The sequence below is a fragment of the Streptomyces musisoli genome (assembly GCF_016741855.1).
Lineage (GTDB): Bacteria > Actinomycetota > Actinomycetes > Streptomycetales > Streptomycetaceae > Streptomyces > Streptomyces musisoli.
The window spans coordinates 113,135-228,477 of sequence record NZ_JAERRH010000002.1; the positions used below are offsets into that span (position 1 = coordinate 113,135).

Consider the following 115,343-nt stretch of genomic DNA (forward strand, 5'->3'; position numbering starts at 1 on the left):
CAGGCGTGCGGGCCGACATGGTGCCGAACCGGCCGAGACGGCAGCTCACTCGGACACAGGCGTGAGGGGCGTGCCCGGTGTCCCGGGCCGCCCCTCACACGCGGGTGCTCCATGAGCCGGTCAGTGCCGGCCGTTGTCCTTGAGCGACTCCTTGGCCTCGCGTGCGTTGCCCGCGGCCTCGGCCGCGCGGCCCTTGGCGATCAGCTTCTCGTTGCCCGTGGCGTGTCCGGCTGCCTGGGCGGCCTTGCCGACGGCCTGCTCGGCCTTGGCCCGGGCCTTCTCGCTGGCGCTCATGCTGCTCACCTTCCTCGGTCTCCGGTATGAGGTGTCGGCTGTGCGCATGACCCTTCACGGCACCGGTAAACCCAGGGGTAGAGCAATGCGTTGAGTGATCGACGCTGCATGACCGCGGTGCATCAGATGCCGGAGAGCGGGAATCGTGCGTGACACGCATGCCCTGCACCTCGTGGAAGTAACCCGTATTTTGTGTGCTTGTAGGGGCGGGATAAGGGCATCCGGTGGCCAGGAGGTTGATAACGATGGTTCCCCTGCTTCTGGTTCTTCTTCTGGCTCTGGTCCTGTTCGGTGCGGGCTTCGCGCTGAAGGCGCTGTGGTGGATCGCGGTGATCGTGCTGGCCGTGTGGCTGCTGGGCTTCGTCGTCCGGTCCGCGGACGGCGCGGGCCGCCGAGGGCGCTGGTACCGCTGGTAGACGCGGTCCCCGCGCGCGAGGTGCGCTGCTGGTGACGGAGGTTGACGTGGGGCCCGGCCTGGGACGGCCGGGCCCCACGTCGTGCGAGAGGACGGCTCCCGGGGAGGGTGTCGTCTCCAGCGGCCTGGAAGCGGGCGCGGTCATCGCCGCCGACCGGCCGGTCGACCCCACCATCACGGTCAGTGGCACCTACATCCTCTACGGGTCGATCTCGCGCCTCATGCTGGCGTTCTTCCTGGCCGCCGTCGGCCACATCGTCTCCCGCACCCGGCTGCTGCCGCGCTGGACCGGCCGGTCGGCCTACGTCCTGGCCGCGGTCAACCTGGCGTTCGTGCCGTCCCTGTTCTTCGGCAACACCCCCGCGCACTTCTACGCGGCCAACGGCTGGGGCACCACGGCACTGATGGGCGCGATCCTCAGCTACTGGCTGCTGGCCCTCGGTATCTCCACCTACCGCAGCGCCGCGCGTACCGTCCTGTCCGGTCCGTCATCGCCGCGGCACTGACCGCGGTCCCTGCCGTGCGTGCCGGGCCCGCGCACGGCACGGCGAACTCCCGTACCGCTTCCCGATGGGGGCGATGTGACGCACGTGTGGCCCGTGGCACGGACAGGAACGACGGCGGGCGACCGGGAGTCGGCGGGGCGCGAGGCGGCTCAGGTCAGCTGTGGTGGAACCCAGACGTGGTGCCGGAGGATCATGCGGGTCGCGGCGCGGGAGGGTGTCAGCCGCATCGCCGTGTTCCGCAGGGCGACGGCCAGCGGGTGGGAGAGCTGCTGACCCATCCGTCCGGCCTGCCGGGCCGCCCGCGCGACGGCCTGGCTGCGCGGCCGGCGCTCGGCGTCGTAGCGGGCGAGCGCCGCCTCGACGGTGGGCTCGGTCCCGAGCGCGGCGGCCAGGGTGACCGCGTCCTCCAGCGCCTGGCAGGCGCCCTGTCCGAGGTTGGGGGTCATCGCGTGTGCCGCGTCACCGAGCAGCGCGATCCGGCCCACCGCGTAGGAGGGCAGCGGCGTGCGGAGTTCGTTGACGTCGTGGTGCAGCACGGCCTCCGGCCGTGTCGCGTCGAGCAGGGCCGGGACCGGGTCGTGCCAGGCATGGAACCGCCGGCGCAGTTCGGCCAGCGGGTCGGCGAACCGCGTGCGGGCGGGGAGGGTGAGGACGGCGTGCCACTCGGCCCGGCCGTCGAGGAACGCGATGTGCCCGAACTCGGCCCCGTGGCCCCAGGTCAGTTCGAAGTCGGTGCCCGGGTCGACGGCCCGCTCGGTGACGGCGCGCAGCACCGTCGAGCCGCTGTAGACCGGGCCGGGGTGGGCCGGAAACAGACGGCCGCGGACCTTGCTGCCGACACCGTCGGCCGCCACCACCAGATCGGCCTCCAGGACCGTGCCACCGCAGCCGACTTGAACCGTCCCGGGGGCGATCTGCTCGACCGGGCCCGCCTCGGTGCCGATCAGCAGTGCCTCGGCGGGCAGGGCGTCGCGAAGCAGTCGGTGCAGGGTGGAGCGGGGAATGCCCATGATCGGCGTGCCCACCGCCGCCTCCAGCGCGGTCCCGTCCATCCGGGCCAGCCAGCCGCCCCGCGGCGTGCGGGTGCCACCGCTGTACTGGCCTCGCGAGGCACCCCGTACCACCTGGCCGACGCCGAGTTCGTCCAGTGCCCGCAGGCCGTTGGCGGCCAATGAGATACCCGCCCCCGCGTCCTCGGGCAGACAGGCGCGCTCGACGACCGTCACGTCCCATCCGATGCGGCGCAGGCCGATCGCGGCGGCCAGCCCGCCGATGCCCCCGCCGACCACCACTGCCGTGTCGCCCATGCCGAAGCTCCCATCCTTCTACATCTGTAGAAGATGAGCCTATCCTCGTCTCTACAGGTGTAGAAAGGAGTCATGGCTTCGGATCGGCGCACCCTCCTCGCGGACGCGGCTCTCGACGTACTCGCCGACGACGGGATCCGCGGCCTGACCCACCGCGCGGTGGACCGCAGAGCGGCCATGCCGCCCGGCACCACATCGGCCTACTTCCGCACCCGAGCCGCGCTGCTCACCGCACTCGTCACGCGGCTGGTCCAACTCGACCAGGCGGAACTGCACACGATGACCGAAGAGCTGCCACCCCTGCGTACCGTCGCGGAACTGGTGGACGGCATGTCACTGCTCACCCGACGGCGACTCACCGGCGAGGGCCGCCGCCGCTCGCTCGCCCGCTACGCCTGTGCCGTCGAGAGCGTGCGCGACCCCGAGTTGCGCGAGATCCTCGTGCCCCGTGAGAACGCCGGCCGCGAGGCCGTCCGGGAGTTTCTCGCCGCGCACGGCGTGACGGACGTCGAGAACCGCACCCACATCCTGCTGACCTGTATCGACGGTCTGGTCTTCGACCGGTTGGTGAGCGGCGGCGAAGTACCCCGCGAGGCACTCGAAGGCCTGGTCGCCGCCGCACTGCGTCAGGGCGGGCGGCCACGGCACTGACCGCACGGGGCCCCGGCCTCATCCGTCTCCACCGCAGCGCGGGCTCAACCGGCCGACGCCTCCGGGCCCCGGGGCCGAGCAGCGACCACCCTCCGCACGAAGTAGCGTCGACGCGTGTCTGTGTTCACGTACTTCGGCCCGCCCGCGATCACACTCCTCCTCTTCGTCGTCGGGACGTTCCCGTACGGGTTGTGGGTGGCCAGGAGGAGGCCCTCGCGGCCGGCCCGCTGGGCCGTGATCGGGAGCGGAGCGGTGATCGCCGCCTATGGGGCCGGGACCCTCTACGGGCTCGCCTTCACGAAACCGCTCGACGTGTGCGGGGAGGCGACCGGCGACGGCGTGTACATGGATGCCGGGCGGGACTTCAGCCTGGCATCGGTAAGCGTGGACGGCTTCCCTCCGTCCGTCACCTGCCACTGGACCAGCGGCCGCAGCACCGAGGCGGTGTGGTTCTGGGCCCCGCCCCTGCTGTACGCGGGCCTGGCCTGCGTCGTCGTCTGCTCCGCCCTGCTTCTCAACCACCGCTACAGACACCGTAAGGCCTCCTGCGACGAGGAGCCCGACGCGTAGCCGGGCTCTCGGCCTCGGCTTGCCCTCGGCCGGCCGGCGCGCCCCCTGACCCGGGAAAGGGCCAGGGGGCGTCCGGTGATCGCAGGACGGTTGGTCGACTACACCGCCGCGGTGCGCCCGGTGATCGGGCAGGCCCCGGCCGCCGCCGGGCCGAAGGCGGCGGTCTTGGCGGCGGGCGCCGTACCGCCGATCTGCTTCAGGATCTCGTCCGACAGCAGGTCTTCCTTGCCCTTGAGGGCATCGGCGACCACGAGGTCGGCGTTGAAGACCATTTCGGCGGCGACGTTGTCCTGGACGATGCGCGCCAGGTTGTCCAGGGCCACGGCGATCGGGTCCGAGGGGGTCTCCACGGTGGGCAGGTCGATCAGGTGGGTGGCCACCTTCGCCTGGTTCATGGTGCGGCGGATGATGATGGACGCCTGGTTCAGTTCGGACGTCGTCCAGATCGACAGCACCGTGACGTACAGGTTGCTCCACGCCTGCTCACCGATGAGCGTGCGCCACCGCTTCATCAGAGCCTCGATACCGGTGATCTGCGCGGTGGCCGCGAAGGTCATGTTGACGCGGATGGACGGGTAGACGCCCGCGGCGAACCGGTTGTACGCCACCATGTCGAACGACTGCGCCTTGACGATGGTGTCGATGAACTTGACGGCCTCGGTGAGGATCTTGTTGCAGGAGGTGTACAGGTCGTCCGGGAGGTTCGCGGTGGGCAGCTTGGTGAGCGCCGAACTCAGCGTGGTCCGGTAGGTGTTCAGCGGAGTGATCCAGCCCTTGTCGCCCGGGGTCTTGAACGCGACCATGTCCAGGTCGTGCGGGTCGATGCGCTCCGCGTTGGGGATGTTGGGCACCTGGTCGCCGAGGTAGGCGGCGATCACCGAGTAGATGCCCAGGGGAATGTGGGCGATGGACTTGGCCAGTTCGAAGTACTCCGGAACCGGGTCGACCGTCTCGACCCGGACCCCCTTGTCGATCAGTGTGAAGCGTCCGCCGACGGCGTTGTTCTGGACGACGATGACCGGGCTGAGCTGGGTGACCAGCTCGGACTTCAAGGACGCGTAGTTGGTGCGCATGCCGGCATTGACGTTGCGTATCGCGTCCCGTGCCGCCTTCTCGTCGGTCGCCGCCGGTGCGGCTGGTGCGGTCGGTGCGGCCGACGCGCTGGTGGCCGCTTGTGTCTGTGTGAGGAAGGTGGCTGCCCCTGCTGCCGAAACGGTACCCAGAAATCCTCTACGAGTTGCCATGCCCCGTCTTTCCATGGTGAGTGATCGGTCTCTGCGGGGTGGGGGGAAAGAAGTGGGGGGAGTTCGGGGTGGGGGGACAGACGTGGGGGAGTTCAGGTGGGGGGACAGGGGTGGGGGAGTTCGGGTGGGGGCGGTGTGGGGGAAGCCCAGGGGGGAGCAGCGTGGGGAAGAGCTGACCGCGGGGTGCTGTCCCACATGTTCGCCGGCCGCCGGCCGGCCGGGCCGCGCCAGCCGCGCCAGCCGCCTCGGCCGCGCCAGGCGCCCCGGCCGCGCCAGGCGCCCCGGCCGCGCCAGGCGCCCCGGCCGCGCCAGGCGCCCCGGCCGCGCCAGGCGCCCCGGCCGCGCCAGCCGCCCCGGCCGCGCCAGCCGCCCCGGCCGCGCCAGGCGCCCCGGCCGCGCTGCGTGTCGTACGCCGGTTCTCAGGTCAGGGACTTCTGCGACGGCACCACGACCCCGTAGAGGTCCTGGACCGTGGCGAGTGCGGCTTCGTGGACCTGCTTCGCGGGGATGCCGCTCGGATCGCCCTTCAGCGGCAGCGGCCGGGTGGCCGAGGCGTCGGCGACCACGGTCGGCTGGTAACCGTTGAGGAAGGCGCCCTGTGTGGTGAACAGGACACACATGTTGGTCATGAACCCGGCGACGATCACCTTCTTGTTCCCGGTCTTCTCGACCCTCGCGGCGAGATCGGTGTCGTGGAAGGCGTCGGGAACGCTCTTGACCACGACCGGCTCCCCCTTGGCGGGCTTGAGTGCCGGGATGATCCGACCGGCCTTCGACTTCAGGTCGTAGCCCTTGTCGACGATGTGGATGACCGGGGTGCCCGCCTTGCGGGCGCGCTTCAGCAGAGCCTCGGCGTTGTCGACCGCGGGCCGCCACCCGTCCAGTTCCATCACGCCGTCGGTGTAGGTGTTCTGGTAGTCGACGAGGATGAGCGTCGCGTCGGACAGCTCGGCCGGAGTCTCGTCGAGGCCGTTCAGTTGCCTCAGCGTCTTCGTGTCCTCGGCGACGTTCGCCCGAGCGGCGGGAGCCGTTGCCACGCCCTCGGCGGAGGCGGCCTCGGAACTTCCGCCGCACCCGGCGACGGTGGCCGCGAGCAGGGCGGCGGCGCACAGCGCGACGGCTGAACGCAGCGGCTTCATCGGCCGGGACCCTCCTGCGACGGCATCGTCGATCAGGGTCGGGTCGGCGAGCTTCGCCGGCGTGTCGTCTAACGCGTCGAGCTGACGCGGCATCGACCTGGGCATGGAGTACCACCTGTGAGGGGGGAGTTGGGGAAGGAGCGCAGCGGTCCGGTGACCTGCGCCTATGACGCTATGGCCAGGGACGCGCGTCGGCAATGTCATCCAACATGCAGAAAACGACATCGGACATCGCCGAAGCACTGCGGGCGCCCGGGGTCTCAGCGCCGCACGGTCGCGCTCACATCCGGTCTCACTCGCCCCGGGTCTCCAGCTCCCGCTTCAGGTTGCGCAGCGTGGTGCGGATGTTGCGGGCCTGGAAGGCGGAGAAGGTGCTGCCTGCGGTGGCGATCCGGTCGAAGGCGCCGGCTATGAACGCGGGCCAGGCGCGGCGGTCGTCGGTCCAGGTCTCGGTGACACGTGTGCCTTCGCCCGCGGGCTCGAAGCGGTACTCCCAACTGGCGATCGGGCCGTGCAGTCGCGGGCGTCCGATACCGATGGCGTGGACCCGGAACGCGAAGCGGCGGCCGGGGTCGGCTGCCGTGACCGTGCACAGGGTGACCCAGCGGAACCTTCCGCGCTGGTTGCGCCCGATGAACGTCGTGCCCAACGCGGCGGGCGCGTCCCCCGTGTCACCCGTCGTGCCGAGGTTCTCGGGGCTCCAGCGGCCCATGTCGGCGGGGCGGCTCACGGCCAGGTAGGCGGCATCGGGCGGGACGTCGATGACGATGCTGTCGCTCACCGTGAATGTGCGGGCCATAGGGGTACCTCTCCTCGACGCAAGCAAGGTTACTCGCCGGTAGTGGCTCATGGTAGGTGCCGGCACCCGCGCTGCCGGCCGGGGTCCGCACCACATTCGTCGCAGCGGGCGCCCCCGTGTCGGCGGCGCCATGGCCAAGCGGAGGGTGCAGGGAAACCTGCTCGTGAAGATCGACGGCGTCAAGTTCAACATGCACATCGACATTTCGGACAAGTGGGTCCGCCTCGGCCCCGCCGGTTCCTGTTCGAAGTTGGCCGGGTGCCCCTGTCCGGCCACGGGCCGCGTCGAGGTCGAGAGCCGAACGCGTGGATGGCGCGCCGACCGTGCGAGGGGCCGCAGTCACCTCGGCGGCGGCTGCCGGAAGTCGGCCGCCGCTGGGGCTGTTTGACCTGGGAAGCCTGGGCAAATGGGGCAAACTGGGGAATTCCCGGCAAGGGTTGGGGTAGCGGGAGGTGAAAGCCACTCCAGCGAAGGAGGCGCATCACATGACACCGACCGAGGATGTCGTCGAGATGATCCTGAGGGATCACCGGAAGATGGAAGACCTGCTCCGCCTGATGCGCAACACCGAGGCCGACCGCCGGACGGCGCTGCACGACTTCGCGCACCTGTTGATCGCGCACGGTGAGGCCGAGAGGGCCTCGGTGCACTCCGTCCTCATCTCCTTCGAGGACGCCGACACCGTCGAGCGCATCGAGACCGCCCACCAGGAAGCCGTCAAGGTCCTCTTCGCGCTCCTCCAGGTACGGGAGATCGGCTCGGCCGAATGGGACTGGCGGCTTCAGCAGTTGGCCCAGGTCACCGCCCGCCACACGGACGAGGAGGAGCGCACCCTCGTCAACCGGCTGCGCGGCAGCCTCAGTCGGCGCTGCCGGGAGGAACTCGGCGCCGGCTTCACCAGGACCGAGACCGACCTGCTGACGGCACGATGCGGCAGCGTCGCCAATGTGCACCGCATGGTGCACGCCGCCACCCCCGCATGACGCCCGCATCCGCACCGCGAAGAGCCGGCGGCGGGGTGCTTCGGACCGCCGCGGAGCGAAGATCCACGACAGGAGCCACCATGGACTGGAGTCTGGACCGCTTTCTCACGCAGGTCACCGAACGTGCGGGCTACGACAGGACGCAACAGGGAGCCAGAGCCGTACAGAACGTGCTGGAGGTCCTCGGCGCCCACCTGGTGGGTGACGACCGCACGGACCTGGCCGCCCTGCTGCCCGGCGGGTGCGGATCACTGCTGACCGCGAGCGTGCCGGCCAGCGAACCACTGACCCCCGCGTCGTTCGTCGAGGCCGTGGCCGACCGCAGCAACGAAGACCTCGCCGAGGCCAGGCGCGAGGTCGACGCCGTGCTGCCCACCCTCGCCGAGATCGCGGACGGCGCGCTGCTGCGTCGTCTGCTCACCCAGCTGCCGCCCGGGCACGCCGGCCTGTTCGGTTGCCCGGACCCCGGATGACCGGCCACGCCCGGTGGGGCCGTCGTCCCATTCCACGGGCCCGTCGTCCCGTTCCGCGGGGCGGGCGTCCCGTTCCGCGGGGCAGGCGTCCGGTTCGGTGAGGCCGGCGTCCCGTTCGGCGAGGGGGGCGGGTCAGTCGCCGGCGGCCTGGACGATGTCCTGCGGATCCAGGCCGGTGAGCTGCGCGATGCGCGGCGCGGGAATGCCGGCGGTCAGGGCGCGGTGGACCAGCGACTGCCAGTCCTGGGTGGTGTCCCGGAAGCTGAGCAGCTCGGACTCCATGTCCGTCACGGAGCGCGGCGCGCACGCGTGCTCGACCCGCAGGGTCTCCTCCTCGCCGAGGGGAACCGGCAGCCGCTCCGCGTCCTCGGGGATGAGGACCTCCGCCGTCGCCGGGAGGATCCGGACGCGCTCGGAAGAACCGGGGATTCCGTGAGCGGAGAGCCAGCCCAGCACCGCGGGGCTCTGGGAGCACTCCAACTCGCCCACCGCGGACAGAGCCGCGCCCAGACGTGGATGACGCTCGGGGAGAACGAACAGCAGGGCCTCGTCGGCCATGGCCAGGACACCTCTCTCGCAGAAGCTGGGCAGGGACGTCATCCCTGTGCCCTCATAACGCGCTGTGCCCGCATCGGCATCGCCCACTCACCCGGCAGGATGGCGCGGCCGAGGGCCGGTACGCCTGCGCGAGGGCGACGACGAAGGGCCGCGGCCGGACGGGGCACGGCCGCTCACGCCGACCGGGGAGCCGTGGGCGGCTGGAAGCAGGCGGTGACGTCCTTGCCGCGGGGACAGCGGTAGACCTGCCAGTCGTCGGCGAGCGCGCCGACCAGGAGCAGTCCGCGTCCCCCGAGGGCGCCGTCGTTCGCCGGGCGCTGCTCGGGCAGCCGGGCCGACGCGTCGTGCACGGTCACGTGCAGGCACTCCTCGTCCCAGGCGAGAATGAGGCTCGCCGTGCTGTGGGTGTGGACGTGGGCGTTGGTGACCAGCTCGGAGACGGCCAGCACGACCGAGTCCACCAGATCCGGTGCCGTCCGGTCCCAGCCGAGCGTGGCCAGATGCGCACGCGTCCAGTCCCTGGCCGCCTTCACTCCGCTGCTGACGGGCAGCGAACGCGCCCATCCCACAGCCCTCATCGATGAGTTCCGTACCACTGTCTCTTCTCCTTCGGCCGCAGCGTTCCTGTTCCGTCTGCCCGGCATACGGCAGACCCCACCTGAGCCGAGGTGATGCTCCTCAGTACGAATTTGTGCCACGCGGAAAGCTGCGCCACCGCGGAACGTCCGTCCGGGTCAGGCGGCCAGGGTCTGGGTCGCCCGGGTGACCGCACGGCGTTCCGCTCGCAGCTTCCGCAGCAGGTCGTCGGCGGCGGCCAGGGCCTCGTCCACCGACCGGGTGCCGGTCATGAGGCACAACGTGCGTGAAGTCTCCTCAAGTTCGCGGCTCGAGCGGCCGGTGGGCTGGAGGTCATGACGGAAGCGGGCGTCGGCGAAGCGGGCCAGTACCGAGCGCAGTTCTTTCTCCGCGGGCAGCAACACAGCGACAACCTCTCTCGCAAAGCGGGCCGTCACCCCGGACCCGCGACCTCCGTGCGCCCCCACCTGCCAGGGGGCACCACGGCCGAAACGGAGCAGACATCTCCTCCGGCGACTCGTCTGCCCGTGCCGGATCACCGTATGCACTTCTCCCGTCACACTCGCTCACGACACCGCGGATTCCCCGCGGTTCCCGGGAACGAGGCCGCGTACCGATCCGGGCGGTGCCGGGAGTGAGGCCGCGTACCGATCCGGGCGGTGCCGGGAGTGGGGCCGCGTAGCGATCCGGGCGGTGCCGGGAGTGAGGTGGTGGCACCCGGGCATCCGCTTGCTGGGCTCGCCAGGCGGCCCGCACTGCCTCGTCCTCTTGGTCCAACGGGAGACTCGCGTGATCCTCGACGGCATACCGGCACCCGCTGCCCGCGGTACCGCCCCTGACGCGGAAGCCCGCAAGCAGCGCCTGCGCCGCCGCCTGGAGCGGCTGATCGGCGTGGCCGCCACCGAAGGCAACGAGCTGCTGCCGCTGCGCAACGGCGACGAGATCTTCCCCGCGATGCTCGGCGCGATCCGTTCTGCCCAGCACACGATCGACATGATGACGTTCGTGTACTGGCGCGGTCAGATCGCCCGCGACTTCGCCGCCGCCCTCGCCGACCGCGCCCGTGCCGGTGTGCGGGTACGGCTGCTGCTCGACGGGTTCGGCGCCAAGAAGATCGAGCGGCACCTGCTGGACCTCATGGACGCCGCCGGCGTGCAGGTGGCCTGGTTCCGCAAGCCCGTCTGGCTGTCGCCGTTCAAACAGAACCACCGATGCCACCGCAAGGCGCTCGTCGTCGACGAGCACACCGCGTTCACCGGCGGCGTCGGCATCGCGGAGGAGTGGTGCGGCAATGCCCGCCATCCCGGCGAGTGGCGGGACACCCACGTCCAGGTGCGCGGCCCGGCCGTGGACGGCATCGCCGCCGCGTTCGCGCAGAACTGGGCCGAGTGCCACGACGAACTCTTCGGCGACCGCGACCGCTTCACCGAGCACGACCAGTCCGGCTCGTCCGTCGTCCAGGTGGTGCGCGGCTCCGCCAGCATCGGCTGGCAGGACATGCAGACCCTCATCCGGGTCATGCTCACCTCCGCCGAGGAGCGCTTCCGCCTCGCCACCGCCTACTTCGCCCCCGACGCCTACTTCGTCGACCTCCTGTGCCGGACCGCCCGCCGTGGTGTGCGCGTGGAGATACTCCTCCCCGGCCCCCACACCGACCAGCGCGCCTGCCGGCTCGCCGGACAGCACCACTACAGACGCCTGCTGGAGGCAGGGGTGCGCATCCGGCAGTACCGGCCGACGATGATGCACGCCAAGATCATGACCGTGGACTCGGTCGCCACCCTCATCGGGTCCACCAACTTCAACCGCCGGTCCCTGGACCACGACGAAGAGGTCATGCTCGCCGTCCTGGACGAGGCGTTCACCGCGGCGCTCGACCGCGACTACGAAGCGGACCTGGAGCGGAGCGTCGACATCGACCTCGCCCGGTGGAAACGACGGGCGTTGCTCCAGCGCGCCAAGGAAGCCGCCGTCACCCCCGTCCGCCGCTTCCTGTGACGCGCGGACCGCCCCGGGACGTTCTGCGTGGGGGGCGGTGATCGGCTGCTCGGACAGCCACCGGCCTTCGCGTGCCGTGGCGTGCGTGCCGCGCCGTGCGTGCCGCGGCGTGGCGGACGGGTCGTGGGGGGACGGGGCGTGGGGTGACGGGACGTGCCGCGGCGCCTGCTCGGGCGCCGCGGCACGGGTGATCAGGTGGCGATGATGGTGTGGAAGAACAGCACCGCCCCACCGAAGGCGGCGCCGCCGGCCAGGATCGCCGCGGCGGCGTTGCGCTCGGCGAGGTAGGTGAGGACTCCGGCGCCGGTGCCGACCAGGACGCCGAGCATGAGGATGATGGCGCTGCGCAGACCGAGCAGCGCGGTGGGGCTGCCGCCGGCGGAGGTCTGCGGTTGCGGCGGCCAGGGGTGTTGCGGGGGCTGGTGCGGTATGGCCTGCGGGGCGTAGCCGGCGTGGTGTGCCTGCGGCACGCCCGTGCCGGTGCCGGTGCCCGTGTCCGCGCCGGTGGTCGTGGCCGCGCCGGTGGTCGTGCCGGTGCCCGTGGCGGGGGAGGCGGTGGTGGCCGGGGTGAGGTTCTGGCTGTGCTGGTGGCCCTGGCCGGGGGTGGGGTGGGTGTACATGGACGTCCCTTCCTCTGACGGGTGGTCACCGCTGGCGCGGCGACCGGTTGCTGAAGGTGTAGCGGGCGCCCACCCCTCTCCCCCCGTGTGGCGCACGTCACATTTGTTTGTGGGGGCGGGGAGGGGGGAGAGCCCCGAGCCGCACCTAGGACCTCCATGACGCAAGGTCGGGACGGGGCCCGCTGGGGCTGGCGAGGGCTAGGGAGCGGATGTGCCGGATGGAACCTGCAAGGGGCGCGGACCCCAGACCATGACGCAGAGCCCGCACACGGCGGCCGCGGATACGAGCCAGGAACTGCGCGCCCTGGAGGACGCGCTCGCGGCCCAGGCGGGCGAGGACGCCGCGTCACGGGCCCAGCTCCTCGCTCACGACGCCGCTCTCGTCGCGTTCCTGCACCGCTCCGGCTTCGAGGGCCCCCACTACCAGCAGTTCATCACCGAGCTGATGGCCTATGGCTGGCGCACGCTGAGCAGCTGGAGCGCGAGCGGTGACATCTTCAAGCGCACGGCCCGCGTGGGCCGCCCCGTGCCGCCGGCCATGCTGCCGGAGACGTGGGCGTACGAGGACCGCACCCAGGTCGTCACCGACACCGTCCTCAAGGGCAGCGCCCTCTTCCGGGAGCACGGCCTGGTCCGCGGCAAGTGGAGCCCCGACGGCCGCGCCAGCCTGGCCACCTACTTCGTCGGTGCCGCCGTCCTCGCCTTCCGCCCCGTCTACATCCGCTGGTACAAGGCCCACCACCTCGGGCAGGCCGAACTCGACCACCGCACCGCCGACACCGACGACGTCCTCGATGCCCAGCACGACATCCCCGACCAGCGTGCCACCGACCCCGCACACACCGCGGCCACGCTGGACCACATCAACCGCATGCGCCCGCTGCTGCCCGACGAGCAGCTGCGCGAGGCGCTGGGATGGGTGACCCTCGGCTACACCCACGCCGAGGCCGCCGCCAAGGTCGGTTTAACGCCCAAGGCACTCGAGCGGCGCCTGGCCCGCGCCCGTACCAAGGTTCTGGCCAGTGGCCTGCACCAGACCCAGCCCGGGGAGGGGGAAGCACGATGAGTGTTCACAAGGACGACACGATGCCTGTGACCACCGCTGACGAAGAGTTCGCCGCCCTGATGGCCGCCTCCAGCCTGCGCGCTCCCCGCGTGCGGGCCCTGGGAGGGGCCATCCCGGACAGCGCCCGGCGGCAACTGCACGCCGCCGCCGTAGCGGACCCGGCCACCGGCACCCATGGCGAGCACACCGCCGACGGGCCGGACGAGGAGCCGGACGTGTGCGGGGACGGCGACGACGGCGAACACACCTGCTCCGACGACGATGCCGGGCACGCGGCCGCGGCGGACGGACCGGCTGCGCTGCACGGGCTCCCCGCAATCGACAGCCTGTTCCCAGCTCATGCCTCCGCCGACGTCACGAGCCGTGTCAGGTACGAGGACGTCATCCGCGTCCTGGATGTTTCGGGAGCGTTTCTGCGCGCCGGGATCCCATGGCACTCCATGCGTGACCCGCTCGCCGAGCCACGGATGCGCGACCTGCGATCCTTCGACTGGCACATCATGTCGACTCCACCACGCAGCGCCACGGGCACGAGCGGCCCGGAAGCCTGCGTACTGGTTCCGGCCGGCACGTCACCAGGGTGGAGTGGACCTTCGAGGCTCATCGCCCACGTCGCTCTCGTGATCACCGGAGGAGCAGCCACGGCACCTTGGGTCGGGCCGCCATGGGCAGCCGGACTCCTCGTCGCGGGACCGGCCGAGAGCGGCGCCGCGCGTCCACCAGAGGGCGCCTGGGACCTACTGGCACGCCACCGTCACCACCCACTCGCCGCTCACGCGACGCAATGCCGATCGAGCGGACTGCCACACCTGTTGTCCACCGAAAGGCCGGCCGACGCGCTGTTCCCGTCCATGGGATGGCTGACGGACCGGCTGCCCCTGTCGTCCACCGGATGGCTGATCGATCCGCTGCCGTCGCCGGACACCGCACCCTGGTACGGCGTCGTGGTGGATCAAAGCTCCCTGCTGGTAGCGGGCGATCCGGTGGTGGATCTGGATCCGGCGCACCGGCACGCCATCCCGGTCCCGCTGCCACCTCTGCCCGACCTGGACGCTTATGCGCCACGTCCGGGCGGCAGCCTGCTCCTGCCGAAGAGATCCACCGACGGTCCGGCCGGCAGCGGGCCGGAGGAACGGCACCACACCGCCGGTGAACCCACGGGGCGAACCAGACTCTGGCGCAGGAAGGACAGCGACGGGCTCGAGCAGCATGCTCAGTTCTGGATGCGCCTGCACCGCGAGGAAGGAGACAAGGGACAGCGCTTCCAGATCCGGCTGATCTATCGCACCGCGGATCCCTATGCGGTCACAGCCGTCTTCAACCAAGGCACCGACGAGGAAACGGAATGGGTCTTCGCCCGCGAACTGCTCGTCGACGGCCTGCACGAGAGCGCCGGAATCGGTGACGTCGTCGTATCGCCCTCGGTCGACGAAACGAGCGGCCGGCAACGCATCTTCGTCCGTCTGCGCTCACCCGAGGGCACCGCGCTGCTGTCCGCTTCGCGCCACGACATCGAGGCATTCCTCGACGCCAGTCACCCGCTGACCCAGAACCCGGTGGCGATCTCCGCAAGCCGCGCTCTCGACGCATGGGAACGCGAACTCACGGAGATCATCTGTCCTGGACAAGGGGAATGAGGGCAGGAGTTCCCGATCGCCGGTTGCCGTGCCGCCGGAACCCGCCGCCGGTCGCGAGCCCGGTGCGGGGAACCGCCGTCACACGGGTCAGGACTCGCCGGCCGGCCGGTGCCAGGGGCTCGGTCCCGCCCCTCGGTGCCAGGCCGCCAGATCGTCGCCGTTCACGCAGACGATGCCGCACTGGCGGGCGTACTCGAGAGCGGGTGCCGTGAAGTCGCTCGTGGTGACGACCGCCGCGACATCGGCCTCGTGGATGGTGAAGCAGGTGCCCCCGAAGCGCTGCATGTCCTGGGAGCCGACCTTGTTGGGATCGCCGTAGTGCTTGCACTGGATGACCACGCGCCGCCCGTCCGGGGCGACCGCGACGACGTCCGCCCCCAAGTCACCGGCCCCTCCGACCACTTCGACCTCCCGGCAGTCGTCGCGGACGCACAGCTCCGCCACCGCCTGCTCGAACCCGTCCGGGTCCAGCTCGGCGTAACCGGCTTCGGGGTTGGGGTCCAGCTCGGCGTAACCGGCTCCGGCATCCGTGTCGAGTTCGGCGTAACCGGCTTCGGCGTCGGGGTCGAGTCCGGTGTGACCGGCTCCGGTGCCGGGGCCGACGGGATTCCCGGCGCCGCCCGGGTGCAGTGGCACGGTGGCGGACGGCACCGGTTCCGGCGGAACGCGGTACTCGTCGCGGCCGGGATCCGCCGGAGCGGCATCACCCACCGGCTCGCTCGCCGCGCCGGTCCGCACGGTGGGGACGACCGCCTCGCCGGCCGCCGTACCGCCGAGGCTGGCGCACGCCTTCTCGGCCGCTTCCTCCAGCGCCCGCCCGGCCCGGCGCGCACATCTGCCGGCGGACAGGCGGCGCCACCGCGAGCGGAACCTGAGCGTGGCGGCCACGCCGAGTACCGCCAGCACACCGGCCCAGAGCGGGCGGCGTTCGACGATTCCCGCCGCCGTGCGCGCCAGGAACGCGACGACGCACAGGATGATCGCGAGCAGGAGGAAGAACATCGCGGTGGTGCGCAGATCGAAGCGCCGGCCGCGCTCCACGCCTCGATCCCGGCGCACGGGTATGGTCACGCTGGCCCCCTCCTGGACGGCGACGACGAAGATCCTCCGTCTACGGATGCCCAAGATCGCCGGTCGCTCTCATGACTCCCGCCCGGGGGTTCGCCCGCACGGACGGGGCACCATGACGCGCACCGGAAAGAGGACACCGCGACCGGTCCCCGAGCCCGGCCGCGGCCGGGTCACCACCGGGCCATGAGCGGCGTCCCCGGTTCGTGCTGCCGCCAGGCTTCGGTGAGGCGGACGAGGCAGGCGGGGGCGGCGATGCCGCGAACGGTGGCGATCCTGCCGTTGGCGATGTCGAACGTCACGGCGCCGATGACATGGTGGTCGCCGAGTACGAAGAGCAGGGCGGGGGCGCCGTTGACGAGCGCGAAGTGAACGGCGGGCGTGCCGCCGGCCAGGCGCCGTTTCGCGGGCGTGGGTTTGAAACCGGCCCGTGCGACGGCGGCGATGCGCTGCGGGGTGTCGAACCGCAGCAGCCTCTTGGCCAGGCCGGCGCCGTCGGAGACCGCGGTCGCGTCGTCGGTGAGCAGCGCCACCAGCCGTTCGGTGCGGCCCGAGGAGGCGGCGGCGAGGAATTCCTCGACGATCCTGCGGGCGGCCGCCCGGTCGACCTCGTCCCCGCCGCGGCGGCGCGCGGTGGTGATCCGGCGCCGGGCGCGGTGGAGGTGCTGCTGGCTCGCGGATTCGGTGATGTCCAGGATCCCGGCGACCTCGGCGTGGCTGTAGGAGAACGCTTCGCGCAGGACGTAGACGGCCCGCTCGAGGGGGGACAGGCGCTCCATGAGAGTCAGCACGGCCAGGGAGACCGATTCGCGCTGCTCGAAGGTGTCGGCCGGCCCGAGCATCGGGTCGCCTTCGAGGAGCGGTTCGGGCAGCCAGGCGCCGACCGTGCGTTCGCGGCGGGCGTGTGCCGAGCGGAGCCGGTCGAGGCACAGGTTGGTGACGACCTTGGTCAGCCACGCTTCCGGCACCTCGATCCGCTGCCGGTCGGCGGCCTGCCAGTGCAGGAACGCGTCCTGCACGGCGTCCTCGGCGTCGGCGGCGGAGCCCAGCAGCCGGTAGGCCAGCGAGGCCAGCCGGTTCCGGCCGGCCTCGAACCGGCCGGTGTCGAAGCGATCAGTGACGGTGTGGTCCACGGGGAGCACCCTAGGCGGCTACGCGACCGCCTCCTCGGCGGACACCGGTGGGACCGCGGCCAGGCGGTGCCGGCGCCTGGGCAGACCGAAGGTCGGGTGCGAGCTCGTCCACAGCGACATCCTGAGGATGCCCGCCTTGATCCGCGCCGCCTTCCGGCCGCCCACGTACTTCGGCTTCGCCTGTCCTTCGTCGTCCACCATCTGCAGGATCCCGTCCCGCCTCCCGAGGCTGATGTGGTTGCCGAGGTACTCCAGCTTGGTGGTCGGGACCTTGCGGCCGGTCAGGTGTCCCACGATCGCGGCCGTGGCCTGCATGGCCGTGTAGCCGGCCGAAGCGCAGGACATCGGCAGCGGACGGCCGTTGTCACCGATGGCGTAGGCGCTGTCGCCGACGGCGTAGACGTCCGGGTGCGAGACCGACCGCATGGTGCGGTCGACGACGATCCGGCCGTTCTCGGTGACCTCCAGCCCGCCGGCGGCGGCGATGGGGCCGACCGCGAACCCGGCCGTCCACACGGTCGCGTCGGACGCCAGGGCGGTGCCGTCGGCGCACAACACCCGCGTCGCCTCGACGGCTTCGACGCGGGTGCGCTCCACAACGGTGATGCCCAGCCGCCGGCAGGCCCGGCGCAGGTGGCCGCGGGCTCCGGCGGAGAGCGGTGCGCCCAGCTCGCCGCGGGCGACCAGCGTCACCGACAGGCCGGGCCGGGCTTCGGCGATCTCGGTGGCGGTCTCGATGCCGGTCAGCCCGTCGCCGACGACCAGCACACTCCCGCCCTCGTCCCGCCCGCACAGGCCGTCCAGGCGCTCGCGCAGGCGCAGCGCCGCGGGCCGGGCGCTGACGTCGAAGGCGTGCTCGGCCGCGCCCGGGACGCCGTGGCCGGCGCCGTGACTGCCGAGCGCGTAGAAGAGCGTGTCGTAGCCGATCTCACCGCCGCCGCCGGCGTCGGCCACGGTGACGGCCCGGCGCTCGGGGTCTACGGCGGTGACACGGGCCAGGCGCAGCCGTATCCCCGTGCCCGCGAACACCTCGGCGAGCTGCGGGGCCTCGATCTCCCGGCCGGCCGCGAGCTGGTGCAGCCGCAGCCGCTGGACGAAGTCCGGCTCGGCGTTGACCACGGTGATCTCGGTGTCCGCCGGGGACAGCCGGCGGGCCAGGTTCCCGGCCACGTAGGCCCCGGCGTAGCCGGCGCCGAGGACGACGATGCGGTGCTTCATGTTGTCGCTCCTGTCGGTTCGTTCGCTCCCGGTGTTGAGCGGAGCGGCGCACCGATTCCTGACAGGAACCGCATGTGGCATGGGTCACAGAGCGGCAGGGGGACGGTCCGTCAGGTTCCGCCCGCCCGGTTGCGGTGCCGGTAGTGCCAGTGAGCGGAGACCCGGTGGTCGTCCTCGAAACCGGGGCCGAGGGGGCCCACGCGTTCGTAGGCCTCGTCGGTGCGCGGGTCGTCGCGGACGGCGAGGCCGTAGGCCGCCTCCAGCCGCAGGATCCGGTCCTCCTCGTCCAGCAGGGCGGCGAGCGCCTCGGTGACGGCGGCCGTGCGGTCGTGGGAACCGGAGAGTGACTCGGCCGCACGGCGCCGGACGTCGGCGTCCGGGTCCCGGAGCAGGGTGAGCAGGTTCCTCCGGGTCGCCGGAGTCAGCTCGCGCGGGTACGCGAGGACCTCGGCGACGACGTACCGGACCCTGGAGTCGGGGTCCCGTGCCAGGGCGAGCAGGGTGGTGACGGCGGGCTCGCTCATCGGGGTCCGCATCAGGCAGTACGGCACCTGGCGGCGCACGCGCGGGTCCGGGTGACCGGCGTAGCGGAAGGCGACGGCCTCCTGACCGGGGTGGTCGTGGTCCGTGTAGACGTCCAGGACGTCGGCGAGCACCTCGCCGTCCGGCTCGTCGAGCGCCCATGCCGCCAGGAACTCGACGTCCCCGGCGGTGTCCGGACGGTTGTGGAAGTTCGCCAGGAAGTTCCGGGACCACAGGACCTTGGCGAGCAGCCGGCGGTGGACGGGATCGGGATGGTGGCGCAGGGCCGCCAGCTCCGACCAGGCCTGCGGGCTCTTGCGGAAGGCGAGGGCGTAGCTGACGCTGGACCAGTTGGCGTGCAGCTCGCCGGGATCCGGGACGGCGCGTGCCACCAGTTCCGACACGGGCGACAGGATGCCGAACGCCCGCTCCAGGTCGGTGAGGACGCCGCGATGGCCCGCCCGTACGGTGAGGCCGCCGAGGGAGACCTCCTCGATGTCCGTGTACTCGTCGTCCTGGACCGGCCGCCGGGCGGCCGGGCCCGGGGCCCCCGTGCGGCGGCGCAGCTCCTCGGCCTCCCCGGTCTCGCACCAGTGCCGGGCGAGAGCGAGCAGCCGCTGCTTCTCGGCCGCGGTGATCCGCAGCCCCGGGTCCCTGCCGAGCGTGGCGCCGACCAGCGCCGGGGAGCCGAGGTCGACGGCCCGCATGAGGGGGGTCGTGCCGTCCGGCAGCACGACGCACGAGTCGGCGCCGCCGTCCGTCAGGGCATCGGCGGTCTCGTGGTCGAACGCGCCCACGGCGGTGCAGAGCAATGGCAGGCCGTCGGGACCCGGAGTGTCCGGATCGGCGCCGTCGTTGAGGCACGCCCGGACCGCGTCGGCGTCCTTGGCCATCACGGCTGCCACGAGCTGGTCATTCACGCCGCTCGGGTCGTCCACGCCGTCCATGCCGTCCATGCCGTCCATGCCGTTCACGCCTTCCACGCCGGTCATGCCTTCCACGCCGTGCAGGTTGTGCACGTTGTGCTGCGGTGCGGACAATCTCTCTCCCCCGGTGATCAGTCGGACATCACGCTATCCGGAGCCGGGCCCGGGGCGAACCGAAAAATCCGCAGCGGTCCTGCGGAGGTCGAACCAAGGTCCCGCACCGCACGAGGGGGTCGGCGGCCGCGACTTCACGGATGTGGCGCGCCCGATGATGAGGGATTCAGTGAGGGATTGAATGTGGAGTCCCGCCAGGGATTCATTGTGCGATCGGAGTAGGGTGTCCGGCGGAGGTGTGCTCTGTGCCCACTGAGAACGAGTTGTTCGGTGCCGTCGATGCGCTGCTGGAGCAAGTGGCTCAGGACGATCTGCCGTCACCCGCTGAGCGGCGGCGGCTGCGTGAGGCGGCCTGCCTGACCCAGGCGCAGGTGGCGACTGCACTCCACACGCGCCGCGAGACGGTGGCGAGTTGGGAGTCGGGCAGGAACGAGCCCCGGCCGCCGCAGCGTGCGGCATACGCCCGGCTCCTGGAGAAGCTGGCCGAGCGCTTCCCCAGCCCGGCCGCAGAAGCCGAGCGCTTCCCCGGCCCGGCCGCAGAAGCCGAACGCCTCCCCGCCCCGGCCGCAGAAGCCGAACGCCTCCCCGTCCGGGCAGCGGAACCGGGCCCGTCCGAGACGGCCAACGCCCCCGTCGAGCCGACGCGTCCGGAGGGGGAGACGGTCCCGGCGCCGGAGGCTCCGCCGGCCGTGGCGGCGCCGTCCCGGCCGGCGGCCACGACCAGGGTCTCCTCGCCCACGCGTCCGGGTGCTCCGGGTGCCTCGGGTGCTTCGAGCACTCCGGGCACTCCGCGCACTTCGGGTGCTCCGGGTGCGAAGAAGGCGGCGAAGAAGCAGTCCCACGCCGCTGTGGCCGATCCGCGCTTCGAGAACGGTCCGCTGGCCGTGGTCGATGTCGACGAGGCCGGCCGGGTGCTGGCGTACTGCGTCGGCGGTCTGATCCTGGACGTGCCCGCCAAGTCCCTCCCGTCGCTGATCGAGTGGACGCTGACCGAGGCCGGGCTCGGGCAGGCCCGCCTGCACCGCAACGGCCGCGACGCCGACCCGCTCCTGGTCCTCACCCCGGCCGCGCTGGAGCGCTACGGCCTGCCCGCGGCCCTGTCGCAGGAGGAGCGGCGCGCCGGGCGGCTGCCGGACGGCCACAAGGTGGTCAGGCAGCTCGCCCGTGCCGACTGGAAGCTCACCCGGCGCGGCCTGGGGCCGTGGGCGCGGATCTACCGCCCCGCCGACGGGGCGAGGCGCAACTGCGTCCAGCTGTGCGTCCCGTCCTGGAACGCCCTGGACGCACGGGAGTGGGACAAGAAGGACGACCCGGTCCTGCCGACGATGCACCCGGCCGACCTCGCCCGCTACCTGGGCACGTACGCGCAGCGGGTGATGACGCCGCGCGGCACCACGGCCGTCACCGGTCTGGAGCTGATGGTGGCGCTGCGCCCGCCGACCCGGGCCGAGAAGGACGAGGCCACCGGCGAGTTCAGGCAGGCCTTCAACGCGGACGCGCTGACCTCGGTGTACGACGTGGTGGAGTGCGAGGTCCCGGACGAACACCCGCTGCTGAAGGGAAAGTTCGCCCGGCACCACCTGCGTACACCGGCCGAGATGCTGATGGAGGAGCCGTACGACTGGTGCCGGCCGCTGACCGACGAGGAGTGCATGAACCCCTTCCTGGTCGCGATCGACGTCAACATGTCGTTCGCCGCGGCCACGAACGGGCTCACGGTCGGGCTGAACGGGCCGACCCACTTGACCGGCAACCCGGCCTTCGACCCGTCGCTGCCCGGCTCCTGGCTGGTCGACCTGAGCCACGTCGACCTGTCCCGCGTCCGGTTCGGCGGCCGCACGGTCGACGGCGACCGGCTCCCCAGCCCGTTCACGCCGAAGGGCGACCGCCCGACCGGCCCGGCGTGGTACGCCACCCCCACGGTCGCGTACGCGGTGGAACTCGGTTTCCAGGTCGCTCCGATCGAGGCGTACGTGCGCACGCGGACCGGCCGCTACCTGGACGGCTGGTACAAGCGGCTGCGCGACGCGTACGTGGAGACGATGGCCGACTGCGGTGTCACCACCGATCTGGGCGGCCCGGAGTTCCTGGACGCCATGGCCCGCTCCAAGCGGTCGACCCGACGATGGCGTTGCTGGTGGGCGCGATCAAGGCGACGGCCAAGGGCGGCATCGGAAAGCTCCGGCAGCGCAACCGGGGCCAGGTGCCGTACCACGAGCCGTGGCCGGCGCTCGCGAGGGAGACCTGGCGCCCGGACATCCGGGCCGCCGTGCTGGCCAACCAGCGCATCGGCATCCACCGCAAGCTGATGAAGACGGCCGCGGCGGCCGACCTGTACCCGGTCGCGATCGGTACCGACGCCATCGTCTACCCCTCGCCCGGCCCCGGCCCGCTGGACGTCCTGCCCCACACCGGCGAGGGCAAGCCGGTGCCGGGCACGTTCCGGCTCGGAGTCTCCCCCGGGATGGTCAAGCACCAGGGCACGCGGACGGTCCTGTGGGCCGAGGAGCGGTTCGAGGAACACGGAGGCGTCTTCAACGTCGCCAACCTGATCAAGGACGACCCGACGGCTGGGGAAGGGGAGTAACCGGTCATGGCGGACTCCGTCGGGGACAGCCTGGACCGCGCGCTGGAGGGGGCGTTCACCCGCCCCGTCCCCAGGAGCGCCCAGGCGCAGATGAGGTACCTGGTCAAGCAGCTCAAGGGCACCAGGGCGGCCGCGGGGCTGCTGGGGGTGTCCCAGCGAACCGTGGAGCGGTATGTGACGGGCCGGCTCAAGCGGCCCCGCCAGGAGTTGCGGGAGCGCCTGGAGCGTGAGGTAAAGAAGCGGTGGCAGCCGCAGGTGCGGGCCAGGGCCAGGAAGAAGGCGGCCGCCACCGACGGGCTGGTCGTCTCCACCCGTGCCCGGTTCGGGTTCACCGCCGCCCCCGGCACCACCGATGACGCCCGGATCCGCGACATCACCCAGGCCCTTCCCCCCGCCTACGCGGACCGCCTGTTCACCGCCCGGGAGCAGGGCGCCACCGAGCGGCAGCTCCAGCAGATCGCGGCCGAGGGCCTCGCGCAGATGTACTTCCGCGCCGACGACACCCGCGCGCCCGGCCTCGGAGTGGAATTCACCGACGTGGAACACATCGAGATCGACCTGTAGCGCAGCCCCCGCGAGACCGTGCCGACCGTCGTCGTGGCGGGCCGGCCGCGCACCAGCCCCGACCCTGCCTGGCTGCGCGGACAACTTCCGCCTTCCGCGCGACCGGGAGCGGCGCGGTGCCGGAAACACCCGCTACGTACAGAAAGAGGCGCCGATCGCCCACGGGGAGCGACCGGCGCCTCCGGGGTCGTCCCTGCCGGGTCAACGGGCGGGCGGCGGGGTGTGGCACTGGCCGCCGTACACCATGTTCAGGTGAGCCTGGATGACGGGACGAGCCATTTCGGCGTAGGCCTTGACCTGGCTGTTCTGAGCATTCGCAATCTCCTGGTCGATCTTGGCCAGTACCGCCTTGTGGCCCTTGAACATCATGTTCAGCCAGGCCGTGTCGTAGGCCGGTGTGTGCGCCTTGTCCGCCACGGGAGCGAACATCGCCTGGTCGGCTTTGGTGGGGCCGTTCGGAAGGTGAACTCCCAAGGACGCGGCGACCGGCTCCAGTTTCGTTTCGAGCTGCGTATGGTTGGCGTGCAGGACGCGGCCGGCCTGCTGGACGCATTCGGTGGTGGCGTTCTGCTGGGCATTGGCTCCCGCCGCGATCTCACTGACGTTGACGTTGCCCATGAACTCCACGAAGCTCTTGTCGCTGCGGGTGGCCGGCGGGGCCGCACTGTCCGCTGACGCGATTCCAGCGGATACGCCCACCACGGACACAGCGGCCAGAGCCACCAAAACCGAACGGTTTCCATGCTTCATCTCATGCCCCTTCCAAAAGGTATGAACATGGACATGAACCGCCCGGTCCACGCCCTGGAGTCCCCAGGTTCTCCCGTCGCCAGTGCATGAACGGTCCCCTCACCGGGGGACCCGGCGGGGGAGCGAGCCCCGTACGTCCGCCGGACGCACCCCTCATCCGCCGACGGGGCCGCTCGGTGTCCGCGCCGGCATGCCGAGAGGGCGGTGGCCGTCTCTGTGCGAGCCCCCGAGGCGCGATGGGACTTTGATCGTCAGGGCGCCGCGCGGGAGGCCCGTTCGGACTCTCACCCGGATCGCCCCCAGTACCGCCGCGGGCCGGACAGGTGCGCTGCCACCCGAGGCATCAACGGTCAGGAACCGCTCGGGGGTGGTGTGGCGGTTCCGTCGGGCAGTCCGGGCTGTGGTGCCAGGGTGGCCTGTTCGATCTCCGCCTGGGTGCGGGCGACGAAGTTCCACCACATGTCGAACTCCATCGGTATTTCCGCAGGTCAGCGACCTTCGGGACCGCTGCTGGTCAGCAAAAGGTCAGCATCGGTCGCGAGGAGTCGATTCGCGTGGCACAGGGTTCGTTGCCCCGGCAGGGGGATCGCCGGGCGGGATGTGGTGGCCAGGCCACAGCGCCCCGCGCAGGGAGTGGCCCGCGCTCGCGGCGGCCCGGTCGCCCGGGGGTGTCATCGCGGTGTGGGCGGCGGGGTGCGCGGCCGTCATGACGGCCGTGTCCGGCACGGTCCCGTGGCAGCCGCCGACGGCCGCGGCCGGGGCGCCGTGCATCAGGAACAGCCCGAGCAGCGCCGCGATCAGCACGGCGGCCGCACCACCCGGCGGTGGCAGGCCCCGGCCGTGCCCCGGGCGGACTGCATGACGATCGCGGCTCCACGGTACGGGGTGCGCCGGTGAAACAGCCGGGCGGCGACTGCGGCCGGACTACTCCGGCCGGGAGTCGTCGGGCGGCAGCCGCAGCGCCTCGGCGATCTTCGGGTGCTCCAGCGCGTCGCCGAGCGGATCGGCCTTCGGCACCGTGTCCGGGTGCCGCAGGCCCAGTTCCCGACGGATCTCGGCGAGATGCCCGATCCGGGCCAGATAGTCGGCGAGCAGCACATCGACCCGTGCCGCCGCCGCCTTCGGGTCGTCGGGCAGCAGGGCACGGATCAGCGCCTGGTACTCCTCGGGAGCTTCGACGGGGGTGCGATGGCGGGGCAGCTTCCTGATGACGGTGTACGGGTCCAGCTCGTCGAAGACCCAGTAACCGGTGTCCTGCTGCTCGGCCCAGATGACCGTGTCCCGCTCGGTGGAGAGGGTGAGCTGGTGCCGCGGGCCCGCGAGCCGGCTCAGCGCGGGCAGCGGTACGGCACCCGGGCCGGCCAGCGCCGCCGCCTCCTGCGGGGTGGGCACGGAGAACTGCGCCTCGGCGGTGGGGTGGTGCGGGTCCACGACGGCTTCCCGGGCCGGGGTGTGCCGTCTGTTGAGCGCCGGCCGGCAGTCGTGCTTGTGCGCGCCCTCGTGCTTGATCCAGGTGATCACCACCAGCCGGGAGTTGGGCAGTCCCGCGGGGTACAGGACGTTGCTCACCACATGGATGGTCGCGTAGTCGTGGCGCGGCAGGGCCTGGAGGAAGTGGCGGCCCTCACCGCTCCTGCGGACTTCCGAGCTGGCGTGCCAGAGCCGTTCGCAGTCCGGGTCCTGGAGGATGTGGGTGAGCAGGTCCTGAAGCTCGGTGTTGTGCGGGTGCTCGGCGAGTGCGAAGCGGAGCTGCTCCAGGTAGATCGCGGCGTGGTGCTCCCAGTTGATGAGCTGCCGGCGGGCCTCCTTGCTGCGCAGGGCCCAGCGCATGAGGTTGGCCCCGGGCTCGCGCACCCACGGGTACCACTCGGCCATGGCGGTGTTGTAGCCGATGATGTCCCAGCTGAGGTCGCTGATGTAGGCCGGGTTGGGCATCTGCTGGTCGAGCAGCAGCTCCATCAGGCTCGCCGCCTCCGCGCTGAGCGCCGGCAGCGGTGTGGTGACCGCACCCCCGAGGGCGTACAGATGAAGAGTCGCCTCCTGGTCGGGGCCGAGCATCAGTTCCTTGGTGAGCGCGTCGAGGATGGACCGCTCCAGGCGGGGGGTCGTGCCGCCCTCCAGGTCGATGTACCACCGCACGCTGCGGCCGATGGCCTGCGCCACCTCTTTCTGGGTGAGCGGACGGTCGAGGCCCCGCTTGTGGCCGGCCGCGGCGCGCCATGCCCGAAGTAACCCCGCCAGGCCCATGAGTTCAAGGGAGGTAAGCGCCTTTTTCCCGTCACTCGAGGATTCGTGGGGTATGCGTGCGGACTTGGGCATGCTCCTGTCCTCCGTAGTAGGAACGGACCCTGATCGGCGAGTGGGGGTAGGGGTTCGGCAACCGTCTCCGCAAGCCGATTCCCTGTTGTTGACAGCAAATCAGCAGGTGGAGCCAGACAAGAGGTTGAAGCATACATTCATAGAGTTCGAGCTGTAAAAAATTGCATCCTGGGTGAATCTGCTGGAACCCTCTCCTTCCGCCCCGCGGAGCGTTTGTTTTCGGCCATGGGTGACGCGAACACGGCCACGGGCCGGTGTCGTGCGACACCGGCCCGCAAAGTCCGTCGGCAAGCCGCCCCGAGGCGGTCAGAGCTGCGGCAGAGCACCGCCGTCGATCACATAGCCGACGCCGGTGATGCGCCGGGCCCGGTCCGAGGCGAGGAACGCCACCAGGTCGGCCACGTCCGAGGGCTCGGTGATGCCCGCCATCGGGGAACCCTCCGCCTGGACCATCATGTGGACGACCGCGTCACCGTCCTGCCCGGTGGCGCCCATGATGTGCTCGGCGACCAGATCCATGGCGGGGGTCTTGACAAGGCCGGGCAGGATGCTGTTGACCCGGATGCCGTGCGGGGCGACCTGGGTGGCCAGCCCCTTCGCGTAGTTGACCAGCGCGGCCTTCGCCGCACCGTAGTGCAGCAGGGGGCCGGCCGGGCGGCGGGCGACGGTCGAGGCCACCTCGATGATCACCCCGCTGCCCTGCTCGACCATCGACGGCAGCACGGCCCGGTCCAGGCGGACCGCGGCGAGGTAGTTCGTGTTCAGCGCGTCGACCCACTCCTCGTCGGATATCGAGGCGTATCCGTCGAGTTGCGGCATTCCGCCGCTGCTCGCCCCGCCCGCGTTGTTGACCAGGATGTCGATGCCGCCGAGCAGCTCGAAGGCGGATTCGGCCAACTGCCGTACGCCCTCCGGGGTGCTCACATCGGCGGTCACCAGCGTCACCGAGTCCGGGAGGCCCGGCGCCTCCTTGCGCGCCGAGGTCACCACGGTCACCCCCTCCTCGGCCAGCCGCTGCACTATGGCCAGGCCGATTCCGCGGGTGCCGCCCGTGACGAGTGCGCGCTTGCCCGGCAGGCCTGCCGACGCATTGCTCCCCTGAGCCATGATGAACGTGCTCCTGTCTTCCGTCTTCGCCGTGTTCTCTTACGGGTTGTACTGTTTCCGGGCTTTTCCGCCGGGCGCGGTCGCCGAATGCGCCGCGCCCGGCGCGGGGCACAGCGCTATTCCCCGGATTTCCGCTCCGCCTGCCGGGCCGCGGCGATATCCGCGATGTTCTTGTTTCCCTCGGCCCACAGAACCGTCATCGCCAACTCGTCGATCTTCCAGCGGTCCGCGGACCGGACGAGGTGGAAACGGTAGGTTCCGCCCACGCGCCACAGCGGGGAACCCATGAGGTTGTCCAGCCGGTGCGTGGCCTGGAAGGAGGCGGTGCATTCCGCGGTGTCGCCCTTCAGCGTCACCAGGTGATTGGTCATCAGGTGCTGGGAGGCGTCGTAACCGCCGAGCACCGCGATCCAGGAACCGACCAGCTCCCTGGCGCTCACCGTGCTCGGTTCGCCGCCGAGTAAACTGGTGTAATCCAGCAGCACCTTGTCCGTGAACAGGTCGGTGACCTCGTCCCATTCATGCCGGTCGGTGTGCCAGCCCATGCGATCACAGGTCTCGATGATCGCGTAACGGTCGTCCATGCGTGCTTCCTTACGGGGAGGGGTGCGGCCGGGCGGGGCGTCGCCTACCAGGTGACGGGGAGGTCGTGCAGACCCTCCAGCGTCATGCCGACCTTCATGCGGACCTGGTCCATCGGGACGGCCAGCCGCAGCGTCGGGATCCGGTCGAAGAGGGTGCCGAAGAGAATCTCCAGCTCGGCTCGGGCCAGGTTCTCGCCCAGGCAGCGGTGCGGGCCGTGCCCGAACGCCAGGTGGCCCTGGGTCGAGCGGCGGATGTCGAAGGTGTCGGGGTTCTCGAAGAACGCGGCGCTGCGGTTGGCGGCGGCGGTCGAGAGGATGACGCCGTCCCCCTCCTTGATCTGCTGCCCGGCCACCTCCACATCGGTGGTGGCGACCCGCAGCGTGGTCAGGTCGGCGATCGACAGGAAGCGCATCAGCTCCTCCACCGCGCCGGGCAGCAGCCCGGGGTCCTTCCGCAGCAGCGCCAGCTGGTCGGGGTGCTCCAGCAGCGTGAGGGTGCCCAGACCGATCATGCTGGTGGTCGTCTCCTGACCGCCGATCAGCAGGGCGACCATGAGCTTGGACACCTCGATCTCGGTCAGCTCGCCGGTGTGCAGCCGCTCGGTGATCAGCGTGCTGAGCAGGTCGTCACCGAGGTGGTCCTGCTTGGCTTGCACCACCTGCACCAGATAGTCAAGCAGCTCCCGGCCGGCCAGCACCGCCTTCTCCAGGTCGGGGGCCTGCATGATGCCCTGGGCGTGCACCTCGAACAGCTCGTGCTCCTCGTAGGAGATGCCGAGCAGCCGGCAGATCACCCGCGACGGCAGCGGCCTGCCCAGCACCGCCACCAGGTCGACCGGGCCGCCGTGCCGCAGCAGCTCGTCGATCAGCTCGTCGGCCACTTCCTGGATCATCGGCCGCATCTTCTCCACCTGCTTGGCGGTGAAGCGCGGCAGCAGCATCTTCCGGCGCGCCTTGTGAGCCTCGCCGTCCAGGCCGAACAGCTCCTGGGTGAACTCGGGGAAGTTCTTCTCACGTTCGGCGAGGATCGGGAACTTCGGGTTGTCGTGGTCGGAGGAGAAGACCTTCGCGTCGGCGAACATCTCCCGGGTCTCCGGGTAGCCGGTCACCAGCCAGGCGGTCCGGCCGTCGTACAGCCGCACCTGGGACAGCGGGCCCTGCTCGTCCAGCTCGGTGTACTCCGCCGGCGGGTGGTAGGGGCAGCCGCGCCGCATCGGGTACTCGTGCAGGTCCTCGCCGGTCACCGTCGGTATCTCGGTCATGTGCGTTCTCTCTCTCGTCGTTCGGATTGACGTGGTGTCAGTTCGAGGTGAGCCAGTCGTGCACCGCGTGCGCGACCGCTTCGGCGGCGTCCTCCACGATCGTGAAGTGGTCGCCCGGCACCGGCCGTACGGCCATGGGGAAGGCCAGGGTCCGTTCCCCGGGGCCGGGCCACGGTGCCGCGTCGTCCGCGGCCGGCATCGGGTCCGAGGCCTGGACCAGCACGGTCGGCGCCTGCGTGGCGGACGGGGTGAAGTCGGCGAACAGCCGCAGATACGCGCCCATCGCGGTCCACCGGACATGGTCGATCCGGCCGAACACGTCCTCCCGGTCGAACATGCCCCGGGTGAGGGCCGGCTGGATCGCCGGCAGACTGCTGTCGACGAAGTAGGTATCCAGCAGCACCACGGCCGACGGACCACGGCCCTGGCGCTCCAGCCGTCCCGCCACCGCGTTGGCCAGCCAGCCGCCCGAGGAGTAGCCGACCAGGACGAACGGCGCCTCGCCCGCGCAGCGCAGCACCGCCTCGGCCTGGGTCTGCACCATGGCGGTGAAGTCGGCGGGCACCGGCTCGTCCGCGACGAAGCCCGGCACCGGCAGCACCGACACCGTGCGCACCCCGTCCAGCGCGGTGGCGAACCGCGCGTACTGCAACGGGCTCGACGACGCGCCGACGCTCGGGAAGCAGATCAGCGCGGGCTCCTCGGGACCGGTGGCCAGGCGCAGCGGCTCCAGGACGGCGGCCTGCGCACGGTCGGCGGTGAACGCCGGACGCAGCCTGGAGGCGGCCATCAGGAACTCGTTCGCCTCGCCGATCCGGTCCTCGGCACAGGCCTGCCGGTAGAGGGCGTCGATGGTGTCCTGCGGCGCGGCGCCGGCCCCGTCCCCGCCGGGCCGGGCGGCGTCCAGCAGCTCGCCCAGCCGGACGGCGAGCGCCTCGGGGGTGCCGCTGTCGAACACCACCGTGGCGGGCAGCCGGAGGCCCGTCGCCTCGCCGAGCGCGTTGCGCAGTTCCACCGCGGTCAGCGAGTCGAATCCGGACTCCAGGAACGGCCGGCTGTCGTCGAACTCCTCCGGGGCGGCGTGGCCGAGCACCCCGGCCGCGCGCGCCCGCACCAGCTCGCGCAGCGCCGCGGCCCGCTCCTCCCCGGCCAGCTCGGCGAGCGGCCGGGCGGCCGGGGCCGGCCGGCGCCGCGCCGGGGGCACCAGTCCGCGCAGCGCGGCCGGTATGTCCGTGCCGCCCGCGCTGCCGCGCAGCACCGCGGTGTCCAGGCGCATCGGCACCAGCAGCGGGTCCTCGCCCGCCCAGACCGCGTCGAACAGCGTGAGCGCCTGGTCGGCGGGGAGGGCGGCGATACCCGTGCGCGCGAACCGGGCCAGCTCGCCCCGGTCCAGCGTGGCGGTCATGCCGCCCTGCCCTTCCTCCCACGGGCCCCAGGCCAGCGAGACCCCGGGCAGCCCGCGCGCGGCCCGGTGCTGCGCCAGGGCGTCGAGCCAGGCGTTCGCGGCGGCGTAGTTGCCCTGCCCCGCGGCGCCCAGCACCCCGGACGCCGAGGAGAACAGGACGAACGCCGAGAGCCGGGCGTCGCGGGTCAGCTCGTGCAGATGGGCCGCGGAGTCCGCCTTGGCCCGCAGCACCGCGTCCAGCCGCTCCGGGGTCAGCGAGGTGAGCACCCCGTCGTCCAGGACCCCGGCGGTGTGCACCACGGCGGTCAGCGGATGCGCGGCGGGGATGTCCGCCAGCAGTCGGGCCAGCGCCTCCCGGTCGGCCACGTCGCAGGCTGCGACGGTCACCCGGGCACCCAGCGCGGTCAGTTCGTCGGCCAGTTCGGCGGCGCCCTCGGCCGCCGGACCACGCCGGCTCGCCAGCAGCAGATGCCGTACCCCGTGCCGGACGGCCAGCCGCCGCGCCACTTGGGCGCCGAGCCCACCGGTGCCGCCGGTCACCAGCACGGTGCCCTCCGGGTCCGGCCCCGGCCGGTGCGGGGCGGTGCCCCGAGGTGTGCCGCCGTCCGGGTCCGTGAGTTGCTCCGGCGCGGTGGGTACCGGGACACGGGCGAGCCGGGGGACCGTGAGCGCGCCGGCGCGGATCGCCAGCTGGGGTTCGCCGCTGCCGAGCGCCGCGGCCAGCGCGCGCGGCGACTCCTCGGCAGCGTCCATGTCGATGAGCACGAAACGGCCCGGGTTCTCCGTCTGCGCGGACCGGATCAGCCCCCACACGGCCGCCTGCGCCGGCGCCGGGACGGTGTCCCCGCCGACGGCCGCCACCGCGCCCTCGGTCACGAACGCCAGCCGGGCACCGGCGAAGCGCGGGTCCGCGAGGCACGCCTGGGCCGCCGCGAGCGCCTCGTGTACGGCGTTCCACTCCGCCCCGGTCACCTCGGTGGCCGTCGGCGTGTGCACGGCCACGACGACGGCGTCCGGCACCGGCTCGCCCCACTGCGCCGGATCGCCCACCCGGACGACCTCGACACCGGCGGCCTCGAGCCCGGCCGCCCACCGCGCCGCCGGTCCGTCGCCGTCCGTGCCCAGCACCGCACAGCGCCGCACCGGGGCCGCGTCCTGGTCCTGCGTCAGCTGCTCTTCGAGGCGCGGCCAGTCGAGCCGGAACAGCACATCGCGCCGTATTCCGCCCGCGGCCCGGATCTGCTCCGGCGAGACCGGCCGCAGCACCAGGGACCGCACCGAGGCCACCGGCCGCCCCTCCTCGTCGGCGGCCGTCACCGCGACCCCGTCGGTCCCGGCCGGCGCCAGCCTGACGCGCAGCCGCGCGGCCCCGGTGCGATGCAGCGCCACGCCGTTCCAGGAGAACGGCACCCGCGCCTCGCCCCCGCCCTCGACCAGACCGCCCAGACCGGCCCCGTGCAGGGCCGCGTCCAGCAGCGCCGGATGCACACCGAAGCCGTCGGTGCCACCCGCGCCCTCGGCGGGGAGCGCCACCTCGGCGAACACCTCCGCACCGCGCCGCCACGCCGCGCGCAGCCCGCGGAACACCGGGCCGTAGCCCAGGCCCGCGGCGGCGAGATCGTCGTACAGGTCCGCCACCCCGATCGCGTCGGTGCCCTCGGGCGGCCACACCGCGAGCGGTTCCGGCTCCCCGGTGGCCGGGGCGCCGAGGACACCGGTGGCGTGCCGCACCGGCGGCTGTGCCGACGCCGCGTCCCCGGCGGCCGAGTGGATGCTCACCGGACGGCGCCCCGATTCGTCGGCCGGGCCGAGGAAGACCTGGACGGTCACGGCGCCGTCCCCGTCCAGGACCAGCGGCGCCTGAAGGGTCAGCTCCTCCAGCTCCGGCAGCCCCGCCTCCCGGCCGGCCGCCAGCGCCAGGTCCACCAGGGCGGTACCGGGCAGCAGCGGGGCGCCGAGCACCGTGTGGTCGGCGAGCCAGGGGTGCTCAGCCGCGGACAGCCGGCCGGTGAACAGGATCCCGTCCCCGGTCGGCAGCTCCACCGCGGCCCGCAGCAGGGCGTGGTCCACCGCGCGCAGACCCGCGAGGTCCGGCTGTCCCGCCGCCTTGTCCGCGGCCGGGTCCAGCCAGAACCGCCGCCGCTGGAACGGATAGGTGGGCAGGTCGACCGGCCGGGGCCCGGTGCCCGCGAAGTACGCCTCCCAGTCCACCGGCGCGCCGTGCGCGTGCATCCGGGACACGGCCGCGACCAGCGTCTCCGTCTCCGAGCGGCCGGCGCGTGCGGTCGCCGCCGACACCGCGCCCTGTGCCGTGAGGCAGCTCTGCGCCATCGCCGTCAGCACACCGTCCGGACCCAGCTCCAGGAACTTCCCGGCACCCCGGGCCTCCAGGGTGCGCACGGCGTCCAGGAACCGCACCGAGCCGCGCGCATGGCGCACCCAGTAGTCGGGCGAACGCAGCTCCTCCGCGGTGGCCACGGCCCCGGTCAGGGTGGACACCAGCGGGATCCGCGGCGGCCGGAACTCAAGGCCCCGCGCCACCTCCCGGAAGGCGTCCAGCATCCCGTCCATGTGCGCCGAGTGGAAGGCGTGGCTCACCGTCAGCCGCCGGGTCTTGCGGCCGCGCGCGCCGAACATCCGCGCCGTCTCCTCGACCGCGGCCAGATCGCCGCTGAGCACCACCGAGGACGGCCCGTTGACCGCCGCGACGGCGACCCTGCCGTGGAAGTCCGCCAGATACGGCAGCACCTCCTCCTCGGCGGCCTGGACCGCGATCATCGCACCGCCCGACGGCATCTGCTGCATCAGCCGGCCCCGCTCGGCCACCAGCAGCGCGGCGTCCGGCAGGGACAGCACCCCCACGGCGTGCGCCGCGGCCAGTTCGCCGACCGAGTGGCCGGCGACGAAGTCCGGGCGCACACCCCACTGTTCGAGCAGCCGGAACAGCGCCACCTCGAAGGCGAACAGCGCGGGCTGCGCGTACGCGGTCTCGTCCAGCAGGCCGTCCGCGTCCGCGCCGCCGGCGACGACCTCCTTCAGCGGACGGTCCAGATGGGCGTCGAGCGCCTCCGACACGGTGTCCAGCGCATCGGCGAACGCCGGGAACGCGGCGTACAGTTCCTGGCCCATCTCCCGGCGCTGGCTGCCCTGGCCGGTGAACAGGAAGGCGAGACCCGCACCGCCGGCCGTTCCCCGCACCAGGCCGGGCGCGGTGCCGCCGTCCGCGAGCGTCCGCAGTGACCGGCGCACCTCGTCCCGGTACCGGGCCACCACGACCGCACGGTGGTCGAGCACCGCGCGCCGGCTCAGCGACCAGGCGGTGTCGACGGGCCGCTCGTCCGGCCGCGCGCCGAGATGCGCCACCAGCCGGGCCGCCTGCTCGCGCAGCGCCTCCTCGCTCCGGGCGGACAGCAGCCAGGGCAGCACCACGTCCTGGTCGGAGGCGGAGGGGCTGACCGCGGGCTCCGGGGCGGGCTCCTCCTGCGGTGCCTGCTCCAGCACCACATGGGCGTTGGTGCCGCTGACGCCGAAGGACGACACGCCTGCGCGGCGCGGACGGTCGGAGCCGGGCCAGGGCTGTTCCTCCGTCAGCAGCCGCACCGCGCCGGCCGACCAGTCCACGTGCGGGGTGGGCTCGTCCACGTGCAGCGTGCGCGGCAGCACGCCGTGCCGCAGCGCCATCACCATCTTGATCACCCCGGCGACACCGGCCGCCGCCTGGGTGTGGCCGATGTTCGACTTCACCGAGCCCAGCCACAGCGGACGGTCCGCCGGACGCCCCTGACCGTAGGTCGCGAGCAGCGCCTGCGCCTCGATCGGGTCGCCGAGCCGGGTGCCGGTGCCGTGCGCCTCGACGGCGTCGACGTCCGCCGGCGACAGCCTGGCCCGGTCCAGCGCCGCCCGGATGACCCGCTGCTGGGAGGGGCCGTTAGGCACGGTCAGGCCACTGCTCGCGCCGTCCTGGTTGACGGCGGAGCCGCGGATCACGGCGAGCACCGGATGGCCGTTGCGCCGTGCGTCCGACAGCCGCTCCAGCACCAGCACGCCGGCGCCCTCGCCCCAGCCGGTGCCGTCGGCCGCCGCGGCGAACGACTTGCACCGGCCGTCCGCGGCCAGCCCGCCCTGCCGGCTGAACTCGACGAACACGCCGGGGGTGGACATCACCGTCACCCCGCCGGCCAGCGCCAGCGAACATTCCCCGTTGCGCAGCGCGTTGCCTGCCAGATGCAGCGCCACCAGCGAGGAGGAGCACGCGGTGTCCACCGTCACCGCCGGGCCCTCCAGCCCGAAGGTGTACGCCAGCCGGCCGGAGGCGACGCTGCCCGCGCTGCCGTTGCCGAGATATCCCTCCAGCGCCTCCGGGGCCTCGGTGACCCGGCTGCCGTAGTCGCTGTACATCACCCCGAGGAAGACCCCGGTCCGGCTGCCGCGCAGCGAGTCCGGGGCGATCCGGGCCCGCTCCATGACCTCCCAGGCCAGCTCCAGCACCAGCCGCTGCTGGGGGTCCATCGCCAGCGCCTCGCGCGGGCTGATCCCGAAGAACTCCGGGTCGAAGTCCGCGGCGTCGTACAGGAAGCCGCCCACCCCGGCGTGCGACCTGCCCGGCCCGTCGGCGTCGCCGAGCAGCCGGTCCAGGTCCCAGCCCCGGTCGGCGGGCAGCCCGGAGAGCGTGTCACGGCCGTCGGCGACCAGCCGCCACAGCTCCTCGGGGCCGGTGGCGCCCCCCGGGAACCGGCAGGCCATGGAGACCACCGCGATCGGTTCCCGGGCCCTGGCCTCCACCTCGTCCAGGCGCTGCCGCGTCTGCTGCCCCTCCGCGATCGCCCGCTTGAGATATTCGCGGAGCTTGTTCTCGTCCGCCATGCGTTCCACTACCTTCCCGACAGCCGGCACGACGGCTGGTCACGCTGATCACGCTCGTCAATTGGCATTGCTGAACCGGTTGTCGACCAAGTCGAAGAGCTCCTCGTCGGTGGCGCTGTCGAGCCCCGGCCCCGCGTCGGCCGCGGCGCCGCCGGTCAGCTCGGCCAGCAGCTCCGACAGCCGCGCCACCGCTCGCTCGCGCATCTCGCCGCCCTCTTCCGCGGCGCGCAGCCCGGCCGCCAGCCGGTCGAGGCCGGCCAGGACGTCGCCCCCGTCCACCGCCGCGGCCGGGGCCAGCAGCGTGCCCAGCTGCCGGGCGACGGCGCGGGGCGTGGGGTGGTCGAAGACAAGGGTGGTCGGCAGGCGCCGGCCGAGGGCGGCGGCGAGCCGGTTGCGCAGCTCGACCGCGGTCAGAGAGTCGAAGCCCATCTCCACGAAGCCGCGGGTCTCCGGCACCTCGTCGGGGGAGCGGTGGCCCAGCACCGCCGCCACCGTGGTCCGCACCAGCTCCAGCAGCGCCCGCGCCCGTTCCTCGGCCGGCAGCTCCGCAAGGCCCGCGAGCGCCGGCTGCTCCGCCGGGCGCGCACCGCCGGGTCCTGCGGCCGCCGCCCGGCGCACCGCGGGACCGGCCAGGGCGCGCAGCACCGCCGGCACCGTGTCGGAGGCGGCGGCCCGGGCCCGCAGCGCCGCGGTGTCGATCCGCAGCGGTGCCAGCACCGGGTCACCGGCCGCCAGTGCCCGGTCGAACAGCGCCAGCCCCTCCTCGGAGGTCAGCGGGCGCATCCCGGACCGTGCGATCCGGGCCAGGTCCAGCTCGCCGAGATGCCCGGTCATCCCGCTCTGCTGCGCCCAGAATCCCCAGGCCAGCGAGGTGGCGGGCAGTCCGCTCGCGCGGCGGCGCTGCGCCAGCGCGTCCAGCGCGGCGTTGGCCGCGGCGTACGCCCCCTGCGCGGCCGTGCCGAGGGTTCCGGAGGCCGACGAGAACAGCACGAACGCCGACAGGTCCAGCCCGCGGGTCAGCGCGTCCAGATGCCCGGCCGCGTCGGTCTTGGGCCCGAGGACGCGGTCCAGCCGGTCCGGGGTCACATCGGTCACCACCGCGTCGTCCAGCACGCCGGCCGCGTGGATCACGGCGGTCAGCGGATGCGCGGCCGGGATCCGGTCGAGCACCGCGGCCAGCGCGTCCCGGTCGGTCACGTCGCAGGCGACGGCCTCGGCCGTGGCCCCGAGCGCGGCCAGCTCCGCCACCAGCTCCGCGGCGCCCGGCGCGGCCGGGCCCCGACGGCTCACCAGCAGCAGCTGCTCTGCCGCGTACCGGGTGACCAGATGACGGGCCAGCAGCCCGCCGAGCAGCCCGGTGCCGCCGGTGATCAGGACGGTTCCGCCGGTGAAGGAGGGCCGCGCGGCGGAGTGCCGCTCCGGCCCGCCGGCCCGCGCGAGCCGCGGCACCCGGACCTCGCCCGCGCGCACGGCGAGCTGCGGCTCGCCGGTGGCCAGCGCGGCGGCCGGCTGCCCGGCCACCGCTCCGGCGCCGTCGAGGTCCACCAGCACGAACCGGCCGGGGTGTTCGGTCTGCGCGGTCCGTACGAGCCCCCAGACCGCCGCCTGCGCGGGGTCCGGGACGTCCGTGGCGTCCGCCGCGACCGCGCCCCGGGTCAGCACCACCAGCCGCGCCGCCAGGAGCCGTTCGTCGGCGAGGAACTCCCGCACCAGCCCCAGTGCCCGCGCCGCCACGCCGTGCACGTCCCCCGCGTCGGCGGGGCCCGGCACGCAGGACACCAGCACCGTGCCCGGTGCGGTCCCGTCCGCGCCGACGCCGGCGCCCAGGGCCGCCAGATCGGCGCGGTGCCGTACGCCGGGAAGCGCGGCCGCGACCTCGTCGAGGCCGGGACCCACCAGGGCCCAGTCCTCCGGCGCGGTGTCGCCCGTGTCCCCGGCGGTTGGTGCGGCCGGCCAGCCCAGGCGGAACAGCCCGTCGTGACCGGACGCGGAGGCGGCGGCCAGCCGTTCGGGGTCGACCGGGCGCAGGGCGAGGGAGCCCACCGTGGCCACCGGCAGCCCGGCCGCGTCGAAGAGGGCGACCGTCACGGCGTCCTTGCCCGCCGGGGACAGCACCGCCCGCACCGCTCCCGCCCCGACGGCGTGCAGCGAGACATCGCTCCAGGCGAACGGCAGCAGCGCCGGCCCCGGCTCCGCCCCGTTCCCGACGGTGAAGGCGACGGCGTGCAGGGCCGCGTCCAGCAGCGCCGGGTGCAGGCCGAAGGCCTCGGCGTCGGCCAGGTTCTCCGCGTCCGGCCGTACCTCGGCGAGCACGGAGTCGCCCAGCCGCCAGGCGGCGGCCAGCCCCTGGAAGGCCGGCCCGTACGCGTACCCGCGGTCGGCCAGCCGGAGGTAGTGGTCGCGCACGTCGACCGGGACGGCGCCCGGCGGCGGCCAGGCCGCGGACCCGGCGGCGGGCGCGGGCCCGTCCTCGGTGAGGACCCCGGACGCGTGCCGGGTCCAGGGCTCGTCGTCCCCGGTCCTGGAGTGCACGCCCACGGTCCAGCCCGCCCCGTCCGCACGGCGGTCGGCCACCAGCTGAAGCGTCACCTCGCCGTCCTCGCTCAGCGTCAGCGGAGCCTCGACGGTCAGCTCCTGCACCCGCCCCGCATCGAGCAGCCGGCCCGCGTACAGCGCCAGTTCGAGGAAGGCGGTACCGGGCAGCAGCACCGAGCCGTGCACCGCGTGGTCGGCGAGCCACGGATGGGTGCGGACCGAGAGGCGCCCGCTGAGCACCAGCCCCTGACCGGTGGCCGCGGCGACGACCGCCCCGACCAGCGGATGGCCGCCCGGGGCGAGCCCCGCCGCCGTGACGTCCGCGCCCGCGTCCCGGTCGTCCAGCCAGTAGTGCTGCCGCTGGAAGGCGTACGTCGGCAGGTCCACCGGGTGCCGGGCCCCGCCGTCCTCCGGGAACAGCCGTGCCCAGTCGACCGGAACGCCGTGCACGAACAGCCCGCCCGCCGCGCGCAGGAAACCGGCCCGCCCGCCGTCGTCCCGGCGCAGCGTCCCGGCGACCAGCACGCCGGGCACCTCAGCCTCCTCCATTGTCTCCTGGAGCGGGACGGTCAGTACCGGGTGCGGGCTGACCTCCAGGAACACCCCGTAGCCGTCGGCCGCCAGGGCCTGGGTCACCTGCGCCAGCCGCACCGGCCGGCGCAGATTGCGGTACCAGTACCCGGCGTCCAGCTCACCGGCGTCCAGGAAGGTCCCGGTCACCGTCGAACAGAACGCCACCCGCGGGGTGTTGTGCTCGATCCCGGCCAGCGCCGCCAGCAGGTCCTCGCGCACCTCCTCGACCTGCGGGGAGTGCGAGGCGTAGTCCACCGGGATCCGGCGGGCCCGCACCCCGTTCTCGGCGCATCCGGCCAGCAGCTCCTCCAGGGCGTCCCCGTCGCCGGAGACCACCACCGAGGAAGGGCTGTTGACCGCGGCCACCGACAGCCGGCCGGCCCACGGCGCGATGCGCGCCGCGGCCTCCTCCTCGCCGAGCGCGACCGTCACCATGCCGCCGCGGCCGGCCAGCGCCCGCAGCGCCTTGCTGCGCACGGCCACCACCCGTGCCGCGTCCTGTAGCGACAGCACGTCCGCCACACACGCGGCGGCGATCTCACCCTGCGAGTGGCCGACCACCGCGTCCGGCTCCACGCCCACCGACCGCCACAGCGCGGCCAGCGACACCATCACCGCGAACAGCGCCGGCTGGACGACGTCCACCCGCTCCAGCCAGTCGGCCCCGGCCTCGCCGCGCAGCACGTCCAGCAGCGACCAGTCCACATGCGGTGCCAGTGCCGCCGCGCACTTCTCGACGGTCGCCCGGAACACCGGCTCGGACTCCAGCAGACCCGCGGCCATGCCCGCGAACTGCGAGCCCTGGCCGGGGAAGACGAACACCGTCCGCTCCCGCCCGGCCGGGGCCCCGGTGTCGTCCCGGTCGTCCCGGGTACGGCCGCACACCACCGCCGGGGACTCCTCGCCCCGGTCCACCGCCACCAGCCCCTTCACCAGCTCGCCGCGGTCACCGCCGACCACCACCGCGCGGTGCGCGAAGACGGACCGGGTGGTGGCGAGGGCCCGGCCGATGTCCGCGGCGGACACCTCCGGACGGGCCTCGGCGTACGCGGCGAGCCGGGCCGCCTGCGCGCGCAGCGCCTGCGCGCTCCGGGCGGACAGCAGCCAGGGCAGCACCACGTCCTGGTCGGAGGCGGAGGGGCTGACCGCGGGCTCCGGGGCGGGCTCCTCCTGCGGTGCCTGCTCCACGATGACATGGGCGTTGGTGCCGCTGACGCCGAAGGACGAGACACCCGCGCGGCGCGGACGGTCCGACGCCGGCCACTCCCGGTCCTGTGTCAGCAGCCGCACCGCGCCGGCCGACCAGTCCACGTGCGGGGTGGGCTCGTCCACGTGCAGCGTGCGCGGCAGCACGCCGTGCCGCAGCGCCATCACCATCTTGATCACCCCGGCCACGCCCGAGGCCGCCTGGGTGTGGCCGATGTTCGACTTCACGGAGCCCAGCCACAGCGGACGGTCCGCCGGACGCCCCTGACCGTAGGTCGCGAGCAGCGCCTGCGCCTCGATCGGATCGCCCAGCGTGGTCCCCGTCCCGTGCGCCTCGACCGCGTCCACGTCGGCGGGCGTCAGCCGGGCGCCGGCCAGGGCCTCCTCGATCAGGCGGCGCTGGGAGGGGCCGTTGGGGGCCGTCAGCCCGTTGCCGGCGCCCCCGTGGTTGACGGCGGAGCCGCGGATCACGGCGAGCACCGGATGGCCGTTGCGCCGTGCGTCCGACAGCCGCTCCAGCACCAGCACGCCGGCGCCCTCGCCCCAGCCGGTGCCGTCGGCCGCCGCGGCGAACGACTTGCATCGGCCGTCCGCGGCCAGCCCGCCCTGCCGGCTGAACTCCACGAAGGCGTTCGGGGTGGACATCACCGTCACCCCGCCGGCCAGCGCCAGCGAGCACTCCCCGGAGCGCAGCGCGTGACACGCCTGGTGCAGCGCCACCAGCGAGGAGGAGCACGCGGTGTCGATGGTCACCGCCGGGCCGGTCAGCCCGAGCACATAGGAGGTGCGTCCGGCCGCCACGGCCGCGGTGCTGCCGGTCAGCCGGTAGCCGGCCACCTCGTCGGCCTCGTCCGCCCGGGTAGGGAACGCGTACCCCTGGTGCGTCAGCCCGACGAAGACCCCGGCCCGGCTGCCGCGCAGGCTCTCCGGGACGATTCCGGCGCGCTCCAGCGCCTCCCACACGATCTCCAGCCAGAGCCGCTGCTGGGGGTCGGTCGCCAGTGCCTCACGCGGGTTGATGCCGAAGAACTCGGCGTCGAAGCCCGCCGGGTCGCGCAGGAAGGCCCCCTCCCGGGCGTAGCTCTTGCCCGGCCGGCCCGGCTCCGGGTCGTACAGACCCGCCAGGTCCCAGTTGCGGTCCTCCGGCAGTCCGGTGACCGCGTCGGTGCCGTCGGCGACCAGCCGCCACAGGTCCTCCGGGGACTCGACGTCCCCGGGGAAGCGGCACCCCATGGCGACGATGGCCACGGGCTCGTACCGCTGCTCCTCGGTGTCCTCGAGCCGGGCCCGGGTCTGGCGCAGCTCGGTGGTGACGAGCTTCAGATACTGCCGGAGTTTGTCCTCTGAGGTCGTCACGAGATTCCCAGCTCCTTGTCGACGATGTCGAAGATCTCCTCGTCACTGGCGAGGTCCAGGGCGTCGTCGGCCGGCCCCGTCGCGGCGCCCGCGCCGGACCGGTCCCACTTCCACAGCAGCGAGCGCAGCCGGGCGACGACCCGGCCGTGCGCCTCGGTGTCGGGCTCCAGCGCCTCCACGGCCGCCGCCCACGAGTCCACCTCGGCGAGCACCGCCTCCGCCCCGGCGGCGTCGGGCCGCAGTTGCTCGCGCAGATGCCGGGCCAGCGCGGCCGGGGTGGCATGGTCGAAGACCACCGTGGTGGGCAGGGCGAGACCGGTGGCCTCAGCGAGCCGGTTGCGCAGGGTCAGCGACGCCATCGAGTCGAAGCCGAGGTCCTTGAACGCCTGCGTGGCGCGGACCTGTTCGGCCGAGCGGTGCCCGAGGGCGGCGGCCGCCCGGTCGCGCACCAGCTCCAGCAGCAGCCGGTCCTGCTCGTCCTCGGCCAGCCCCGCGAGCCGCTCCCGCAGGGCGGCGTCCGCCCCGTCGGGCGCCGTCCCGCCCTGCACGGCGCGCCGCGCGTCGGGCAGGGCGGCCAGCAGCGCCCGGGACCGGGTCAGGCTGTACGCAGGCGCGAACCGCTCCCAGTCGATGCCGGCGAAGGCCGTGAGGGTCTCGTCGCGGTCGAGGGCCGCCTGGAGTCCCGCCAACGCCGTCTCCGGTGCCATCAGCGGCACGCCGCGCTCGCGCAGCAGCTCGCCCGCGCCCTCGGCGGCCGCCATGCCACCGCCGTCCCACGCACCCCACGCCACCGAGGTCGCGGCCAGCCCCCGGGCGCGGCGCTCGCTCGCCAGCGCGTCCAGGAAGGCGTTGGCCGCCGCGTAGGCCGCCTGGCCGACGTTGCCCCACAGCCCGGCGCCGGAGGAGAACAGCACGAACGCGTCGGGGGAACGGCCGGGGCCCCCGTCGAAGACGGCGTCCAGGTTCCGGGCCCCTTCGACCTTGCCGGACAGCACCTCGGCAATCCCCGTGAGCGAGCACTCGGCCAGCGGCTTCTCCCGCTGGATGTCGCCCGCCGCGTGGACGACCGTGGTCACCGGGTGCTCCGCGGGCAGCGCCGCGACGGCCCGGCGCAGCGCGTCCCGGTCGGCGAGGTCGCAGGCGGCGACGGTCACCTCGCTGCCGAGTTCCTTGAGTTCGGCCGTCAGCTCGGCCACCCCGGGGGCGTCGGGGCCGCGCCGGCTGAGCAGCAGCAGGTGGGGCACGCCCCGGGCGGCCAGCCAGCGGGCCACCTGCGCACCGAGCGCACCCGTGCCGCCGGTCACCAGCGCGGCTCCGGCCGGCCGCCAGGTACGCCGTACCGGCGTCTGCGCCAGCGGTGCGCGCACCAGCCGGCAGCCGTGGACGGCGGTGGCGCGGACGGCCAGCTGGGTCTCCTCGCCGGGGTCTGCGAGGACACCGGTCAGGCGCCGCAGCGCGGCCTCGTCGAGCAGCTCCGGCAGGTCGACCAGGCCGCCGGTGCGGTCCGGCCGTTCGAGCGCCGCCACCCTGCCCAGCCCCCACACGGCCGCCTGCGCCGGATGCCGCACCGGATCGGCGCCGACCGCCACCGCGCCCTGGGTCAAGTGCCACAGCGGGGCGTCGATCGCGGCGTCGTCCAGCGCCTGCGTCAGCACGACGGTGGCGGCCAGCCCCTGGGCCGGGGCGGAGTGTCCGGCGGCGGCCGACCCCGGTGCGGACAGGGGCCGTTCGTCCAGTGCCAGCAGGGACAGCACCCCGGCCGGCGGACCCTCGGCCGCGATCCCGCGCAGCCGGGCGGCCAGTGCCGAGCGGTCGGTCGCGTCCCTGGCGGTGAGGGCCAGGTGGCGTACCTCGTCCGCACCGGCTCCTTCGCAGGCCGCCCGCACCGCCGCCGCCAGGGCGTCGGCGTGGTCCGCGCCCTCGGGGGACACGAGCAGCCACCGGCCGGACAGCCGGCCCGGGCCCGCGACCGCGTCCAGGGCCGCCCAGTCGAGGCGGTAGCGGTGGTCGTCCACCAGCGCGGGCAGCGGGTCCGCCGCCTCCGCCGCCAGCCAGTACCGCTCGCGCTGGAACGCGTACGTCGGCAGCTCGACCGGCCGGGCGCCGGTACCGGCGAACACCGCCGGCCAGTCCACCGCGACACCGCGCGCGTACAGCGCGCCCAGCGCCGCCGGCAGCGTCTGCTGCTCCGGCGTGTCGCGGTGGGCCGCCGCGGCGAACACGGCGCCCTCGCCGGTGACGCACTCCTGGGCCATGGCCGCGAGCACCGCGTCCGGGCCGAGCTCCAGGAACGTACCGGCCCCCTCGGCCTCCAGCGTGCGCACGGCGTCGAGGAACCGCACCGTCTCCCGGGCGTGCCGGGCCCAGTACGCGGGGCTGCACACCTCCTCCGCCGACACCAGGGTCCCGGTCAGCGCGGACACCAGCGGGATCTCCGGGGCGCGCAGGGTCACCCCCCGGACCACCTCCTCGAACTCCGCCACCATGGCGTCCATGCGGTGCGAGTGGAAGGCGTGGCTGACCCGCAGCCGCTTGGTGCTGCGGCCCAGCCCGGCGAAGTGCGCGGCCACCTCGGTCACCGCGTCCTCGTCACCCGCGACCACCACGGACGACGGGCCGTTGACCGCGGCGAGCCCGGCGCGGCCGTCTCGTTCGGCCAGCAACGGGGCCACCTCCTGCGCGCTCGCCTGCACCGCGGTCATCGCCCCGCCGCGCGGCAGCGCCTGCATCAGGCGGCCCCGGGCCGCGGCCAGGAGGGCCGCGTCCGCCAGGGACAGCACCCCGGCGACATGCGCCGCGGCCAGCTCGCCGACGGAGTGGCCGGACAGCAGGTCCGCGCGTACACCCCAGGACTCCACCAGCCGGTACAGCGCCACCTCGACCGCGAACAGCGCCGACTGGGTCCAGCCGGTCTCGTCCAGCAGGCCCTCGGTGCCCGGCGCGCCCATGACCACTTCGCGCAGCGGCCGGTCCAGGTGCCGGTCCAGCTCCGCGCACACCGCGTCGAAGGCCTGCGCGAACACCGGGTACTGGGCGTACCACGCGCGGCCCATGCCCACGCGCTGCGCGCCCTGACCGGTGAACAGCACCGCCAGCCGGCCCCCCGACACCGTGCCGCGCGCCCCGACGGCGGGCGGTTCGCCGTTCGCGAGCCGGCGCAGGCCCTGGTCCAGCTCCGCCCGGTCCGCGGCCACGACGACCGCCCGGTGGTCGAACGCCGTGCGTGTCGTGGCCAGCGCGTACGCCACATCGGCGAGGTGCGCGTCGCGGTGGTCCGCGAGATGCCGGCGCAGCCGCTCGGCCTGCGCCCGCAGCGCCTCCTCGCTGTGGCCCGAGACGACCCACGGCAGCGCGCGGTCCGGGGCCGGTGAGGGCCGTACGGGGTCCGCGTCCTGCTCGGCGGCGGGCGCCGCCTCCACCACCACATGGGCGTTGGTGCCGCTGATGCCGAAGGACGACACCCCGGCGCGCCGCGGCCGGCCCGGGTCCGGCCACGGCCGGTTCTCCGTCAGCAGCTCCACCGCGCCCGCCGACCAGTCCACCCGGGACGAGGGCCGGTCGACGTGCAGGGTCCGGGGGAGCACCTCGTGGCGCAGCGCCAGCACCATCTTGATGACCCCGGCGATCCCGGCGGCCGCCTGGGTGTGTCCGATGTTGGACTTCACCGAGCCCAGCCACAGCGGGCGTTCCCGCTCCGCGCCGAAGGTCGCCAGGATGGCCTGGGCCTCCATCGGATCGCCGAGCGGGGTGCCGGTGCCGTGGCCCTCGATCACATCGATGTCCGCGGTGGTGAGGCCCGCGTCGTCCAGCGCCTGCCGGATCACCCGCTGCTGCGACGGCCCGTTCGGCGCGGTCAGCCCGCTGCTCGCGCCGTCCTGGTTGACCGCGCTGCCGCGCACCACCGCGAGGATCCGCCGGCCGTTGCGCCGCGCGTCGGAGAGCCGCTCCAGCAGCAGCACCCCGGCGCCCTCGCTCCAGCCGGCGCCGTCCGCCGCGTCGGCGAAGGACTTGCACCGGCCGTCCGGGGCCAGCCCGCGCTGCCGGCTGAACTCCACGAACGTCGACGGGGTCGACATCACCGTCACCCCGCCGGCGAAGGCCAGCGAGCACTCGCCCCGGCGCAGCGCCTGCACGGCGAGGTGCAGCGCCACCAGCGAGGAGGAGCACGCGGTGTCCACCGTGACGGCGGGGCCCTCCAGGCCCAGGGTGTACGAGATCCGTCCGGAGGCGACGCTGCCCGCGCTGCCGGTGCCGAGGTAGCCCTCCACCTCCTCGGTCGGCAGACCGGGCCGGGCGCCGTACTCGTGGTACATCACCCCCGCGAAGACCCCGGTACGGCTGCCGCGCAGCGTCCGCGGATCGAGTCCGGCCCGCTCCGCCGCCTCCCAGGACGTCTCCAGCAGCAGCCGCTGCTGCGGGTCCATGGCGAGCGCCTCCCGCGGGGAGATCCCGAAGAACCCGGCGTCGAACTCCGCCGCGTCGTGCAGGAATCCGCCCTCACGGGTGTACGACGTCCCGGGCCGGTCGGGGTCGTCGGAGAACAGCGACGCCAGGTCCCAGCCGCGGTCCGCGGGAAACCCGGAGACCGCGTCGCGGCCGTCCACGACCAGCTCCCACAGCTCCTCGGGGGAGGTCACCCCGGCCGGGTACCGGCAGCCCATCCCGACGATCGCTATCGGCTCGGTCGCGGCCGCGGCCGCCTTCCTGAGCCGTTCGTTCTCCTTCAGCGAAGCCCGTAGTGCTTCGACCACCTTGTCAGAGGTTGTGGCCATGGCCCCTCCCGCAGTTCGCATCCGTGATCACGCCGTGTCCCCGCCGAAGGCCGTGCGCACGAGATCGGCGACGTCCATGTCGTCGATCCCGGCCGCCTCCTCGCCCGGTGCCGCCGGGTCCGCGGCCTCCACTCCTTCGGCGAGCCGGAGCAGGTCCGCCAGCAGACCGGCCTGCCGGAAGCGGGCCAGCGGGATCGAGGCCAGTGCCTCGCGGAACCTCTTCTCCTCCAGCTCCTCCGCGGTGAGTTCCCGGCTCTCCGGGAAGAGCTGGTCGCGCAGGTAGCGGGCGGTGTTGACCGGGGTGGCCTGGTCGAAGACGAGCGTCGCCGGCAGCCGCAGCCCGGTCGCGGCGCTCAGCCGGGTACGCAGCTCGACCGCGGTCAGCGAGTCGAAGCCCAGCTCCAGGAAGCCCCGGGTCTCCGGCACGGCCTCGGCCGAGGCCAGCCCCAGCACCGTCGCCGCCTGCTCCCGGACCAGCCGCAGCACCGCCGACTCCCGCTCCTGAGCGGGGAGTTCGGCCACCTGCGCGGCAAACGGCCGGCCCGCTCCGTCCGCGGCGCCCGGGCCGCCGGCCCGCCGCCCGGCGCGGAGCACCGTGCGCAGCACCGCCGGCACCGCGTCCGCGTCGGCCGCCGGCGCCGGCTTCAGCGGCACCAGTACGGCGTCCTGGGCGCGCAGCGCCGCGTCGAACAGCGCGAGGCCCTCGTCGGTGGGCAGCAGGCCGACCCCGGACCGCGCCATGCGCCGCAGGTCCGCCTCGGACAGTGCGCCGGTCAGACCGCTGCGCTCCTCCCACATGCCCCAGGCGAGCGAGGTGCCCGGGAGACCGGCGGCCCGCCGGGTGCGCGCGAGCCCGTCCAGGAAGGCGTTGGCCGCCGTGTACCCGCTCTGCCCCGCGGTGCCCAGCACTCCGGCGGCCGAGGAGAACAGCACGAAGGCCGACAGGTCGGCGTCGCGGGTGAGTTCGTGCAGATGCAGCGCGCCGTCCACCTTGGGCCGCAGCACCCCGGAGACCCACTCGGGGGTCAGCGCGGTGAGCACCCCGTCGTCCAGCACCCCGGCGGCGTGCACCACCGCGGTCAGCGGATGGGCGGCCGGGACCCCGGCCAGCACCGCGGCCAGCGCGTCCCGGTCGGCCACGTCGCAGGCGGCCACCGTGACCCGGGCGCCCTGCTCGGTCAGCTCCGCCGCCAGCTCGGCCGCGCCTGGTGCGTCCGGGCCGCCGCGGCTGGTGAGCAGCAGCTGGGTGACCCCGTGCCGGGCCACCAGGTGACGGGCGACCAGCGCGCCGAGCCCGCTGGTGCCGCCGGTGATCAGGACCGTACCCTCCGGCGCGAACGGTGCCGGGCCGTCCGCCGCCTCGGCGGCGGGGGAGACCCGGGCGAGCCGCGGCGCCTGCGCCACGCCCCGCCGGACCACCAGCTGGGGCTCGTCGCCGCCCAGCGCCTGCGGCAGCGCGCGCAGGGACGCGGCGTCCTCGTCCGTGTCCAGCAGTACGAACCGGCCGGGGTGTTCCGACTGCGCCGCGCGCAGCAGACCCCACAGCGGGGCGTGCCGCAGGTCGTGCGCGGGCTCGTCGTCCAGGGACATCGCGTGCCGGGTGGCGAACACCAGCCGCGAGCCGGCGAACCGCTCGTCGGCGAGCCACTCCTGGGTCAGCGCCAGCGCCCGGTGGACCGTCCCGTGCACCTCCGCCGCCGGACCCGCGTCCTCCCGCGGGTCGCACAGGCAGGGCACCAGGACCACCTCGGGCGCCGGGGTTCCGGCGGCGACCGCCGTGGCCAGCGCCGCCAGGTCCGCGTACCCGTCGAGCCGCTCCCCGGCCCGCTCCAGCACGGCCCCCAACTGGAGGTCGTCGGGGCCCAGCACGGCCCATCCGCCGATGGGCGCGCGCCCCGGCGCGAGCCGCTCGCCGGTGAGCCGGAACAGCGAACGCAGGCCCGCCCGGCGGGAGTTCGCCAGGGCCCCGGACGGCACCGGACGCGCCCGCAGCGAGCCGACTGAGAGCACCGGGGCGCCCGCCGTGTCGAACGCCGTCAGGGACACGGTGTCCTCGCCCGCCGGTGCCAGCCGTACCCGCAGCGCCGCCGCGCCCGTGGCGTGCAGGGTCACGCCCTGCCAGGCGTACGGCAGCCGCGGCTCGCCGGTGCCGGCCACCAGCCCGCCCAGGACGATCCCGTGCAGCGCCGCGTCGAACAGCGCCGGATGCACGCCGTACCGGCCCGCCTCCGCCTCGTCCGGCAGGCGGACCTCGGCGAAGACCTCGTCGCCGCGCCGCCAGAGCGCGCGCAGCCCCTGGAAGGCCGGGCCGTACTCGAGTCCGGCCGCCGCCAGCACCGCGTACCCGTCCTCCAGGGCCACCGGTTCGGCGTCCGTGGGCGGCCACGCGGGCAACCGGTCCGGCACGGCCGGACCGCCGCCGGCGAGCACTCCGACGGCGTGCTTCTGCCACGGGGTGTCCGCGGGCGCGTCCTCGGGCCGCGAGTGCACCTCCACGGAGCAGCGTCCGGTCCCGTCCGCCTCCCCGGTCAGCACCCGCAGCTGTACGGCTCCCTCCTCGTCCACCACCAGCGGTTCGAGCAGGGTGAGTTCCTCGACCGTGGCACAGCCGGTCTCCGCACCGGCGCGCAGTGCCAGTTCCACCAGCCCGGTGCCGGGGAAGAGCACCGTGTCCCGCACCGCGTGGTCGGCCAGCCAGGGCTGGGCCGTGAGGGACAGCCGGCCGGTCAGCACCGTGCCGGCCGGGCCGGGCAGCGCCACCAGGGCGCCGAGCAGCGGGTGACGCGTCCGGCCCAGACCGGCCGAGGTGACGTCGGCCGCGGCGACGGTGCGCTCCAGCCAGTACCGCTCGCCCTCGAACGGATAGGTCGGCAGCGCGGCCGCGCCCGCACGGCCGCCGGGGAAGGCCGCGGCCCAGTCCACCGGCACGCCCCGGGTGTGCAGTTCGGCGGCGGAGGCCAGGAAACGTCCGAGGCCGCCGTCCTCCCGGCGCAGCGAGCCCACCGTGACCCCGTGGGCGACGTGCGCGGCGTCCATGGTCTGCTGGATCGCCATGGTCAGCACGGGGTGCGGGCTGGTCTCCACGAACACGTCGTGGCCCTGCTCCAGCAGCAGCCGGGTCACCCGCTCCAGATGCACGGTCTGCCGCAGGTTGCGGTACCAGTACTCGGCGTCCAGCGCGGTGGTGTCCAGTTCGGTGCCGGTCACGGTCGAGTAGAAGGGGATCTCCGCGGGCCGCGGCGAGATCGGCGCCAGTTCCCGCAGCAGCTCCTCGCGGACCTGGTCGACCTGCGGGGAGTGGGAGGCGTAGTCCACCGGCAGCACCCGGGTGCGTACCCCGTCGGCGGTGCAGCGCGCCACCAGCTCCTCCAGCGCGTCCAGGTCACCGGAGACGACCGTGGACGACGCGCCGTTGACCGAAGCCACCGACACCTTGCCGGCCCACTGCTCCACCAGCCGGGACACCGCCTCCTCGCCCAGCGCGACGGACACCATGCCGCCCTTGCCGGACATCGCGGTCAGCGCCTTGCTGCGCAGCGCCACCGCCCGGGCCGCGTCGTCCAGGGTCAGCGCGCCGGCCACGCACGCGGCGGCGATCTCGCCCTGGCTGTGGCCCATCACCGCCTGCGGCCGCACCCCGAAGTGCTGCCACAGCCGGGCCAGGGACACCATGACCGAGAACAGCGCGGGCTGGACGACGTCCACCCGGTCCGGCGACGGCGCGCCCTCGGCACCCCGCAGCACCTCGGTCAGCGACCAGTCCACATACGGCGCCAGCGCGGCCTCGCACTCCCGGATCCGCTCCGCGAACACCGCGGATTCGTCGAGGAGCCGGGCGGCCATCCCCGGCCACTGCGAGCCCTGCCCGGAGAACACCAGCACCGTCCGGCCGCGCTCGCGGGCCGTGTCCCGGACCACCCCGTCCGCGTCCCGGCCCTCGGCGAGGGCGGCCAGGCCGGCGCGCAGCTCCGCCGGTCCGGCGCCGACCACGACGGCCCGCTCGTCGAGCGTGGCACGGGTGGTGGCCAGCGCGTGCCCGATCCCCGCGAGGTCCGTCGCAGCGGTGTCCGTCAGGCGCGACAGCAGACGCCGGGCCTGGGCGCGCAGCGCCGTCCCGGTCTTGCCGGACAGCACCCACGGTACGGCGGCGAGCGCGGCCGGGGCGGCCTGCTCCGGACCGCCGGCCGCGGGCTCCTCGGCCGCCTCCGGCGCCTGCTCGATGATCACATGGGCGTTGGTGCCGCTGATCCCGAAGGAGGAGACCGCGGCCCGCCGCGGCCGCCCGGTCTCGGGCCACGGGGTGGCCTCGGTCAGCAGCGACAGCCCGCTCGCCGCCCAGTCCACCTCCGGGGTCGGCCGGTCGACGTGCAGCGTGCGGGGCAGCACCCCGTGCCGCAGCGCCGCGACCATCTTGATCACACCGGCCACGCCCGCGGCGGCCTGGGTGTGCCCGATGTTGGACTTCACCGAGCCCAGCCACAGTGGACGCTCCGGCTCGCGCTCACGGCCGTACGTCGCCGCCAGGGCCTGCGCCTCGATCGGGTCGCCCAGCCGGGTGCCCGTGCCATGGGCCTCCACCGCGTCCACGTCACCGGCCGCCAGACCGGCGTAGGCCAGGGCCTGCCGGATGACCCGCTGCTGGGAGGGGCCGTTCGGAGCGGTCAGGCCGTTGCTGGCGCCGTCGGAGTTGATCGCCGAGCCGCGGACCACCGCCAGCACCGGGTGGCCGTGGCGCCGCGCGTCGGACAGCCGCTCCAGCAGCAGCGCGCCGACGCCCTCGCCCCAGCCGGTGCCGTCGGCGGCCGCCGCGAAGGCCTTGCAGCGGCCGTCCGGGGCCAGCCCGCGCTGCCGGCTGAACTCCAGGAAGATGTCCGGGGCGGCCATGACGGCGGCGCCGCCGGCCACCGCGAGCGAGCACTCGCCGCGTTGCAGCGCCTGCACGGCCAGGTGCAGCGCCACCAGGGAGGACGAGCAGGCGGTGTCGACGGTCACCGCCGGTCCCTCGACGCCGAAGGCGTAGGCGATCCGGCCGGACATGACGCTGGAGGTGCTGCCGGTCAGCAGATAGCCGCCCAGGTCCTCGGGCGCCTGGCGCGGGTCGGACGGATACCCCTGGGCCGCCGCCCCGATGAACACGCCGACCTGATGGCCCTTCAGCGACAGCGGGTCGACACCGGCCCGCTCCAGTACCTCCCACGAGGTTTCCAGCAGCAGCCGCTGCTGCGGGTCCATGGCGAGCGCCTCGCGCGGCCCGATGCCGAACAGCTGCGCGTCGAACCGCGCCGCGTCGTCCAGGAAGCCGCCCACCCGCACATAGGTCGTGCCGGGCCGGGTGCCGTCCGGGTCGTAGATGCCGTCCACGTCCCAGCCGCGGTCGGCCGGGAAGGGCAGGACGACGTCGGTCTCGTCGGTGACGAGCCGCCACAGGTCCTCCGGGGTGGCGATGCCGCCCGGGTAGCGGCAACTCATCGAGACGATCACCACCGGGTCGTCGTCCGCGGCCGGAGCCGGTGCGGCGGCCGGGACCGGCTCCCCGCCGGGCGCGGCGCCGAGCAGTTCGGCCCGCAGATGCCGGGCCAGTACGACCGGCGTGGGATGGTCGAAGACCAGCGTGGCGGACAGCTGCGTCCCGGCGGCACCGCTGAGCCGGTTGCGCAGCTCCACCGCGGTCAGCGAGTCGAAGCCCAGCTCCTTGAAGGTGCGGTCGGCGGCGACGGTCGCGCCGTCGGTGTGGCCCAGCACCGTCGCCGCGTGCTGCCGTACCAGATCGAGCAGGAGCTGCTCGCCCTCCGCCTCGGACACGCCCGCCAGCCGGTTGCGCAGGGCCGCGGTCGCGGCCGGCCGGGCCGCCTCGCGGGCCGCCCGGCGCACCGGCGTCCGGGTGAGCCCGCGCAGCAGCAGCGGCAGCTCGTCGACCGCCCGGCGCAGCAGCTCGCCGTCCACCTTGGCCGGTACGACGGCGGGCCGCCCGGCGGCGAGGGCGGCGTCGAAGAGATCCAGGCCCTCCTCGTCGGTGAGTGGCACCAGACCGGTGCGGCCGAGCCGGCGCAGATCCACCTCGCCCAGCCCGCCGAGCATGCTGCCGGAGTCCTCCCAGGGGCCCCAGGCCAGCGACACCGCGGGCAGCCCCGCCGCCCGGCGGTGCGCGGCCAGCGCGTCCAGCAGGACGTTGGCCGCGGCGTAGTTGGCCTGCCCCGGGCCGCCGAGCACACCCGCGGTCGAGGAGAACAGCACGAACGCGGCGAGATCGGCGTCCCGGGTGAGTTCGTCCAGGAGCAGCGCCGCGTCCGCCTTGGGCCGCAGCACGGTGTCCAGCCGCTCGGGGGTGAGCGATCCGAGGACCCCGTCGTCCAGGACGCCGGCCGTGTGCACCACCGCGGTCAGCGGACGGTCCGCGGGCACCGCGGCCAGTAGCTCCCGCAGCGCGTCCCGGTCGGCGACGTCGCAGGCCGCGACCGTCACCGTGGCGCCCTGCGCGGTGAGTTCGGCCACCAGATCGTCCGCCCCGGGCGCCGCGGCGCCCCGGCGGCTGACCAGCAGCAGGTTCCGCACCCCGTGCCGGTCCACCAGCCGGCGGGCCACCCCCGCGCCGAGCGCGCCGGTGCCGCCGGTGATCAGTACCGTGCCCGCCGGGTCCAGGCCGGACGGCACGGTCAGCACGACCTTGCCGATGTGGCGGGCCTGGCTGATGAACCGGAGGGCCTCGGCCGCGTGCCGCACGTCCCAGGAGGTGACCGGCGGCAGCCGCAGCGCACCCCGGGCGAACAGCTCCAGCACCGTGCCGAGCATCTCCCGGGTGTGGTCCCCTCCCGCGTCCACCAGGTCGAACGCCCGGTAGGTGACGCCCTGGTGCGCCTCGGCGACCGCCTGGGCGTCCCGCACGTCCGTCTTGCCCATCTCCAGGAACCGGCCGCCCGGCCCCAGCAGCCCCAGCGACGCGTCCACGAACTCCCCGGCCAGCGAGTTCAGTACGACGTCCACGCCGCGCCCGCCGCTGGTCCGCCGGAACTTCTCCGCGAAGTCCAGCGACCGGGAGGAGGCGATGTGGTCGTCGTCCAGGCCCATCGAGCGGAGCGTGTCCCACTTCGGCGGGCTGGCCGTGGCGTACACCTCGGCGCCCAGGTGCCGGGCCAGCTGCACGGCGGCCATGCCGACGCCGCCGGTGCCGGCGTGCACCAGCACCGACTCGCCGGGCCGCAGGTCCGCCAGGCGGACCAGCGCGTAGTACGCGGTCAGGAAGACCGCCGGGACGGACGCCGCCTCGGCGAAGGACCAGCCGTCCGGGATCCTGGCCAGCAGCCGGTGGTCGGTCACGGCCATCGGGCCGATCCCGCCGAAGATCATGCCGAACACCCGGTCACCGGGCGCCAACGCGTCGACCCCGGGGCCCGCTTCGAGCACCACACCGGCGCCCTCCACACCGAGCGGCCCGGCCTCTCCCGGGTACATGCCGAGGGCGTTCAGCGCGTCGCGGAAGTTCAGCCCGGCCGCCCGCACGCCCACCCGGACCTGGCCGGGGCCGAGCGGCGCGGCGGCGTCGGGGTGGTCGAGCAGGGCCAGATTCTCCAGCGTGCCGCCGCCCTCGACGCCCAGCCGCCAGGCCGGCGACGCCGGCACGGCCAGCGCCCGCTCCGGGCGCAGCCGGGTCAGCCGCGGCACCCGCAACTCGCCGTCCCGAACCGCCAGTTGCGGCTCGTCGGAGGCGAGCGCCGCCGGCAGCAGGTCCAGCGCGTCCGCATGGCCGTCCAGGTCGACCAGGGTGAACCGGCCGGGGTGCTCCGACTGGGCCGTGCGCAGCAGCCCCCACACGGCGCTGTGCGCCAGGTCCGCCACGTCCTCGCCGCCCGCGGCGACGGCGCGCCGGGTCAGCACCACCAGCCGGACCCCGGCGAACCGCTCGTCGGCGACCCAGCCCTGGACCAGCTCCAGCGCCCGGTGCGCGGCCTCCCGCACGGCGTCACCGCGCCCCGCTGCCGCACCGGTGCCCGGATCCGCCGCGACCGGCTCGGTGCGGCAGGAGACCAGCACCGCCGCGGGGGCCGTACGGCCGCTGTCCAGGGCCGCGGCCAGGGCGTCCAGGTCGGGGTGGAGTGCGGTGGAGCCACCGGTGAGATACGGCACCAGGTCGCCGGTGCCGGGGCCCACGGCCACCAGGTCCGGGGCCGCACCGAGCCGCGGTGCGGCGGCGAGGGGCTCCCAGTCCACCTGGAAGAGCCGGTCCCGGGTGGCGGAGCCGGCCGCCTCGGTCCGCTCGCGTGCGGCGGGGCGCAGGACCAGCGCGTCGGCCGCCAGCACGGCCCGGCCGGACTCGTCGGCGGCCAGCACCGACACCGCGTCCTCCCCGGCCGGCGCCAGCCGCACCCGCAGCGACGGCGCGCCGACGGCGTACCGGGTCACCCCGCGCCAGGAGAAGGGCAGCCGGGCCTGGTCCCACTCGGGCAGCACCACGTTCAGGGCCACTCCGTGCAGGGCCGCGTCCAGCAGCGCGGGATGCACGCCGTACTCCTCGGGCCGGGTGCCGTCCGGCAGCCCGGTCTCCACGAACAGCTCGGTACCGCGCCGCCAGGCGGCCCGCAGCCCCTGGAACACCGGACCGTAGTCCAGCCCGGTCTCCGCCATCAGCGGGTAGAGCCCGCCGACGTCCACCGGTTCGGCGCCGCGCGGCGGCCAGACGGCCAGCTCCTCGTCGTCGGCGCCGCCGGGCACCTCTGCCCGGGCCAGCACACCGGTGGCGTGCAGGGTCCACGGCTCGTCGTCCGCCGCCTGGCCCGGCCGGGAGTGCAGGCTCAGCGAGCGCTGCCCGGACTCGCCCGTGGCGCCCACGCGCACCTGGAACGTGACCGCCTCCCGCTCGGGGAGCACCAGCGGGGTGTGGAAGGTCAGTTCCTCCACGACGTCCAGGCCGACCCGTTCCCCGGCGTGCAGGGCAAGTTCGAGGAAGCCCGTGCCGGGCAGCAGCGCTTGGCCGAACACCTGGTGCTCCGCGATCCAGCCGTGCGCGCCCGTGGACAGCCGCCCGGTGAAGAGCAGTTCGTCGTCGTCCGCCAGGGACACCACCGCGCCGAGCAGCGGATGGTCGGCCATGCCGAGACCGGCCGAACCCACCGCCGCCGACGGGGCGGTCGTCAGCCAGTAGCGGCTGCGCTGGAAGGGGTAGACGGGCAGCTCGACGGCCGGCGCTGCGGCTGCGCCGTAGAACACCCGCCAGTCCACGGCGACGCCCCGGGTGTGCAGTCGGGCGAGCGCGGTCGTCACGGCGAGTTCCTCGGCCTGCTTCGCACGCAGGGCCGGGACCAGATCGGCGTCCGCCGCCGTGAGGCTGTCGCGGCCCATCGCGCACAGCGTCCCGTCGGGGCCCAGCTCCAGGAAGGTGCGCACACCCGCGGTCTCCATGGCGCGGACCGCGTCCGCGAACCGCACCGTCCCCCGGGCGTGCCGCACCCAGTACTCGGGCGTCCGCAGCTCCTCCGCGGTGATCTCCCGGCCGGTCAGCGCCGATACGACGGGGATGTCCGGGGAGCCGAACGCGAGCCCGGCGACCACCTGGCGGAACTCCGGCAGCATCGGGTCGATGAGCGGGGAGTGGAAGGCGTGACTGACCGTCAGCCGCTTGGTCTTGCGCCCCTGCGCGGCGAAGTGCGCGGCGATCTCCAGAACGGCGTCCTGCTCGCCGGCCACCACCACGGAGGCCGGCCCGTTCACCGCGGCCAGGTCGACCCGTGCCGACCGCTCGGCCACCAGCGGCAGCACCTCCTCCTCGGCCGCCTGTACGGCGACCATGGCGCCGCCCTCCGGCAGCTCCTGCATCAGCCGGCCGCGCGCCGCCACCAGGGCCGCCGCGTCCGCCAGCGACAGCACCCCGGCCACGTGCGCGGCGCTCACCTCGCCGATGGAGTGCCCGGTCACGTACTCCGGACGGACCCCGTGGTGCGCGACGAGCCGGAACAGCGCGACCTCCAGCGCGAACAGCGCCGGCTGGGTGTACTCGGTCCGGTCCAGCAGTCCCTCGGTGCCGTCGGCGCCGAACACCACGTCGCGGAGCGGCCGCCGCAGATGCCGGTCCAGCTCCGCGCAGACCTCGTCGAACGCCTCGGCGAACACCGGTGAGGCGTCGTACAGCTCGCGGCCCATGCCCACGCGCTGACTGCCCTGGCCGGTGAAGAGGAAGCCGAGCTTGCCGCGCACCGCCTGGCCGAGCGTCACCCGCGGATCGGGGCGGTCCTCGGCCAGCGCCGCAAGGCCCCGGGCGAGTTCCTCGCCGCTCTCCGCGACCACGGCGGCCCGGTGCGCGAACGCCGTCCGGGTGGTCGCCAGCGCATGGCCGACCGCCACCGGGTCCGGCGCGTCCCCGGCCTCCAGCCGGGCCAGCAGGGCGCGCGCCTGGTCCCGTACGGCCTCCGGGCCGCGCGCCGACAGCAGCCAGGGCACCGCCCGCGGCGGGGTGCCGGCACCGGCGTCCGCGACCTGTTGCTCGGGTGCCTGCTCCAGCACCACATGGGCGTTGGTGCCGCTGATGCCGAACGACGACACCCCGGCGCGGCGCGGCCGGCCGGTCTCGGGCCACGGAGTGGCCTCGGTCAGCAGCTCCACCCGCCCCGCCGACCAGTCCACGTGTGGCGTCGGCTCGTCCACGTGCAGCGTCGCCGGCAGCACGCCGTGCTGCATCGCCAGCACCATCTTGATGACACCGGCGACCCCGGCCGCCGCCTGGGTGTGCCCGATGTTGGACTTCACCGAGCCCAGCCACAGCGGGTCGGTGCGGTCCTGGCCGTAGGTGGCCAGCAGCGCCTGCGCCTCGATCGGGTCGCCCAGGGTGGTGGCGGTGCCGTGTGCCTCCACCGCGTCGACGTCCCCGGGGGCCAGCCGGGCGTCGGCCAGCGCCTGCCGGATCACCCGCGCCTGCGCGGGGCCGTTGGGCGCGGCCAGCCCGTTGCTCGCCCCGTCCTGGTTGGTGGCAGTGCCCCGCACCACGGCCAGCACCCGGTGCCCGAGCCGCCGGGCGTCGGACAGCCGCTCCAGCGCCAGCACGCCGACGCCCTCGGCGAGGCCGGTGCCGTCCGCCGCCGCGGCGAAGGACCGGCACCGCCCGTCCGCGGACAGCCCCCGCTGCCGGCTGAAGCCCTGCAACTGGTGCGGCGTGGTCATCACGGTGATGCCGCCGGCCAGCGCCAGCGAGCACTCGTCCCGGCGCAGCGCCTGGCACGCGGCGTGGATCGCCACCAGCGAGGCCGAGCAGGCGGTGTCGACGGTGACCGCGGGGCCCTCCAGGCCGAGCGTGTACGCGATCCGGCCGGAGAGGACGCTCGCCGCACCAGAGGTCAGGAAATACCCCTCGTACTCGCCGAGTTCGGCCGGGGGAACGCGGGCGTAGTCCTGGAATGCGGTGCCCATGTACACACCGGTGCGGCTGCCGTGCAGTGTCGTCGGATCGATTCCGGCCCGCTCCAGCGTCTCCCACGAGGTCTCCAGGAGCAGCCGCTGCTGTGGGTCCATCGCGACCGCCTCGCGCGGCGATATACCGAAGAACTCCGCGTCGAATTCCGCGATATCGGTGAGGAATCCGCCGTGGCGCGTGTACACCGTGCCCGGGCGGTCCGCGTCCGGGTCGTACAGCGCCTCCAGGTCCCAGCCCCGGTCCGTGGGAAACCCGCAGACCGCGTCACCGCCCGCGGCGACGAGCTGCCAGAACTCCTCCGGAGTCCGGATGCCACCGGGCAGCCGGCAGCCCATGCCGACGACGGCGATCGGTTCCTGCGCGGCGGCGAGCAGCTCCTTGTTCTCCTGCCGCAGCCGCTCCGTCTCCTTCATTGACGCGCGCAGGGCATCGACGATTTTGTCCGGCGACGTGGCCATGGTCCCTCACTGATCGGTTGCCTTGGAACGAAGTTCTTCGCGGTGCGTTGCTACTCTTCGCCGAGCATGAGCCGCACCAGATCGTCGGCGTCCATCTCGTTTATCCGCTGCTCTGCTGCCATCAGTTCCTGCGCGCGTTCCCGCGCCCTCTCGTCTTCCGGTTCCGTTTCCGGCCGGGGCGTTTCCGTACCGTCCGCGAGCGCGGTTTCCAGCAGGAAATCGACCAGTTTCGCGAGCGAGGGCCGGTCGAAGATCACCGTGACCGGCAGCCGCAGACCGGTGTCCTCCTGGAGCCGGTTGCGCAGCTCCACCGCGATCACCGAGTCGACGCCCAGCTCCTTGAACGGTGAGCGGTCGCCGATCGCGTCCGGGTCGGCGTACCCGAGGACCGTCGCCACCTGGGCGCGGACCACCCGGGCGGCCTCCTCCCGGCGCCGCCCCGGATCCAGCTCCGCGAGCCGCCGCGCCCAGGTCCCGGACTCGCCGCCGGCCCCTTCCTGATCCGCCGACTCCGACTCCCTTACCGTCTCCCGGGCTTCGGGCACCTCGTCGAAGAACCGGCTCGGGCTCTTGGCGGTGAACGCCGCGTGGAACGTCGTCCAGTCCACGTCGGCGACGACCGGCGCGGCCACGTCGTCGTCCAGGCACCGCGCCAGCGCCCCGATCGCCCGCTCCGGGTCCAGCAGCCGTATGCCGCGCCGGACGATGGCCGCGTCCATGCCGTCGCGGGCCATCATCCCGTCGCCGGCCCAGGGGCCCCAGATCACCGAGGTGGCGGGCAGCCCCTGCGCCCTGCGGTACTCCGCGAGGGCGTCCTGGTAGGCGTTGGCCGCCGCGTAGCCGCCGTTGCCCGCGCTGCCCCACATCCCGGAGACGGACGAGAACAGCACGAACGCGTCCAGGTCCCGGGTGAGTTCGTGCAGATGCAGCGCGCCCTCGGCCTTCGCCCGGGCCACCTCCGCGAAGCGCTGCGGGGTGAGCGCGTCCAGCGGGACGTTCTCGATCAGACCGGCCGTGTGGACGACCGCCCGCACCGGGTGGCCTTCCGCTTCCAGCCCGGCCAGCAGCCCGGCCAGCGCCGCCCGGTCGGCGACGTCGCAGGCGCGGACGGTGACCCGGGCGCCGAGCGCGGTCAGTTCCCGGGTCAGCGCGTCGGCCCCGGGTGCCGCGGGCCCGCTGCGGCTGACCAGCACCAGATGCCCGGCGCCCTGCCCGGCCAGCCAGCGCGCGGCGTGCGCGCCGAGCGCGCCGGTGCCGCCCGTGACGAGCGTGGTGCCCCGCGGTGTCCACGACGGCCCGGTACGGCCGTCCCGCCGCGGCGCGCGGACCAGCCGGCGCACGAACACCCCGGCGTCGCGCACCGCGACCTGGTTCTCGCCCTCGCCCACGCCGGCCAGCACCGCGGGCAGCAGCCCGAGCACCGCGCCGTCCGGCTCGTCCGGCAGATCCACCAGCCCGCCCCAGCGCTCCGGCCACTCCACGGCGGCGACCCGGCCGAGGCCCCAGACCGCGGCCTGCGCCGGAGCGGTCACCCGGTCACCGGCACCCACTGCCACGGCGCCCTGCGTGACACACCACAGCCGTGCGTCCGTCCTGGCGTCGGCGAGCGCCTGGACCAGCGTCAGGGCCTCGCTCCCGGACTCCGCGGGACGGTCCGGCGAGCCCGGCGCCGGCAGCCACAGCACCCCGGCCGACGGAGCCCAGGCCCGCAGCCGTTCCGCCAGCTCGACCCGCCCGAGACCCGCGGGCACCGCCAGCACGGTGGCCTCGGCGCCGCCGCGGGCGAGGGCGTCCAGCAGGGCCGGCACCGGCCGCCGGTCCGGCGCATCCGCCGCGGCCTCCGGTACGACCACCAGCCACCGGCCGGACAGCGTGCCCAGCGGCGCCCGCGGCAGCGGCTGCCAGGAGACCCGGTACCGCCAGGAGTCCACCAGCTCCCGTTCGTCCTGGCGCCGGCGCCAGTCGGCCAGGGCCGGCAGCAGCGCCCGCAGGGTAGCCACCTCCGTGATGCCCGCCTCGGCGGCCAGCGCCTCCGCGTCCCCGCGCTCCACCACTTCCCAGAACCGGCGGTCCACCGCGCTCTCCGGCGCCGGGGCGGTCTTCGGCCCAGGCGCCGTCAGCCAGTACCGCTCGTGCTGGAAGGCGTAGGTGGGCAGCTCCGTCCGGGTCGCGCCGGAACCGGCGAACACCACCCGCCAGTCCACCGGCGCGCCCAGCGTGTACGCCTGCGCCAGCGAGGTCAGGAACCTCCGCGGCCCGCCCTCCCCGCGGCGCAGTGAGCCGACGACCGCACCGGACCCGCCGAGCGCGTCGATCGCCTCCTGGGCGCCCACGCTCAGTACGGGATGCGGGCTGATCTCGAACAGCAGGGTGTGGCCCCGCTTGAGGACCGTGCCCATGGCCTGCTCGAACTGCACCGGCTCCCGCAGGTTGCGGTACCAGTACCCGGCGTCCAGCTCGCGGGTGTCCAGCAGTTCCCCGGTCACCGTCGAGTAGAACGGCACCTCGCCCGCACGCGGCTCGATCCCGTCGAGCGCCTCCAGCAGGCGTTCCCGGATGGCCTCGACCTGGGCCGAGTGCGCCGCGTAGCTCACCGGGATCCGCTTGGCCCGGACATCCCGGGCGGTGCACACGGCGACCAGCTCTTCCAGCGCCGCGGGCTCACCCGAGACCACCACCGAGGAGGGCCCGTTGACCACGGCGAGGTCGAGGCGCTCGTCCCAGCAGGGCAGGGCGCGCACCCCCTCCGCCGACAGCGCCACCGACACCATCCCGCCGAGGCCGGAGATCGCGGTCAGTGCCTGGCTGCGCAGGGCCACGATCCGGGCCGCGTCCGGCAGCGAGAGTCCGCCCGCGACACAGGCCGCCGCGATCTCGCCCTGGCTGTGCCCGACCACCGCGGTCGGCCGCACCCCGTACGACTCCCAAAGCCGCGCCAGCGACACCATCACCGCGAACAGCACCGGCTGCACGACGTCGACCCGGTCCAGACCCGGCGCGCCCGGCACCGCGCGCAGCACGTCCAGCAGCGACCAGTCGGTGACGGCGTCGAGCGCCGCCGCGCACTCGTGCATCCGCTCCCGGAACACCGAGGAGGAGTCCAGCAGTTCCACCGCCATGCCCGCCCACTGCGCACCCTGGCCCGGGAAGACGAACACCCGCTCCGCGTCGCCGGCGGCACGGCCCTGGACGACCGCCTCCGCCGGGGCGTTGCGCGCCAGCGTGTCCAGGGCGGCCTCCAGCGCGGGCCGGTCGTCGCCGATCAGCACGGCGCGGTGCGCGAAGGCGGCCCGGGTGGTGGCCAGGGAGAGGCCCACGTCGGCGGCGCCGGGTGCGGCCTGCCCGTCGAGATGGGCGCGCAGGGCGGCCGCCTGTGCGCGCAGCGCCTGCGGGGTCTTCGCGGACAGCGGCCACAGGACCGGTCCGGCGGGGGCGTCCACGGCCTCGAAGGGCGCCCCGGGGTCCGACAGCGCCTCGGCGGCCTCGGGCTCCTCGGGTGCCTCCTCCAGGATGGCGTGGACGTTCGTGCCGCTGATCCCGAATGAGGAGACGCCCGCCCGGCGCGCCCGGCTGCCGCGCGGCCAGGGCACACCGTCCGTGAGCAGCGCCACCGCGCCCGCGGACCAGTCGACATGCGGGGTCGGCGCTTCGATGTGCAGGCTGGCCGGCAGCCGCCCGTGGCGCAGCGCCATCACCATCTTGATCACCCCGGCGATGCCCGCGGCCGCCTGGGTGTGCCCGATGTTGGACTTCACCGAGCCCAGCCACAGCGGCTGGTCACCGGCGCGGTCCCGGCCGTACGTGGCCACGAGCGCCTGTGCCTCGATCGGGTCGCCGAGCCGGGTGCCCGTACCGTGCGCCTCGACCACGTCGACGTCCCGCGGGGTCAGCCGGGCGTTCGCCAGCGCCTGCCGGATCACCCGCTCCTGCGACGGCCCGTTCGGAGCGGTCAGGCCGTTGCTGGCGCCGTCCTGGTTGACCGCCGAGCCGCGCAGCAGCGCGAGCACCCGGTGCCCGTGGCGCCGGGCGTCTGACAGCCGCTCCAGCACCACCATGCCGGCGCCCTCGCTCCAGCCGGTACCGTCGGCCGCGGCGGCGAACGGCTTGCAGCGGCCGTCCGGCGCCAGCCCGTGCTGCTGGGCGAACTCCACGAACATGCCCGGCGTCGCCAGCACCGTCACCCCACCGGCCAGCGCCATGGTGCACTCGCCCTGTTGCAGGGCGCGGCTCGCCATGTGCAGCGCGGTCAGGGAGGAGGAGCAGGCGGTGTCCACGGTGACCGCGGGACCCTCCAGGCCGAGACTGTAGGCCACCCGCCCGGAGATGACGCTGGCCGTGTTGCCGGTCAGCACATAACCCTGCCCGCCCTCGGCCGGCTCGCCCAGCCGGGGGCCGTAGTCCTGTGCGGTCGCGCCCGCGAACACCCCGACCCGGGTGCCGCGCAGCGCGGTGGGGTCGACCCCCGCCCGCTCCAGCGCCTCCCACGCCGTCTCCAGCACCAGCCGCTGCTGCGGGTCCATGGCGAGCGCTTCCCGCGGGCTGATGCCGAAGAAGCCCGCGTCGAACGCGGCCGCGTCGTAGAGGAACCCGCCCTCCTGGGCGTAGCGGATGTCCGGGTTCTCCGGGTCGTGCAGTTCGGTGCGGGGCCAGCCGCGGTCGGTGGGGAAGCCGGAGATCGCGTCCTTGCCGGCGGCGACGAGCTGCCACAGGTCCTCGGGCGAGCGCACCCCGCCGGGGAACCGGCAGCCCATGCCGACGATCGCGATGGGTTCGCCGTCGGCGGCCGCCGCCTGCGGGGTGTCGTCCGCCGGCTGCTCGCCCGTCGACCGGGCGCGCAGGAAGCGCACCAGCTCGTCCGGTGTCGGGTAGTTGTAGATGAGGGTGGGGGGCAGGTCGGTCAGACCGGTCGCCTCGACCACCCGGTCCCGGAACTCGACCGCCGTCAGCGAGTCGAATCCCAGCTCCTTGAAGGTCCGTCCGGTGTCCACGGTGTCGGCCGAGAAGTGGCCGAGCACCGTCGCCACACTCGCCCGTACCAGCTCCGGCAGGTCCGCCGCCGGATCCGCGCCCGCCGGTTCCCGCGGGGTCCGCCCGGGCGCGGGCAGGGCCTGGGCCGGTTCCCTCGGCGCCCGGTCCGGCGCGGGCGGGGCCTCGGCCGGGACCGGCCCGGGGCCGCCCGCCGCGTCGAACCAGTAGGACGCGCGCTGGAAGGCGTACGTGGGCAGGTCGACCCGCTCCTCGGCCCAGCCGGTGAGCGGCGCCCAGTCCACCGGCGCCCCGCGGACGAACGCCTCGGCGAGCGCCGCGACGACGGTGTGCTCCTCGGGCCGGCCGTCCCGCAGCAGGGGGACGACCGAGGCGCCCGGCAGCCCGTCCTCGGTGGCCAGGCCTTCCCGGGTCATCGCGGTCAGCCCGCCGGGCCCCAGCTCCAGACAGCAGGTGACACCCTCGGCGCGCAGCAGGCGGACCCCGTCGAGGTAGCGCACGCAGGCCCGAATGTGCCGGGCCCAGTAGTCGGGTGAGCCCAGTTCGGCGGCGGTGGCGATCCGGCCGGTGACGTCGGAGACCACCGGGATCCGCGGCGCGGAGTAGTCCAGCCCCGCGGCCACCTCGCGGAACTCGTCCAGCACGCCGTCCATGTGCGGCGAGTGGAAGGCATGGCTCACCCGCAGCCGCTTGGTCCTGCGGCCGTCGGCCGCGAACCGGGCGGCGACGGCCGCGGCGGCGTCCCGGTCGCCGGAGACGACCGTGGTCCGGGGGCCGTTGAGGGCGGCGATCGACACCAGATGCTCGTCGTCGGGCAGCGCGGCCCGTACCTCCCGCTCGTCGGCCTCGATCGCGATCATCGCGCCGCCCTCGGTGGCCTGCTGCATCAGCCGACCGCGCGCCGCGACCAGGGTGCAGGCGTCGGCGAGGGAGAACACCCCGGCGACATGCGCGGCGGCCAGCTCGCCGATGGAGTGGCCGAGGAGGACGTCGGGGCGCAGCCCGCACCGCTCCACCAGCCGGAACAGCGCGACCTCCACCGCGAACAGCGCGGCCTGGGTGAAGCGGGTCTCGTCGAGCAGCTCCGCCTCGGGCGTGCCCGGGTCGGCGAAGAGCAACTCCTTCAAGGGACGCGGCAGATGGGGATCCAGCTCCGCGCACACCTCGTCCAGGGCGGCGGCGAACGCCGGGACCGTGGCGCACAGCCGGCGTCCCATGCCGGGCCGCTGGCTGCCCTGTCCGCTGAACAGGAACGCCGTACGGCCAGCGCCCCGGGCCGTGCCGCGCACCACGTTCGGCGCGGAGACACCGCGGGCGAGCGCCGCCAGACCGCCCAGCAGGTCACCGGTGCCGTCGCCCAGCACGACGGCGCGTTCCTCGAACGCGGTGCGCCGGGCGGCAAGGGAGAACCCGACGCCCGCCGGGCTCAGTTCCGGGCGGCCGGCGACATGCGCGTGCAGCCGCTCCGCCTGGGCGCGCACCGCGGCGGCCGAGCGCCCGGAGACCACCCACGGCAGCGGCGAGAACGCCCCCGGTGTCCGCGCGGGAGCCGCCTCGCCCACCGGCACGTCCTCGGAGAGCACCACATGGCAGTTGGTGCCGCCCATGCCGAACGAGCTGACGCCTGCCCGCAGCGGCGCGTCCTCGCGCGGCCAGCCGGTCAGCTCCGTCTGCACCCGCAGCCGCAACTCCTCGAAGGGGATCCGCGGGTTCGGGGTACGGAAGTTGAGGCTCGGGGGCAGCTCCCGGTGGCTGATGCCGAGGGCCGTCTTGATGAGCCCGGCGACACCGGCCGCGGCCTCCAGGTGCCCGATGTTGGTCTTCACCGAGCCCACCAGCAGCGGTGCGTCCGGCTCCCGCCCGGGGCCGAACACCGCGCCCAGCGCGGCCGACTCCAGCGGGTCGCCCTTCTTCGTCCCGGTGCCGTGCAGCTCGACGTAGCTCACCTCGGCCGGGTCGACACCCGCCCGCTCGTACGCCGCGCGCAGCACCTCCTCCTGCGCCCGGGCGTTGGGCACGGTGAGCCCCTCGCTCGCCCCGTCGTTGTTCATCGCCGTGCCGTCGATCACGCAGTAGATCCGGTCGCGGTCGGCGAGCGCGCGGGAGAGCGGCTTGAGGACGACCAGACCGGCGCCCTCACCCCGCACATAGCCGTTGGCGCGCGCGTCGAAGGTGAAGCAGCGGCCGTCCGAGGACAGCCCGCCGAACGTCTCGGAGTGCCGGGTGCTCTCCGGCGCGAGGTTGAGGTTCACCCCGCCCGCGAGCGCCAGGGCCGCCTCGCCCCGCCGCAGACTCTCGCAGGCCAGGTGCACCGCGACCAGTGAGGACGACTGCCCGGTGTCGAGCGCCATGCTCGGACCGCGCAGATCCAGGGTGTACGACACCCGGTTGGCGATGATGCTGCGGTGCAGGCCGGTCATGCTGTGCCGGCCGGCCGCGTCCGTGCCGCCGCGCCGCACCGCGGTGGCGTAGTCGTCCCACATGACGCCCACGAAGACACCGGTGCTGCTGCCGCTCAGCTCCGCCGGGACGACACCGGCGTCCTCCAGCGCCTCCCAGCTCAGTTCCAGCATCAGCCGCTGCTGCGGATCCATGGCCGCGGCTTCCCGGGGCGATATGCCGAAGAATTCTGGGTCGAACTGGTCGACCTGGTCGAGAAATCCACCCGCGGCGGCATCGAGCCCACGCCCGGCCGGGGCCTGCGATACGGCGTCGGTGCCCTCGCGCAGCAGCGTCCAGAAGGCCTCGGGGTTCGGCGCGCCAGGGAATCGGCAGGACAGTCCGACAATGGCGACGGGTTCGCCGGTCACGCTGGTGCGGTCAGCTGCGAATGGCCGGGCGGTGCGCATGAAACTCCCGAAAGTCCGACGGCCGAGAAATGGGCTGGAAGAGTGCGGAAGAAGGGACGGAGAGGGGACCGGGATATGGGGCCGCGCCCTCGTGGTGCGCAGCCGCTCATGGTGGCGGAGCGTGTCCGCCCGCCGGTGCAGAGTGCCTGATGGCATCAGGCGCAGTCAGTAGACACCGACGCTCCGTGAACTGTCCAATAACATCTCCCATGACATCGATAACCCGCCTTATGAGCGTCGTGTTCAACGCGGACGAAACAGCCCGGAAATGGAGCGGAATAGATACTCCGAGTGGGTCGAGTAGTGCGTTGACAAACGGAGTTCACTGTTTGTAGCGTCCGAGCTGCGGTGTGCGTGCACCGGTCGGGGAAATAACGGAAGGGCATATCAGGGATGGCCGAACAGCGAATACCCACGGCGGCGGATGTCGGCAACATGTACGATCAGTCGACGGATCTTCTCTCCGAAGTGATGGGGGGAAATATCCACCTCGGTTACTGGCACAGTGACGAGGACGACGCATCGGTCGAGCAGGCCACCGACACCCTGACCGACATGGTCGCCGAGCGGCTGGGACTCTCCTCGGGCCTCAGAGTGCTGGACGTCGGCTGCGGCAGTGGCAAGCCGGCCGTCCGGATCGCTGGCCGGTGGGACGTCCACGTCACCGGCATCACCATCAGCGCCCAGCAGGCGGAGACGGCCGGCGCCCGGCCCGAGGTCGGCGAGAACAGCGGCCAGGTGGCCTTCCAGCAGGGCGACGGCATGGCCCTGCCCTTCGGCGATGCGCAGTTCGACGGCGTCTACGCCATCGAGTCCTTCCTGCACATGTCCGACCGCGGCAAGGCCATCGCCGAGGCGGCGCGGGTGCTGCGCCCCGGGGGCACGCTGGTCACGGCGAACCCGTACCAGCAGGGCGAACTGGACGAGCGGGAGGCCGAGATCGTCGCGGCGAACCGCCGGCTCTTCCAGATCCCGCCGCTCGGTGACGCCGGCACATACGTCGCCCACATGGAGAACGCGGGCCTGAAGGTCGTCGAGGTGCTGGACATCGGCGAGAACGTGCGGCGCAGCCACACGCTGGCCGCGGCCGCCATCCGGCAGGCCACCGAGACCTTCGACGACGCGTTCACCGAGCAGCTCACCGAGGCCGCCGACATCATCGAACGCTTCGGGGACCTGCCGCAGGTCGGCTACGGCATCATCGTCGCCCGCAAGCTCTGACGCGCAGCCCGGTCAGGACAGGATCCGGCGCAGCAGATCCCGTAGCAGCGCCCGGTCCTGTTCGGGCAGCGCGGCCAGCGGTTCGCGGGCGAAGTCCAGCGAGGCGTGCAACTGCCCGGCGGTGGACCGGCCCGCGTCCGTGGCGACGACCAGCTTGACCCGGCGGTCGGCGGGGTCGGGCCGGCGCTGCACCAGACCGCGGGCCTCCAGGCGGTCCACCAGCCCCGTCACATTGGACGGTTCGCACTTGAGCTGCTCGGCGATCCTGCGCATCGGCAGCGGGCCGTGCGACAGCAGCGCGAGCAGCCGCGCCTGGGAGCCGGAGAGCCGGTGCACGGCCGCGGCCGCCTCGTACTCGCCGTAGAAACGGGACACCATCGTGCCGATGAGGTCGATGACCTCCAGGGTCAGCGGGGACCTGGCTAACGTCATTTCGCCAGCCTAACCATGCAGTTGACGGACTGTCCGGCGTCAGTACAGTTCGGCCATCGCGAAGGCCAGATCCAGCGCCTGCTCATGGCCGAGGCGGGAACCGGCCAACTCCAGGCGGACCCCGCACGGATGGGTGCCGAGGGCGCGGTGCACCTCGAAGAAGCCGCCGATCTCGTCCAGCACCCGGGCGGGCGTCCCGTCGGCGGGTTGCGATGCCCGCGGCGTAGGCCATATGCGGCCCGTCGGGTGTGCCCGTCGAGGCAGAGCAGATGGCCGGACAGCCCGTACCGGCCGCCGCGCTCGGCGGTCCGGGTCAGCGCGGTCTCGTACGCCATGTCCCGCGCCTCGTGACCGGTGAAGAACTCCGCCCTGCGCAGCGCCTCCGGCGTCGCACCGCAGGCCTCCATGAAGCGGATCGCCGCGGCGATCCGCCGGGTCAGGCGGGTGTGCCGGGCACGCGCGGGGGAGCGCGCCACGAAGTCCTGGATCTCTTGGTGCACCCGCCGTACGTCGGTGTGGTGTCCGGCGGTGATCCCGCGCAGCAGGTTCAGCGCCGCGGCCGTGGCATGGTACGTCCGCCGCGCCGGCGCCCCGTCGCCGAGCGGCCCGACCACCTTCACGACCGGACGCGCACCCGCGTAGGACAGTACAACGGCCATCCGCAGCAGCGTCCCGAACGCCTCGGCGACCTGCCCGCCCGCGACGTCGTCCGCGGCCGGCAGGAACGCCTCGCCCTGCTGGCCGCGGCGAGCCGCTCCCGCAACCGGTCGCACTCGCCGGGCAGCAGCAGCGGCGGCCACCCCGCCGGCTCGGCGAGCGCGGCATCGACCCCGCCCATCAGCCGGCCGGGTGGGGCGGTCACGAGCGGGGTCCGGTCACCGAGGCGGCCGTGCGGCCGCGGATGAGGGAGGTCACGGCGCCCGCGACCACCAGATGACCGCTCCGCCCGCCCGCCGACATGATCGACTCGGGGTGGAACTGCACCGCGGCCAGCGGCCGTTCACGGTGCTCGACCGCCATCACCACGCCGTCACAGGTCTCCGCGGTCACCCGCAGCTCCGCCGGCATCTGCGCCGCGCTGGCGTACAGCGAGTGGTACCGGCCCACCGTGAACTCCCGGGGCAGCCCGGCCAGCAGTCGGCTGTCCCCCGCGGTCACCCGGACCCGGGACGGCTTGCCGTGCACCGGCCGGTCCAGCACCCCGAGGGTGCCGCCGAAGTACTCGACGAGCCCTTGCAGGCCCAGGCAGACCCCGAACACCGGCAGGTCCAGCCGCTCCGCCTCGGCGAGCGTCGCGCTCAGCCCGAAGTCGGCGGGGCGGCCCGGCCCCGGCGAGAGCACCAGCAGATCGGGCCGTTCCCGCGCCAGCACCGGCAGATGCCCGGGGCTGCGGTACGTCGTCACACTCGCGCCGGTCTGCCGCAGATAGTCCGCCAGGCAGTGTGCGAACGAGTCACGGTGATCCACCATCAGGATCCGCAGCCCCTCGCCCGGACGGTCCGGGCCCACGGCCAGCGGCCCTGGACCGGAGTGCGGCAAGGGCACGGTGAGCACGTCGAGCAGCGCCCGCGCCTTCAGCTCGGTCTCGGCCTCCTCCGCCTGCGGCGAGGAGTCGTACAGCAGGGTCGCCCCGGCCCGCACCGTCGCCACCCCGTCCCGCACCTGGATGGTGCGCAGAGTCAGCACCGTGTCCAGCGTGCCGTCGAAGGCCAGGCAGCCCACCGCGCCCGCGTACCAGCGGCGCGGCGAGCGCTCCGCCCACTCGATGAACTCGACCGCCGCCAGCTTGGGCGCCCCGGTGACGGTCACCGCCCACAGATGGGCGAGAAAGCCGTCCAGGGCGTCCCGGCCCGAGGCGAGCACCCCGCGCACCCGGTCCACGGTGTGGATGAGCGTCGCGTACTTCTCGATCCGCCGCCGCGCCGTGACCTGCACCGAACCCGGCACACAGACCCGCGCCTTGTCGTTGCGGTCGACATCCGTGCACATGGTCAGCTCCGACTCCTGCTTGACGGAGCCGAGCAGTTCCCGCACGCGTTCGGCGTCCTCCAGGGCGTCGCGGCCCCGCCGGACGGTCCCGCTGATCGGCGCGGACTCCACCACCAGCCGGTCGCCGAGCCCGGCCGGGTCGCCCTCGCGCCGCACCCGTACGAACATCTCCGGTGAGGCGCCGATCAGATACTCGCCCTCCCCGAGGTTGGCCAGCAGGCTGTGCGGAGCGGGGCTGGTCTCGCGCAGCCGACGGAAGAGCACGGAGGGCGGCTCGGCGCAGGCTCGGCGGAACATCTGGCCGGGCACCACCTCGAACAGGTCGCCGGAGCGGAACAGCTCCTTGGCCCGCACGACCACCTCGGCGTACTCACCGGGCGCGTGGTCGCGCAGCCGGCCGGGGGAACCGGGAACGAACGGCGCGCCCTCCGTGGTGCGCTCCAGCCCCTCGGTGCTCGCGCCCTGTGCGCTGAACTCGTAGACGTACCGCAGCGCCTCATCCCGGCGCAGATCCAGCTCGTAGATCTCGTCCGGCAGATGCAGCACCAGGTCGCGGTCGTCCGGGTCGCGCACCTGGTGCAGCTCGACGGGCTCCACCTGGAACAGCAGGTCGTAGCCGAACGCGCCGTACAGGCCCAGCAGTTGGTCATCGGATCCCGCCATGGCCGCGAGCAGTGCGCGCACCGCCTGGAACACACCGGCGTGCGCGGTACGGTCCTCCTCCGCGAAGACCCCGCCGGGCCCCGGCGCCCGTCCCACGACCTGGCCGGCGTCGGCCGACCACTCGGTCAGCGCCGGCTCCAGCGCCGCCCGCAGCGCGGGAAGCAGCACGCGGCCCCGGGAGTTGAGCGCCCGTACGGCCACCCGGTCACCGCGCACACTCACCTCGACCGGCGGATCGGCATAGCCGATGACCAGGTCGTCACCGCAGTACCGCAGCATGCCGCGCCGCTGGTCGAGCCTGTTCTCCAGCCGGGCGCGCGCGAGCCGGGCCGGACCGGCCGGCCGCACCGAGCGGTGCACGCTCACCCCGGCGGGCGTTGTCCACCGTGCCGTGCGCCGGTCGGGCCAAGAGGTGCCGACGGCGTCCGTCAGCGACATGAGAACTCACCTGCCTGAAAGAACCGAAAAAGAAGAAAGGGCGGGACGGCACGCGACCGGCGGAACGGATGCGCGGAAGCCGGGCCGGTCAGGGACGGTCCACCGGCACGCCCGCGCGCAGCACATGGCGCTGGAGCTTCCCGGTGGCGCCGACCGGCAGCGCGGCGACGAACTCCACGAGCCGCGGATACTTGTACGGGGCTATCTCCGATTTGACGAACTCCTGGATGTCCCGGGCGAGTTGCTTGCTCGGCTCGACCCCGGGCGCCGGCACCACGAAGCTCTTGACGACCGAGCCGCGCTCCGCGTCGGGCACGCCGACCACCCCGCAGTCGAGGACGGCCGGATGGCGCAGCACCGCCTGCTCGACCTCGGGGGCGGCGATGTTGTAGCCGGCGGTGACGATCACGTCGTCGGCGCGGGCCTGGTAACGGAAGTAGCCGTCGGCGTCGCGGACGTAGATGTCACCGGTGATGTTCCAGCCGTGCTGCACCTGGGCGCGCTGCCGGTCGTCGCTGAGGTAGCGGCACCCGGTCGGCCCCTGCACCGCGAGCCGCCCCGGCACGCCGTCCGGCAGCACGGCGCCTTTCTCGTCGACCACCCGGGCCCGGAAACCGGGCACCGGCCGGCCGGTCCAGCCCGGCCGGATGTCGTCGTCGGCGGCCGAGATGAAGACGTGCAGCATCTCCGTGGAGCCGATGCCCTCGATGATCCGATGGCCGGTGGCCCGCTCGAAGGCGTGCCAGGTGTCGGCCGGCAGCGCTTCCCCGGCCGACACACAGCGCCGCAGGGACCGCAGATCGTAGGTGTCGATCCGGGGCAGCGCCGTCCGGTAGGCGGTGGGTGCGGTGAACAGCACGGTGACGCCGTGCCGGCCCACCGCGGTGAACAGCTCCTCCGGGGTGGCCTTCTCCAGCAGCAGCGCCGACGCCCCCGCCCGCAGCGGGAAGACCAGCAGTCCGCCCAGGCCGAAGGTGAAGGCGAGCGGCGGGCTGCCGCCGAACAGGTCGTCGGGCCGGGGCCGCAGCACCCGCGCCGAGAAGGTGTCCGCGATGGCCAGCACGTCGCGGTGGAAGTGCATCGTCGCCTTGGGCCGCCCGCTGGTGCCCGAGGTGAACGCGATCAGGGCGACGTCGTCCGCGGCCGTCGGCACCGCGGCGAACTCCGCGGCCTTGCTCTCGGCGCGCCGGTTCAGCTCGCTCCCGGCGTCCCCGTACTCCATGACTCGCAGCCCCGGCGGCCCGGCCCGCTCCAGCTCGTCGGTGTAGCCGCGGTGGCACAGGGCGAGGCCGATGCGGGCCTTGGCCGCGATATCGCGCAGCTCCGTGGCGCGCAGCAGCGCCATAGTCGTCACCGCCACCCCGCCCGCCTTCAGCACGGCGAGCCAACAGGCGGCCAGCCAGGGTGAGTTGGGTCCGCGCAGCAGCACGCGGTTGCCTGGCACCAGGCCGTGGTCCTCGGTCAGCACCCGGGCGATCCGGTCGACATGCTCCCGCAGCAGCCCGTACGACCAGACCTGGCCGGACCCGGCGCGCAGGGCGGGCCGCTGCGCGCCGAACCGCGCGATGGTCGCGTCCAGCAGCTCCTCCGCGCAGTTGAGCCGCCGGGGATAGCGCAGCTCGGGCAGGTCGAAGACCAGCTCGGGCCACTCCTGCCGCGGCGGCAGACTGTCGCGGGGGAAGGTGTCCAGATGCGCGGACGGTGCCAGTGGTTGCAACGTCGCTCCTCCGTCAGGGGCCCCGCCGCGGAGACATGCCGTTTCTCTGTCTGGGCTCCGCGTGCCGGGGCTTCCGGTGAGCCCATGCTGAAGGCGCACCGTCCCCCGCGTCCTGGCCGTGGCACCTTCCTGCACCTTCGGGCAGGGGGGTGGCACTGGGCCGCCCCGGCGGAGTACAGGCCCGCGGGGACGCGCCCCGGCTCAGCCGCGCAGCCGCAGCGCGATGTCGAGCGCGGGCGCGGAGTGGGTGAGCGAGCCCACCCCTCGGCGCAGGCGACGGACAGCACGGCCTCCACGACCCGCAGCCCCGCCACCACCCCGTCCTGCCGGGCGGTGAAGTCGCCCACCAGGACGGCGCTTTCGGGTTCGAGGGCGGCCGTGGCCCGGTCCACCCCGGGGCCGGTCTCCTCCCGGCCACCCGGCGCGCGATCTCCTCTACGTGCTCGGGGACGAGTCCGGCCCGCGCGAGCAGCGCCGCGCGATCAGGATCCAGCCCGCACGCGGGCCGGCGGTCGGTACAGGCGAGGACGGAAGTGTTCACGACCACCGCTTCAAAAGGACGCCGACGGGACGCCCCGACGTTGCCACCGGTCGGCCCCAATCCCCTTGCCAGGCATAGGAATTGACTCGAAGGCGGGGGGAGAGGGCAGCGGAGGGATCAGATCCCTTATCGAGGTGATAGCGCACCCTATTTGACGGCCCTCGCGGCCGGTTGCCACAGTTGCCTGGCTTGAGCGGCGGGATCCGCAGTGCCTCGCGGACCCCTTCGGAGCCGATTGCCGCCGCACGGTGAGACCGCTGGCCGTCTCGTCGCCTCACCCTCTGCCCACGACGGCACAACCTTCCCTCAGGAGCGTCCCGTGGACTTCGGTCTGAACTTTTTCCCGGTCTTCACACCTGATCACAAGTCCGCCTCCCAGTTCTATCGCGAGGCCATCGCGTTGAGTCAGATCGCGGAGGAGTACGGCTTCGAGCACGTACAGACCGTCGAGCACTACGGCACCCCGTACGGCGGCTACAGCCCGGACCCGGTGACCCTGCTCTCCGCGATCGCCGCCCGCACCAAGACCATCCGGGTCGCCACCGGCGCCGTCATCCCCGCCTTCTCCCACCCCCTCCAGCTCGCCAGCAAGCTCGCGATGCTGGACAACATCTCCGAGGGACGCCTGGACGTCGGCTTCGGCCGGGCCTGGCTGCCCCAGGAGTTCGAGTGGCTGGGCGTGTCCATCGACGAGAGCCGCCGCCGCTTCAGCGAGGGCATCGAGGCCTGCCGCCGGCTGTGGACCGAGGAGAACGTCGTCTTCGAGGGCGAGTTCCACTCCTTCGGACCGGTCACGCTGTCGCCCCGCCCCTACCAGCAGTCCGGCCCGCCGGTGTTCGTGGCCTCCGCCTCCAGCCCCGAGTCCTGTGCCGCGGCCGGCCAGGCCGGCTACCACCTCCAGATCGTGCCGACGATCGTCAGCCCCGAGACCGTGGTGGAGATGCTCACCGCCTACCGCAAGGGCTGGGCGGACGCCGGCCACCGGGCGGGCGCGGCGCGCATCCAGCTCAAGTACAACTGCTACCTCTCCGACGACCGCGACGAGGCGCTCCGCCGCGGCGAGGAGATGGAGAACAACCACGTCGTGCTGATGTCCCAGGCCGCCGAGGGCTGGCTGCGCAAGAGTTCGGACCAGTACAAGGGGTACGACAAGCTCGTCGACAAGGCGCGCGAGTACGACTTCGGCAAGGCGCTCAGCGACGGCAGGATCCTGGCCGGCAACACGGACGACGTGGTGCGCCAGCTGGACGCCACCCGGGAGAAGTACAGCGACGACCTGTGCGTCAGCATCCAGGTCAACTCCGGCTACACCGACTTCCGCGAGTCGGAGCGCACGCTGCGCCTGTTCGCCGAGCAGGTGGCCCCCCGGTTCCGCCCTGCCGCTCGCTGACCGCCCGCGGCGAAGCCGCCGGGCCGCCAGGTGCTCATCCCGTCGACGAATGCGAGGTGGACCGTGCTTGATTCGCAGATGTCCGTGGTGGAACCCGAGACGTTCCGCGACGCGATGAGCAGCCTGGCGTCCGGTGTCGCCGTGGTGACCGCCGCCGGCCTCGAGGGCGGCCCGTGCGGGCTGCTGGTGTCCTCGCTGTGCTCCTACAGCGCGACACCGCCGTCGGTGCTGCTGGCGATCGACCGGCGGTCACGCTCCTGCACACCGCTGCTCGCGGCCGAGGAGTTCGGCATCCATCTGCTGCACGCCGGACAGGGCGCGGCCGCGGCGGCGTTCGCGAGCCGCGCCGGCCACAAGTTCGCCGGGCAGCAGTGGTCCTGGGACGGACCGGTGCCCCGGCTGGCCGACGCGCTGGTGTATCTGCGCTGCCTGCGGGCCCGGGTGGTCGAACACGGCGACCACGCGGTCCTGATCGGGGACGTGACCCGCTGCGAGGCCGCGCCGGGCGAACCGCTCGTCTACTTCCGGCGCGCCCTCGACTGGCAGCTGACCGCCCCCGACCGCCCCTGATCCCCGGCCGGGTCCGGCGGTCCGGCGCGTCAGTTCCAGCCGCGGCCGCAGGCGAGAAGCCTGCTCTGGGCGGCGGCGACCTGCGGACGGGAGACCGCGTCCCCCTCACGGGTCGCCAGATACATGGTGGTGATCGGCGGTATCTCGGGGGCGAGCAGCGGGACGAGCGTGCCGCGGGCGAAGTCGTCGGCGCACAGGTACGTCGGGACCACGGCGATGCCGATCGACGCCCGGAGCGCGGCCAGCACCGCCCGGTGGTCCGGCACCACCACATCCGGCGCACTGGGCGCCGGCCGGTGGAAGACCGACCACCAGTAGTGGTCGATCAGCGGCGCCGACTCGGCGTAGGCGACCAGCGGCCGCTCGGCCAGCACCTCCGGCGCACCGCCGGCCACCAGCTCGGGCCGCAGGGTGCGGGCCAGCTCGGGCGAGGCGACCAGGCTGCACTCCTCGTCGTACAGGGGCAGTGCGGTGACACCTGTCAGCCGGGGCCGTACCCGGACGACGATCACATCGAGTTCGCCCGCGGCCAGCTGGGGCAGCAGGACGTCGGAGAGGGCGAGGGTGGTGCGCAGCTGGAGGCCGTCCCCGAGCATGTCGGCGAGGGCGGGCAGGATCCGCTCGCCGATCAGGTCGCTGGGCGCGCCCAGCCGCAGCGGGCGGGCCGGACCGTCGGTGCCGAAGTAGCGCTGGAGCACGAAGTCCAGGGCGTCGACCGCGCCCTCGGCGTCCCTGGCCAGCGACTCGGCGGCCGGGGTCGGCCGGGAGCCGGTGGCGTGCCGGACGAACAGCGGCACGCCCACCCGTTCCTCGAGCATCCGGATCTGCTGGGTGACGGCGGGCTGGGAGATGCGCAGCCGCTGGGCGGCCTTGCCGAAGGAGCCGGTGCGGTAGACCTCGACAAAGGTCCGTAACAGGGCCGGGTTGAGCGGCCCTGTCTCCTCTTTGCAGGCGGTGGCCGCCGCGTGGCGGTGTGTGTGCGGCTCCGGGGCGCGGCGGTGGGCCGTGGTCGTGACGCGTGCTGAGGGCATGTGGGACTCCCTGTGTTCAGCCGGGCGGACGGTGGGGGGTGAGTACCGGGAGCCGGACGGCCCCCAAGAGGCTGCTGCGGCATCGGATCGGTGCCCGGCGCGCGGTCCAGCCGGTGAGCGAGGCGCGGGCCTTCCGGTCCGGGTGAGCGGCGGCCGGCTCCGGCCCGGAGGACCAGGGCGCGGACGCGCCGCGGCCGGGGCCGCCGACGGCACCACACCGACCGCGGCGCCCGGCACCCCGGACAGCGGCAACGGCCGCCGCGATCGCACGGAGGCCGTGACGGTCATGTGCCCCTCCCCGGGATTGTTCATTGCCGGACGATCCCACTGTGCGTGCTGAGGGTGCGGTGACAGCGACGGGCGGCAGCTTGTTGCCGTTCCCGGGGGGACATGGCAACAAGCTGCCGCCCGCAGGCGGGACGCCGTCTTCTCGGGTCAGGCGAAGACCGGCCCGGCCTCCCGGCTCCGCTTGATCTCGTAGAAGCCCGGTGTCGAGGCGACCAGCAGCGTCCCGTCCCACAGCCGGGCCGCCTCCTCGCCCTTGGGCGCCGGGGTCACCACCGGCCCGAAGAACGCGATGCGGCCGCCGTCCGCGCCGGGCAGCGCGATCACCGGGGTGCCCACCTCCTCGCCGACCAGCTCGATGCCCTCCCGGTGCGAGGCGCGCAGCGCCGCGTCGAAGGCGTCGGTGTCCGCGGCGTCCGCCAGCCGCTCGGGCAGCCCCGCCTCCGCCAGCGCGGCGGTGAGGGTCGCCCGGTCCCGCGGCAGCCCCTGCGGGTGCAGCCGGGTGCCCAGCGCGGTGTACAGCGGGCCCAGGACCTCCGCGCCGTACTCCTGCTCGGCGGCGATGCACACGCGCACCGGACCCCAGCCCGTGCGGACGATCTCCCGGTAGCGCTCCGGGAGATCGTCGAGCCGGTGCTCGTTGAGCACCGACAGGCTCATCACATGCCAGCGCACCCGCACCGGCCGCTGCCGCTCCACCTCCAGCATCCAGCGGGACGTCATCCACGCCCAGGGGCAGATGGGGTCGAACCAGAAATCCACTGCGGTCGCGCCGCTGTCCGGCATGGCCGAACTCCTTTCCCCGACCGGCCCTGAGCCGGTCCGTTCCTTCAGGCCGCTGCGCGCGGCCGGGTCGCCACGGTGACCGTGATGCTGAGGGCGGCGAGCAGGCTGATGATCACGGCGAAGACGAGAGCCGAGGTGAGCAGCGGCAGCTCCATGACCATCACGCCGATGCCGAGCACGGGCACGGTCAGGCCCAGATAGGCCGAGGCGAAGTAGCTGGAGACGACCTGGCCGACCCGGTCCGGCGGCGCCTGGTGAGACACCATGGCGAGGCCCGCGCGGAAGGCGAGACCGCTGCCCGCGCCGCCGATCACCGACCCGACCAGGAAGAGCGCGAGGGACGCGGCCGGCAGCGCGGCCACGAACAGGCCGAGCCCGACCGGGACCGCCACCATGCCGGCCACCGAGCCCACCCGGGGCGCCAGCCGGGCACCCACCAGCTGTGCGGCCGCCGCAGAGCTGAACGCGCAGAACGCGACGACGCCCACCATCAGATGGCTGGTGATGTGCAGACCGCTGACCAGGAACTTGCCCGCGAGCGCCGCGAGCAGCCCGAGCAGGGCGAAGGAGCCGAAGACCGCGACCGCCATCGCGGTGAACACCGTCCGCATCTGCGCCGGAACCCCGAGCCGCTGCGGCCGGAAGCGCGCCGGCCCCTCCCGGCGTACCGTCTCGGGCATCAGCAGCAGCCCGAGCCCGGGCAGCAGCAGGGCGCCCAGCACCAGGTACGACAGCGTCAGCGGAGCGGACAGGTACTGCACCAGCACGCCGGACAGCAGCGCCCCCGTCCCGAGGCCCAGCATGTTGGCGACCGAGGAGGTCAGCGCGGCCCGGCCGCGGTCCTGGAACAGCTCACCGAGACAGGCGGTGGCCGCGCCGTTGGCCAGCCCCACCGAGAGGCCGGTCAGCAGCCGGCCGGCGATGATGCCGGGCAGGGTGTGGAAGCAGGCGAACACCACACAGCCGGCCAGGGCGAGACAGACCGCCGGGACGATCGTCGCCCGCCGCCCGATCTGGTCGGACAGCGAGCCGAAGAGCATCAGGGCACACAGCGCGCCGACCGCGAACGCGGCGAACACGGCCGAGACGACGACCGGTGTGAGAGCGAGCCGCTGGGCGTACAGCGAGTACATCGGGGTGGGCACCGTCCCCCCGAGCAACAGCGTGAACACGATGTAGGTGACCGTCCGGACCGCCGCCGTCCGACGTTCGGGCCCGGCGGGTGCGCTGGGCGCCGGCGTGCGCGGCTTGGGTGTCGGCATGGGCTGTTCTTTCCTTGACTGACGTACCGAAAGGAGTGACCCGGGCGTGCCGTCGGGGGAGCGGCACGCCCGGGTGGTCCGGGGGAAGAGGGGAGGGGGAAGGCGTCACACGCTCTGATAGGCGTCCCGCATGGTGCGCTTGAGTGCCTTCCCGGTGAGGCCGATGTGTTCGTCGGGCGCCTTGACCACGAGCCGGTCGATCACCGGGAGTTCCCGCTGGGCCAGCACGGCGTTGATCCGGGAGTGCAGGTCCGCCAGATCGGAGCCGGCCGACGGCAGGTCGACGGTGAGCACCAGCCGCTGCGCGGCCTTGGGGGCCGGCCGGGAGTGGACCAGCGAGCAGTCGAACACCTCCGGGATCTGCCGCATGATCAATTCCTCGATCTCGCAGCTGTAGATGGTGCCGTGCGCAGTGTCGATGCTGTCGGTGGTGCGGTCGACGTGGTAGAAGCGGCCCTCCTCGTCGCGGTAGGCGAGGTCGCCGGTGAGCCAGTAGCCCCGCACCCGGTTCTTCTCGCTCAGCAGCGAGTCGTTCCAGTAACCGGCGGTCACCGTGGGGGACTTCAGTGCCAGCCGACCCACCGTGCCGTGCGCCGCGGGCTCGTCCTTGTCGTCGAAGACCTGGGCGTCGATCCAGTCGAAGGGCCGCCCTATGCACCGTCCGTAGCGGTTGGTGGTGGGGGAGTGGACATTGCGGAACATGGCGAAGCCGAACTCGGAGGAGCCGAAGTTGTCGATGAACAGCGACCCGGGGGCCGGCTGCCCGCTGCGGTCGCGATGGTTGCCGAGCTGGACGAGCTTCCTGATGTGCCGCTCGTGGTTGGCGTCACCGGTGGACATCCAGCGGGCGACCGAGCCGAAGTCGTAGCGGTCCAGGTCGAGCCGGCACAGGTCGACGAAGACCTTGGGGAAGGCGGCGACCAGCTCGGGCCGGAACTCCTCGATTCCGCAGGCCAGTTGCTCGCCCTCGCGCGCGGTGATCAGCAGCACCCGGCTGCCCCGGGCCACGCAGGACATCAGCACGGAGATCGCCGAGGCATGGCTCTGCGGCAGCGCGGACAGGACGCGCCGGCCGAGGTCGGCCCCGATCTGCTGCCGGATCCCGAAGAAGAAGCCCAGGTGGTTGAACTGGACGGCCTTGGGTACGCCGGTGGTGCCGGAGGTGTGCGCGATGAGGACGGGGTCGTCGTCCGCGTGAGTGAACGCCGTGTAGGGCCCGTCGGCGTAGGGCTCGGCGTCGTAGTACGGCAGGTCCAGCGCCGTACGCTCCAGCCTGCCGTCGCTGACCACGGCGACCGCGCCGACCCGGGAGATGAACGCGGCCGCGATGTCCGGCCGCAGCCCGCTGTTGAGGAAGACCGGAATGGCGCCGATCTTCGTCAGGGCGATGTAGTGGATCAGATAGCGGACGCTCTCGTCCAGGAAGACCGCCACCGGATCCTTGGCCCCGATGCCGTCGCGCTGGTATCCGGCGGCCACCCGGTCGGTCAGCTCGTCGAGTTCGGCGAGCCCGAACTCACGTACCGCATGCCCCTCGGGGTGCCGGTACTCCTTGTCCAGCTCGATGACGCTCGCTGCGGCGGTGCGGTCGACGGCGGCCGCGGTGCGGAAGAAATTGCCCGCCCCCAGCCCGTCGACGAGCATCAGTTCGTCTGCCATCTCGGTCTCGTCCTTCCGCTGTCACGTCGTCGCGTCGGCCGCCGGGGCCAGCCACTCCTGCATCGCGTCACGGATGTCGTCGGGAATCGGGACCGGGCGGTGTTCGTCGAGCGACATGCACACCAGGACGGCTTTGATCTGCACCCGGACATCGGACGGGTCCGGGCCGGTGCACGAGAAGCGGAGATGGAACGAGCTGGTGCCGATCCGCGGCACCGAGAGAGCGAAGCGCACGGTGTCGCCCAGCCGGCTCGGCGCGTGGAAGTCGCACTCCAGGCGCACGGTGGGGATGCCGAGGCGCCGCTCGGCGAAGAGCCCCGCGTAGTCCGTCCGTAATCCGGTCTCGAACCACTCCTGGAGCAGCTCGTTCATGAGCAGCAGATACTGCGGGTAGAACACGATGCCGGCCGGGTCGCAGTGGTGGAACCAGATGCGCTTGTCCCGCGCGAAGATCGGTGTCGCGTCGTCAGCAGCTGTGGTGTGCACGGTTCCCGGGTCTCTTCCGTCGCGTCGTGGGGGCTGTGCCCTGTCGGGGACGCCTCGCCGGAAGCGTAGGGGGCGGCCCGTCCCGCCCCGGCCCACGAGTCAGCAAGCTGCCAAACCGCGGGTGGGGGCGGGACGGGCCGCGGTCACCTCGGGCACCAGCGGGCCGCCCACGGGGCCGCCGCCCCGGCACCGCGCAGCGACCGCCCCAGCCCGAAGGAACCGGACCCGCGGGGCTGCCGCTCGACGGGCTCGACGTCGACGTCGACGTCCGCGTCGACGTCGATGAGCCCCAGCGCGGCCGCCTTCACCCCGGCCTCGAACCGGGACTCCGCCCCCAGCACCTCCATCAGGCTCGCCACGCACCGCCGGTACGTGCGCACCGAGATGCCGAGCTGGCGGGCGGCGACCTCGTCCTTGCGGCCAGAGCCGAGCAGCCGCAGGATCTGCGGGGTCTTCTCGTCCAGGATGTTGCGCTGGTAGTGGAGGAACCTGTCCAGGTCGCAGGCCCCGTTCCAGGCCGCGTCGAGCAGGGCGATCAGCGGCTCGACCACGACGGGGGAGTGCACCAGGACACAGCGGCGGCTCTGCCCGGACTGCCACATCAGGATCCGCTTGCGGTCGAAGACCACCATCCCGTGCAGATCCACGGTGCTGATCCGGACCCGGGCCCCGTTCTCCCGGCTGATCCGCTCCAGGAACTCCAGCCGGCCGTGGCCGTCCAGCTCGTCCGGAGGGCAGATCACGGACGTCGTGACCGACCGGCTGCCCAGGGCGGTGATGCTCTCCCGGGCCCGGTCGATTTCCTCCCGGCGGTATCCGTTCATCTGGCAGTTGACGAAGAGCACTTCCCTGCGCACCGTCCGCAGCAGGCTCTCCGTCAGCTCGAAGTACTCGACGGCGTGGTGGTCCGCGATCTCTCCTCTGGCGGGCTGCGCCGGAACGCGGACGACACGCGGACCGGCGCGGCCGTCGACCCGACGCAGTACTTCCTCGACCTGCTGTGTGCCTGTCACTGGACACCTCTCTTCACCGTGCGCGGATCGAACCGTTCCGTGCCGCCCGCCGGCGGCTCCGGCGAGCGGCGGTCCTGTTCAGTCGAGCGAACCGCGGTGGGGCCGGCTCATACGGGGCCGGTCCCGGTGCGGAAGCGGTTGATGGCGTGCCGGTGGCGGGCGCGCAGCTCCGCGTCCCGCACCCCCAGCCCTTCCTGCGGGGCGAGTGCCAGGACGCCGACCTTGCCGTGGTGGAGGTTGCGGTGGACGTCGTAGGCGGCCTGCCCGACCTCCTGCAGCGGGTAGACCCGCGACAGGGTCGGATGGATCCGCCCCTTGCCGATCAGCCGGTTGGCCTGCCACGCCTCGCGGTAGTTCGCGAAGTGCGAGCCGATGATGCGCTTCAGCGACATCCACAGGTAGCGGTTGTCGAACTGGTGCTGGTAACCGGACGTCGACGCGCAGGTGACGATCGTGCCACCCTTGCGGGCCGCGTAGACCGAGGCGCCGAAGGTCTCCCGTCCCGGGTGCTCGAAGACGATGTCGACGTCCTCGCCACCGGTCAGCTCACGGATCCGGGAGCCGAACCGGCGCCACTCCTTCGGGTCCTGGGTGTGCTCGTCCTTCCAGAACCGGTAGTCCTCGGCACTGCGGTCGATGATCGCCTCGGCGCCCATCCGCCGGCAGATCTCCGCCTTCTGCTCGCTGGAGACCACACAGATCGGGGTGGCGCCGCCGACCAGCGCGAGCTGGGTCGCGTAACTGCCGAGCCCGCCGCTCGCGCCCCAGATCAGAACGTTGTCGCCGACCTTCATGCCCGCGCCGTTGCGGGAGACCAGCTGCCGGTAGGCGGTGGAGTTCACCAGCCCGGGGGCGGCGGCCTCCTCCCAGGTGAGGTGCCCGGGCTTGGGCATCAGCTGGTTGGACTTGACCAGGGCCAGCTCGGCGAGCCCGCCGAAGTTGGTCTCGAACCCCCAGATCCGCTGCTCCGGGTCGAGCAGCGTGTCGTCGTGCCCGTCCGGGGACTCCAGCTCCACGGACAGACAGTGCGCGACGACCTCGTCACCGGGCTTCCAGGCGTTGACCCCCGGGCCGGTGCGCAGCACCACACCGGCCAGGTCCGAACCGATCACGTGGTACGGCAGGTCGTGCCGCCCGGCGAGCGGCGAGGTACGCCCGTACCGCTCCAGGAACGCGAAGGTCGGTACCGGTTCGAAGGTCGACGACCATACGGTGTTGTAGTTGACGGAGCTGGCCATGACGGCCACCAGCGCCTCGCCCGGGCCGAGTTCCGGGGTGGGCACCTCCTGGACGTGCAGGGACTTGCGCGGGTCCTTGTCCGCGCTGCTCATCCCGGCGAACATCTCCGTCTCCTCGCGCAGCAGCACGGCCGCCCGGTAGGACTCGGGCACCGGCAGCGCGGCCACCTCCTGCGCGGTCAGCCTGGGGCGTCCGGACTCGCCGGACTCCGCCAGGACCGCCGACAGCTGCTCCCTCACCTGCCACCGTCCGCGGCGCGGAAGGCGTGCAGCCGGTCCTCGCCGATCCGCGCCCGGGTGGCGGGATCGGTGATGCCGAGCCCCGGCTCGGGGGCCAGGCACAGGACACCGACCTTGCCGATGTGGCGGTTGGTCTGGATGCTGCGCGCGGCCTCGGCCACCTCGTCCAGCCGGTAGACGGCCGACAGGGCGGGAACGACCCGGCCCTGCTGGATCAGGCGGTTGGTCTCCCACTGCTCCTGGAGGTTGGCGCCGTGGCTGCCGATGATGCGCTTCAGCTTCATCCACAGGTAGCGGTTGTCGAACTGGTGCTGGTAGCCGGTGCTGGAACCGCAGGTGACGACCGTGCCGCCGCGCCGGGCGAGGAACACCGACGCCGCGAAGGTCGCCTTGCCGACGTGCTCGAACACGATGTGCGGGTCCTCGCCGACCGCCTTGCGGATCGCCTTGCCCAGGCGCTTCCAGCCCTCCGGCCGCTGGAGGCTGCCGGGGTCGCCCTGCTCGATCTCGGTGCGGTCGATGACGACGTCGCAGCCCAGGCCGGCCAGGATCTCGGCCTTCTCCGGGGAACTGACCACGCCGATGGACGTGCCGCCGCCGTTGCGCACGAACTGCACGGCGTAGGACCCCAGACCGCCGCTCGCGCCCCAGATGAGCACCACGTCGCCCTGCTTCATCCGGGCGCCCCGGTCACTGACCAGCATGCGGTAGGCGGTGGCCGCGCACAGCGGGTTGACGGCCGCCTCCTCCCAGGACAGATGCGCGGCCTTGGGCAGCAGCTGGCTGGCGCGCACCACCGTGTAGTCCGCGAGGCCGCCGAAGTTGGTCTCGAAGCCCCAGGCTCGCTGGTCCTCGCCGAGCATGCTGTCGGCGTGGCTGGCCGGCTCCTGGTCGTTGACATGGGCCGTGGCGATCACGACGTGGTCGCCGGGCTTCCAGTGCTGGACGGCGGAGCCGACGCGCACCACGACACCGGACGCGTCGGAGCCGAGGACGTGGTACGGCTGGTCGTGCCGGGCGTGCCAACCGCCCTGGGAGGCGAGGTGCTTGAGGAACCCGAACGTCGGCAGCGGCTCGAACATCGCCGACCAGACGGTGTTGTAGTTGATGGCGCTGGCCATGACCCCGACCAGCACCTCGTCCGGGGCCAGTTCGGGCATGGGCACATCGCCGACGTGCAGGGACTTGCGTACGTCCTTGTCCTCCACGCCGGTGAACAGCTCCGTGTCCTCGGCGCGGACGAACGCGGCCCGGTACTGCTCGGGAACCGGGTGCCGCAGCAGCTCCTCGCCGCTGCTCCCCGTCGTGACGGCTTCGGTGAGGGTCGTCATGGTCTTCCTTCGGTGCTCGTGGGGTCGGTCGGGGATCACGGGTGGAGGAGATGGTCGGGTGCGCCGTCCAGCAGGGCGCGGACCAGCCGCCCGTAGGCCGCCGGCGGCTCCTCGGCCACCTGCTCCCACAGCGGGGCCAGCCGCGCCCGCGCGCCGTCGCAGACGACGGCCGCGAGGTCCTGGGCGTTCGGCTCGTGCTGCTCGTCGGCCTGGGCGGCCCGCGCCAGTACGACGGCCATCGTGAACAGTTCGGTGGCGATGCGGTTGACGGCGATCAGCGTCTGCTGCCGCTCCAGCAGCTCGGCGGCCGGCTGTGCGCCGGTCAGCTCGCGGCAGATACGGGCCAGCCGCCCGACGTCCTCGCGCACCGCCTCCAGGTGGGCGCGGTTGCCGGGCGACAGGGCACCCGCATCCAGGGCGCCGTCGGTGCCGGGCAGCACCTGGCCGCCGTCCCGGTAGTAGCCGGCGAGCATTCGCGCGGCCAGATACCGGTCGAGGTTGAAGTCGACGCCACCGGCGACCCGCATGCCGCGGATCTCCCGTTGCGCCTGCTCCACGGGGTGCGGGGCCAGACCGCGCGCCGCCTTGCTGTCCGCGGTCTCGTACCCCCGCGCGCCCAGCAGCGACACCGTACGGTCCACCACCCGCCACGCCGTCATCGAGGTGAGGTTCTTCAGCGCGTCCCGCTCCCAGTTCAGGGCGGTGGCGTCGGTGTGCAGCATGGCCCAGCGGACCGCGCTGTCCATGGCGTAGACGTCCGCGACGGACTCGGCGAGCAGCTGCCGGATCGCCTCGTACGACGCCAGCTCCCGGCCGTCCACGGCCCGCTCGGCCACGAAGGAGCGGGACCACTCCAGGCAGCGCCGGGCGAGTGCCATCGACGGCGCGCTGGTCACATAGACCCGGGCCAGCGCGTGGATCTCCGCGTACGGCGAGGCCCTGCGCCACTCGGCCTGCGCGGGCAGCGTGTGCCCGGCCGGGACGAACACCTCGGTCAGCCGCAGATGCGAGATCGGGGTGGCGTGCAGGCCCATGAACGCGTGGTGGGCGACCACCTCGAAGCCCTCGGCGGGCAGCTCGACGAAGAACAGGCCCACCTGGTCGCCGTCCCCGCCGCCCTCGACGGTCGCGGTCACCGCGACCAGGCCGGCCGCGGCTCCGTTGGTGATGAACATCTTCTCGCCGGTGAGCAGGTACCCGGACCCGTCCGCGGTGGGCCGGGCCACCGTGGACCGGCCCGTGTTGCCCGCGCCCTCGGGCTCGGTGCTGGCCAGCGCGCCCACGGTGCCGGCGGCCACGTGCTTGGCGAGCAGCTCGCGCAGTTCGCCGTCGGGCACCGCGGGCAGGAAGGCGATCGGGCCGAGGGCGTTGTGCGCGGACAGCAGCATGCTGATGGCCGGGGCGCGCTCGGCGGCCGTCTCCAGCACCCGGAAGCCGTTGTAGTCCGACAGCGCCAGGCCGCCGTCCTCGCGGGGCAGCAGCATCGCCAGGAAGCCGGCCTCGTGGAGCGCGTCGAGCAGCCCGCCGGGCAGCTCGCTCCGGCCGTCCAGGCCGTCCGGGACATGGGTGTCCAGCACCCGCGTCATCGCCCGGACCGCCTCGTCCCCGGCCCGCCGGTCCGCCTCGGACTGCCGGGGGAAGGAGCGCAGCCGGTCCCAGGGGAACCCGCCCCGGCTCATCTCCTGAAGGACACTCACGGTCATATCAGCTTCCTCAGCGCCTGCATGAACGCCTCCGGATGTTCCCGGAGGTAGAAATGTCCGCCGGGGAACAGCTCCACGGTGCACTCGGCCGTGGTGTGCTCCCGCCACTGGGGCAGATACGGCGACGCCAGGTCGCTCTCCCCGCCCAGCACCGAGATCGGGATGTCCAACGGCTCCTGGCGGACGTGCTGGTAGGTCTCGAAGATGGTGAAGTCGGCCCGGTAGGCGGGCAGCACGAGCCGTACCAGCTCCGGGTCCGCGAGCAGCGGCGCGGGCAGCCCGCCGTAGCGCTCGTTGACGGCGGCGAGCAGCTCGTCGTCGCCGAGGGTGTGCAGCGGGCTGCGCGGGTGCGGCAGGTGCGGCGCCGGGTAGGCGGACAGCACCAGCCGCTCGGGCAGCGGACGGCCCGCCGCGCGCAGCGCGCGGGCCGTCTCGAAGGCGGTCAGCCCGCCGAGGCTGTGCCCGAAGAACACGAACGGACCGGCGAAGTCGACGGACTCGACGAGGCCCTGGACGAAGGTGTCGATGGAGTCCAGCGGGGTCTCCATGACCCGGGTGCCGCGCCCGGGCGGCTGGATGCCCCAGACCTCCACGTCCGGCAGCTCGTCCGCCCAGCGCACGTACTCGCCGGGCGAACCGCCGCTGTGCGGGAAGCAGTACAGGCGCAGGGACGCCTCCGGGCGCCGCCGCCGGCGCACCAGCCACGGTGACTTGTCGGCCATCAGTGCTCGCTCTCCTTCAGCCGGCGCTCGGTCAGTTCGGCGAGGCCCGCGACGGTCGGGGTGGTGAAGATCTCCCGGGCCTCCAGCGGGATGCCGTAGGTGTCCCGCAGCCAGGCGGCCAGCCGGGTGACCAGGACGGAGTCACCGCCCAGGTCGAAGAGGCTGTCGTCCGGGTCGACCTCGTCCAGGCCGAGGAGCTGCCGGAAGGTCTCCGCGATCCGCTCCTCGGTCTCGGTGCCCGGTTCGGCCGCCGCGGCCTCGGTCTGCGGCCGGGCGGCGGGGGAGGCGGCGCCCGGCGTACGGCCCAGCCACGCGTCCGGGGTGGCCTGCGCGGTCCCCCCTGCGGTCCCGGGATCGGCCGGCTCCACCAGGAAGTGGCGCCGGTCCAGCGGGTGGCCGGGCAGCTTGGCCCGGCGCCGGCCCGCCGCGTCCTGCACCCGGCCGAAGTCGACCGGGGCACCGGTCAGCCAGAGCCTGCCGAGCGCCTCCAGGGCGACGGACAGCGCGGAGGCCGGATCGGTGGGGTGCGGCTGGGACTGGAGCACCAGCTGGTGGTCGCTCAGCTCGGGGTGCTGACGCGACAGCGTGGTCAGCGTCATGCCCGGCCCGACCTCCAGCAGGATCCGCTCCGGGTCCGCGAGCAGGGTGGAGACCGCGTCCCCGAACCGGACCGCGTTGCGCATGTGCGCCGTCCAGTACGCCGGGTCGGTCAGCTGTCCCGGCTCCGCCCAGGTGCCCGTCATGTCGGACACGAAGGGCACGGTGGGCTCGTGCAGCTCGATCGCGGCCACCGCGGCCCCGAACTTGTCCAGGACCGGCTCCACCAGGGGGGAGTGACCGGCACCGGAGATCTTCAGCTTGCGGAAGTCGATCCCCTTCTCGGTCAGTTGCGCGGCCAGCAGGTCGATGTCGGCCTCGCGGCCCGACACGGTCACCTGCCCGGGGCCGTTCACCGCCCCCACCGTGACGGAGTCGGGCAGCAGCGGCAGCACCTCCGCCTCGGGCCGCTTGACGGCGAGCATGGCCCCGGCCTCGACCGTGGACAGCAGCTGCCCGCGCAGACCCACCAGGGAGATGCCGTCCGCGAGCGAGAACACCCCCGCGGTGCATGCCGCTGCGTACGCCCCGAGGCTGTGGCCGACCAGGGCGCTCGGCTGGACGCCCCAGTGCTGCCAGAGCCGGCCCAGCGCGTACTCCAGGATGAACACCGCGGGCTGGGCGACGGTGATGGTGTTGATCCGGCGCCCGGCCTCCGCCACCGCCTCCGCGTCCCGCGGGTCGGGGTAGACGATGCTGCGCAGGTCCAGGCCGAGGCGCTCGTGCGCCGCCTCGAAGGCCTCGTCGACATGCCGGCGGAACACGGCGTTGTGCTCGTACAGGTCCCGCGCCATGCCGACGTGCTGACCGCCCTGACCGGGGAACATGAAGGCCGCCGGCCGCTCGGCGGGCGCGCCGGCGGAGGTCGGCACCCGGCGGGTGTTTCCGGAGGTCAGGGCCCGCGCGACCTCCGCGGTGTCCTGGCCCACCACGAACCGGCGGAAGGGATACGCGCGCCGGCCCCGCTGGAGGGTGAACGCCACGTCGGCGAGCGGCAGTTGGGGCTCCCCGGCGAGGCGCTCGGCGAGGTCCTCGGTCAGCCGGTCCAGCGCCGCCTCGGAGGCGGCCGACAGCGGCAGCAGCTGCGGGGTGCCGGTGGGCCGGGCGGGCTCGCACGCCGGCGGCTGCTCGACGACGACATGGGCGTTGGTGCCGCCGATGCCCAGCGCGCTGACACCGGCCCGGCGCGGGCCCGCGGACGGCTGCCACGGGCGCAGCTCGGTGTTGACCCGGAACGGGCTCGTCTCGAAGTCGATCTCCGGGTTCGGGCGTTCGAAGTTCAGGCTCGGCGGGATGACGCCCTTCTCCACCGCCAGGACGGCCTTGATGAACCCGACGACACCGGCGGCCGCGTCGGTGTGCCCGATGTTGGTCTTGACCGAGCCGAGCCAGCAGAAGCCCGCGCGGTCGGTCCCGGCCCGGAACGCCTTGGTGAGCGCGGCCACCTCGATGGGGTCGCCGAGCCGGGTGCCGGTGCCGTGCGCCTCGACGTAGCCGATCGAGTCGGGCTCGATCCCGGCGGCCAGGTGCGCGGCCCGGATGACCTTGGCCTGGCCGTCGATGCTCGGCGCGGTGAAGCCGATCTTCTCGCCCGCGTCGTTGTTGACGGCCGACCCGCGCAGCACGGCGTGGATGTGGTCACCGGCGGCGACCGCGTCCGACAGCCGCTTGAGCACCACCACCGCGGCGGCGCTGCCCCCGACGATTCCGTCGGCGTCCGCGTCGAACGCCCGGACCTGGCCGTCCACCGCGAACGGGCCGCCCTCGGTGTACCGCACCGGCAGCAGCGGCACCCGCACCCCGGCACCGCCGGCCAGCGCGACGTCGCAGTCCCCGGACGCCAGCGCCTGCGCGGCCAGGTGGATCGCCGTCAGCGAGGTGGAGCAGGCGGTCGCCACCGTCACCGCGGGACCGTTCAGCCCCAGCTTGTGGGCGGCGCGGCTGGTCAGGTAGTCGGGCGCGGTGGAGATCCGGAACTGCCAGTCGTCGGCGAACGGCAGCTTGCCGCGCTGCGACTGGAGCGTGGAGTAGTACGTCGTCATGCTGCCGCCGGCGAAGATGCCGACGGACGGGCCATCCGGCTCCGGCACCAGACCGGCGTTCTCCAGGGCGCTGTGGGCGACCTCCAGGAAGACGCGCTGCTGGGGGTCGATCAGCAGGGCCTCACGCGGCGAGTAGCCGAAGAAGGCCGCGTCGAACTCCGCGGGGGAGTCCAGCAGGCCGAACGCGGTGAGTCCCTCCCCGTCGGGCTCGACCGGGCCCAGCTGGGTGATCGACTCGACGCCGTCGCACAGGTTCTCCCAGAACGCGCCGACATCGGCCGCCCCGGGGAAGCGCCCGGACATGCCGACCACGGCGATCGGCTCGGGACCGCCCGTGCCGCTGCCGCGCTGGACGGGTGCGGCGAGCGGCTCCGCCGCCTCCCCGCTGAGATGCGCGGCCAGGGAGTGCACCGTGGGGAACTCGAACAGGGTCATCAGCGGTGCCTTGATGCCCAGATCGGCGTCCAGCCGGTGCTGCACCCGGGTCAGCAGCAGCGAGTGCCCGCCCAGGTCGAAGAAGCTCTGGTGCGAGCCGACGCCCTCGACCCCGAGCACCTCCTGCCAGATGCCGGCGATCTGCCGCTCCAGCTCACCGGCGGGCGGCCGGACCGCGGCCGCCGGCTGCCGGACGGGCGCCGGAAGCCGCTTGGCGTCGACCTTGCCGCTCGGGTTGAGCGGCAGATGGGTCAGCGTGACGAACGCGGCCGGGACCATGTACTCGGGCACCGCGCGGGACAGATGCTCGCGCAGCTCGGCCGCGGCCGGCTCGGTGTCCGGGCCCGCCGGCACCACGTACGCCACCAGCTGCCGGTCGGCGGGGTCGCCGGACGGGGTGTCACCCGCCGTACGCACCAGCACATGGGCGTCGCCGACCTGCGGGTGGGTGCGCAGCGCGGCCGTGATCTCGCCCAGCTCGATGCGGTATCCGCGCAGCTTGACCTGCTCGTCCATGCGCCCGATGAACTCGATCTCACCGTCGGCACGGAGCCGGGCCAGGTCCCCGGTGCGGTACATCCGGGCGCCGGGGTCCGCGGCGAACGGGTCGGCCAGGAAGCGCTCCTCGGTCAGCTCGGGGCGGTTGCGGTAGCCCTGGGCCACGCCCACGCCGCCGATGTAGAGCTCGCCGATCACGCCGGGCGGCACCGGTCGCAGCGCGCGGTCCAGCACCCGGACCGTCCAGCCCGGCAGCGGCCGGCCGATGGGCGGGTCCCCCGGCTCGTCCTCGCGGGTGCGGACCGTGCCGGCCGTGCTCAGCACGGTGGCCTCGGTCGGGCCGTAGGCGTTGACGAAGCGGAACGGGGTGCCGGGGCGGGGCCGTGCGGTCAGCCGCTCACCGGCGACCAGCATCATGCGCAGCGTGGTGTCCGCGTCCCACTCCCGGTCCAGCAGCGGTGCGGCTATGGCGGTCGGCAGGACGGTGAGGGTGATGGAGTTCTCCCGCAGCCACGCCTGGTAGTCCGCGGCGACGAGCACCGTGGCCCGGTCCGGGCAGTGCAGGGTCGCCCCGGCCGCCAGGGCCGGCCAGATCTCCAGCTGGGACACGTCGAACCCGGGGGAGATCAGCAGGGTGGCCGCGTCGTCGGGGGTGACCTCGTACTCCCGGACGTACCAGGAGGCCAGATGGCCGAGCCCGCGGTGCGGCACCTCCACGCCCTTGGGCCGGCCGGTGGAGCCGGACGTGAAGATGATGTACGCGATGTCGTCGGGCCCGGCCTCGTCCGCGACGGGTTCCCCGGTCCGGCCGTCCTCCGCGCGGCCGTCCCGGACCGTCAGGCACCGCCGGCCCGGGAACCGGTCCCGCAGCTCCTCGCTCGTGATCACGGCGAGCGCGTCGGCGTCCTCCAGCATGCCGTCCATCCGCGCCTGCGGCTGGCCGGGGTCGAGGGGCAGGAACGTGGCGCCCGACTTGAGCACCGCCAGCTCCGCGAGGACCAGGTCGGCGCCGATCGGCAGGCAGACGGCGATCACCGTGCCCCGGGCCGCCCCGGACTGCTTCAGCCGGGCGGCCAGGCGCTCGGCGCCCTCGTCCAGCTCGCCGTAGGTCATGGTCCGGCCGGCCTCCACCACGGCGGCCTTGCCGGGCTGTGCCTGCGCCTGCCGCTGCACCCGGCGGTGCACCGGCAGTTCGTGCGCGGCCGGGTCCACGGGCTGCGGGGCGCTCCACTCGCGCAGGCGCTCCCCGGCCCGGTCCTCGTCCAGCAGCCGCAGCTCGCCGACGGGGGTCTCCGGGGCCTGAAGCGCGTGGGCCAGCAGCTCCTGGAAGGCCGCGGCGATCGACTCCACCGTTCCGGTGTCGAAGAGGTCCGCGTTGTACTCCCAGATCAGCGCGATGCCGTCGTCGGCGGTCCGCTCACCGGAGGCGTGCTTCTTGTCCTGGGGCACCACGATGAGGTGCAGGTCCATCTTCACCGTGTCGTTGAACGGCTCGGTGATGGACGACTCGCAGTCACCGAACCGCGGCGCGGCCTCGGTGTGGTCGTGCGCGGTGACCATGGTCTGGAACAGCGGGGGGTGCGCCGGGGTGCGGGGGACGCCGAGGGCGTCGATGACGACCGGCAGCGGGCACGCCTGGTGCGCCGCGGCGTCCAGGACCGTGTCCCGCACCTGCTTCAGCAGCCGGCTGAACGGCAGCTCGGGCGAGACGCGGGTGCGCAGCGCGGCGCTGTTCATCACCATCCCGACCATCTCTTCTTCCGCCGGGCTGCGGCGGTTGGCCAGGGGGGTGCCGACGCAGATGTCGGTGTCACCGCTGTAGCGGTGCAGGACGGCGGTGAAGCACGCGAAGAGCGCCATGAAGGGGCTGACCCCGTCGCTGCGGCGCAGCCTGCCGAGGCCGTCCAGCAGACCGGCCGGGACCTCGCTGTACACCCGGCGGCCCCGGGTCGTCTGGACCGGCGGCCGGGGCCGGTCGGTCGGCATGCTCAGCACACCGGAGTAGTCGGCCAACTGCTCCTGCCAGTAGGCGAGATGGCCGCGCATCGCGGGGCCGTCCTGCTCCTCGCGCTGCTGCCGGGCGTAGCCGCCGTGCTGGAGCGCCGGGGCCGGCAGACCGGCGTCCCGGCCGGCCGCGCGGGCGTTGTACAGGGTCTCGACCTCGCGCAGCTCGACGGCGAAGGACCAGCCGTCGTGCAGGATGTGATGGGCCACGACCAGCAGTTCGTGCTCGTCGGGGCCCAGGCGTATCGCCAGCCAGCGCTCCAGCGGGTAGTCCGCGAGCGAGAACGGCCGGGCCAGCTCCGCCGACACCCGGCGGGCGCGGGCCACCTCCCGTTCGTCCTCGGGGAGTCCGGACAGGTCCGCCCGCTCGATGCGCACCGGGCGCGGCTCGTGGACGACCGGCACGGGGGTGCCGTTCTCCTCCCGGTAGCTGGTGCGCAGTGCCTCGTGGCGGCGGTAGACCTCGGTGAGGGCCCACTCCAGGACGTCGAGGTCCAGCGCGCCGCGCACCCGGATGCTCCGGGAGCCGTTGTAGACCGGGTCGTTCGGGGTGAGCTTGTGCAGGAACCACATCTGTTCCTGGTTGGCGGACATCACCGGCTGCGCGGTGCCGTCCTCGGCCGCCGCGCGCTGCGGGTGGGGCCCGGCCGGGCCGGCCGGAGCGGCCGCCTCGGCGGCTTCGCCGGCCGCCGCGACGGTGGCCACGGCATCGGCGAGTTCGTCCAGCGTGGGGTGGACGAAGATGTCGCGCACCGGGATCTCGACACCGAGCCGTTCCCGGATGCGCACCACGATCTGCGCGGCGAGCAGGGAGTCGCCGCCCAGCTCGAAGAAGCTCTCCTGGGGGTCTAACCGCTCGATCCGGAGCACCTCGCGCCAGATCGAGCCCAGCGTCTCCTTGCCGGACGCCGGGTCGTAGGGAAGGGATATGCCGGCGGTGGGGTCTTGCCGGCTGCCGGGGCTTTGCTCGGCGGAACGCACAGTGGTAACTCCGGATCACGGTCGGACGTCGGAACGGATGCCGCGCGGTGTGCCGGCCGCCGGGGCGACCGGCGGTCGTCGCGTGTGTGGTACGGCCGCCGGGGTTCCGGTGGCCGATGGTGGCTCGGCGTGACCGCCGGGTTGCGGCGGTCAGTTGGTGGCGGACAGGTCGGGTTGCGCGCTCTGCGGGTCGGCGGCGCGCTTGCGGGCGAACAGGGCCGCGGCCACCGCGAGCACGATGACCGCCAGCACCTCGATGCCGGTGGCGGTAAGCGTCAGCGCGGTCATCGAACCGCTGCCCGTCGCCACACCGCCCAGGGCGCCGCCGGCGGCGATGCCCAGGTAGGTGGAGGAGCTGTTGAGGGAGAGGGCGACGGTGGGCGCCGGGATGTCCAGGCTCGCGATGCGGTGGTTCTGCCCGGTGGGCAGCGACCAGCAGGAGACGCTGATGACGGCGAGGATCAGCCCGAACAGCCCGCGGCCGGCCCAGGATCCGCTCGGCGTGGGGAGCGTGAACAGGGCGAGCACCAGCAGCCCGACGGTCAACACCGCGGCGGACCCGAAGTAGGCGCGGTCGCCGCCCCAGCGGTCGGCGGCCCGGCCGCCCACCGCGCTGCCGGCGACCGCGGCGACACCCCACACCAGCAGGAAGACGCTGACTCCGGTGGAGTCGACCTTCGTGGTCTTCATCGCCAGCGGTGCGATGTAGGTGAACATGGTGAACACACCGGCGCACGCGAGCGCGTTGGACAGCAGGGCGGCCAGCACCCGCGGGTGCGCGGCCACACCGAGCCGCTCCCGGATGGTGACCGACGGCGGGGTCGGCACCTCCGGCAGGGCCATCATCAGGACGACCGTCGCCAGCAGCGCCATCGCCGCGACCAGGACCAGGGTGATCCGCCAGCTGCCGATGGCGCCGACCAGTGTGCCGATGGGGACACCGAGCGCGGTGGCGGCGGACATACCGCCCGCCACCAAGGCGATCGCCCGGCCGCGCCACTCCTCCGTGGTGACGCTGACGGTGACCGCGATGCCGCAGGGGATGTACAGGGCGGCGCCGAAGGCGGCCAACACCCGTGCGACCATGAGGACTTCGTAGGTGGGGGCGACGGCGCCCAGCAGGTTGGACGCCACGAAGGCGATCAAGGCGGCCACCAGCAGCTGCTTGCGGCGCACCTTGGCGGTCATGGCCGCGAGGATCGGCGCGCTGATCGCGTACAGCAACGCGAAGACCGTGACCAGCTGTCCGGCCACGGACGTGGTGACGTCGAAGTCCCGGGCGATGCGGTCGAGCAGGCCGCTGATCACGAAGCCGTCGGTGCCGATGCTGAACGCACCCAGGCTCAGCGCCAGCAGCAGAATCCGGTTCGGCATCTGGCTAGATCCTTTCCTCTGCTGACGGTCGATGCTGCGGGCCGATGCCGGTGAGGACTCTGGGGGGCATGTTCTTTCGGATCCCATCGGGCTGGTGGCTGGCTGTGGTGGTGGCAGCAGGGGGGGCAGGAGCCGGGCGGGAGCGTGCGTGCGCGGCCGGACGGCGGCGCCACCCCGGCTGTTTACGGAACAGTTCTGTGCATGATCCGGATACGGACCGAAAAGGGATATCCGCGACCGGTGAGAAGTGCCGTCGGTAAACCCGAGATCACATGATTTTGAGGTTACGTGGACTCGGTCGACACGCTGCGGCCCATCTATGCCCCACCCCCGTTTCGCTCCCCCGTAAACCCCGCAAGATGATGCCGGTTTGCGACAGCACTGAAGTTAGCCTCGGCTCACTAAGGGAGTCAAGCTTGGGGGGTCGACCGCATTGTGACGCGGAACTCAGCGCCGACTTGCCCCACTTGACCTGCGGAGGCGATGCGGGGAGCGGCGATCTGGGAGGTGCAGGAAATTGCACATCCGGATGATCTGCAAAAAGTTTCACATCACACGCGGTGATGCCGCTAAAACGGCCGGTGATAACGTGCAATTGTTTGCAGTTGGGCTCTCAGGGGTCGCCACCGGGAGGCCGGACGGCCATGGCCGTGCCGCACATTAAATGCCGAGCGGGTGTCTTGCGCGGAATGTACACTCCACGACGCGGCGGCGTACGCCGTTCTCCGCACCCCGTCCGCGCCCGGCCGATCAGAACCGGTGCGGCGAAGCGAAGAAGCAAAGGAGTGGCGGACCTTGAACACCCCCGAGCACAACGGCCCGTGGATGCGGCGCTTCCACCCGTCCCCCGAGGCCCGTGTCCGGCTGGTCTGCCTGCCGCACGCCGGCGGCGGTGCCACCTACTACCACCCGCTCTCGGCGGCTCTGGCCCCGGAAATCGAGGCCCTGGCCGTCCAGTACCCCGGCCACCAGGACCGCCACCGGGAGCCCTGCATCGACTCCCTTCCCGAGCTGGCCCGCCGGCTCGTCCCCCATCTGCTGCCGTGGACCGACCGTCCGCTCGCGGTGTTCGGACACAGCATGGGCGCCTCGCTCGGCTTCGAGGTCGCCCGGCTCCTGGAACACGAGCACGGCGTCGTCCCGGCCGCGCTGTTCGCCTCCGGGCGGCGCGCCCCCTCCGAGCACCGGGAGGAGTTCCTGCACCAGCAGGGCGACGACGTCCTGGTCCGCGACGTCCGGGAACTCAGCGGCACCGACGCCCGGTTGCTGGCGGATCCCGAGCTGCTGAACATGGTCCTGCCGGCGCTCCGCAGCGACTACAAGGCCATCGAGACCTACCGCTACGTCCCCGGCCCCGGCCTGAGCTGTCCGGTCACCGCCCTCATCGGCGACGAGGACCCCCGGGTGACGCTCGACGAGGCCCGGTCCTGGACCGCCCACACCACCGGGGACTTCGCCCTGAAGATCTACGGCGGCGGCCACTTCTACCTGAACCAGCACACCGACGCGGTCGCCCGCGAGATCTCCGACCGGCTGCTGTCCGCCACCGGCGCGTCCCGGCCATAGCGGCTCGGGCCCCCGGGCCGGGTCGCCACCGTGGCGAAGTCGATCGGTTCCAATAGCGGCTTCGATAGACGACCCCGTCCGCTAGCCGTGTCCCCCTGCCGGCCTCACGGGAGAGAAGGCGCCGGCTCAAACTCTGCTGACGCCCCGTCGGAAAAGTCAGCACTGAGTCAGCATTCTTCCGGCCAAACTTGCCCGCGGATGGTCACACGTTGGGATCACGGGCAGCAATGGAGGCGTCTGCCGCGGTGACCTCCGCAGCTCCCGGCGTACCGAGAGGTCGCCGCGAGGGGAGCACGCAGGCAGCTCCCGGCGTGCCCGTAGCGAAACGGTGTTTTCCCAGGTCAGCGTACCCATCCGCGAGGTTTCAGGGGTACTGTCGACAGTTCCGGTGCTGGCAACGGGAGTCCGTCGTAGCCCTTTACCTCCCCGAACCGGGACCCCTTCATCCAGTCCTCGCGGGCCTGTTCGATCTCCGCCTGGGTGCGTCCGACGAAGTTCCACCACATGATCAGTTCCTCCGCGAAGGGTTCGCCGCCCAGCAGCATGAACCCGGCGTCCGACTCCGCGCGCAGCGGTAGTTCGGAGCGCCCGCAGCCGAGGTAGAGCATCGAGCCGGGCAGCACCGGCACCCCGTCCACGTGCACCTCGCCGGACATGGCCAACACGCCGTACTCGAAGTCGGGTTCGAGGGGAAGGCGTGCCTCGGTGCCGCGGCGCAGGGCGAGGTCGGCCCCCACGATCGGGGTGTACGTCGTACCGGGCGAGACCGAGCCGTCCAGGCTGCCGAGGAGCACCGTGGCGGTCAGGCCCGTCGCCGTGACCGTGGGCAGGTCCGGGTGGTACTCGAACTTCGGGTCCGTGTGCCGGTGCTCGTCGGGCAGGGCGACCCAGAGCTGGGCGCCGTGCAGGTGGCGGGCGTGCGGGCGGGGGCTCTCCTCGGAGTGGCTGATCGCGCGGCCCGAGGTCATCAGTCCCAGCTGCCGGGGCCCGATCGTCTGCCGGCTGCCCGTCGAGTCGCGGTGCAGCACCTCGCCCTCGTGCAGCCAGCTGACCGTCTGTAGCCCGATGTGCGGATGCGGGGGGACCTGCATGCCGGGCTCGTCGGCGATGTCGTCCGGGCCGTAGTGGTCGACGAAGGCCCACGCGCCGATCATGCGACGGCCGAGGTTCGGCAGCAGACGGCGTACCTCGGTCGACTCGCCCAGCTTCACATGACGGGGGCTCAGCAGTTCGCGGACCGGTTCGGCGACGACGAATCCACGGCCACCGCAGACACTGGGCACGGGCGCGCGGTCAAGGTTGCTCATGCCGCCCAACCTAGCGGTGCGGAAGCCGGCCGGGGCGCGCGAACCCTCATGTCACCCGGTCCGGCAGCGGGTGTGCCGCGTGGTCCGGTGGTGGGTGTGCTGTCCGGTGGGGTGGCGGGTGTGTCGCCTGGTCCGGGACCGGGTGTGCCGCGTGGTCCGGCGGTGGGTGTGTCGCATGGTCCGGCATCGGATAGGGCGCGTTCGGGGATGGGACGTGCGGTGCGTTCCGGCGATGGACCGGCCGGGCGCTGCGCCCCCCCCGGAGCGGCTCATGGCTGTGGCACGCTCGGGGAGGGCTGGGCCCTGGACGGGGGTACCGAGCTGGGGACCGGGGACGGTGTGCCGGTCGGCAGATGCGGGGAGCGGGCCGGTCCGGCCGGGCGGGGCTGGCCGCCGCGCATCGTGAAGAACACCAGCGCGGCCACGGCGGCCAGGGCCAGGACGCCCACCACCGCGCGGCGCACCAGCACCCTCCGGGGCCGCACCCCTGCGGCCGGCGGGCGCAGGGGCCGCAGGTCGGACGGGCCGACGGCGTGCGCACGCGCGGCCAGGGCGGCCCGCAGCCGCTCCTCGACCGGTGTCGCCGCGATTCCCGTACCCGACTCGTTCATTGCAGCCCCTCCAGACGTCGGCCGAGAGCGTCCAGTGCCCTGCTGGCCGTGGACTTGACGGCACCGCGGGACAGCCCGAGCGTCGTCGCGATCTCGGCCTCGGTCAGATGCGACCAGTAACGCAGCACCAGCACCTCCCGCTGCCGCCGGGTCAGCGTGCCCAGCGCCGCCAGCACCTCCCGGTGGTCCTCGTGCAGCAGGACGTCCTCCTCCGGGGCCGGCGCGTGTTCCTCGGGCGCGGGCGTGTGCGCCCGTACGGTCCTGCGGCGGCGCAGCACCGAGCGGGCCGCGTTGACGACACTGGTCCGCAGGTACGCCTCCGGGTCGTCCAGCGCCGCGAGCCGGTGGCCGTGCCGCCGGAACAGCGCGGTGAAGGCGTCCTGTACGACGTCCTCGGCCGTGGGCAGGTCGTCCACCAGCAGCACCGCCAGGCGCACGAGGGACAGCCGGCGGTGGTGGTACAGCTCCTCGATGCCCGGGGCGGGTCCGGCGTCGGCGGCCCGCCGGGTGCCGGCGCGGGGTTCGATGCCGGGCGCGGCCGGTGTCGTACCGGTGGGGACGCCGGTGCGGGCGAGCAGGTGGAACCGTGGTGTGGGGGTGAACCGCCGCCAGAACGCGGTGCGCTTCGGGGTGCCGGCTCTCTCCCAAGGCAAGGCCGTGCGCTTTGGGGTGCCGGCTCTCTCCCAGGGCAGGGCCGTGCGCTTCGGGGTGCCGGCTCTCTCCCAGGGCAGGGCCGCCGCCGGTGGTGTCGCTGTCGTCATGGATCTCCCGGTGCCGGGTGCGGGGGAGCCGCCGCGCGACGGCTCCCCCGCACCGGCCCTGCCTCAGTGCTGCTGCGGAACCGGCGCCGGCGTGGCGTGACGGTGGTGCGGTACGGGTGCCGGGCGGGCCGGCGTGGGCGCCGGGTGCCGGGGCGCGGGCGCGGCGGTCGACGGCACCGGGCTCGGGGAGGCCTGGCCGGGAGTGGCCGGAGCGGGGGAGGGGGTGGCGGAGTTGGGCGGGGACGGCGCGGGGGAGGGGGTGGCGGAGTTGGGCGGGGACGGCGCGGGGGAGGGGGTGGCGGAGTTGGGCGAGGACGGCACCGGGGACGGGGTGGCGGAGTTGGGCGACGACGGCACCGGGGAGGGGGTGGTGGAGTTGGGCGACGACGGCACCGGGGACGGCGTGGCGGAGCCGGGCGAGGACGGTACCGGGGAGGGGGTGGCGGAGCGGGCCGGGGCCGGGGCGTGGCTGCCGTCCTGCGCCGCCTGGGCGGTCAGTGTGCCTGCGACGGCCAGGGCCGCCCCTACGGCGGAGACCCCCAGCGCGGCGCGCAGCCGGTGGGTGCGGTTCGGGTGCGGGGCACGGTGTGCGGACATGTGTTCCTTCGGTCGCTCGGGTCGGACAATCGGACGAAGTGGAGGCCTCCACCCCGACAGACGTCCGACCCCGGACGAGGTTGCGGGTGACGGCGGAATTATTTTCCGCCCGGCCTGCCGCCCCGCTTTCCCCGCCCCGGCGAGCGACCGCCCCGGGCCCAACCCGGGTTGGAACCGCCCTGCTGCCGGCGAGTGACGCCCTGGGTCCAGGACGAGCAACAACCCCTGCCCCCGGCGAGCAACAGCCCCTGCCCCGGGCGAGCGACCGCCCTGCCCCCCGGCGGGCAACAGCCCCTGCCCCGGGCGAGTGACCGTCCCGGCCCCCCTCCGGTGCCCCGTCGCTCCGGTGTGTGTCAGCTCAGCCGCTTCAGCAGTTCCTCGGCGACCGGGGCCGAGGAGGCCGGGTTCTGGCCGGTGATCAGGTTGCGGTCCACCACCACGTGCGGCGCCCACGGCTCGCCCGCCCGCACGTCGACGCCCGCCTCCGTCAGCCGGTCCTGGAGCAGCCACTTGGCCTGTCCCGCGAGGCCGCCCTGGATCTCCTCGTCGTTGGTGAAGGCCGCCGCGCGGTAGCCGGCGAAGGCGTTGGCGCCGTCGGGGCGGACGGCGGCGAGCAGCGCGGCCGGACCGTGGCACACCACCGCCAGCGGCTTGCCGGAGTCCAGCGCCGCGACCAGCAGCCGACCCGACTCGACGTCCACGGCCAGGTCCTCCATGGGGCCGTGCCCGCCCGGGTAGAACACGGCGGCGAAGTCGTCGAGGTCCACCTCCGCGAGCTTCACGGGCGTCCGCAGCTCGGTCATCTCCTCCAGCGCGCGGGCGATCTCGTCGGCCCTCTCGCGACCGCCGTTGACCTCGGCGGCCAGGCTCGTCCGGTCGACCGGCGACACCACTCCGCCCGGCGTGGCGACGACGACCTCGTGCCCTGCGGCCTTGAGGGCGCGGTAGGGGACCACGGCCTCCTCCGCCCAGAAGCCGGTCGGGTGCGCCGTGCCGTCGGCGAGCGTCCAGTGGTCGGCGCCGGTCATCACGAAAAGGATCTTCGACATGATGTTCTCTCTTCGGAAAGCGAATGTCTGCGAGACCGAACGTAGGGGAGACGACCCATAGGCAACCAATGAAGCATCGTATGGCTCGCATCGGATCCCCTATGGGTCCGCGGGGAATGGCGGAGGGCATGCCGGGGTGATACTCGGTCCCGTGGAGACCGCTTCCCTCGACCTGAACCTGCTGCGTACCTTCCTCGCGGTGTACCGCTCCGGCTCCTTCACCGGCGCCGCCCGGCTGCTCGGGCTGTCGCAGCCGACGGTGACGACGCAGATGCGCGCGCTGGAACGGCAGACCGGCCGGGAGCTGTTCGAACGGCTGCCGCGCGGGGTCGCGCCGACCTCGGTGGCCGACGAGCTGGCGGCCCGGATCGCCGCGCCCCTGGACGAGCTGGCCGCCGTCGCCGGCCCCACGCCGCCGGCCGGGGCCCGCGCCGAGCCCGTCCACCTGGCCGGCCCGGCGGAGCTGCTGTGCACGACCGTCCTGCCGGCCCTGGCGCCGCTGGTCGCCGAGGGCGTACGGCTGCGGGTGGCGACCGGGCTGACCGATCCGCTGCTCGACGAACTGCGTGCCGGGCGCCACGACCTGGTGATCGCCACCACCCGCCCGCGTGGTCGCACCCTGCACGCCGTACCGCTGACCGACGAGGAGTTCGTCCTGGTCGCCGCCCCGGTCTGGGCCGAACGGCTGGGAGTACGACAGCGCGCACGGGACACCGCGGACGGCCACCCCGCCGAGCCCGGCGGGGCCGAGCCTCCCGGCATGCAGGCCCGCGAGACCGGGCGACCGGCCTCGCAGGGTCCCGCCGACACCGACCCTCCCGGCACGCGTGAGCCCGAACCCGGGCGCCTCGCCGCCCAGGCTCCCGAGCCCCTCGCCGCCCAGGCTCCCGAGCCCCTCGCCGCCCAGGCTCCCGAGCCGCTCGCCGCTCAGGCCCCCGAGCCCTTCGCCGCTCAGGCCGCCGAACCCCCCGCCGCCCAGGCCCCCGAAGCCGAGTCTCCCGCCCCGCAGGCCCCCGAGGTCGCGCAGGGTTTCTTCGACCCCGCCGTTCTGCACGGTGTCCCGCTCGTCACCTACGCCGAGGATCTGCCGATCGCCCGCCGCTACTGGCGGCACGTCTTCGGTCGGCGGCTGTCCCGGACCGCCGCCGTGACCGTGCCCGACCTGCGCGGGGTCCTCGCGGCCGTGGCCGCCGGCGCCGGGTTCAGCGTGCTGCCCCGCTATCTCTGCCAGGAACCGCTGGAGTCCGGTGCGCTCGTCGCGCTGCTGGAGCCGGAGGACCCGCCGATCAACACCGGCTTCCTCGTCCAGCGCCCAGGCGCCTCCGACAACCCCGACGTGGCCCGCGTCCGCGCCCTGCTGCTGCGGGCGGCACACGGCTGGTAGGCCGCCGTCAGCCCGCGGCGGCCTCGGAGGCGGCCGTCCACTCCGGTGCCAGCACCGACCAGATCTCCTCGTCGTGCCGCTCGCCCCGGTACAGGTAACTCTCCCGCAGTACGGCCTCCTTGCGCATGCCGAGCCGGCGCGCGACCGCGATGCTGGGCGCGTTGCCGGCCGACACCCACCACTCCACCCGGTGGACGCCCCGCTCCCGGACCGCCCAGTCGATGAGCAGACGTGTCGCCCGGGTCACCAGACCCCGGCCCACCGCGGCCGGTTCCAGCCAGCAGCCCGCCTCCGCCGCACCCTGCGGCACGTCCAGCCGGCGCAGGATCACCGCGCCCACGAGGGTGCCGTCGAGACGGATCGCCCGGATGAGTCCGGTGTCGGACGCCTCCTTCCCGGCGTACGCCTCCAGGAAAGCCCGGGCGCCGGCCACGTCCTCGACCACGTCCGGCAGCCCGTTGAACCGCCCGATGAACTCCCGCCCCCGGTCCACGTGGGCGAGGAACTCCTCGGCCTGCCACGGCTGGAGAGGGCACAGCTCGGCGCCGTCGTCACCGAGAGAGGTCGCGAACATGGTCACCTTCGGGTGAGAGGGTGGGACATCTGGTAGGCCAGCCTACGGTCGGCGCCGTCCCCGATGGCCGTGAGGGCCTCGTCCAGCGCCATGAACCACTCCCAGCGCGGCCGCCCGTCGGCACCGGCCAGCCGGGCCACCACCAGGTCCTCCAGGTCCGCCACCCGCTTGTTCTTCCAGACCTTGTCGGCCAGGCTCACCAGCAGGTCCTCCACACCGATCCCGGGCGTCGCCCAGGCCGCGTGGGTACCGGCGAAGCGGGCGAGCCCGGCCGGCACCCCGTGGGTCAGCAGCAACTCCCGTCCCGCCGCCTCGTGTCGTGCGCCGGGACCGGACAGCTCCGCCGGGTGCAGTGCCTTGCCGATGTCGTGCGTGGCGGCGCCGAACAGCACGGCCTCGGAGTCGAACTCCAGGCTCGGGCAGTGCCGTCGTACCCACTCCACGAGCCGGGCCGCGACGTCGTGCACGGCCCTGAGGTGGGCCACCAGCCGGGGCGGGGCGTCGACCTCCTCCAGCAGCAGAGCGGCCCGCCCGGGCAGGGGGCGCAGGGGCGGATCGGTGATGTCGTCCGTCGCGATCGACGCGGTGTCGTGGGCCGTCATCGTGCCAGGGTAATCACCGGCGCGATCACGGTGTTCGGCGGCGATCGTGTGATCACAGCGTTCGGCGGCAATCGTGCGGTCACGGTGTTCGCGGCAATCGTATGGTCACGGTGTTCGACGGCGATCGTGCGCCACGGATTCGGCGGCGACAGTGCGGCCCGTCGCCGACATCGTTGTCCCGGCCGCCGGATGGCGACGCCGGGGAGCGAGGCCGACGATGGTCTCGTGGGGCACGGCCGCCGCCGCGACGCCGGGGCCGTCCGAGGCCGCCGGGGGACGGAGGCCGGCCCCGGCCGCGGTCAGCGGCCGGAAGGGAGGACACCGTCATGCTGGAAGTGAAGACGGTCGACAAGCCGGACGAACGGCGCGACTTCCCCCGCGGCCACCTCGAAGCGCTCCACCTGACCGGGCTCGACTTCGCGGTCGGCACCTTCGAGCCGGGCTGGCGCTGGTCGGAGTCCGTGGCACCGATCGCGGGAACCGCGAGCTGCATGGTCCACCACAACGGATACGTGGTGCAGGGACGGATGCACCTGCGCATGGACGACGGCGGGGAGAGCGAGGTCGGCCCGGGCGACGTCTTCGTGTGTCCGCCCGGCCACGACGCGTGGGTGGTCGGCGACGAGCCGGTCGTGGTCTACGACTTCGCCGGGACCATGGCGAACGAGTACGCGAAGAGTTAGCCGTACGGCGGTCCGTCCGCCGGTTCCCCCACCGGGCCGCACCGACCGCGGCCCGGTGGCATGTCCGGGTCGCCCCGCGCGAGCGACGCGGGGCCCCACCCGGCCCGAGCGACTACCCGGGCCGGGCAAGGCGGCAGCGACTCCCCGGGGCGGGCAGGCCGGAGCGGCTTCCAGGGGCGGGCAGGGCCGAAGCGGCTCCCCGGGGCGGGCAGGGCCGAAGCGGCTTCCCGACGTAGGCAGGGCCGAGGAGCAGTCCCGGGCCCGGCAGGGCCGGAGCGGCTTCCCAAAGCGGGCAGCCCGCAGTGGCTTCCCGCGGTGGGCAGGGCCGGAGCGGCTTTCCGGGCCGGGCGGTGCCGGTGGACGCCGGCTCGGCTCACTCGCCGAAGGTCCGTGCCCCCTCCTCCGCGAACGTCACCGCGGCCGCGTGGCCGAACAGGCCGGGCAGTCCGCCGGTGTGGACGAAGACCGTACGCTCGCCCGGGCGGATGTCGCCGTCCCGGACGGCCGCGCGGAGGCCGGCCATGGCCCGGCCCGTGTAGGTCGGGTCCAGGACCAGGCCCTCGGTGCGGGCGGCCAGGCGGAGCGCCTCCGACACCGGGCCGGTCAGGGCCGCGTAGCCGGCGCCCACCTGGTCCAGGCGGATCCGCAGCCCCTCCGCGTCGACCTCCTCCGTCGTGAGCGGTGCGGCGAACTCCGCCACCGCCGTGGCCGGGTCGGTCAGCGCGCCCACGTCCACGCCGAGCACCGACCCGCTGCCCAGGGCCGCGACCAGCCCGGCCATGGTGCCGCCCGAGCCGAGCGCGACCACGGCCGTGCGCAGGCCGGGAAGCTGCTCGCGCAGTTCCGCGCCGCAGCGGGCGTAGCCTCTGGCGCCCAGGGTGCTGGAACCGCCGAACGGGATCGGTGCCGGACGCGCGCCGCCCGCCCGCAGGCGTGCGCAGACGTCGGCGGCCGCCGCGTCCAGCCCGGTCTGGTCCACGTCACCGGCCCAGGCGAGGCGCGCCCCGAACAGCCCGTCCAGTGCCAGGTTCCCGGAGCGCGAGGCGCCCGGGGAGCCGCGCAGGACGAGGACGACGTCCAGGCCGAGCCGGGCGCCCGCGGCGGCGGTCAGCCGGGCGTGGTTGCTCTGCGGCGCCCCGGTCGTCACGAGCGTGTCGGCACCCTCGGCGAGGGCCGCGCCCAGCGTCCACTCCAGCTTGCGGATCTTGTTGCCGCCACCGCCCAGACCGGTCAGGTCGTCCCGCTTCACCCAGAGGTCGTCCGGCCCGAGCCCGAGCGCGGCGGCCAGCCGGGGCGCCGGTTCGACGGGGGTGGGGAAGGTGCCCAGCGGCACGGGAGGCTGATGGTTCATGGGGAGGTCCTCGGTTCGGTGGTCGTCCGGCGGAGTCCGGCGCGGTCGCCCGGCGCCATGACCAGTCGATCACAGCTGCGGCCCCGGCCACATGACCGGTCGATCACGGTCGCGAGCCGGGCCACATGACCGGTCGATCACGGTCGCGAGCCGGGCCACATGACCGGTCGATCACGGTCGCGAGCCGGGCCACATGACCGGTCGATCACGGTCGCGAGCCGGGCCACATGACCGGTCGATCACGGTCGCGAGCCGGGCCACATGACCAGTCGATCACGGGCGCGAGCTGAGCCTCACGATCAGTCGATCCTGGCGGTGGTCCCGGCTTCACGGTCAGTCGATCACGGCCGCGGTCCCGGCCACGTGGCCAGCCGATCACGGCTGCGGGCCAGCCCTGCTGTCCAGTCACTCGCCGTCGCGACCCCGCTTCAACGGCCAGCCGATCACGGCCGCGGTCCCGGCCTCATGGCCGGTCGATCACGGCCGGCCCCCCGCCGTCCGGCGTGTCACACCGGCAGCAGGTGGGCGACCAGCGTGCTGAGTTGGCGGGCCGTGCGGCACTCGTGCATCTCGACGAGGTCGGCGTAGGCGGGCGCGGCCGAGTCGCCGGTGCCCCACCGGTCGCGCGGCTCGGGGTTCAGCCAGTAGACGCGCCGGGCCTGCCGCGCGATCTCGCGTACCGCGGGGAGGTTCGGGTCGCTCATGTTCGTCCGCGCGTCCCCGAGCACAAACACCGTCGTCCGCGGGCCGACCGCACCGCCGTACCGCTCGGCGAACTCGCCCAGCGCCACGCCGTAGTCGCTGCTGCCGTGCCAGCCCGTGAGCGTGGCCTCGGCGCGGATCCGGGCGCTGAGCCCGTCGGGGTCGGCGCGGCCGTGGTCGAGCAGGCCGGTCACCTCGTCGAGCCGGTTGACGAAGGCGAACACGCGGACCTTGCCGAACTGGTCGTGCAGGGCCTGCACGAGGAGCATGGTGAAGTCCGAGAAGCCGGACACCGAGCCGGACACGTCGCACAGCAGCACCAGTTCGGGGCGGACCGGCCGGCGCCGGCGCAGCACCGGCCGCATCGGCACCCCGCCCGTGGACAGCGAGGAGCGCAGGGTGCGCCGCAGGTCGATCGCGCCGCGCGCGGCCCGGCGGCGGCGCGCGGCGAGCCGGGTGGCCAGCTTGCGTGCCAGCGGCGCCACGGCCCGGCGCAGCTCCGTCAGCTGGTCGCGGTCGGCGAACAGGAAGTCGACCCGGTCGGCCGTCGGCCGGACACCGCGCCGCGCGATCTCGTCCCGCCCGCGCCGCTCCGCCACCCGGCGCCGCGCCTCCGCCCCGACCATCCGCCGGAACTCCTCGATCCGGCCCCGGATCTCGTCGTCAAGCAGCCGGTCGGCGAACCCCGCGCCGCTGCCTTCCCGGCCCCGGACGTCGGCCCGGACCCGGGCCAACAGGGTCTGCGGGCGCAGCCGGTCCAGGGTCTGGTAGGCCGACCAGCCGTCCGAGCCCGGTGAACTCCCGTATCCGCCCAGGCCGTCCACCGCCTCCGCCGCCAGCCGGCCCATCAGCGCCCGGTCGTCGGCGGCCAGCGCCTCCGCGAGCCGGTCGCGCAGGGACTCCCGGTCCCCGGGCGCCTCCCGGGGTCCGCCCACACCCCGCGGGAAGTAGAGGTCGAAGACCGAGTCGAACAAGGTGCGTTGGCCGGGGCCGTGCAGCAGCGTCGCGGCCAGCCCCTCGCGCAGCAGCTCCCGGTCCGCGAGGCCCAGCGCCTCCACCGCGCGGGCCGCGTCCACGCTCTCCCCGGTGCCGATCCGCACCCCGTGCGCGCGCAGCGCGCCGACCAGACCCGTGATCCGGTCGGCCACGGCGGTCACAGCGTGTCCAGGTCGAGCTTGGCCGCCGCCTTCTGGATGTCGTCCTGGTGCTTGAGGATCACCCCGAGGGTGTCCTGTACGACGGTCTCGTCCAGGGTGTCGGCGCCCAGCGCCAGCAGGGTGCGCGCCCAGTCGACGGTCTCGGCGACGGACGGCGCCTTGCGGAGGTCCATCGCGCGCAGCGCGCCCACCACCCGGACCACCGACTCGGTGAGCGCCTGGCCGAGGCCCGGCACCTTCAGCCGTACGATGCGTCGCTCCAGCTCCTCCTCCGGGAACCCGATGTGCAGGAACAGGCAGCGGCGGCGCAGCGCCTCGGACAGCTCCCGGCCGGCGTTGGAGGTGAGGACGACGAACGGGCGGCGGGTCGCGGTGACCGTGCCCAGCTCCGGGACCGTCACCTGGAAGTCGCTGAGCACCTCCAGCAGCAGCCCCTCCATCTCGATGTCGGCCTTGTCGGTCTCGTCGATGAGCAGCACGGTCGGCTCGTCGCCGCGGATGGCGGTCAGCAGGGGACGGGGGAGCAGGAACTCCTCGCTGAAGATGTCGGTGCGGGCCTCGTCCCAGCTCTCGCCGCGGCCGGCGCTGATGCGCAGCAGCTGCTTGGCGTGGTTCCACTCGTACAGGGCCCGGGACTCGTCGACGCCCTCGTAGCACTGGAGCCGTACCAGCCGGGCCGCGGCCACCTGGGCGACGGCCTTGGCCAGCTCGGTCTTGCCGACTCCGGCGGGGCCCTCCACCAGCAGCGGCTTGCCCAGCCGGGCGGCGAGGAACACGGTCGTGGCGACGGCGGGGGAGGCGAGATAGCCGGTCTCGGCGAGACGGGTGGAGACGTCGTCGACGGACGTGAACAACGGGGCCTCCGGCGGGTCGGGGAGCAGAGTCCACGGGCGAGCAGATCCAAGTCTCTATCTAAGCGCTTGTTCAGTACTCGCGCCACGGTATACACCGATCGGTTTCCGTTCCGTCCGGCCGCGGTACCCTCGCCGTATGGCCACCACAGAGAAGGCGTCGGCGAAGGCGTCCCCGCGCGACCGGCTGCTCGACGCCGCCGCCCGGCTCTCCTACCGGGACGGCGTCTCCGTCGGCGTCGAGGCGCTGTGCCGGGCGGCCGGCGTGTCCAAGCGGTCGATGTACCAGCTGTTCGACAGCAAGGACGCGATGCTGGCCGCGAGCCTGGAGCGGCGCATCCCCGGGTACGAGGACCGGCTCGCCCACCCCGACCCCGGCTCCGCCACCCCGCGCGAGCGCATCCTGTACGTCTTCGAACAGCTGGCGCTGACCTCCCGGGACGCCGACTTCCACGGCTGCCCGTACCTGGCGGTGCTGGTCGAGCTGAAGGACCCGGAGCATCCGGCGAGCGTGGTCGCCCGCGGGGTCAAGGAGCGTCTGGCGGCACGCTTGCGCGCCGAGGCGGAGCAGGGCGGCGCCCGCGATCCCGAGCTGCTCGCCCGCCAGCTCGTCCTCGTCTTCGACGGCGCCAGTGCCCGGGCCGGTGCCGGGGTGGAGCGCCTGGACGACGGACTCGTCACGGCGACGGTGACCGCGCTGCTGGACGCGGGCGGCGTGCACTAGACCGCTCGTCCGGATCATGCCGGGCTCGGCCCGATCCGGACGGAAGACCCCGGGCGCCGGGGCGCCACCGCCCCTCACCGGCACGGCGGCAGGAGCGGGGGAGACCGGCGCGCCTACCCGTACGGGCCACCACAACGCGCCGATCCGCTCGCCCGACCGGTGCAATGGACCCGTGACCGCGCCCCCGGACGACTGCCTCGCGCGCAACGAATGGATCTGCGGCGCCTATCTGAGCACGCGTCGGCAGGTCCTGTTCGACGCGGTGGTCCAGCACCTCCAGCTGACCTTCCTGTCGGTCCTGATCGGCCTGATCATCGCGCTGCCGCTCGCGGTGCTCGCCCGCCGCTGGCGCTGGGTGGCCGGTCCGGTCCTCGCGGGCACGACGATCCTCTACACGATCCCGTCGCTGGCGATGTTCTCCCTGCTCCTGCCCCTCTACGGCCTCTCGGCCGGCCTCGTCGTCGCCGGGCTGGTGCTGTACTCCCTCACCCTGCTCGTGCGGAACCTCCTCGCGGGCCTGCGCGCGGTCCCCGAGGAGACCCGGCAGGCCGCGCGGGGCCTCGGCCACGGTCCCGTCCGCCTGCTGCTCACCGTGGAGCTGCCCCTCGCCCTGCCCGCCGCGATGGCCGGCCTGCGCATCGCCACCGTCTCGGCGGTCTCCCTGGTCACGGTCGGCGCGATCGTCGGCTTCGGCGGGCTCGGCAACCTCATCTACTCGGGCATGAACACCTACTTCAAGGCCCAGGTGCTCACCGCGTCCGTGCTGTGTGTGCTGATCGCCGTCGCCGCGGACCTGCTCCTGCTGGGCGTGCAGCGGCTGATCACGCCCTGGGCCAGGGCGGACCGGGCATGAGCACCCTCGCCGCGAGCTGGGACTGGCTCACCGATCCCGCCCACTGGCCGGGCGAGGACGGCATCCGGCACCGGTTGCTCCAGCACCTGGTGCTCACCGTGGTCTGCCTCCTCCTCAGCTGTCTGATCGCCCTGCCCGTCGCCCTCGTCCTCGGCCACCTCGGCAAGGGCGGCGCGCTCGCCGTGAACATCTCCAACGTCGGCCGGGCCGTCCCCACCTTCGCCGTCCTGGTGCTGCTCCTGCTGACCCCCGTCGGGAGGTGGGGGGAGGGGCCCACGGTGGTCGCCCTGGTGCTGTTCGCCGTGCCGCCGCTGCTCACCAACGCCTACGTCGGCATGCGCGAGGTCGACCGCGGCGTCGTCCAGGCCGCCCGGGGCATGGGGATGACCGGCCGGCAGCTGTTGTTCCGCGTGGAGCTGCCGCTTTCGCTGCCGCTGCTGCTGAACGGGGTCCGGATCGCCGCCGTCCAGCTCGTCGCCACCGCGACCATCGCGGCGCTCGCGGGCGGCGGCGGCCTCGGCCGGATCATCACGGCGGGATTCAACCTGGCCAGCACGCCCATGGTGGTGGCGGGCGCACTCCTCGTCGCGGTGTTCGCCCTGCTCGTTGAGGCCGCCTTCGAGGTCGCCGAACGCCTGGCACCGAAGTGGGCCCGGGGCGGCCGGTGAGGGGCCGCACCGCGGCGGCGGCCGCGCTGCTCGCCCTCACGGCCTGCACCGCGGGCCCCTCCCTGGAGAACAGGGGCCAGGTCACCGCCTCGCCCGGCGACAGCCACCACCTGACCATCGGATCGGCCGGCTTCACCGAGAGCGACCTGCTCGCCCAGATATACGCGCAACTGCTGAACCGGGCCGGCTACCGGACGTCGATCCTCACGGTCGCCAACCGGGAGCTGTACGAACCGGCCCTGGAATCGGGCCGGATCGACGTCGTACCGGAGTACGCGGCCACGTTCGCGGACTGGCTCAACGCCAAGACCCACGGCGCGGACGCGAAGCCCGTCGGCTCTCCCGACCTCGACGCCACCATGAAGGCGCTGCGGACACTCGCCGCACCCCGCGGCCTCACGGTCCTCCCACCCGGCCGGGCGGTCGACCAGAACGCCTTCGCGGTCAGCGCCGGCTACGCCCGAAGGCACGGCCTCGAGACCCTCGGCGACCTGGGCGCCGCGAAGCTGAAGGTGCGGCTCGCCGCCGGCGACGAGTGCGTCCAACGGCCGTACTGCGCGCCGGGCCTGAAGAAGGTGTACGGCATCGACATCACCGGGGTCGACCCCAAGGGCGTCGGCACGACCCAGGCCAAGCGGGCCGTGCAGGACGGCCGGGACCAGATGGTGCTGACCACCACCACGGACGCCACCCTCGACCTGTTCGGCCTGGTCCTGCTCGCCGACGACAGGCACCTGCAGAACGCCGACTACGTCGTCCCGGTCGTCAACCGCTCCCGCGCGGGCAGCGAGCGCGTGGCCAGGGCGCTGGGCAGGCTCAACGGCGTCCTGACGACCAAGGACCTGGCGCGGCTCAACCAGCAGGTCGACGCCTGGCGCCGGCTGCCCGCCGACGTGGCCCGCACGTACCTGAAGGACAAGGGCCTGCTGAAGTGATGCGCGTCAGGCGTCCGACACCGAGTGGAAGCCGGCCTGCCCCCGTGTCACACCCCGCGCGTCCGCGTCCACCGAGCGGCGCAGCGCCTCGTGCAGCTTCGCCGGGGTGAGCACGCCCAAAAACCGTGCCCCGTCCAGTACGGCGACCCACCCGGCGTCGTGCTGGAGCATTACCCCGAAGGCCTGCTTCAGCGGTGCGCCCACCGGCACCCAGGCGGTCATCCGGTGCACGAGGTCCCCGACCGTGCCGCCCGCCGCCAGCTCGTCGATGCCGACCCAGCCGCGCAGGTCACCGCCCGGGTCCAGGACCACCGCCCACCGCGCGTCCTCGGCCCGCAGCCGCCGCGCGGCCCGCTCGGCGGGCTCGTCCCCCCGGGCCACGGGCGGCTGCTCCAGATCGTCCGGCTCGATCTCGGTCACCGACAGCCGCTTCAGTCCCCGGTCGGCGCCCACGAAGCCGGCGACGTAAGCGGTCGCGGGCGCCCCGAGCACCGCGCCGGGCGTGTCGAACTGCTCGATGCGGCCCTGCCCGTACACGGCGATGCGGTCGCCGAGCCGGACGGCCTCCTCGATGTCGTGCGTGACCAGCAGCACCGTCTTGCGCACCGCGGCCTGCATGCGCAGGAACTCGTCCTGGAGCTGCTCGCGCACGACCGGGTCGACCGCGCCGAACGGCTCGTCCATCAGCAGCACCGGTGGATCCGCGGCCAGCGCCCGGGCCACGCCGACCCGCTGCCGCTGCCCGCCCGACAGCTGCTGCGGATACCGGGGGCCGTACGTCCTCGGGTCCAGACCCACCAGGTCCAGCAGCTCGGCCGCGCGGGCCCGGGCCTTCGCCCGCTTCCAGCCGAGCAGCGCGGGCACGGTCGCGGTGTTGTCCAGGACGGTGCGGTGGGGGAAGAGGCCGACCTGCTGGATGACGTAGCCGATGCGGCGGCGCAGCCGCACCGGGTCCACGGCCGCGATGTCCTCACCGCCGACGAAGATCCGGCCGGAGGTCGGCTCGATGAGCCGGTTCACCATCATCATGGTCGTCGTCTTGCCGCATCCGGACGGCCCGACGAGGGTGACCAGTTCCCCCTCCGACACCTCGAAGGAGAGGTCGTCCACGGCCGTCGTACCGTCCGGGTACCGCTTGGTGACCTGCTCGAACCGGATCATTCCCTCACGCTACGGCAGGTCCCCCCGCGGCTCATCCCGCCGTGCCCCGGCCGGCGGAAGCCGGGCGGTCACCGCCCCACCGTCAGCACGATCTTGCCGTACTGAGCGCCCGCCTCCATGTACCGGTGGGCCTCCACGACGTCCTCCAGCGGGAAGGTGCGGTCGACCACCGGGCGCAGGGAGCCGGTGCGCAGCCCGGAGTCGACGAAGGCGACGGCGCGTCGCATCCGTTCGGGGATCGCCAGGACCTCGCGGGTCACGGTGTACGTGCGCATGTTCAGCGCGGGCATCCCCAGGTCGAACCCGGGAAACGGGGTGGGCTCGCCGCTCTGCATCCCCCACAGCAGCAGCGTTCCGCCGGCGGCCACGGCCCTGCCGAGGTCCAGCACGCCCGGCCCCGCGACGGCGTCGAGGACCGACTCGGCGCCCCGGCCCCCGGTCAGCTCCAGCACCCGCCCGGCCACGTCCTCCTCGTCGGAGACGATCACCTCGGCGGCGCCGTCGTCCAGCAGGCGCTCCCGCTTGGCGGGGGTCCGGGTGACGGCGACGGGCGTGGCGCCGAGCCGGTTCGCGGTCTGGATCGCGGCGAGACCGAGGCTGCTGGAGGCAGCGTTCACGACGACCACGTCACCGGCCCGGATGCCGCCGACCTCCACCATCGCGCCGTACGCCGTCAGATAGGGCATCCACACCGCCGCTCCGCCGACCGGGTCCACCTCGGGGGACCGGGGCAGCAGCGCGGACGCGGGCACGAGCGCGCGTTCGGCGTACACGCCGTAGTCGTTGTGCGAGAAGCTCGGGACGACACTGACCGGCTGCCCGGGTGCGACGGCGGTCACGCCGGGGCCGACGGCCTCCACCACGCCCGCCGCCTCGTTGCCGAGCCGGGCCGGGAACCGCTTGACCGGATCGATGTACCGGCCGCTGCGGAACAGTCCGTCGGCCCGGTTCACGCCGATGGCCTCGATGCGCAGCAGCACCTCGCCGGGACCCGGCTCGCCCGGCTCCACGTCCTCCAGCCGCAGCACCTCGGGCCCGCCGGTCTCGTGGAACCGCACCGTCTTCGCCATGTCAACTCCCCCTCGTCATCACGGTGATCACTCACACTGTGCGCCAAAGTACGATGACTGTCAAACTACGAAGAGAGTCGTACTACGGAGTGGGGCGGTGGAGGGTCAGCCGAGCAGGATCACCTCCAGCGTGCGCGGGCCGTGCACGCCCTCCACCCGGTCCAACTCGATGTCGCTGGTCGCCGACGGACCCGAGATCCACGTCGACGGGCGTGCCGGATCGAGGCGTTCGAGGGCCTGCGGAACGGAGGAGACGACCTGGTCCGGTACGCGGACGACACAGATGTGGTGGTCCGGGATGAGCGAGATACGGCGCCGGCCCTGCTCCGGTGAGCCGTCGAGGACGATCGTGCCGGTCTCGGCGATCGCCACGGCGCAGCCCGTCACCACGCTGTCCACCCGGTCCAGCCGCGCTGCGGTGTGCGCCGCCCGGTCGTGGATCCGGACGGGATCGGCGGCGGCCAGCCACTGCGGCGGCAGCCCGGGCGGGACCAGCACCTCCTGGGAGCCGCGCCGGGCCAGCAGCCGCATGACGAGGTCCGGCACCTCCTCTGCCGTGCAGCGGTGCACGATCGCCCGGTAGTCCGCCAGGTTCTCCGCCAGCAGCTCCACCGTCTGCCCGGCCGTACGGTCCCCGTGCTCACGCAGATACTCCCGGGGCACCGCCTCCTCGTACGGCCGCTCGTCCGGTGTCACGTCCGCGAGCGCGCGCCGCACCCGGCCGAGGATCCGCTCCCTGCTGCTCATGCCGCGCCGTCCTTTCCGCCGTGCGTGCGCCGCCACCAGTCCCGGAACGGCTCCGGCGGCACGGCCGGCAGGTCCCGCGTGCCGCTCCACGCCCGGCCGGGGCCCGGCAGTGTGCGCGGATGCAGCCGGCGCGTCCGGGAGGCCAGCCGCTGGCCCGCGCCCAGGGCGCCCGGATGCGTGAACGCCCAGCGCGCCGCCCGCATCGCCGCCCGCTCGGCCGCGTGCCCCTTCGCCGGCCGGAGCACCACCTTGTTGCCCTGCCGCACCGCCGGACCGCCCTCCACCACCCGCTCCCGCAGATGGACGAGCACCTCGGGGATGTCGATGGCCACCGGGCACACCTCGTAGCAGGCCCCGCACAGGCTCGACGCATAGGGCAGGGAGGCGTCGATCTCGCTTCCCGTGCCCCGCAGTTGAGGGCTGAGGATGGCGCCGATCGGGCCCGGGTACACCGAGCCGTACGCGTGCCCGCCGGCCCGCTCGTACACCGGGCACACGTTCAGACAGGCCGAGCAGCGGATGCAGCGCAGCGCCTGGCGGCCGACCTCGTCGGCGAGCGTGTCCGTGCGGCCGTTGTCGAGCAGCACCAGATGGAAGGTGCGCGGCCCGTCCCCGTCCGTGGTGCCGGTCCACATGCTGGTGTACGGGTTCATCCGCTCGGCCGTGGAGGAACGGGGCAGGGTCTGGAGGAAGACCTCCAGGTCCCGCCAGGTCGGCACCACCTTCTCGATGCCGACGACCGAGATCAGCGTCTCCGGCAGGGTCAGGCACATCCGCCCGTTGCCCTCGGACTCCACGACGACCAGGGTGCCGGTCTCGGCGACCATGAAGTTCGCGCCCGAGACGCCGACCCTGGCCCGCAGGAACTTCTCCCGCAGGTGCAGCCGGGCCGCCTCGGCGAGTTCGGCGGGCGTGTCCGTCAGGCCCTCCGGGGCCGGGCGGCCCCATTTGCCCATCTCGGTACGGAAGATGTCCCGGATCTCGCCCCGGTTGCGATGGATGGCCGGGACCAGGATGTGCGAGGGGCGGTCCTCGCCCAACTGGACGATCAACTCGGCGAGATCCGTCTCGTAGGCGCGGATGCCCTCCTGCGCGAGCGCCTCGTTGAGGCCGATCTCCTGCGTGGCCATCGACTTGACCTTCACGACCTCCGACTCACCGGTGGCCCGGACCAGACCGGCGACGATCCGGTTCGCCTCGTCGGCGTCCGCCGCCCAGTGCACCGTCCCGCCGGCCGCGGTGACCGACTCCTCCAACTGCACGAGATACCGGTCGAGATGGCGCAGGGTGTGGTCCTTGATCCGCCGGCCCGCCTCGCGCAGCGCCGCCCAGTCGGACAACTCGCCCACCGCCCTCGCCCGTTTGGCCCGGATGGTGTGGGTGGCGTGCCGCAGATTGGCGCGCAGCGTGGGGTTGTGGACGGCGTCGTGCGCGGCCGCGGGGAAGGCCGGGTGGGCGGCCGGGGGGAACCCGGGCATGCCGACGAACGTTCCGCTCATACCGCCGGTTCCTCCTCCGTGCTCGCCAGGATCTCCGCGATGTGCACCGGCCGCATGCCCGACCGCAGCCTGCTCATGGTCCCGCCGAGGTGCATCAGGCACGAGTTGTCGGCCGCGCACAGCACCTGGGCGCCCGTCGACTCCGCGTTGCGCACCTTGTCCACGCCCATCGCCGTCGACACGTCCGCGTTCTTCAGCGCGAACGTGCCGCCGAAGCCGCAGCACTCCTCGGCACCCGGCAGCTCGACCAGTTCCAGATCCTTGACGGCACGCAGCAGCCGGCGCGGCCGGTCACCGAGCCCCAGACCGCGCAGCCCGTGACAGGTGGGGTGGTAGGTGACCTTGTGCGGGTACCGGGCGCCGACGTCCGTCACCCCCAGCACGTCCACCAGGAACTCCGTCAGCTCGTAGGTCTTCGGCACCACCGGTGCCAGCGTCCGGGCGAGGCCGTCCCC

75 protein-coding genes and 3 pseudogenes (1 of these 78 cut by a window edge) are annotated in these 115,343 nt (G+C 73.6%); 22 read left to right on the forward strand and 56 right to left on the reverse strand.

Features of this window, described 5'->3' with window-relative positions; translation table 11 throughout:
* Window positions 1-120 precede the first annotated feature (120 nt).
* Window positions 121-294, reverse strand: coding sequence for a CsbD family protein (locus JK361_RS04595; RefSeq protein ID WP_201814359.1), 174 nt, complete (start codon window positions 292-294; stop codon window positions 121-123).
* A gap of 245 nt (window positions 295-539) precedes the next feature.
* On the opposite strand from JK361_RS04595, the gene JK361_RS04600 reads away from it, so the two are divergent.
* The gene (locus tag JK361_RS04600; RefSeq protein WP_184974837.1) at window positions 540-710 is read left to right on the forward strand and encodes a hydrophobic protein; all 171 of its coding nucleotides are present in this window, start codon (window positions 540-542) and stop codon (window positions 708-710) included.
* Window positions 711-819: 109 nt separating this feature from the next.
* A pseudogene (locus JK361_RS04605) lies at window positions 820-1,215 on the forward strand (hypothetical protein); the annotation flags it as partial.
* A gap of 149 nt (window positions 1,216-1,364) precedes the next feature.
* Here the strand turns inward: JK361_RS04605 and JK361_RS04610 are convergent.
* Window positions 1,365-2,522 carry an FAD-dependent monooxygenase gene (locus tag JK361_RS04610; protein WP_201814360.1) on the reverse strand — a complete coding sequence of 386 codons (1,158 nt, stop codon included), beginning with the start codon at window positions 2,520-2,522 and terminating at the stop codon, window positions 1,365-1,367.
* 72 nt (window positions 2,523-2,594) lie between these two features.
* Between JK361_RS04610 and JK361_RS04615 the strand changes: the two genes are divergently transcribed.
* Both JK361_RS04615 and JK361_RS04620 read left to right on the forward strand, forming a co-directional pair.
* Entirely contained in the window at window positions 2,595-3,173 is a 579-nt protein-coding gene (locus tag JK361_RS04615; protein WP_201814361.1) for a TetR/AcrR family transcriptional regulator, read from the forward strand.
* 114 nt (window positions 3,174-3,287) lie between these two features.
* The gene (locus JK361_RS04620) at window positions 3,288-3,743 is read left to right on the forward strand and encodes a hypothetical protein (RefSeq protein ID WP_201814362.1); all 456 of its coding nucleotides are present in this window, start codon (window positions 3,288-3,290) and stop codon (window positions 3,741-3,743) included.
* Window positions 3,744-3,841: 98 nt separating this feature from the next.
* Here the strand turns inward: JK361_RS04620 and JK361_RS04625 are convergent, their stop codons facing one another.
* From JK361_RS04625 to JK361_RS04640, 3 genes are all read right to left on the reverse strand, one after another.
* Window positions 3,842-4,987: a hypothetical protein gene (locus JK361_RS04625; RefSeq protein ID WP_236052489.1), complete on the reverse strand. Its 1,146-nt coding sequence runs from the start codon at window positions 4,985-4,987 to the stop codon at window positions 3,842-3,844.
* 419 nt (window positions 4,988-5,406) lie between these two features.
* Window positions 5,407-6,126 carry a cysteine hydrolase family protein gene (locus JK361_RS04635; RefSeq protein ID WP_201814971.1) on the reverse strand — a complete coding sequence of 240 codons (720 nt, stop codon included), beginning with the start codon at window positions 6,124-6,126 and terminating at the stop codon, window positions 5,407-5,409.
* A 292-nt stretch (window positions 6,127-6,418) separates the two neighbouring features.
* Window positions 6,419-6,925, reverse strand: coding sequence for an SRPBCC family protein (locus tag JK361_RS04640; RefSeq protein ID WP_201814363.1), 507 nt, complete (start codon window positions 6,923-6,925; stop codon window positions 6,419-6,421).
* A 485-nt stretch (window positions 6,926-7,410) separates the two neighbouring features.
* Here JK361_RS04640 and JK361_RS04645 point away from each other — a divergent pair, with 485 nt between their 5' ends.
* The gene (locus tag JK361_RS04645) at window positions 7,411-7,908 is read left to right on the forward strand and encodes a hemerythrin domain-containing protein (protein WP_201814364.1); all 498 of its coding nucleotides are present in this window, start codon (window positions 7,411-7,413) and stop codon (window positions 7,906-7,908) included.
* Between the two features lie 80 nt (window positions 7,909-7,988).
* Window positions 7,989-8,381: a DUF2267 domain-containing protein gene (locus JK361_RS04650; protein WP_201814365.1), complete on the forward strand. Its 393-nt coding sequence runs from the start codon at window positions 7,989-7,991 to the stop codon at window positions 8,379-8,381.
* Window positions 8,382-8,513: 132 nt separating this feature from the next.
* On the opposite strand, the gene JK361_RS04655 is transcribed toward JK361_RS04650, so the two are convergent.
* The 3 genes from JK361_RS04655 to JK361_RS04665 all read right to left on the reverse strand — a co-directional run bounded on the left by JK361_RS04655 (window position 8,514) and on the right by JK361_RS04665 (window position 9,919).
* Window positions 8,514-8,981, reverse strand: a complete 468-nt coding sequence (locus JK361_RS04655) for a DUF6003 family protein (RefSeq protein ID WP_236052490.1) — start codon at window positions 8,979-8,981, stop codon at window positions 8,514-8,516.
* Window positions 8,982-9,112: 131 nt separating this feature from the next.
* Window positions 9,113-9,517, reverse strand: a complete 405-nt coding sequence (locus JK361_RS04660) for an ATP-binding protein (RefSeq protein WP_236052491.1) — start codon at window positions 9,515-9,517, stop codon at window positions 9,113-9,115.
* A 156-nt stretch (window positions 9,518-9,673) separates the two neighbouring features.
* Window positions 9,674-9,919 (reverse strand): DUF5133 domain-containing protein, encoded by a 246-nt coding sequence (locus JK361_RS04665; RefSeq protein ID WP_201814367.1) that lies wholly within the window; start codon window positions 9,917-9,919, stop codon window positions 9,674-9,676.
* 385 nt (window positions 9,920-10,304) lie between these two features.
* Between JK361_RS04665 and JK361_RS04670 the strand changes: the two genes are divergently transcribed.
* Window positions 10,305-11,513, forward strand: coding sequence for a phospholipase D-like domain-containing protein (locus tag JK361_RS04670; protein ID WP_201814368.1), 1,209 nt, complete (start codon window positions 10,305-10,307; stop codon window positions 11,511-11,513).
* A gap of 191 nt (window positions 11,514-11,704) precedes the next feature.
* Here the strand turns inward: JK361_RS04670 and JK361_RS04675 are convergent, their stop codons facing one another.
* Window positions 11,705-12,133 (reverse strand): hypothetical protein, encoded by a 429-nt coding sequence (locus JK361_RS04675; RefSeq protein WP_201815048.1) that lies wholly within the window; start codon window positions 12,131-12,133, stop codon window positions 11,705-11,707.
* A gap of 250 nt (window positions 12,134-12,383) precedes the next feature.
* Here JK361_RS04675 and JK361_RS04680 point away from each other — a divergent pair, with 250 nt between their 5' ends.
* Complete coding sequence (locus tag JK361_RS04680) at window positions 12,384-13,199, forward strand: RNA polymerase sigma factor (RefSeq protein WP_201814369.1); 816 nt, start codon at window positions 12,384-12,386, stop codon at window positions 13,197-13,199.
* On the forward strand, window positions 13,196-14,836 hold the full coding sequence (locus JK361_RS04685; protein WP_201814370.1) for an SsgA family sporulation/cell division regulator: 1,641 nt from the start codon (window positions 13,196-13,198) through the stop codon (window positions 14,834-14,836). The genes JK361_RS04680 and JK361_RS04685 overlap by 4 nt, the downstream gene beginning before the upstream one ends.
* Window positions 14,837-14,923: 87 nt before the next feature.
* Here the strand turns inward: JK361_RS04685 and JK361_RS04690 are convergent, their stop codons facing one another.
* The 4 genes from JK361_RS04690 to JK361_RS04705 form a co-directional block, all read right to left on the reverse strand.
* Window positions 14,924-15,907 (reverse strand): restriction endonuclease, encoded by a 984-nt coding sequence (locus tag JK361_RS04690; protein WP_307787164.1) that lies wholly within the window; start codon window positions 15,905-15,907, stop codon window positions 14,924-14,926.
* Window positions 15,908-16,077: 170 nt separating this feature from the next.
* Window positions 16,078-17,037: a sigma-70 family RNA polymerase sigma factor gene (locus JK361_RS04695; protein WP_201814371.1), complete on the reverse strand. Its 960-nt coding sequence runs from the start codon at window positions 17,035-17,037 to the stop codon at window positions 16,078-16,080.
* A gap of 18 nt (window positions 17,038-17,055) precedes the next feature.
* Window positions 17,056-18,255, reverse strand: a complete 1,200-nt coding sequence (locus JK361_RS04700; protein WP_201814372.1) for an NAD(P)/FAD-dependent oxidoreductase — start codon at window positions 18,253-18,255, stop codon at window positions 17,056-17,058.
* 110 nt (window positions 18,256-18,365) lie between these two features.
* Window positions 18,366-19,817, reverse strand: coding sequence for a HEAT repeat domain-containing protein (locus JK361_RS04705; RefSeq protein WP_236052492.1), 1,452 nt, complete (start codon window positions 19,815-19,817; stop codon window positions 18,366-18,368).
* A 245-nt stretch (window positions 19,818-20,062) separates the two neighbouring features.
* Here JK361_RS04705 and tap point away from each other — a divergent pair.
* The 3 genes and pseudogenes from tap to JK361_RS42835 all read left to right on the forward strand — a co-directional run.
* Window positions 20,063-22,404, forward strand: a pseudogene (gene tap / locus JK361_RS04710) (telomere-associated protein Tap).
* 6 nt (window positions 22,405-22,410) lie between these two features.
* Window positions 22,411-22,968 (forward strand): telomere-protecting terminal protein Tpg, encoded by a 558-nt coding sequence (gene tpg, locus JK361_RS04715; RefSeq protein WP_201814373.1) that lies wholly within the window; start codon window positions 22,411-22,413, stop codon window positions 22,966-22,968.
* Between the two features lie 12 nt (window positions 22,969-22,980).
* Window positions 22,981-23,067, forward strand: a pseudogene (locus JK361_RS42835) (glutaredoxin domain-containing protein); the annotation flags it as partial.
* 102 nt (window positions 23,068-23,169) lie between these two features.
* On the opposite strand, the gene JK361_RS04720 reads toward JK361_RS42835, so the two are convergent.
* The 12 genes from JK361_RS04720 to JK361_RS04770 form a co-directional block, all read right to left on the reverse strand.
* Window positions 23,170-23,718 (reverse strand): DUF4142 domain-containing protein, encoded by a 549-nt coding sequence (locus tag JK361_RS04720; RefSeq protein WP_201814374.1) that lies wholly within the window; start codon window positions 23,716-23,718, stop codon window positions 23,170-23,172.
* A 350-nt stretch (window positions 23,719-24,068) separates the two neighbouring features.
* Window positions 24,069-24,191 (reverse strand): hypothetical protein, encoded by a 123-nt coding sequence (locus JK361_RS41990; RefSeq protein WP_262418773.1) that lies wholly within the window; start codon window positions 24,189-24,191, stop codon window positions 24,069-24,071.
* 52 nt (window positions 24,192-24,243) lie between these two features.
* Window positions 24,244-24,522 carry a hypothetical protein gene (locus JK361_RS04725; RefSeq protein ID WP_201814375.1) on the reverse strand — a complete coding sequence of 93 codons (279 nt, stop codon included), beginning with the start codon at window positions 24,520-24,522 and terminating at the stop codon, window positions 24,244-24,246.
* Window positions 24,523-24,642: 120 nt separating this feature from the next.
* On the reverse strand, window positions 24,643-26,037 hold the full coding sequence (locus JK361_RS04730) for a helix-turn-helix transcriptional regulator (protein WP_201814376.1): 1,395 nt from the start codon (window positions 26,035-26,037) through the stop codon (window positions 24,643-24,645).
* A 306-nt stretch (window positions 26,038-26,343) separates the two neighbouring features.
* Window positions 26,344-27,144 carry an oxidoreductase gene (locus JK361_RS04735; RefSeq protein ID WP_236052493.1) on the reverse strand — a complete coding sequence of 267 codons (801 nt, stop codon included), beginning with the start codon at window positions 27,142-27,144 and terminating at the stop codon, window positions 26,344-26,346.
* 116 nt (window positions 27,145-27,260) lie between these two features.
* A complete protein-coding gene (locus JK361_RS04740; protein WP_201814377.1) occupies window positions 27,261-27,728 on the reverse strand; it encodes a nuclear transport factor 2 family protein in 468 nt (155 codons plus the stop codon).
* A gap of 44 nt (window positions 27,729-27,772) precedes the next feature.
* Entirely contained in the window at window positions 27,773-28,990 is a 1,218-nt protein-coding gene (locus JK361_RS04745; RefSeq protein WP_201814378.1) for a cytochrome P450, read from the reverse strand.
* Between the two features lie 37 nt (window positions 28,991-29,027).
* Window positions 29,028-35,258, reverse strand: coding sequence for a type I polyketide synthase (locus JK361_RS04750; protein WP_201814379.1), 6,231 nt, complete (start codon window positions 35,256-35,258; stop codon window positions 29,028-29,030).
* A 57-nt stretch (window positions 35,259-35,315) separates the two neighbouring features.
* A complete protein-coding gene (locus JK361_RS04755; protein WP_201814380.1) occupies window positions 35,316-40,928 on the reverse strand; it encodes a type I polyketide synthase in 5,613 nt (1,870 codons plus the stop codon).
* Window positions 40,925-45,679, reverse strand: coding sequence for a type I polyketide synthase (locus tag JK361_RS04760; RefSeq protein WP_372448692.1), 4,755 nt, complete (start codon window positions 45,677-45,679; stop codon window positions 40,925-40,927). The genes JK361_RS04755 and JK361_RS04760 overlap by 4 nt, the downstream gene beginning before the upstream one ends.
* A gap of 48 nt (window positions 45,680-45,727) precedes the next feature.
* Window positions 45,728-57,490 carry an SDR family NAD(P)-dependent oxidoreductase gene (locus JK361_RS04765; protein WP_443732159.1) on the reverse strand — a complete coding sequence of 3,921 codons (11,763 nt, stop codon included), beginning with the start codon at window positions 57,488-57,490 and terminating at the stop codon, window positions 45,728-45,730.
* Between the two features lie 113 nt (window positions 57,491-57,603).
* Entirely contained in the window at window positions 57,604-65,388 is a 7,785-nt protein-coding gene (locus tag JK361_RS04770; protein ID WP_201814383.1) for a type I polyketide synthase, read from the reverse strand.
* Window positions 65,389-65,781: 393 nt separating this feature from the next.
* Between JK361_RS04770 and JK361_RS04775 the strand changes: the two genes are divergently transcribed.
* The gene (locus JK361_RS04775) at window positions 65,782-66,609 is read left to right on the forward strand and encodes a class I SAM-dependent methyltransferase (protein WP_201814384.1); all 828 of its coding nucleotides are present in this window, start codon (window positions 65,782-65,784) and stop codon (window positions 66,607-66,609) included.
* 12 nt (window positions 66,610-66,621) lie between these two features.
* Here the strand turns inward: JK361_RS04775 and JK361_RS04780 are convergent, their stop codons facing one another.
* From JK361_RS04780 to JK361_RS04795, 4 genes are all read right to left on the reverse strand, one after another.
* Entirely contained in the window at window positions 66,622-67,041 is a 420-nt protein-coding gene (locus JK361_RS04780) for a MarR family winged helix-turn-helix transcriptional regulator (protein WP_201814385.1), read from the reverse strand.
* Window positions 67,038-67,814 (reverse strand): 3-deoxy-7-phosphoheptulonate synthase, encoded by a 777-nt coding sequence (locus JK361_RS04785; RefSeq protein ID WP_201814386.1) that lies wholly within the window; start codon window positions 67,812-67,814, stop codon window positions 67,038-67,040. Before JK361_RS04785 ends, JK361_RS04780 begins: the two co-directional genes overlap by 4 nt.
* 85 nt (window positions 67,815-67,899) lie before the next feature.
* Entirely contained in the window at window positions 67,900-70,131 is a 2,232-nt protein-coding gene (locus JK361_RS04790; protein WP_201814387.1) for an anthranilate synthase component I, read from the reverse strand.
* A gap of 88 nt (window positions 70,132-70,219) precedes the next feature.
* Complete coding sequence (locus JK361_RS04795) at window positions 70,220-71,848, reverse strand: AMP-binding protein (RefSeq protein WP_201814388.1); 1,629 nt, start codon at window positions 71,846-71,848, stop codon at window positions 70,220-70,222.
* Between the two features lie 860 nt (window positions 71,849-72,708).
* On the opposite strand from JK361_RS04795, the gene JK361_RS04800 reads away from it, so the two are divergent.
* Both JK361_RS04800 and JK361_RS04805 read left to right on the forward strand, forming a co-directional pair.
* Entirely contained in the window at window positions 72,709-73,779 is a 1,071-nt protein-coding gene (locus JK361_RS04800; protein WP_201814389.1) for an LLM class flavin-dependent oxidoreductase, read from the forward strand.
* Between the two features lie 63 nt (window positions 73,780-73,842).
* Window positions 73,843-74,349 (forward strand): flavin reductase family protein, encoded by a 507-nt coding sequence (locus JK361_RS04805; RefSeq protein WP_201814390.1) that lies wholly within the window; start codon window positions 73,843-73,845, stop codon window positions 74,347-74,349.
* A gap of 29 nt (window positions 74,350-74,378) precedes the next feature.
* Here JK361_RS04805 and JK361_RS04810 read toward each other — a convergent pair whose 3' ends face one another.
* From JK361_RS04810 to JK361_RS04865, 12 genes are all read right to left on the reverse strand, one after another.
* A complete protein-coding gene (locus JK361_RS04810; protein WP_201814391.1) occupies window positions 74,379-75,380 on the reverse strand; it encodes a LysR family transcriptional regulator in 1,002 nt (333 codons plus the stop codon).
* Between the two features lie 435 nt (window positions 75,381-75,815).
* A complete protein-coding gene (locus JK361_RS04815) occupies window positions 75,816-76,451 on the reverse strand; it encodes a mycothiol-dependent nitroreductase Rv2466c family protein (protein ID WP_201814392.1) in 636 nt (211 codons plus the stop codon).
* 44 nt (window positions 76,452-76,495) lie between these two features.
* A complete protein-coding gene (locus JK361_RS04820) occupies window positions 76,496-77,713 on the reverse strand; it encodes an MFS transporter (RefSeq protein ID WP_201814393.1) in 1,218 nt (405 codons plus the stop codon).
* Between the two features lie 105 nt (window positions 77,714-77,818).
* A complete protein-coding gene (locus JK361_RS04825) occupies window positions 77,819-79,372 on the reverse strand; it encodes a class I adenylate-forming enzyme family protein (RefSeq protein ID WP_201814394.1) in 1,554 nt (517 codons plus the stop codon).
* A gap of 21 nt (window positions 79,373-79,393) precedes the next feature.
* On the reverse strand, window positions 79,394-79,858 hold the full coding sequence (locus JK361_RS04830) for an acyl-CoA thioesterase (RefSeq protein ID WP_201814395.1): 465 nt from the start codon (window positions 79,856-79,858) through the stop codon (window positions 79,394-79,396).
* A gap of 143 nt (window positions 79,859-80,001) precedes the next feature.
* Entirely contained in the window at window positions 80,002-80,871 is an 870-nt protein-coding gene (locus JK361_RS04835; RefSeq protein ID WP_201814396.1) for a helix-turn-helix transcriptional regulator, read from the reverse strand.
* 107 nt (window positions 80,872-80,978) lie between these two features.
* On the reverse strand, window positions 80,979-82,325 hold the full coding sequence (gene ccrA / locus JK361_RS04840) for a crotonyl-CoA carboxylase/reductase (RefSeq protein WP_236052568.1): 1,347 nt from the start codon (window positions 82,323-82,325) through the stop codon (window positions 80,979-80,981).
* A gap of 20 nt (window positions 82,326-82,345) precedes the next feature.
* A complete protein-coding gene (gene ccrA / locus JK361_RS04845; RefSeq protein WP_201814398.1) occupies window positions 82,346-83,680 on the reverse strand; it encodes a crotonyl-CoA carboxylase/reductase in 1,335 nt (444 codons plus the stop codon).
* 35 nt (window positions 83,681-83,715) lie between these two features.
* Window positions 83,716-85,383, reverse strand: a complete 1,668-nt coding sequence (locus JK361_RS04850; protein ID WP_201814399.1) for an acyl-CoA dehydrogenase family protein — start codon at window positions 85,381-85,383, stop codon at window positions 83,716-83,718.
* Entirely contained in the window at window positions 85,380-86,105 is a 726-nt protein-coding gene (locus JK361_RS04855; RefSeq protein WP_201814400.1) for a thioesterase II family protein, read from the reverse strand. The genes JK361_RS04850 and JK361_RS04855 overlap by 4 nt, the downstream gene beginning before the upstream one ends.
* Window positions 86,105-92,662, reverse strand: a complete 6,558-nt coding sequence (locus tag JK361_RS04860) for a non-ribosomal peptide synthetase/type I polyketide synthase (RefSeq protein ID WP_201814401.1) — start codon at window positions 92,660-92,662, stop codon at window positions 86,105-86,107. The genes JK361_RS04855 and JK361_RS04860 overlap by 1 nt, the downstream gene beginning before the upstream one ends.
* A 150-nt stretch (window positions 92,663-92,812) precedes the next feature.
* Window positions 92,813-94,036, reverse strand: coding sequence for an MFS transporter (locus tag JK361_RS04865; protein WP_201814402.1), 1,224 nt, complete (start codon window positions 94,034-94,036; stop codon window positions 92,813-92,815).
* Between the two features lie 795 nt (window positions 94,037-94,831).
* Between JK361_RS04865 and JK361_RS04870 the strand changes: the two genes are divergently transcribed.
* The gene (locus JK361_RS04870; protein ID WP_372448683.1) at window positions 94,832-95,602 is read left to right on the forward strand and encodes a thioesterase II family protein; all 771 of its coding nucleotides are present in this window, start codon (window positions 94,832-94,834) and stop codon (window positions 95,600-95,602) included.
* 341 nt (window positions 95,603-95,943) lie between these two features.
* Here the strand turns inward: JK361_RS04870 and JK361_RS04875 are convergent, their stop codons facing one another.
* The 5 genes from JK361_RS04875 to JK361_RS04895 form a co-directional block, all read right to left on the reverse strand.
* Entirely contained in the window at window positions 95,944-96,909 is a 966-nt protein-coding gene (locus tag JK361_RS04875) for a pirin family protein (protein ID WP_201814403.1), read from the reverse strand.
* Between the two features lie 269 nt (window positions 96,910-97,178).
* Window positions 97,179-97,520, reverse strand: a complete 342-nt coding sequence (locus JK361_RS04880; protein ID WP_201814404.1) for a hypothetical protein — start codon at window positions 97,518-97,520, stop codon at window positions 97,179-97,181.
* Window positions 97,517-98,281, reverse strand: a complete 765-nt coding sequence (locus tag JK361_RS04885; protein ID WP_201814405.1) for an RNA polymerase sigma factor — start codon at window positions 98,279-98,281, stop codon at window positions 97,517-97,519. The genes JK361_RS04880 and JK361_RS04885 overlap by 4 nt, the downstream gene beginning before the upstream one ends.
* 63 nt (window positions 98,282-98,344) lie before the next feature.
* Entirely contained in the window at window positions 98,345-98,878 is a 534-nt protein-coding gene (locus JK361_RS04890; RefSeq protein ID WP_201814406.1) for a hypothetical protein, read from the reverse strand.
* A 353-nt stretch (window positions 98,879-99,231) separates the two neighbouring features.
* A complete protein-coding gene (locus JK361_RS04895) occupies window positions 99,232-99,927 on the reverse strand; it encodes a type 1 glutamine amidotransferase domain-containing protein (protein WP_201814407.1) in 696 nt (231 codons plus the stop codon).
* 151 nt (window positions 99,928-100,078) lie between these two features.
* Here JK361_RS04895 and JK361_RS04900 point away from each other — a divergent pair, with 151 nt between their 5' ends.
* Window positions 100,079-101,311 (forward strand): LysR family transcriptional regulator, encoded by a 1,233-nt coding sequence (locus tag JK361_RS04900; RefSeq protein WP_307787167.1) that lies wholly within the window; start codon window positions 100,079-100,081, stop codon window positions 101,309-101,311.
* A gap of 7 nt (window positions 101,312-101,318) precedes the next feature.
* Here the strand turns inward: JK361_RS04900 and JK361_RS04905 are convergent, their stop codons facing one another.
* A complete protein-coding gene (locus tag JK361_RS04905; RefSeq protein WP_201814409.1) occupies window positions 101,319-101,885 on the reverse strand; it encodes a GNAT family N-acetyltransferase in 567 nt (188 codons plus the stop codon).
* Between the two features lie 2 nt (window positions 101,886-101,887).
* On the reverse strand, window positions 101,888-102,487 hold the full coding sequence (locus JK361_RS04910; RefSeq protein ID WP_201814410.1) for an HD domain-containing protein: 600 nt from the start codon (window positions 102,485-102,487) through the stop codon (window positions 101,888-101,890).
* Between the two features lie 326 nt (window positions 102,488-102,813).
* Here JK361_RS04910 and JK361_RS04915 point away from each other — a divergent pair, with 326 nt between their 5' ends.
* Complete coding sequence (locus JK361_RS04915) at window positions 102,814-103,170, forward strand: cupin domain-containing protein (protein ID WP_201814411.1); 357 nt, start codon at window positions 102,814-102,816, stop codon at window positions 103,168-103,170.
* Between the two features lie 373 nt (window positions 103,171-103,543).
* Here the strand turns inward: JK361_RS04915 and JK361_RS04920 are convergent, their stop codons facing one another.
* The 3 genes from JK361_RS04920 to JK361_RS04930 all read right to left on the reverse strand — a co-directional run bounded on the left by JK361_RS04920 (window position 103,544) and on the right by JK361_RS04930 (window position 107,234).
* A complete protein-coding gene (locus JK361_RS04920; protein WP_201814412.1) occupies window positions 103,544-104,521 on the reverse strand; it encodes a D-cysteine desulfhydrase family protein in 978 nt (325 codons plus the stop codon).
* 506 nt (window positions 104,522-105,027) lie between these two features.
* Window positions 105,028-106,380 carry a vWA domain-containing protein gene (locus JK361_RS04925; RefSeq protein ID WP_201814413.1) on the reverse strand — a complete coding sequence of 451 codons (1,353 nt, stop codon included), beginning with the start codon at window positions 106,378-106,380 and terminating at the stop codon, window positions 105,028-105,030.
* Window positions 106,377-107,234 (reverse strand): AAA family ATPase, encoded by an 858-nt coding sequence (locus JK361_RS04930; protein ID WP_201814414.1) that lies wholly within the window; start codon window positions 107,232-107,234, stop codon window positions 106,377-106,379. Before JK361_RS04930 ends, JK361_RS04925 begins: the two co-directional genes overlap by 4 nt.
* Before the next feature lie 136 nt (window positions 107,235-107,370).
* Between JK361_RS04930 and JK361_RS04935 the strand changes: the two genes are divergently transcribed.
* The 4 genes from JK361_RS04935 to JK361_RS04950 all read left to right on the forward strand — a co-directional run bounded on the left by JK361_RS04935 (window position 107,371) and on the right by JK361_RS04950 (window position 110,411).
* Complete coding sequence (locus JK361_RS04935) at window positions 107,371-107,955, forward strand: TetR/AcrR family transcriptional regulator (protein ID WP_201814415.1); 585 nt, start codon at window positions 107,371-107,373, stop codon at window positions 107,953-107,955.
* A gap of 172 nt (window positions 107,956-108,127) precedes the next feature.
* A complete protein-coding gene (locus JK361_RS04940; RefSeq protein WP_201814416.1) occupies window positions 108,128-108,808 on the forward strand; it encodes an ABC transporter permease in 681 nt (226 codons plus the stop codon).
* A complete protein-coding gene (locus tag JK361_RS04945) occupies window positions 108,805-109,476 on the forward strand; it encodes an ABC transporter permease (protein ID WP_201814417.1) in 672 nt (223 codons plus the stop codon). Before JK361_RS04940 ends, JK361_RS04945 begins: the two co-directional genes overlap by 4 nt.
* Window positions 109,473-110,411, forward strand: coding sequence for an ABC transporter substrate-binding protein (locus tag JK361_RS04950; protein ID WP_201814418.1), 939 nt, complete (start codon window positions 109,473-109,475; stop codon window positions 110,409-110,411). Before JK361_RS04945 ends, JK361_RS04950 begins: the two co-directional genes overlap by 4 nt.
* A gap of 6 nt (window positions 110,412-110,417) precedes the next feature.
* Here the strand turns inward: JK361_RS04950 and JK361_RS04955 are convergent, their stop codons facing one another.
* The 5 genes from JK361_RS04955 to JK361_RS04975 form a co-directional block, all read right to left on the reverse strand.
* Window positions 110,418-111,572 carry an ABC transporter ATP-binding protein gene (locus JK361_RS04955; protein ID WP_201814419.1) on the reverse strand — a complete coding sequence of 385 codons (1,155 nt, stop codon included), beginning with the start codon at window positions 111,570-111,572 and terminating at the stop codon, window positions 110,418-110,420.
* 68 nt (window positions 111,573-111,640) lie between these two features.
* Window positions 111,641-112,642, reverse strand: coding sequence for a zinc-dependent alcohol dehydrogenase family protein (locus JK361_RS04960; RefSeq protein WP_201814420.1), 1,002 nt, complete (start codon window positions 112,640-112,642; stop codon window positions 111,641-111,643).
* Window positions 112,643-112,747: 105 nt separating this feature from the next.
* Window positions 112,748-113,389, reverse strand: coding sequence for a LutC/YkgG family protein (locus JK361_RS04965; protein ID WP_201814421.1), 642 nt, complete (start codon window positions 113,387-113,389; stop codon window positions 112,748-112,750).
* A complete protein-coding gene (locus JK361_RS04970; protein WP_201814422.1) occupies window positions 113,386-114,888 on the reverse strand; it encodes a lactate utilization protein B in 1,503 nt (500 codons plus the stop codon). Before JK361_RS04970 ends, JK361_RS04965 begins: the two co-directional genes overlap by 4 nt.
* A protein-coding gene (locus JK361_RS04975; protein ID WP_201814423.1) for a (Fe-S)-binding protein crosses the window boundary here: on the reverse strand, window positions 114,885-115,343 show its 3' portion. It continues 297 nt past the right edge of the window; 459 of the gene's 756 nt are visible here — the last part of the coding sequence; its start codon lies beyond the right edge, outside the window; its stop codon occupies window positions 114,885-114,887. Before JK361_RS04975 ends, JK361_RS04970 begins: the two co-directional genes overlap by 4 nt.

What these genes read in the sequence shown, in the direction of transcription:
- JK361_RS04850 (WP_201814399.1), bottom strand. Translation starts at nt 85,383, where the DNA reads ATGACCGTGAGTGTCCTTCAGGAGATGAGCCGGGGCGGGTTCCCCTGG.
- JK361_RS04750 (WP_201814379.1), bottom strand. Translation starts at nt 35,258, where the DNA reads ATGGCGGACGAGAACAAGCTCCGCGAATATCTCAAGCGGGCGATCGCG.
- JK361_RS04920 (WP_201814412.1), bottom strand. Translation starts at nt 104,521, where the DNA reads ATGAACCATCAGCCTCCCGTGCCGCTGGGCACCTTCCCCACCCCCGTC.
- JK361_RS04745 (WP_201814378.1), bottom strand. Translation starts at nt 28,990, where the DNA reads ATGACCGAGATACCGACGGTGACCGGCGAGGACCTGCACGAGTACCCG.
- JK361_RS04880 (WP_201814404.1), bottom strand. Translation starts at nt 97,520, where the DNA reads ATGAACGAGTCGGGTACGGGAATCGCGGCGACACCGGTCGAGGAGCGG.
- JK361_RS04790 (WP_201814387.1), bottom strand. Translation starts at nt 70,131, where the DNA reads ATGTCGCTGACGGACGCCGTCGGCACCTCTTGGCCCGACCGGCGCACG.
- JK361_RS04720 (WP_201814374.1), bottom strand. Translation starts at nt 23,718, where the DNA reads ATGAAGCATGGAAACCGTTCGGTTTTGGTGGCTCTGGCCGCTGTGTCC.
- JK361_RS04770 (WP_201814383.1), bottom strand. Translation starts at nt 65,388, where the DNA reads ATGCGCACCGCCCGGCCATTCGCAGCTGACCGCACCAGCGTGACCGGC.
- JK361_RS04855 (WP_201814400.1), bottom strand. Translation starts at nt 86,105, where the DNA reads ATGGCCGACAAGTCACCGTGGCTGGTGCGCCGGCGGCGGCGCCCGGAG.
- tpg (WP_201814373.1), top strand. Translation starts at nt 22,411, where the DNA reads ATGGCGGACTCCGTCGGGGACAGCCTGGACCGCGCGCTGGAGGGGGCG.
- JK361_RS04625 (WP_236052489.1), bottom strand. Translation starts at nt 4,987, where the DNA reads ATGGCAACTCGTAGAGGATTTCTGGGTACCGTTTCGGCAGCAGGGGCA.
- JK361_RS04735 (WP_236052493.1), bottom strand. Translation starts at nt 27,144, where the DNA reads ATGGCTCAGGGGAGCAATGCGTCGGCAGGCCTGCCGGGCAAGCGCGCA.
- JK361_RS41990 (WP_262418773.1), bottom strand. Translation starts at nt 24,191, where the DNA reads ATGGAGTTCGACATGTGGTGGAACTTCGTCGCCCGCACCCAGGCGGAG.
- JK361_RS04740 (WP_201814377.1), bottom strand. Translation starts at nt 27,728, where the DNA reads ATGGACGACCGTTACGCGATCATCGAGACCTGTGATCGCATGGGCTGG.
- JK361_RS04875 (WP_201814403.1), bottom strand. Translation starts at nt 96,909, where the DNA reads ATGAGCAACCTTGACCGCGCGCCCGTGCCCAGTGTCTGCGGTGGCCGT.
- JK361_RS04650 (WP_201814365.1), top strand. Translation starts at nt 7,989, where the DNA reads ATGGACTGGAGTCTGGACCGCTTTCTCACGCAGGTCACCGAACGTGCG.
- JK361_RS04700 (WP_201814372.1), bottom strand. Translation starts at nt 18,255, where the DNA reads ATGAAGCACCGCATCGTCGTCCTCGGCGCCGGCTACGCCGGGGCCTAC.
- JK361_RS04615 (WP_201814361.1), top strand. Translation starts at nt 2,595, where the DNA reads ATGGCTTCGGATCGGCGCACCCTCCTCGCGGACGCGGCTCTCGACGTA.
- JK361_RS04945 (WP_201814417.1), top strand. Translation starts at nt 108,805, where the DNA reads ATGAGCACCCTCGCCGCGAGCTGGGACTGGCTCACCGATCCCGCCCAC.
- JK361_RS04685 (WP_201814370.1), top strand. Translation starts at nt 13,196, where the DNA reads ATGAGTGTTCACAAGGACGACACGATGCCTGTGACCACCGCTGACGAA.
- JK361_RS04680 (WP_201814369.1), top strand. Translation starts at nt 12,384, where the DNA reads ATGACGCAGAGCCCGCACACGGCGGCCGCGGATACGAGCCAGGAACTG.
- JK361_RS04820 (WP_201814393.1), bottom strand. Translation starts at nt 77,713, where the DNA reads ATGCCGACACCCAAGCCGCGCACGCCGGCGCCCAGCGCACCCGCCGGG.
- JK361_RS04660 (WP_236052491.1), bottom strand. Translation starts at nt 9,517, where the DNA reads ATGAGGGCTGTGGGATGGGCGCGTTCGCTGCCCGTCAGCAGCGGAGTG.
- JK361_RS04780 (WP_201814385.1), bottom strand. Translation starts at nt 67,041, where the DNA reads ATGACGTTAGCCAGGTCCCCGCTGACCCTGGAGGTCATCGACCTCATC.
- JK361_RS04810 (WP_201814391.1), bottom strand. Translation starts at nt 75,380, where the DNA reads ATGCCCTCAGCACGCGTCACGACCACGGCCCACCGCCGCGCCCCGGAG.
- JK361_RS04915 (WP_201814411.1), top strand. Translation starts at nt 102,814, where the DNA reads ATGCTGGAAGTGAAGACGGTCGACAAGCCGGACGAACGGCGCGACTTC.
- JK361_RS04825 (WP_201814394.1), bottom strand. Translation starts at nt 79,372, where the DNA reads ATGGCAGACGAACTGATGCTCGTCGACGGGCTGGGGGCGGGCAATTTC.
- JK361_RS04885 (WP_201814405.1), bottom strand. Translation starts at nt 98,281, where the DNA reads ATGACGACAGCGACACCACCGGCGGCGGCCCTGCCCTGGGAGAGAGCC.
- JK361_RS04965 (WP_201814421.1), bottom strand. Translation starts at nt 113,389, where the DNA reads ATGAGCAGCAGGGAGCGGATCCTCGGCCGGGTGCGGCGCGCGCTCGCG.
- JK361_RS04905 (WP_201814409.1), bottom strand. Translation starts at nt 101,885, where the DNA reads ATGTTCGCGACCTCTCTCGGTGACGACGGCGCCGAGCTGTGCCCTCTC.
- JK361_RS04600 (WP_184974837.1), top strand. Translation starts at nt 540, where the DNA reads ATGGTTCCCCTGCTTCTGGTTCTTCTTCTGGCTCTGGTCCTGTTCGGT.
- JK361_RS04865 (WP_201814402.1), bottom strand. Translation starts at nt 94,036, where the DNA reads ATGCCGAACCGGATTCTGCTGCTGGCGCTGAGCCTGGGTGCGTTCAGC.
- JK361_RS04910 (WP_201814410.1), bottom strand. Translation starts at nt 102,487, where the DNA reads ATGACGGCCCACGACACCGCGTCGATCGCGACGGACGACATCACCGAT.
- JK361_RS04775 (WP_201814384.1), top strand. Translation starts at nt 65,782, where the DNA reads ATGGCCGAACAGCGAATACCCACGGCGGCGGATGTCGGCAACATGTAC.
- JK361_RS04645 (WP_201814364.1), top strand. Translation starts at nt 7,411, where the DNA reads ATGACACCGACCGAGGATGTCGTCGAGATGATCCTGAGGGATCACCGG.
- JK361_RS04610 (WP_201814360.1), bottom strand. Translation starts at nt 2,522, where the DNA reads ATGGGCGACACGGCAGTGGTGGTCGGCGGGGGCATCGGCGGGCTGGCC.
- JK361_RS04960 (WP_201814420.1), bottom strand. Translation starts at nt 112,642, where the DNA reads ATGGCGAAGACGGTGCGGTTCCACGAGACCGGCGGGCCCGAGGTGCTG.
- JK361_RS04895 (WP_201814407.1), bottom strand. Translation starts at nt 99,927, where the DNA reads ATGTCGAAGATCCTTTTCGTGATGACCGGCGCCGACCACTGGACGCTC.
- JK361_RS04970 (WP_201814422.1), bottom strand. Translation starts at nt 114,888, where the DNA reads ATGAGCGGAACGTTCGTCGGCATGCCCGGGTTCCCCCCGGCCGCCCAC.
- JK361_RS04635 (WP_201814971.1), bottom strand. Translation starts at nt 6,126, where the DNA reads ATGAAGCCGCTGCGTTCAGCCGTCGCGCTGTGCGCCGCCGCCCTGCTC.
- JK361_RS04595 (WP_201814359.1), bottom strand. Translation starts at nt 294, where the DNA reads ATGAGCGCCAGCGAGAAGGCCCGGGCCAAGGCCGAGCAGGCCGTCGGC.
- JK361_RS04935 (WP_201814415.1), top strand. Translation starts at nt 107,371, where the DNA reads ATGGCCACCACAGAGAAGGCGTCGGCGAAGGCGTCCCCGCGCGACCGG.
- JK361_RS04655 (WP_236052490.1), bottom strand. Translation starts at nt 8,981, where the DNA reads ATGACGTCCCTGCCCAGCTTCTGCGAGAGAGGTGTCCTGGCCATGGCC.
- JK361_RS04890 (WP_201814406.1), bottom strand. Translation starts at nt 98,878, where the DNA reads ATGTCCGCACACCGTGCCCCGCACCCGAACCGCACCCACCGGCTGCGC.
- JK361_RS04730 (WP_201814376.1), bottom strand. Translation starts at nt 26,037, where the DNA reads ATGCCCAAGTCCGCACGCATACCCCACGAATCCTCGAGTGACGGGAAA.
- JK361_RS04815 (WP_201814392.1), bottom strand. Translation starts at nt 76,451, where the DNA reads ATGCCGGACAGCGGCGCGACCGCAGTGGATTTCTGGTTCGACCCCATC.
- JK361_RS04675 (WP_201815048.1), bottom strand. Translation starts at nt 12,133, where the DNA reads ATGTACACCCACCCCACCCCCGGCCAGGGCCACCAGCACAGCCAGAAC.
- ccrA (WP_201814398.1), bottom strand. Translation starts at nt 83,680, where the DNA reads ATGACGACCCTCACCGAAGCCGTCACGACGGGGAGCAGCGGCGAGGAG.
- JK361_RS04640 (WP_201814363.1), bottom strand. Translation starts at nt 6,925, where the DNA reads ATGGCCCGCACATTCACGGTGAGCGACAGCATCGTCATCGACGTCCCG.
- JK361_RS04955 (WP_201814419.1), bottom strand. Translation starts at nt 111,572, where the DNA reads ATGATCCGGTTCGAGCAGGTCACCAAGCGGTACCCGGACGGTACGACG.